Source organism: Streptomyces polyrhachis (assembly GCF_042663125.1).
Taxonomy (GTDB): domain Bacteria; phylum Actinomycetota; class Actinomycetes; order Streptomycetales; family Streptomycetaceae; genus Streptomyces; species Streptomyces polyrhachii.
The window spans coordinates 1-110219 of the sequence record NZ_JBHSZO010000020.1 but is presented as its reverse complement, the minus strand read 5'-3'; the positions used below and the strand labels follow the sequence as shown (position 1 = coordinate 110219).

Annotated in this window: 97 protein-coding genes, 1 tRNA gene, 1 rRNA gene and 3 pseudogenes; 60 read left to right on the top strand and 42 right to left on the bottom strand. The window is 73.6% G+C overall.

Annotated elements, in window-relative coordinates; translation table 11 throughout:
* From rrf to ACFQLX_RS14745, 3 genes and pseudogenes are all read left to right on the top strand, one after another.
* Window positions 1-64 (top strand): 5S ribosomal RNA (rrf, locus tag ACFQLX_RS25810); the annotation flags it as partial.
* A gap of 111 nt (window positions 65-175) precedes the next feature.
* Window positions 176-1456, top strand: a pseudogene (locus tag ACFQLX_RS25785) (hypothetical protein); the annotation flags it as partial.
* A gap of 213 nt (window positions 1457-1669) precedes the next feature.
* Window positions 1670-2626, top strand: coding sequence for a tetratricopeptide repeat protein (locus ACFQLX_RS14745; protein WP_386415085.1), 957 nt, complete (start codon window positions 1670-1672; stop codon window positions 2624-2626).
* Window positions 2627-2699: 73 nt separating this feature from the next.
* On the opposite strand, the gene ACFQLX_RS14740 is transcribed toward ACFQLX_RS14745, so the two are convergent.
* Complete coding sequence (locus ACFQLX_RS14740; RefSeq protein WP_386415083.1) at window positions 2700-3968, bottom strand: DUF1015 family protein; 1269 nt, start codon at window positions 3966-3968, stop codon at window positions 2700-2702.
* Between the two features lie 59 nt (window positions 3969-4027).
* Between ACFQLX_RS14740 and ACFQLX_RS14735 the strand changes: the two genes are divergently transcribed.
* The 4 genes from ACFQLX_RS14735 to ACFQLX_RS14720 are packed head-to-tail and all read left to right on the top strand — an operon-like array spanning window position 4028 to window position 8064.
* On the top strand, window positions 4028-5089 hold the full coding sequence (locus ACFQLX_RS14735; protein ID WP_386415082.1) for an HAD-IIA family hydrolase: 1062 nt from the start codon (window positions 4028-4030) through the stop codon (window positions 5087-5089).
* A gap of 46 nt (window positions 5090-5135) precedes the next feature.
* Complete coding sequence (locus ACFQLX_RS14730) at window positions 5136-6176, top strand: FecCD family ABC transporter permease (protein WP_386415080.1); 1041 nt, start codon at window positions 5136-5138, stop codon at window positions 6174-6176.
* Entirely contained in the window at window positions 6173-7213 is a 1041-nt protein-coding gene (locus ACFQLX_RS14725; protein WP_386415079.1) for a FecCD family ABC transporter permease, read from the top strand. Before ACFQLX_RS14730 ends, ACFQLX_RS14725 begins: the two co-directional genes overlap by 4 nt.
* A gap of 20 nt (window positions 7214-7233) precedes the next feature.
* Entirely contained in the window at window positions 7234-8064 is an 831-nt protein-coding gene (locus ACFQLX_RS14720; RefSeq protein ID WP_386415078.1) for an ABC transporter ATP-binding protein, read from the top strand.
* Window positions 8065-8084: 20 nt separating this feature from the next.
* Here ACFQLX_RS14720 and ACFQLX_RS14715 read toward each other — a convergent pair whose 3' ends face one another.
* Entirely contained in the window at window positions 8085-8438 is a 354-nt protein-coding gene (locus tag ACFQLX_RS14715; protein WP_386415076.1) for an SCP2 sterol-binding domain-containing protein, read from the bottom strand.
* A gap of 87 nt (window positions 8439-8525) precedes the next feature.
* Between ACFQLX_RS14715 and ACFQLX_RS14710 the strand changes: the two genes are divergently transcribed.
* From ACFQLX_RS14710 to ACFQLX_RS14690, 5 genes are all read left to right on the top strand, one after another.
* Complete coding sequence (locus ACFQLX_RS14710) at window positions 8526-8825, top strand: hypothetical protein (protein WP_386415074.1); 300 nt, start codon at window positions 8526-8528, stop codon at window positions 8823-8825.
* 2 nt (window positions 8826-8827) lie between these two features.
* A complete protein-coding gene (locus tag ACFQLX_RS14705) occupies window positions 8828-9640 on the top strand; it encodes a TlyA family RNA methyltransferase (RefSeq protein ID WP_386415072.1) in 813 nt (270 codons plus the stop codon).
* On the top strand, window positions 9637-10665 hold the full coding sequence (locus tag ACFQLX_RS14700) for an NAD kinase (RefSeq protein ID WP_386415070.1): 1029 nt from the start codon (window positions 9637-9639) through the stop codon (window positions 10663-10665). Before ACFQLX_RS14705 ends, ACFQLX_RS14700 begins: the two co-directional genes overlap by 4 nt.
* Window positions 10666-10726: 61 nt before the next feature.
* The gene (gene recN / locus ACFQLX_RS14695; RefSeq protein WP_386415069.1) at window positions 10727-12439 is read left to right on the top strand and encodes a DNA repair protein RecN; all 1713 of its coding nucleotides are present in this window, start codon (window positions 10727-10729) and stop codon (window positions 12437-12439) included.
* 211 nt (window positions 12440-12650) lie between these two features.
* Window positions 12651-13778 (top strand): glycosyltransferase family 4 protein, encoded by a 1128-nt coding sequence (locus tag ACFQLX_RS14690; protein WP_386415103.1) that lies wholly within the window; start codon window positions 12651-12653, stop codon window positions 13776-13778.
* A 64-nt stretch (window positions 13779-13842) separates the two neighbouring features.
* On the opposite strand, the gene ACFQLX_RS14685 is transcribed toward ACFQLX_RS14690, so the two are convergent.
* The 5 genes from ACFQLX_RS14685 to ACFQLX_RS14665 form a co-directional block, all read right to left on the bottom strand.
* Complete coding sequence (locus ACFQLX_RS14685; protein WP_386415067.1) at window positions 13843-15714, bottom strand: TniQ family protein; 1872 nt, start codon at window positions 15712-15714, stop codon at window positions 13843-13845.
* A complete protein-coding gene (locus ACFQLX_RS14680) occupies window positions 15711-16853 on the bottom strand; it encodes an AAA family ATPase (protein WP_386415066.1) in 1143 nt (380 codons plus the stop codon). The genes ACFQLX_RS14685 and ACFQLX_RS14680 overlap by 4 nt, the downstream gene beginning before the upstream one ends.
* The gene (locus tag ACFQLX_RS14675) at window positions 16840-18996 is read right to left on the bottom strand and encodes a helix-turn-helix domain-containing protein (RefSeq protein ID WP_386415064.1); all 2157 of its coding nucleotides are present in this window, start codon (window positions 18994-18996) and stop codon (window positions 16840-16842) included. Before ACFQLX_RS14675 ends, ACFQLX_RS14680 begins: the two co-directional genes overlap by 14 nt.
* Window positions 18993-19826: a TnsA-like heteromeric transposase endonuclease subunit gene (locus ACFQLX_RS14670; RefSeq protein ID WP_386415062.1), complete on the bottom strand. Its 834-nt coding sequence runs from the start codon at window positions 19824-19826 to the stop codon at window positions 18993-18995. Before ACFQLX_RS14670 ends, ACFQLX_RS14675 begins: the two co-directional genes overlap by 4 nt.
* Window positions 19827-20173: 347 nt before the next feature.
* Window positions 20174-21979, bottom strand: coding sequence for a glycoside hydrolase family 15 protein (locus tag ACFQLX_RS14665; RefSeq protein ID WP_386415061.1), 1806 nt, complete (start codon window positions 21977-21979; stop codon window positions 20174-20176).
* A 336-nt stretch (window positions 21980-22315) separates the two neighbouring features.
* On the opposite strand from ACFQLX_RS14665, the gene ACFQLX_RS14660 reads away from it, so the two are divergent.
* The 9 genes from ACFQLX_RS14660 to ACFQLX_RS14620 all read left to right on the top strand — a co-directional run bounded on the left by ACFQLX_RS14660 (window position 22316) and on the right by ACFQLX_RS14620 (window position 33208).
* Window positions 22316-24019, top strand: coding sequence for a CTP synthase (locus ACFQLX_RS14660; protein WP_386415060.1), 1704 nt, complete (start codon window positions 22316-22318; stop codon window positions 24017-24019).
* Window positions 24016-24636 carry an NUDIX domain-containing protein gene (locus ACFQLX_RS14655; RefSeq protein ID WP_386415057.1) on the top strand — a complete coding sequence of 207 codons (621 nt, stop codon included), beginning with the start codon at window positions 24016-24018 and terminating at the stop codon, window positions 24634-24636. The genes ACFQLX_RS14660 and ACFQLX_RS14655 overlap by 4 nt, the downstream gene beginning before the upstream one ends.
* 174 nt (window positions 24637-24810) lie before the next feature.
* Window positions 24811-26895, top strand: coding sequence for a tetratricopeptide repeat protein (locus ACFQLX_RS14650; protein ID WP_386415056.1), 2085 nt, complete (start codon window positions 24811-24813; stop codon window positions 26893-26895).
* Window positions 26896-27130: 235 nt separating this feature from the next.
* A complete protein-coding gene (ald, locus tag ACFQLX_RS14645; RefSeq protein WP_386415054.1) occupies window positions 27131-28246 on the top strand; it encodes an alanine dehydrogenase in 1116 nt (371 codons plus the stop codon).
* A 481-nt stretch (window positions 28247-28727) separates the two neighbouring features.
* Window positions 28728-29723, top strand: coding sequence for a ParA family protein (locus ACFQLX_RS14640; RefSeq protein ID WP_386415101.1), 996 nt, complete (start codon window positions 28728-28730; stop codon window positions 29721-29723).
* A complete protein-coding gene (locus ACFQLX_RS14635; RefSeq protein WP_386415052.1) occupies window positions 29708-30268 on the top strand; it encodes a hypothetical protein in 561 nt (186 codons plus the stop codon). The genes ACFQLX_RS14640 and ACFQLX_RS14635 overlap by 16 nt, the downstream gene beginning before the upstream one ends.
* A 98-nt stretch (window positions 30269-30366) precedes the next feature.
* The gene (locus ACFQLX_RS14630; protein WP_386415050.1) at window positions 30367-31467 is read left to right on the top strand and encodes a segregation and condensation protein A; all 1101 of its coding nucleotides are present in this window, start codon (window positions 30367-30369) and stop codon (window positions 31465-31467) included.
* Window positions 31464-32114 carry an SMC-Scp complex subunit ScpB gene (scpB, locus tag ACFQLX_RS14625; RefSeq protein ID WP_386415048.1) on the top strand — a complete coding sequence of 217 codons (651 nt, stop codon included), beginning with the start codon at window positions 31464-31466 and terminating at the stop codon, window positions 32112-32114. The genes ACFQLX_RS14630 and scpB overlap by 4 nt, the downstream gene beginning before the upstream one ends.
* 14 nt (window positions 32115-32128) lie before the next feature.
* Window positions 32129-33208 carry a pseudouridine synthase gene (locus ACFQLX_RS14620; RefSeq protein WP_386415046.1) on the top strand — a complete coding sequence of 360 codons (1080 nt, stop codon included), beginning with the start codon at window positions 32129-32131 and terminating at the stop codon, window positions 33206-33208.
* A 68-nt stretch (window positions 33209-33276) separates the two neighbouring features.
* On the opposite strand, the gene ACFQLX_RS14615 is transcribed toward ACFQLX_RS14620, so the two are convergent.
* On the bottom strand, window positions 33277-33615 hold the full coding sequence (locus ACFQLX_RS14615; RefSeq protein ID WP_386415044.1) for a DUF952 domain-containing protein: 339 nt from the start codon (window positions 33613-33615) through the stop codon (window positions 33277-33279).
* A 182-nt stretch (window positions 33616-33797) separates the two neighbouring features.
* Between ACFQLX_RS14615 and ACFQLX_RS14610 the strand changes: the two genes are divergently transcribed.
* The 5 genes from ACFQLX_RS14610 (at window position 33798) to der (ending at window position 38631) form a co-directional block, all read left to right on the top strand.
* Entirely contained in the window at window positions 33798-34328 is a 531-nt protein-coding gene (locus ACFQLX_RS14610; RefSeq protein WP_465270548.1) for a YidB family protein, read from the top strand.
* Between the two features lie 114 nt (window positions 34329-34442).
* Window positions 34443-35528: a prephenate dehydrogenase gene (locus tag ACFQLX_RS14605; protein ID WP_386415043.1), complete on the top strand. Its 1086-nt coding sequence runs from the start codon at window positions 34443-34445 to the stop codon at window positions 35526-35528.
* A 156-nt stretch (window positions 35529-35684) separates the two neighbouring features.
* The gene (gene cmk / locus ACFQLX_RS14600; RefSeq protein WP_386415041.1) at window positions 35685-36353 is read left to right on the top strand and encodes a (d)CMP kinase; all 669 of its coding nucleotides are present in this window, start codon (window positions 35685-35687) and stop codon (window positions 36351-36353) included.
* The gene (locus tag ACFQLX_RS14595; RefSeq protein WP_386415039.1) at window positions 36314-37036 is read left to right on the top strand and encodes a lysophospholipid acyltransferase family protein; all 723 of its coding nucleotides are present in this window, start codon (window positions 36314-36316) and stop codon (window positions 37034-37036) included. Before cmk ends, ACFQLX_RS14595 begins: the two co-directional genes overlap by 40 nt.
* A gap of 113 nt (window positions 37037-37149) precedes the next feature.
* A complete protein-coding gene (der, locus tag ACFQLX_RS14590) occupies window positions 37150-38631 on the top strand; it encodes a ribosome biogenesis GTPase Der (RefSeq protein WP_386415037.1) in 1482 nt (493 codons plus the stop codon).
* 75 nt (window positions 38632-38706) lie between these two features.
* On the opposite strand, the gene ACFQLX_RS14585 is transcribed toward der, so the two are convergent.
* Both ACFQLX_RS14585 and ACFQLX_RS14580 read right to left on the bottom strand, forming a co-directional pair.
* The gene (locus ACFQLX_RS14585) at window positions 38707-38907 is read right to left on the bottom strand and encodes a hypothetical protein (RefSeq protein ID WP_386415035.1); all 201 of its coding nucleotides are present in this window, start codon (window positions 38905-38907) and stop codon (window positions 38707-38709) included.
* A gap of 98 nt (window positions 38908-39005) precedes the next feature.
* Window positions 39006-39800, bottom strand: coding sequence for a hypothetical protein (locus ACFQLX_RS14580; RefSeq protein ID WP_386415032.1), 795 nt, complete (start codon window positions 39798-39800; stop codon window positions 39006-39008).
* Between the two features lie 622 nt (window positions 39801-40422).
* Between ACFQLX_RS14580 and ACFQLX_RS14575 the strand changes: the two genes are divergently transcribed.
* Window positions 40423-40638: an I78 family peptidase inhibitor gene (locus tag ACFQLX_RS14575; protein ID WP_386415030.1), complete on the top strand. Its 216-nt coding sequence runs from the start codon at window positions 40423-40425 to the stop codon at window positions 40636-40638.
* Window positions 40639-40701: 63 nt separating this feature from the next.
* Here ACFQLX_RS14575 and ACFQLX_RS14570 read toward each other — a convergent pair whose 3' ends face one another.
* Window positions 40702-41688 (bottom strand): phosphatase PAP2 family protein, encoded by a 987-nt coding sequence (locus ACFQLX_RS14570; protein WP_386415097.1) that lies wholly within the window; start codon window positions 41686-41688, stop codon window positions 40702-40704.
* Between the two features lie 500 nt (window positions 41689-42188).
* On the opposite strand from ACFQLX_RS14570, the gene ACFQLX_RS14565 reads away from it, so the two are divergent.
* Together ACFQLX_RS14565 and ACFQLX_RS14560 are read left to right on the top strand one after the other, a co-directional pair.
* The gene (locus ACFQLX_RS14565; RefSeq protein WP_386415029.1) at window positions 42189-43916 is read left to right on the top strand and encodes an MFS transporter; all 1728 of its coding nucleotides are present in this window, start codon (window positions 42189-42191) and stop codon (window positions 43914-43916) included.
* The gene (locus ACFQLX_RS14560; RefSeq protein ID WP_386415028.1) at window positions 43837-45051 is read left to right on the top strand and encodes an acyl-CoA dehydrogenase family protein; all 1215 of its coding nucleotides are present in this window, start codon (window positions 43837-43839) and stop codon (window positions 45049-45051) included. Before ACFQLX_RS14565 ends, ACFQLX_RS14560 begins: the two co-directional genes overlap by 80 nt.
* 84 nt (window positions 45052-45135) lie before the next feature.
* Here ACFQLX_RS14560 and ACFQLX_RS14555 read toward each other — a convergent pair whose 3' ends face one another.
* Window positions 45136-45594: a cell division protein SepF gene (locus ACFQLX_RS14555; protein ID WP_386415027.1), complete on the bottom strand. Its 459-nt coding sequence runs from the start codon at window positions 45592-45594 to the stop codon at window positions 45136-45138.
* Between the two features lie 253 nt (window positions 45595-45847).
* Here ACFQLX_RS14555 and ACFQLX_RS14550 point away from each other — a divergent pair, with 253 nt between their 5' ends.
* The 6 genes from ACFQLX_RS14550 (at window position 45848) to ACFQLX_RS14525 (ending at window position 53095) form a co-directional block, all read left to right on the top strand.
* Window positions 45848-47038, top strand: coding sequence for a DUF5685 family protein (locus ACFQLX_RS14550; protein ID WP_386415025.1), 1191 nt, complete (start codon window positions 45848-45850; stop codon window positions 47036-47038).
* 204 nt (window positions 47039-47242) lie between these two features.
* Entirely contained in the window at window positions 47243-48085 is an 843-nt protein-coding gene (locus ACFQLX_RS14545) for a S1 family peptidase (protein ID WP_386415023.1), read from the top strand.
* 232 nt (window positions 48086-48317) lie between these two features.
* Window positions 48318-49238 carry a S1 family peptidase gene (locus ACFQLX_RS14540; protein WP_386415022.1) on the top strand — a complete coding sequence of 307 codons (921 nt, stop codon included), beginning with the start codon at window positions 48318-48320 and terminating at the stop codon, window positions 49236-49238.
* A 117-nt stretch (window positions 49239-49355) separates the two neighbouring features.
* Complete coding sequence (locus ACFQLX_RS14535; RefSeq protein ID WP_386415094.1) at window positions 49356-50294, top strand: slipin family protein; 939 nt, start codon at window positions 49356-49358, stop codon at window positions 50292-50294.
* Window positions 50295-50814: 520 nt separating this feature from the next.
* Window positions 50815-51438 (top strand): mycothiol-dependent nitroreductase Rv2466c family protein, encoded by a 624-nt coding sequence (locus tag ACFQLX_RS14530; protein WP_386415020.1) that lies wholly within the window; start codon window positions 50815-50817, stop codon window positions 51436-51438.
* Window positions 51439-51637: 199 nt separating this feature from the next.
* Entirely contained in the window at window positions 51638-53095 is a 1458-nt protein-coding gene (locus ACFQLX_RS14525; RefSeq protein ID WP_386415019.1) for an MFS transporter, read from the top strand.
* Window positions 53096-53168: 73 nt separating this feature from the next.
* Here the strand turns inward: ACFQLX_RS14525 and ACFQLX_RS14520 are convergent, their stop codons facing one another.
* Window positions 53169-53936, bottom strand: a complete 768-nt coding sequence (locus tag ACFQLX_RS14520; RefSeq protein WP_386415017.1) for an alpha/beta fold hydrolase — start codon at window positions 53934-53936, stop codon at window positions 53169-53171.
* 128 nt (window positions 53937-54064) lie between these two features.
* Here ACFQLX_RS14520 and ACFQLX_RS14515 point away from each other — a divergent pair, with 128 nt between their 5' ends.
* Window positions 54065-54595 carry a PadR family transcriptional regulator gene (locus ACFQLX_RS14515; protein WP_386415014.1) on the top strand — a complete coding sequence of 177 codons (531 nt, stop codon included), beginning with the start codon at window positions 54065-54067 and terminating at the stop codon, window positions 54593-54595.
* A gap of 60 nt (window positions 54596-54655) precedes the next feature.
* On the opposite strand, the gene ACFQLX_RS14510 is transcribed toward ACFQLX_RS14515, so the two are convergent.
* Window positions 54656-55285 (bottom strand): pyridoxamine 5'-phosphate oxidase family protein, encoded by a 630-nt coding sequence (locus tag ACFQLX_RS14510; protein ID WP_386415013.1) that lies wholly within the window; start codon window positions 55283-55285, stop codon window positions 54656-54658.
* Between the two features lie 144 nt (window positions 55286-55429).
* On the opposite strand from ACFQLX_RS14510, the gene ACFQLX_RS14505 reads away from it, so the two are divergent.
* Together ACFQLX_RS14505 and ddaH are read left to right on the top strand one after the other, a co-directional pair.
* Window positions 55430-56425: a hypothetical protein gene (locus ACFQLX_RS14505; RefSeq protein ID WP_386415011.1), complete on the top strand. Its 996-nt coding sequence runs from the start codon at window positions 55430-55432 to the stop codon at window positions 56423-56425.
* Window positions 56426-56447: 22 nt separating this feature from the next.
* Window positions 56448-57248, top strand: coding sequence for a dimethylargininase (gene ddaH / locus ACFQLX_RS14500; protein WP_386415010.1), 801 nt, complete (start codon window positions 56448-56450; stop codon window positions 57246-57248).
* Here the strand turns inward: ddaH and ACFQLX_RS14495 are convergent.
* The 4 genes from ACFQLX_RS14495 to ACFQLX_RS14480 form a co-directional block, all read right to left on the bottom strand.
* Entirely contained in the window at window positions 57208-60402 is a 3195-nt protein-coding gene (locus ACFQLX_RS14495; protein ID WP_386415008.1) for an AfsR/SARP family transcriptional regulator, read from the bottom strand. The two genes, ddaH and ACFQLX_RS14495, sit on opposite strands and share 41 nt — an antisense overlap.
* Before the next feature lie 195 nt (window positions 60403-60597).
* The gene (locus tag ACFQLX_RS14490; RefSeq protein ID WP_386415005.1) at window positions 60598-61515 is read right to left on the bottom strand and encodes a GNAT family N-acetyltransferase; all 918 of its coding nucleotides are present in this window, start codon (window positions 61513-61515) and stop codon (window positions 60598-60600) included.
* Between the two features lie 117 nt (window positions 61516-61632).
* Window positions 61633-62019, bottom strand: a complete 387-nt coding sequence (locus tag ACFQLX_RS14485; protein ID WP_386415003.1) for a GntR family transcriptional regulator — start codon at window positions 62017-62019, stop codon at window positions 61633-61635.
* Window positions 62020-62357: 338 nt separating this feature from the next.
* Window positions 62358-62624: a hypothetical protein gene (locus ACFQLX_RS14480; protein ID WP_386415000.1), complete on the bottom strand. Its 267-nt coding sequence runs from the start codon at window positions 62622-62624 to the stop codon at window positions 62358-62360.
* Between the two features lie 277 nt (window positions 62625-62901).
* Between ACFQLX_RS14480 and ACFQLX_RS14475 the strand changes: the two genes are divergently transcribed.
* Together ACFQLX_RS14475 and argG are read left to right on the top strand one after the other, a co-directional pair.
* On the top strand, window positions 62902-64530 hold the full coding sequence (locus tag ACFQLX_RS14475) for a serine/threonine-protein kinase (protein WP_386414997.1): 1629 nt from the start codon (window positions 62902-62904) through the stop codon (window positions 64528-64530).
* A gap of 56 nt (window positions 64531-64586) precedes the next feature.
* Window positions 64587-66035 (top strand): argininosuccinate synthase, encoded by a 1449-nt coding sequence (gene argG, locus ACFQLX_RS14470; RefSeq protein WP_386414996.1) that lies wholly within the window; start codon window positions 64587-64589, stop codon window positions 66033-66035.
* A 62-nt stretch (window positions 66036-66097) separates the two neighbouring features.
* On the opposite strand, the gene ACFQLX_RS14465 is transcribed toward argG, so the two are convergent.
* From ACFQLX_RS14465 to hmgA, 3 genes are all read right to left on the bottom strand, one after another.
* The gene (locus ACFQLX_RS14465; protein ID WP_386415093.1) at window positions 66098-67237 is read right to left on the bottom strand and encodes a type ISP restriction/modification enzyme; all 1140 of its coding nucleotides are present in this window, start codon (window positions 67235-67237) and stop codon (window positions 66098-66100) included.
* A gap of 149 nt (window positions 67238-67386) precedes the next feature.
* The gene (locus ACFQLX_RS14460; protein ID WP_386414993.1) at window positions 67387-68142 is read right to left on the bottom strand and encodes a GntR family transcriptional regulator; all 756 of its coding nucleotides are present in this window, start codon (window positions 68140-68142) and stop codon (window positions 67387-67389) included.
* A 13-nt stretch (window positions 68143-68155) separates the two neighbouring features.
* Window positions 68156-69487 (bottom strand): homogentisate 1,2-dioxygenase, encoded by a 1332-nt coding sequence (gene hmgA, locus ACFQLX_RS14455; protein ID WP_386414991.1) that lies wholly within the window; start codon window positions 69485-69487, stop codon window positions 68156-68158.
* A 174-nt stretch (window positions 69488-69661) separates the two neighbouring features.
* On the opposite strand from hmgA, the gene ACFQLX_RS14450 reads away from it, so the two are divergent.
* The 5 genes from ACFQLX_RS14450 to ACFQLX_RS14430 all read left to right on the top strand — a co-directional run bounded on the left by ACFQLX_RS14450 (window position 69662) and on the right by ACFQLX_RS14430 (window position 77416).
* A complete protein-coding gene (locus ACFQLX_RS14450) occupies window positions 69662-71884 on the top strand; it encodes a molybdopterin oxidoreductase family protein (RefSeq protein ID WP_386414989.1) in 2223 nt (740 codons plus the stop codon).
* A gap of 208 nt (window positions 71885-72092) precedes the next feature.
* A complete protein-coding gene (locus ACFQLX_RS14445) occupies window positions 72093-73499 on the top strand; it encodes a CitMHS family transporter (protein WP_386414987.1) in 1407 nt (468 codons plus the stop codon).
* A gap of 60 nt (window positions 73500-73559) precedes the next feature.
* The gene (locus ACFQLX_RS14440; RefSeq protein WP_386414986.1) at window positions 73560-74750 is read left to right on the top strand and encodes an MFS transporter; all 1191 of its coding nucleotides are present in this window, start codon (window positions 73560-73562) and stop codon (window positions 74748-74750) included.
* 90 nt (window positions 74751-74840) lie between these two features.
* Entirely contained in the window at window positions 74841-76241 is a 1401-nt protein-coding gene (locus tag ACFQLX_RS14435) for an aldehyde dehydrogenase family protein (protein WP_386414984.1), read from the top strand.
* Between the two features lie 95 nt (window positions 76242-76336).
* A complete protein-coding gene (locus ACFQLX_RS14430; RefSeq protein WP_386414983.1) occupies window positions 76337-77416 on the top strand; it encodes a zinc-binding dehydrogenase in 1080 nt (359 codons plus the stop codon).
* A 46-nt stretch (window positions 77417-77462) separates the two neighbouring features.
* Here ACFQLX_RS14430 and ACFQLX_RS14425 read toward each other — a convergent pair whose 3' ends face one another.
* Complete coding sequence (locus ACFQLX_RS14425; RefSeq protein ID WP_386415091.1) at window positions 77463-78593, bottom strand: MalY/PatB family protein; 1131 nt, start codon at window positions 78591-78593, stop codon at window positions 77463-77465.
* A gap of 191 nt (window positions 78594-78784) precedes the next feature.
* Here ACFQLX_RS14425 and ACFQLX_RS14420 point away from each other — a divergent pair, with 191 nt between their 5' ends.
* A complete protein-coding gene (locus ACFQLX_RS14420) occupies window positions 78785-79558 on the top strand; it encodes a hypothetical protein (RefSeq protein WP_386414981.1) in 774 nt (257 codons plus the stop codon).
* Between the two features lie 22 nt (window positions 79559-79580).
* Here ACFQLX_RS14420 and ACFQLX_RS14415 read toward each other — a convergent pair whose 3' ends face one another.
* A complete protein-coding gene (locus ACFQLX_RS14415; protein WP_386414979.1) occupies window positions 79581-80093 on the bottom strand; it encodes a DUF402 domain-containing protein in 513 nt (170 codons plus the stop codon).
* 9 nt (window positions 80094-80102) lie between these two features.
* A complete protein-coding gene (locus ACFQLX_RS14410; RefSeq protein WP_386414976.1) occupies window positions 80103-80765 on the bottom strand; it encodes a TetR/AcrR family transcriptional regulator in 663 nt (220 codons plus the stop codon).
* Between the two features lie 64 nt (window positions 80766-80829).
* Between ACFQLX_RS14410 and ACFQLX_RS14405 the strand changes: the two genes are divergently transcribed.
* Window positions 80830-81981 (top strand): acyl-CoA dehydrogenase family protein, encoded by a 1152-nt coding sequence (locus ACFQLX_RS14405; RefSeq protein ID WP_386414974.1) that lies wholly within the window; start codon window positions 80830-80832, stop codon window positions 81979-81981.
* A gap of 68 nt (window positions 81982-82049) precedes the next feature.
* On the opposite strand, the gene ACFQLX_RS14400 is transcribed toward ACFQLX_RS14405, so the two are convergent.
* On the bottom strand, window positions 82050-82937 hold the full coding sequence (locus tag ACFQLX_RS14400) for a glycoside hydrolase family 16 protein (protein WP_386414972.1): 888 nt from the start codon (window positions 82935-82937) through the stop codon (window positions 82050-82052).
* 211 nt (window positions 82938-83148) lie between these two features.
* Between ACFQLX_RS14400 and ACFQLX_RS14395 the strand changes: the two genes are divergently transcribed.
* Window positions 83149-83784, top strand: coding sequence for a TetR/AcrR family transcriptional regulator (locus tag ACFQLX_RS14395; protein ID WP_386414970.1), 636 nt, complete (start codon window positions 83149-83151; stop codon window positions 83782-83784).
* Window positions 83785-83788: 4 nt separating this feature from the next.
* On the opposite strand, the gene ACFQLX_RS14390 is transcribed toward ACFQLX_RS14395, so the two are convergent.
* Both ACFQLX_RS14390 and ACFQLX_RS14385 read right to left on the bottom strand, forming a co-directional pair.
* Complete coding sequence (locus ACFQLX_RS14390; protein WP_386414968.1) at window positions 83789-84259, bottom strand: MaoC family dehydratase; 471 nt, start codon at window positions 84257-84259, stop codon at window positions 83789-83791.
* A gap of 186 nt (window positions 84260-84445) precedes the next feature.
* Window positions 84446-85714: an exo-beta-N-acetylmuramidase NamZ family protein gene (locus ACFQLX_RS14385; RefSeq protein WP_386414966.1), complete on the bottom strand. Its 1269-nt coding sequence runs from the start codon at window positions 85712-85714 to the stop codon at window positions 84446-84448.
* Between the two features lie 141 nt (window positions 85715-85855).
* Between ACFQLX_RS14385 and ACFQLX_RS14380 the strand changes: the two genes are divergently transcribed.
* Both ACFQLX_RS14380 and ACFQLX_RS14375 read left to right on the top strand, forming a co-directional pair.
* Window positions 85856-86602, top strand: a complete 747-nt coding sequence (locus tag ACFQLX_RS14380; RefSeq protein WP_386414964.1) for an SDR family oxidoreductase — start codon at window positions 85856-85858, stop codon at window positions 86600-86602.
* A 93-nt stretch (window positions 86603-86695) separates the two neighbouring features.
* Window positions 86696-87289 carry a TetR/AcrR family transcriptional regulator gene (locus ACFQLX_RS14375; RefSeq protein WP_386414962.1) on the top strand — a complete coding sequence of 198 codons (594 nt, stop codon included), beginning with the start codon at window positions 86696-86698 and terminating at the stop codon, window positions 87287-87289.
* Window positions 87290-87367: 78 nt separating this feature from the next.
* Here ACFQLX_RS14375 and ACFQLX_RS14370 read toward each other — a convergent pair whose 3' ends face one another.
* The 6 genes from ACFQLX_RS14370 to ACFQLX_RS14345 all read right to left on the bottom strand — a co-directional run bounded on the left by ACFQLX_RS14370 (window position 87368) and on the right by ACFQLX_RS14345 (window position 91641).
* Window positions 87368-88582 carry an acyl-CoA dehydrogenase family protein gene (locus ACFQLX_RS14370; RefSeq protein ID WP_386414960.1) on the bottom strand — a complete coding sequence of 405 codons (1215 nt, stop codon included), beginning with the start codon at window positions 88580-88582 and terminating at the stop codon, window positions 87368-87370.
* A gap of 6 nt (window positions 88583-88588) precedes the next feature.
* Window positions 88589-89611 (bottom strand): phosphotransferase family protein, encoded by a 1023-nt coding sequence (locus ACFQLX_RS14365; RefSeq protein ID WP_386415089.1) that lies wholly within the window; start codon window positions 89609-89611, stop codon window positions 88589-88591.
* Window positions 89612-89721: 110 nt separating this feature from the next.
* The gene (locus ACFQLX_RS14360; protein WP_386414959.1) at window positions 89722-90228 is read right to left on the bottom strand and encodes a gluconokinase; all 507 of its coding nucleotides are present in this window, start codon (window positions 90226-90228) and stop codon (window positions 89722-89724) included.
* Window positions 90229-90354: 126 nt separating this feature from the next.
* Window positions 90355-90663 carry a DUF202 domain-containing protein gene (locus tag ACFQLX_RS14355; protein ID WP_386414957.1) on the bottom strand — a complete coding sequence of 103 codons (309 nt, stop codon included), beginning with the start codon at window positions 90661-90663 and terminating at the stop codon, window positions 90355-90357.
* Window positions 90660-91046 (bottom strand): YidH family protein, encoded by a 387-nt coding sequence (locus tag ACFQLX_RS14350; RefSeq protein WP_386414956.1) that lies wholly within the window; start codon window positions 91044-91046, stop codon window positions 90660-90662. The genes ACFQLX_RS14355 and ACFQLX_RS14350 overlap by 4 nt, the downstream gene beginning before the upstream one ends.
* 49 nt (window positions 91047-91095) lie before the next feature.
* On the bottom strand, window positions 91096-91641 hold the full coding sequence (locus tag ACFQLX_RS14345) for an NUDIX hydrolase (RefSeq protein ID WP_386414955.1): 546 nt from the start codon (window positions 91639-91641) through the stop codon (window positions 91096-91098).
* 35 nt (window positions 91642-91676) lie between these two features.
* On the opposite strand from ACFQLX_RS14345, the gene ACFQLX_RS14340 reads away from it, so the two are divergent.
* The 3 genes from ACFQLX_RS14340 to ACFQLX_RS14330 all read left to right on the top strand — a co-directional run bounded on the left by ACFQLX_RS14340 (window position 91677) and on the right by ACFQLX_RS14330 (window position 95270).
* Window positions 91677-92864: a thiolase family protein gene (locus ACFQLX_RS14340; RefSeq protein WP_386414952.1), complete on the top strand. Its 1188-nt coding sequence runs from the start codon at window positions 91677-91679 to the stop codon at window positions 92862-92864.
* A 72-nt stretch (window positions 92865-92936) separates the two neighbouring features.
* The gene (locus tag ACFQLX_RS14335) at window positions 92937-93587 is read left to right on the top strand and encodes a Pr6Pr family membrane protein (protein ID WP_386414951.1); all 651 of its coding nucleotides are present in this window, start codon (window positions 92937-92939) and stop codon (window positions 93585-93587) included.
* Between the two features lie 30 nt (window positions 93588-93617).
* Window positions 93618-95270 carry an FAD-binding dehydrogenase gene (locus ACFQLX_RS14330; protein ID WP_386414948.1) on the top strand — a complete coding sequence of 551 codons (1653 nt, stop codon included), beginning with the start codon at window positions 93618-93620 and terminating at the stop codon, window positions 95268-95270.
* Between the two features lie 86 nt (window positions 95271-95356).
* Here the strand turns inward: ACFQLX_RS14330 and ACFQLX_RS14325 are convergent, their stop codons facing one another.
* The 4 genes from ACFQLX_RS14325 to ACFQLX_RS14310 form a co-directional block, all read right to left on the bottom strand.
* On the bottom strand, window positions 95357-96058 hold the full coding sequence (locus ACFQLX_RS14325; RefSeq protein WP_386414946.1) for a nucleotidyltransferase domain-containing protein: 702 nt from the start codon (window positions 96056-96058) through the stop codon (window positions 95357-95359).
* Between the two features lie 58 nt (window positions 96059-96116).
* Window positions 96117-97130, bottom strand: a complete 1014-nt coding sequence (locus tag ACFQLX_RS14320; RefSeq protein ID WP_386414944.1) for a hypothetical protein — start codon at window positions 97128-97130, stop codon at window positions 96117-96119.
* A gap of 138 nt (window positions 97131-97268) precedes the next feature.
* Window positions 97269-98705, bottom strand: coding sequence for an AMP-binding protein (locus ACFQLX_RS14315; protein ID WP_386414943.1), 1437 nt, complete (start codon window positions 98703-98705; stop codon window positions 97269-97271).
* Between the two features lie 80 nt (window positions 98706-98785).
* A complete protein-coding gene (locus ACFQLX_RS14310; RefSeq protein ID WP_386414941.1) occupies window positions 98786-99625 on the bottom strand; it encodes a S1 family peptidase in 840 nt (279 codons plus the stop codon).
* A 109-nt stretch (window positions 99626-99734) separates the two neighbouring features.
* On the opposite strand from ACFQLX_RS14310, the gene ACFQLX_RS14305 reads away from it, so the two are divergent.
* Window positions 99735-100430: a maleylpyruvate isomerase N-terminal domain-containing protein gene (locus ACFQLX_RS14305; protein ID WP_386414940.1), complete on the top strand. Its 696-nt coding sequence runs from the start codon at window positions 99735-99737 to the stop codon at window positions 100428-100430.
* 32 nt (window positions 100431-100462) lie between these two features.
* On the opposite strand, the gene ACFQLX_RS14300 is transcribed toward ACFQLX_RS14305, so the two are convergent.
* From ACFQLX_RS14300 to ACFQLX_RS14290, 3 genes are all read right to left on the bottom strand, one after another.
* Entirely contained in the window at window positions 100463-103246 is a 2784-nt protein-coding gene (locus tag ACFQLX_RS14300; RefSeq protein ID WP_386414938.1) for a hypothetical protein, read from the bottom strand.
* A 52-nt stretch (window positions 103247-103298) separates the two neighbouring features.
* Window positions 103299-104411, bottom strand: a complete 1113-nt coding sequence (locus ACFQLX_RS14295) for an ABC transporter substrate-binding protein (protein WP_386414936.1) — start codon at window positions 104409-104411, stop codon at window positions 103299-103301.
* Between the two features lie 70 nt (window positions 104412-104481).
* Window positions 104482-104565, bottom strand: a tRNA-Leu gene (locus ACFQLX_RS14290).
* 143 nt (window positions 104566-104708) lie between these two features.
* Between ACFQLX_RS14290 and ACFQLX_RS14285 the strand changes: the two genes are divergently transcribed.
* From ACFQLX_RS14285 to ACFQLX_RS25770, 5 genes and pseudogenes are all read left to right on the top strand, one after another.
* The gene (locus ACFQLX_RS14285) at window positions 104709-106037 is read left to right on the top strand and encodes a M20/M25/M40 family metallo-hydrolase (protein WP_386414934.1); all 1329 of its coding nucleotides are present in this window, start codon (window positions 104709-104711) and stop codon (window positions 106035-106037) included.
* 244 nt (window positions 106038-106281) lie between these two features.
* Complete coding sequence (locus ACFQLX_RS14280; protein ID WP_386414932.1) at window positions 106282-106515, top strand: chaplin; 234 nt, start codon at window positions 106282-106284, stop codon at window positions 106513-106515.
* A gap of 139 nt (window positions 106516-106654) precedes the next feature.
* A pseudogene (locus ACFQLX_RS25780) lies at window positions 106655-107212 on the top strand (chaplin); the annotation flags it as partial.
* Window positions 107213-107263: 51 nt separating this feature from the next.
* Window positions 107264-107569: pseudogene (locus ACFQLX_RS25775) on the top strand (chaplin family protein); the annotation flags it as partial.
* A complete protein-coding gene (locus ACFQLX_RS25770; RefSeq protein ID WP_417846323.1) occupies window positions 107558-108079 on the top strand; it encodes a chaplin family protein in 522 nt (173 codons plus the stop codon). The pseudogene ACFQLX_RS25775 and the gene ACFQLX_RS25770, both read left to right, overlap by 12 nt.
* Before the next feature lie 67 nt (window positions 108080-108146).
* On the opposite strand, the gene ACFQLX_RS14270 is transcribed toward ACFQLX_RS25770, so the two are convergent.
* Window positions 108147-108335 (bottom strand): DUF5703 family protein, encoded by a 189-nt coding sequence (locus ACFQLX_RS14270; RefSeq protein ID WP_386414929.1) that lies wholly within the window; start codon window positions 108333-108335, stop codon window positions 108147-108149.
* 47 nt (window positions 108336-108382) lie between these two features.
* Here ACFQLX_RS14270 and ACFQLX_RS14265 point away from each other — a divergent pair, with 47 nt between their 5' ends.
* A complete protein-coding gene (locus ACFQLX_RS14265; RefSeq protein WP_386414927.1) occupies window positions 108383-109141 on the top strand; it encodes a hypothetical protein in 759 nt (252 codons plus the stop codon).
* Window positions 109142-109165: 24 nt separating this feature from the next.
* On the opposite strand, the gene ACFQLX_RS14260 is transcribed toward ACFQLX_RS14265, so the two are convergent.
* Window positions 109166-110219: hypothetical protein (locus ACFQLX_RS14260; RefSeq protein WP_386414925.1), on the bottom strand; the 1054-nt coding region annotated here is incomplete at its 5' end.

Sequence of the window (110219 nt, the reverse complement as noted above, 5' to 3'; positions counted from 1 at the left end):
TAAGCCTTTCCGCGCCGATGGTACTGCAGGGGGGACCCTGTGGGAGAGTAGGTCGCCGCCGAACAATCTTTAGAGGACCTGTGGTCCCAGCGTAAGCGCTGGGACCACAGGTCCTTTTTGTGTTTGCTCGAAGCGCGTGGCCGTGCCGGCTGCGTGAGAATGGCTGTGGTGCCTGATGACAGGAGAGACGATGTCTGCGAACGGTGGACCCCCCCGCGAGGGCGGCAACGAGTCCGGCCGCCGAGGGGATGACCGTCGGGACGACCGCCCGCGCGGGCCTCGTCGTGAAGGTGGTGGCGGCGGTTTCCGTCGTGACGACCGCAGTGGGCCGCGCAGGGACAGCGCTCCGGGCGGCTTCCGCCGGGACGACCGTGGTGGCCCCCGCCGGGATGACGACCGCCGTGGTGGTTTCGGCCGCAGTGATGACCGGGGTGGTCCACGTAGGGACAGCGCTCCGGGCGGCTTCCGTCGCGATGACCGGAGTGCTCCCCGTCGGGACGACGACCGTGGTGCTCCGCGTCGGGATGATGACCGTCGTGGTGGTTTCGGTCGCAGCGATGACCGTGGGCCTCGTCGTGAAGGTGGTGGCGGCGGTGGTTTCCGTCGTGACGACCGCAGTGGCCCGCGTCGGGACAGCGCTCCGGGCGGTTTCCGTCGCGACGACCGCAGCGGTCCGCGTCGGGATGATGACCGTCGTGGTGGCTTCGGTCGCAGTGACGACCGTGGTGGCTTCCGCCGGGATGATCGTGGTGGTCCGCGTAGGGACAGTGCTCCGGGTGGGTTCCGTCGCGATGACCGGAGTGCTCCCCGTCGGGACGACGACCGTGGTGCTCCGCGTCGGGATGATGATCGCCGTGGTGGTTTCGGTCGCAGTGACGACCGTGGGCCTCGTCGGGATGATGATCGTCGTGGTGGCTTCGGCCGCAGTGACGACCGTGGTGGGCCGCGTCGGGACAGCGCTCCGGGCGGCTTCCGTCGCGACGACCGTGGCGGTCCGCGTCGGGATGATGACCGCCGTGGTGGCTTCGGCCGCAGTGACGACCGTGGTGGCTTCCGCCGGGATGATCGTGGTGGTCCGCGTAGGGACAGCGGGCAGGGTGGGTTCCGTCGCGATGACCGCGCCCCCCGTCGGGACGACGACCGCAGTGGGTTCCGTCGCGATGACCGCGCCCCCCGTCGGGACGACGACCGTGGTGCTCCGCGTCGGGACGATGACCGCCGTGGCGGCTTCGGTCGCAGCGACGACCGTGGGCCTCGTCGTGAAGGCGGTGGCGGCGGTGGTTTCCGTCGTGACGACCGCAGTGGCCCGCGTCGGGACAGCGCTCCGGGCGGCTTCCGCCGGGACGACCGTGGCGGCCCCCGCCGGGACGATGACCGCCGTGGCGGCTTCGGTCGCAGTGATGACCGGGGTCCGCGTCGGGATGATGATCGTCGTGGCGGTTTCGGTCGTAGCGACGACCGTGGTGGTCCGCGTCGGGACAGTGCTCCGGGCGGTTTCCGTCGCGATGACCGGAGTGCTCCCCGTCGGGACGACGACCGTGGTGGGTTCCGTCGCGACGACCGTGGCCCCCGGCGGGACGACGACCGCCGTGGGGGCTTCGGTCGCAGTGATGACCGGGGTCCGCGTCGGGACGACGACCGTGGGTTTCGGAGGGATGACCGGCCGCCGGTGAGGCGGCTGCCGATTCCCGACGACGTGACCGGTGAGGAGATCGACAAGTCCGTCAGGCAGGAGCTGCTGAGCCTGCCCAAGACGCTGGCCGAGGACGTGGCCCGTAACCTCGTGATGGTCGCGCGGCTGCTGGACGAGGAGCCGGAGACGGCGTACGAGCACTCCAAGATCGCCCTGCGGCTCGCCTCCCGGGTCGGGGCCGTGCGGGAGGCCGCCGGCTTCGCCGCGTACGCCACCGGGCGCTACCAGGAGGCGCTCGCCGAGTTCCGGGCCGCGCGGCGGATGACCGGGACGCACGAGCTGTGGCCGATCATGGCCGACTGCGAGCGCGGCATGGGGCGGCCCGAGCGGGCGCTGGAGATGGCCGGTGCGCCCGAGGTGCAGCGGCTGGACAAGGCCGGCCAGGTCGAGATGCGGCTCGTGGCCGCCGGGGCGCGGCAGGACATGGGGGAGGCCGAGGCCGCCGTCGTGACGCTGCAGAGCCCGGAGCTGGGGTCCAGTGCCATCCACCCGTGGACGGCGCGGCTGCGGTACGCCTACGCCGACGCGCTGCTCGAGGTGGGCCGCGAGGGCGAGGCGCGCGAGTGGTTCGCCAAGGCGCTCGAGGCCGACCAGGACGGTGCCACGGACGCCTCCGACCGCCTCGCCCGGATCGACGGCATCGAGTTCACCGACGCCCTGGACGAGGACGCGGAGGACGACGAGGACTACGACGAGGAGGTCGTGGAGGTGCGTGCGGATCTCGATGACCGCGACGGACCCGACGCCGACGACGAGGGCGCGGAGTTCGAGGCCGGCGACGTCGACGAGGACTCCGTGCCCATCGCGTTCGGTGGCGAGGAGTACTACGACGAGGACGACGAGGAGTTCGAGACCCTCGCGGACCGTCCCGCCGATGCCGGACGTCCGGTGAAGGACTTCGCCGAGCCCCCGGTGGACCCCACCGACGACTGAGTGTGGGGAAAGGCGCCGGTCCATCCCTGTTGACAGGGGCGGACCGGCGCCTTTCGCGTTCCGGGCGGGCCGTTCAGTCCAGTCGCAGCGACCGCAGCACCAGCCCGGTCGCCGGTTTCGGGCCGAACGAGGTCGACTTGCGCGGCATCGTCACCCCGGCCCGCGCGAGCTCGCGGACGACCTCCTCGCGTACCGGCCGCATCAGCACCGCCGTGCCGCCGTGCCGCCGGGCCTGCGCCACGGCGGCCTGGGCGTCGTGCAGGTAGCTGATGTGCGCCGGCTGGTCGGGGACCTGCCAGACGTGCTCCAGCAGGGTGGAGTGGAGCACCGTGGCGTCCAGGGTGCGCCAGGCGGCCGGGCGGTCGGCGGGGATCGTACGGGCCAGGAGGGCCGGGTCCGGGCGGTCGAGCAGGTGGTAGCGGTCGTCGCCCGCCAGGACGAAGGCGGTGTTCCCCGCCCCGCCCGCCTCCGCCTCCGTCTCCGTCGAGGTGAGGGCGTCGAGCGCGCCGGAGAGCGGGCCGTCGATCTCGCGTACCCGGAAGGCGTCCTTCAGTGCGGTCAGTGCCCGGTCCGGTGGCAGCCGGTGCAGGACCCGGTGGATGCCCTTGACCTGGAGCGGATAGCGGGCGGTGTCCACCAGCAGGACCAGGCCGTAGTCCCACGGGCCGGGCCCGGTGTGCTCGTCGCGCAGCCGCAGGTACGTGGCCCAGCGGTGGTGGCCGTCGGCGATGAGGGCCTGGCGTCCGGCGAGGTCGGCGTCGATCTCCGCCAGTTCGGCCGCCTCGGTGACCGCCCAGAGCCGGTGGGCCACCCCGTCCTCGGTCGTGGTGGCGAGCAGCGGCGGACGGCCGGCGGCCCGTTCGACGACCGCCGTGGCGCCGGTCGCCCGCCCGTCGCTGACGTAGGACAGCAGCAGCGGCTCGGGGTTGGCGGCCATGGCGCGCATCAGGGCGGCGCGGTCCTGGACGATGTGCTCCATCACGCCCTCGTGCGGCAGTACGACGCCCTCCGCGGGCTCGGACAGCCGCAGGGCGCCGATCAGTCCGCGCTGCAGGGTGTCGTCCTTGCGCTGCTCGTAGACGTAGACGGCGGGCGTGTCGTCGGGGGTCAGCACCCCCTCCTCCTGCCAGCGGCGCAGGGTGGCGGCCGCCTGGTCGGGGCCGCTGGGGAGGATGAGGCGGACGATGTTGTGCGGGTCGGCGGTCTCCAGGTGGTGCTTGCCCTCCGGGCGGACCACCACGTCGTAGGGGGGAGAGGTCACCGCGGCCAGGCTGCGCACCCGGGAGGGGGCGTACCGAAGGCCCCGGAAGGGGAGGAGCTGAAGACCGCGCTTGTTATGCATGGACGGGATGGTATTCCTCCGTCCGCTTGCGGAATGATCGGGGCGGAGAGGAGTCCCACGTGACTGACCCTTTGAGGCCCCCGAACCCCCTGAGGACCGCCCCCGGCGGCAGCGCCGTCCCGCTCGACCGGGCGTACGACACGGCCCTGCTCGATCTCGACGGCGTCGTCTACGCCGGCGGCGCGGCCATCGACCACGCCGCCGACTCGCTGGCGAGCGCCCGGAGGAACGGGATGCACCTGGCGTACGTCACCAACAACGCCTCCCGTACGCCGCAGGCGGTCGCCGCCCATCTGACCGAGCTGGGCGTGCCCGCGGCGCCCGGTGACGTGGTCACCTCGGCGCAGGCGGTCGCCCGGCTGATCGCCGAGGAGGTGCCCGCCGGCGCGCGGGTGCTGACCGTCGGCGCCGAGGGGCTCTACGCGGCCCTGCGGGAGCGCGGGCTGGAGCCCGTCGACTCCGCCGACGACGACCCGGCCGCCGTCGCGCAGGGCTACGGCGGGCCGGGGCTGGAGTGGGGGCGCTTCGCGGAGGCCGCGTACGCGGTGGCGCGCGGAGTGCCGTGGTTCGCCTCCAACGGCGACCGGACGCTGCCCAGCGGGCGGGGCATCGCGCCCGGCAACGGGGCGGCGATCGAGGTGGTGCGGATCGCCACCGGTGCCGAGCCGCGGATCGCCGGGAAGCCGATGCCGCCGATGCACCGTGAGACGGTCCTGCGGACCGGGGCGAAGCGGCCGCTGGTCGTCGGGGACCGGCTCGACACGGACATCGAGGGCGCGTACAACGGCGGCGTCGACTCGCTGCTGGTGCTCACGGGCGTGACGGATGCCGGGCAGCTGCTGGCGGCGGTGCCGCAGCAGCGCCCGACGTACGTGGCGGCCGATCTGCGGGGGCTGCTCACCGGGCAGCCGCCGGTGGTGGTCTCGGCGGACGGTGCGGCGTGCTGCGGCGGCTGGACGGCGTCCGTGCGCGGGGACGTACTGGCGCTGGACGGCGAGGGCGGCGGGGCGGACGGGGCGCTGGACGGGTTGCGGGCGCTGTGCGCGGCGGCGTGGACGCGGGCGGGGGAGGGGCGGTGCGGGCTGGACGCGGGGAAGGCGCTGGAGACGCTGGGGTGGTGAGGGGGCGGCCCGCGACGCGCAATGGAGGTTAGGCTAACCTAACTGCGTGTTGGTCGACAGTCCTCCCGTACCCGCGTCCCCGGTCGTGCCGCCGCGTCGCGATGCCGCCCGCGCCGCCGGGCTGCTCGCCTCCGTGGCGGTGCTCGCGCTGGCCGTGGTGGCGAGCATCGCCCTCGGGGCCAAGCAGATACCCCTGGGGGACGTCTGGCACGGCCTCCTCGGCGACAGCGGCGGCGACACCGCCACCGTCATCCGCGAGCTGCGCGTCCCCCGTACCGCCCTCGGCCTGATCGTGGGCGCCGCGCTCGGCCTGGCCGGCGCCGTCCTGCAGGCCCTCACCCGCAACCCGCTCGCCGACCCGACGCTGCTGGGCATCAACGCGGGCGCCGCCGCCGCCGTGGTCACCGCGATCAGCCTGCTCGGGATCACCTCGCTGACGGGGTACGTCTGGTTCGCCTTCGCCGGCGCCGCGGCCGTCGCCGTGCTGGTCTACGTCCTCGGCGGCCACCGCAGCGCCACACCGGTGCGCCTCACCCTCGCCGGGACCGCCGTCACCGCCGCGCTCTACGGCTACATCCAGGCCGTCCAGCTCCTCGACACGGCCGCGCTCGACAGGATGCGCTTCTGGACGGTCGGCTCACTGGCCTCCGCCCGGATGGACACCTTCTGGCAGGTGCTGCCCTTCCTCGCCGTCGGCACGCTGCTCGCGCTGGGCCTCGCCCGGCCGCTGAACGCCCTCGCCCTGGGCGACGACACCGCCCGCGCACTGGGCACGAACCTCCCCCGCACCCGGGCGCTGGCGATGCTCGCCGCCACGCTGCTCTGCGGCGGCGCGGTCGCCGCCTGCGGGCCGATCGTCTTCGTCGGGCTGATGGTGCCGCACCTGGTACGCGGCTTCACCGGCCCCGACCTGCGCTGGATCCTGCCGTACGCGGCCGTCCTGGCGCCCGTGCTGCTGCTCACCGCCGACGTGGTGGGGCGCCTCGCCGCCCGGCCCGGCGAGCTGCAGGTGGGCGTCGTCACCGCGCTCATCGGCGGCCCGGTCTTCATCCATCTCGTACGACGCCGGAGGATGAGCCAGCCGTGAGCCTTCGCAACAACCCCGTCCTGCGGACCTCCGGGCTCTCCGTGCGCGCGGACGTGCGCGCGGCGCTCGTCGTGGCGCTGCTCGCCCTCGCGGCCGCCGGCGCCGGCGTCCTCCTGCTCGGCACCGGGGACTTCCCCCTCGCGCCGGGCGACGTCGTGGCGACGCTGCTCGGCCACGGTGAGCCGGGCCAGGAGTTCATCGTGCGCGAACTGCGGCTGCCGCGGCTGCTGGTGGCGCTGCTCGTCGGCGCCTGCCTGGGGCTGGCCGGCGCGGTCTTCCAGTCCGTCTCGCGCAACCCGCTGGGCAGCCCCGACGTCATCGGCTTCGGACAGGGCTCCGTGGTCGGCGCGCTGACGGTGATCGTCCTCTTCCAGGGCGACGCCGTCCAGGTCGCGCTCGGCTCACTGGCCGGGGGGCTGGTCACCGGCGTGCTGATCTACGCACTGGCGTGGCGGCGCGGTGTGCACGGCTACCGCCTCGTCCTGGTGGGCATCGGCGCCGCCGCCATGCTCACCGCCGTCAACGGCTACCTCTTCACCAAGGCCGACATCGTCGACGCCGCCCGCGCCCTGGTCTGGCTCACCGGCTCCCTCAACGGACGGGACTGGGCGCAGGTCTGGCCGCTGCTGTGGCTGTGCGCCCTGCTCATGCCGCTGATCCTCGCCTACGCCCGCCCGCTGCGGATGCTGGAGCTGGGCGACGACGCCGCCGGTGCGCTCGGCGTGCCCGTCGAACGCACCCGCCTGGTGCTGATGACCAGCGCGGTGCTGCTCACCGCCGCCGCCACCGCCGCCGCCGGCCCCGTCTCCTTCGTGGCGCTCACCGCGCCGCAGCTCGCCCGGCGGCTCACCCGCTCGCCCGGCCCGGGCCTGCTGCCCGCCGCGGTGATGGGCGCCGCGCTGCTCACCGCCGCGGACTGGGTGGCGCAGCGCGCCTTCGGCGACGCACAACTGCCCGTCGGCGTCGTCACCGGCGTGCTCGGCGGCTGCTACCTCCTGTGGCTGCTGATCGGCGAGCGCAGGGCAGGACGGATATGAACACCACCGGGAGCGCATCCATGTCGACCGCCGTACCGGCCCAGCAGGCCGCACCGGGCAGCCGCCTCACCGCCGAGAACGTCACCCTCGGCTACGACCGGCGGGTCATCGCCGAGGAGCTGTCGGTCCGTATCCCCGACAACTCCTTCACCGTGATCGTCGGCCCGAACGCCTGCGGCAAGTCGACGCTGCTGCGGGCCCTGTCGCGGATGCTGAAGCCCACCGGGGGCCGCGTCCTGCTCGACGGCCAGGCGATCGGCTCGATGCCGGCGAAGAAGGTCGCCCGCACCCTGGGCCTGCTGCCGCAGTCCTCCACCGCCCCCGACGGCATCACCGTCGCCGACCTGGTGGCCCGCGGCCGCTACCCGCACCAGGGGCTGCTGCGGCAGTGGTCCGCGCAGGACGAGCGGATCGTGGCGGAGTCGATGGCCGCCACCGGCGTGGGGGACCTGGCCGAGCGGTACGTGGACGAACTCTCCGGCGGGCAGCGCCAGCGGGTGTGGATCGCCATGGCGCTGGCCCAGCAGACGCCGCTGCTGCTCCTGGACGAGCCGACGACCTTCCTCGACATCCAGCACCAGATCGAGGTCCTGGACCTGTGCGCCGAACTGCACGAGCGCCAGGGCCGCACCCTGGTCGCCGTCCTGCACGACCTCAACCAGGCCGCCCGCTACGCCACCCACCTCATCGCCCTGCGCGAGGGCCGGGTGGTGGCCGAGGGCAGGCCGGGGGAGATCGTCGACGCGGAGCTGGTACGGGAGGTGTTCGGGGTGGCGTGCCAGGTGATCGAGTGCCCGGAGACCGGGACGCCCCTGGTCGTACCGGCCGCGCGCAGGGCGGCGCGGGACTGAGGGCCCTACCGGGTACGGGACTACAGCAGCGAGCGCAGCCTCAGCAGGTCCGGCAGGCTCGCGTGCACCTTCACCCGGCCCGACGCCCACGCCTTCGCGAAGTTCAGCCGGCCGTCCACCAGGGCCCGCAGATCGTCACCCGACATGGCGAGGCGGATCTGCGCCTTCCCCGGCGGGGGGCCGGCGACCGCCCGGATGTCCTGGATGCGCCCGTCGCGCAGCCTGCCGGTGAACGTGGTGTCCAGATCGGTGATCTCGCAGCTCAGCGAGCGGTCCAGGGAGGCGGCCTTGCGCAGGTCCCCCTGGGCGGCGCCCATGCTCGCGGAGAGGCGCTCGAGTGCGGCGCGGCAGTCCTCGACAGTTGTCCCAGCCATCCCCGCCGACGCTACCGGAGGGCTGGGAGGAGTGCGCGTCGGCAGCTCATCGGCAGAGTGTCGGCGCGGCAGGGTAGCGTCTGGGGCATGAGCGAAATGATCCCCGGGACGGCTGCGGAGCAGGCTGCGGTGCCTGCGCCCGCCGCTCCCGCCGACCTGGCCGCGACGGCGCCCGAGCCGCCCGGACCCGAGCCCCTGGGCGTGGCCCGCACGGCGACGGGGAGCACGGAGGTGGACACCGCCCTGGAGCGCCTCGCCGACGCCGACGGGCTGCCCGTCGACGGGCACCTGGAGGTGTACGAGGACGCGCACGGGCGGATCCGCGCCGCCCTGGAGGACCTCGACCGCCGACCCGGGCCGCCCGCGCCCGGCGCAGTGCGGGGTTGAGCGTGGCCGTTCAGCGCAGAAGGCTCGACGCGGAGCTCGTCCGCCGCAATCTCGCCCGCTCCCGTGAGCAGGCGCAGGCGCTCATCGCCGCCGGCCGCGTGACGGTCGGGGGCGCGACGGCGACGAAGGCCGCCACCCAGGTGGAGACCAGTGCGGCGGTCGTGGTCACCAAGGACGACGACGACCCGGAGTACGTCTCGCGCGGCGGGCACAAGCTCGCCGGCGCGCTGGCCGCGTTCCAGCCGGCCGGGCTGGCCGTCGAGGGGCGCCGCGCCCTGGACGCCGGCGCCTCCACCGGCGGCTTCACGGACGTACTGCTGCGGGCCGGGGCGGCGCACGTCGTCGCCGTGGACGTGGGGTACGGGCAGCTGGCGTGGTCGCTGCAGAGCGACGGGCGGGTGACGGTGAAGGACCGCACCAACGTGCGGGAGCTGACACTCGACCTGCTCGACGGCCGGCCGGTCGACCTCGTCGTCGGGGACCTGTCGTTCATTCCGCTCGGCCTGGTGCTGCCCGCGCTCGCGGCCTGCACGGCGCCCGGGGCGGACCTGGTTTTGATGGTCAAGCCGCAGTTCGAGGTGGGCAGGGAGCGCCTGGGCAGCGGCGGTGTCGTGCGCAGCCCCGAGCTGCGCGCCGAGGCGGTGCGCACGGTCGCGGAGCAGGCCGCCGTACTGGGGCTGGGCGTGCTCGGTGTGACGGCCAGCCCGCTGCCCGGCCCCTCGGGGAACGTCGAGTACTTCCTGTGGCTGCGGGCCGGCGCGCCGGCACTGGACCCGGCGGATGTCGACCGTGCGGTGGCGGAGGGGCCCGGATGACCGATCGGATGGTGACCGCGGTGGCGGAGGAGCGGACGGGGGAGGGACCGGTGGCGGAGCTGACCGGGGAGACGGCGGTCGTGGCGGAGGCTGTCGTGGCGGAGGCGGCCGCGATCGAGCCGGCGCAGACCGAGCGCAACGTGCTGCTGCTCGTCCACACCGGCCGCCCCGCGGCCATCCGCAGCGCCGAGCTGGTCGTCCAGGGACTGCTCAGCTCGGGGATAGGAGTGCGCGTCCTGGCCGCCGAGGCGGCCGACGTGCCGCTGCCCAGCGGGGTGGAGACCCTCGCCACCGCCGAGCCCGAGGCGGTGCGGGGCGTGGAGCTGCTCATCGTCCTGGGCGGCGACGGCACCCTGCTGCGCGGCGCGGAGATCTCGCGCGCGGCGGGCGTGCCGATGCTCGGGGTCAACCTCGGCCGGGTCGGCTTCCTCGCGGAGGCCGAGCGCGACGACCTCGACAAGGTCGTGGACCGGGTGGTCTCGCGGGAGTACGAGGTCGAGGAGCGGATGACGATCGACGTCCTGGTCCGCACCAACGGGCAGATCGTGCACCAGGACTGGGCGCTCAACGAGGCCTCCGTGGAGAAGGCGGCGCGCGAGCGGATGCTGGAGGTCGTCATCGAGGTCGACGGGCGCCCCGTCTCGCGCTTCGGCTGCGACGGCGTCGTCTGCGCCACCCCGACCGGCTCCACGGCGTACGCCTTCTCGGCGGGCGGACCGGTGGTCTGGCCGGAGGTCGAGGCGCTGCTGATGGTGCCCATCAGCGCGCACGCCCTCTTCGCCAAGCCGCTCGTCACCTCGCCCGACTCGGTGCTGGCGGTCGAGGTGCAGGACGGCGCGGGTCAGCACGGCGTGCTGTGGTGCGACGGCCGGCGCACGGTGGAGCTGCCCGCCGGCGCCCGCGTGGAGGTCCGCCGCGGCGCGGTCCCCGTCCGCCTGGCACGGCTGCACCACGCGCTCTTCACCGACCGCCTGGTCGCCAAGTTCGCCCTCCCGGTGGCAGGTTGGCGCGGAGCGCCGCACTGACGGATCCGCCGGATTCCCGGTGTCGGGGGGAGTGCGTCGCAAGAGGAGGGGGGAACCTCGTATGGTCATACCCGTGTTGGAGGAGATGCGGATCCGGTCCCTGGGTGTGATCGACGACGCTGTCGTCGAGCTGTCGCCCGGCTTCACCGCGGTCACGGGCGAGACAGGCGCGGGCAAGACCATGGTCGTCACCAGCCTCGGGCTGCTGCTCGGGGGGCGCGCGGACGCGGGCCTGGTGCGGATCGGCGCCAAGGGCGCCACCGTCGAGGGGCGGGTGGTCGTCCCCCCCGGCGCCCCGGCGGCGGTGCGGGCCCTGGAGGCGGGGGCCGAGCTGGACGACGGCGCCCTGCTCATCAGCCGTACGGTCTCCGCCGAGGGCCGCTCCCGGGCGTACGTCGGCGGGCGCGGCGTCCCGGTCGGGCTGCTCGGCGAGCTGGCCGACGACCTGGTCGCCGTGCACGGCCAGACCGACCAGCAGGGCCTGCTCAAGCCGGCCCGCCAGCGCGAGGCCCTGGACCGCTACGCGGGCGACACGGTGGCCGTCCCCCTGGCCGAGTACGGCGCCGTCTACCGGCGGCTGCGGTCGGTGGCGGCCGAGCTGGAGGAGATCACCACCCGCGCCCGGGAGCGGGCGCAGGAGGCGGACCTGCTGCGTTTCGGCCTGGGCGAGGTCGCCGGTGTCGAGCCGCGCTCCGGCGAGGACGGCGAGCTGGCCGCCGAGGCCGAGCGGCTGGGGCACGCCGAGGCGCTGACGGCCGCCGCGCACGCCGCGCACGGGGCGCTCGCGGGCGACCCGGAGGACTCCGAGGACGTGGACGCCGCGACGCTCGTCGCGGGTGCCCAGCGGGCGCTGGAGGCCGTACGGTCGCACGACGCGGCGCTGGGCGCCCTCGCGGAGCGGCTGGCGGAGATCGGCATCCTGGTCGCGGACGTGGCGCAGGAGCTCGCCGCGTACGCCGACGGGGTGGACGCCGACCCGCTGCGCCTGGCGGCCGTCGAGGACCGGCGCGCGGCGCTGGCGCAGCTGACGCGGAAGTACGGCACGGACATCGACGCGGTGCTGGCGTGGGCCGAGCGCGGCACGCTGCGGCTGACGGAGCTGGAGGGCGACGACTCGCGCCTCGACGAACTGGCCGCCGAACGCGACGCGCTGGCCGAGGAGTTGACGGAGCTGGCGGCTGAGCTGACCGCCGCGCGGCGGGAGGCGGCGCAGCGGTTCGCCGCCGCCGTGACGGCGGAGCTGGCGGAGCTGGCGATGCCGCACGCGCGGGTGTCGGTGGAGATCGGCGCGCTGGCGGACTTCGGGCCGACGGGTGTCGACGAGGTCGAGCTGTACCTGGCGCCGCACCCCGGTGCACAGGCGCGGCCGATCGCCAAGGGCGCCTCGGGCGGTGAGCTGTCGCGGGTGATGCTCGCGGTGGAGGTCGTCTTCGCGGGCTCCGACCCCGTGCCGACGTATCTCTTCGACGAGGTCGACGCGGGCGTCGGCGGCAAGGCGGCGGTGGAGGTCGGCCGGCGGCTGGCGAAGCTGGCGCGCTCCGCGCAGGTCGTGGTCGTGACGCACCTGCCGCAGGTGGCGGCGTTCGCCGACCGGCAGCTGCTGGTGGAGAAGACCGACGACGGCGCGGTGACCCGCAGCGGGGTCACGGTGCTGGAGGGCGAGGCGCGGGTGCGCGAGCTGTCGCGGATGCTCGCCGGCCAGGAGGACTCCTCCTCGGCGCGGGCGCACGCGGAGGAACTCCTCGCGGCCGCCCGGGTGGAGGCGGCCTCCTGAGCCCGATCCGGGGCGCGGCACGTCCCGGATGTCACTCCTTGGGGTGATGCGGTGGGGGAGTGCGCTTCCCGCGCGTGGGAAGCGCGGCGTGATCGGGTTCCGCCGCCCACCCGGGGGTGGCATGCTGCTGTCGTCGGCACCGTGACGGATCGGGCCGGGCACCGGTGGCAGGCACCGGGCCGCCACGAGGGACGGGAGCGCCGGCCGAGTGATCACCACCGCAGCATCGTGGCGTGGCAGGGGCGGACGCGGCCCGCTGCACGCCGTGCAGATCGTGGGCAGCGGCGGGTACGGCACGGGGCCGCACGTGCGCTCCCTCGCGGCGGGGCTGGTGGCGCGCGGGGTGCGGGTGACGGTGGTCGCCACCCCGAAGGCGGAGCGGCTCTACGGCTTCACGGCGGCCGGCGCGCAGGTCGCGCGGCTGCCGGTGGGCCCCGGCGGGGAGCTTCGGACGCTGGCGGTACTGCGGGCGGCCTGCGCGGGCTCGGACCTGGTGCACGCGCACGGCCTGCGCGCGGGGGTGCTGGCGCGGGCGGTACTGACGGGCCGCCGCACGCCGCTGGTCTTCACCTGGCACACGAAGGCGGAGGACGAGGGGCTGCGGGCACGGCTGATGCCGCCGCTGGAGCGCCGGGTGGTACGGGCCTCACGGGTGGTGCTGGGAGCCTCGACGGAGCTGATGGACCGGGCGCGCAGCCGCGGTGCGCGCGATGCGCGACTGGCCCCCATCGCGGTGCCGGCACCCCGGATGCCGGTGCGGCTGACCGAGCAGGCGCGCCAGAAGGCGCGGGCCGAACTCGGCGCGGTGGACCGCCCGTTGCTGCTGGCGGCGGCGCGGCTGGAGCCGGACCACGGCCACGGCGAGCTGCTGGACGCGGCGCGCGGCTGGCGCTCGCTGGACCCACCGCCGCTGCTGGCGATCGCGGGCGAGGGCTCGCAGCGCGGGACGCTGCAGCGGCGGATCGACACCGAGGGGCTGCCGGTGCGGCTGCTGGGCCGCCGGGACGACCTGCCGGAGCTGCTCGCCGCCTCGGACGTGGCGGTCCTCGCCGGCGCCTGGGAGGCGCGGCCGCTGCTGGCGCAGGAGGCCCTGCACGCAGGTGCGCCGCTGGTCGCGGCGGCGGTCGACGGGGTGGCGGAGCTGGTCGGCGAGGCGGCCGAGCTGGTCCCGCACGGCGACGCCCCCGCCCTGGCGGCGGCGGTCACCCGCCTGCTCGCCTCCCCGGAGCGCTGCCGCGCGCTCGCCGAAGCGGGCCGCCGCCGGGCGGCGTCCTGGCCGACGGAGGACGACACGGTCGCGCAGGTCCTCGCGGTCTACGACGAACTCACGTCCCCCTGACCGCGGGCGCCCCCGCCCTGGCCGACCGCCGACCGGAGCGCGCTGTAGGTTCCTATAAATTGCGTCATTCGGTGACTCGCTGACCAGCGGGTTTGCGGTTCAGTCCCACTGCTGTGTCCTGCGATTCGTCCCGCGGTGGTGTCCTTTTCCGCGGCTGCCGGGGGTTCCTGAGCAGATCGCGGATCGGGATCTGACGAGCTGGTGCGGTCAGCGAGTAGTAGATGCGGCAGCGGCCGCCGTGCGGACGTGCTTCACGGGGTTCATCGCGAGCAGTGAGCCAGCTGGCTTCAGCGAAGCGCTTGAGCTGGTTCTGGATGGTGGCGCGAGACATTCCGGTGCGGGTCTGGATCTGCGCCGCGTAGGTCTCTTGACCAGCGTATTCAAGGAGGTGTTTCAGCAAAGGGACTATGGTCGGCGGGATATGGAAGTGAGCGAGTGCTGGTAGATCAGACTCCAGGGAGGTCAAGCGCGCATCCATGCCATCGGCCACCGCTTCCGCAGATTCGATTTCAGCACGGCTGGCCATTGGCTCGAACCTGGGGCCGAGGGCTTCACGCATGAGGTTCTGAACCTGTGGATCATTCACATCTCGCAGCAGCGAGGCTCCGCGCCTGGTTGGGTGTTGGGCTGCATGGCGAACCGAGCGGTGGAACAGTTCAGCGCCGAGGTCTGTTTCCAGGCGATTGAACTGCCCGGTGAGCACGCTGGGCCTGACCTTGAGATATGCGGCGGCAGTCGTGAGCGTGGGAAAGGTCATGAGGATCTGGAAGCGCCGCAGGCGGAGCCATCCGTGCAGGTTCCCTTCCGTTACTTTCCGGATATCGACGGGGATGGAGTCGTCGAGTTTCCTATTCATGATGGGCCAGCTGTGAACACCGAACAGGCGGCGCGGGATTCCGAGGTGATCGAGTCTTCGGCGGACGACTTCACCTGTTGTTCCTAGTTCTTGAGCGATGTCAAAAGCGGACCTGGTTTGGTTGACGTACTGATCTCTGAGCCACTCGTCGTTGAAGATGTGTGGCCGGTTCCCGCGATAGATGGGGATGCCGAGCTCTCTGGCTCGCTCAATCACGTATTTGCGAGGAAATGAGTAATCTTCAGCGATCTGGCGAAGCGGCTTGCCATCTTTCTGGTATTCCTGCCGGAGAAGTTCGCGGGTGAGGATCTTGCTTCCGCGCTCGCGCAGACGCCAGGCGGCGAACTCGGTGAGAGGGATCGGCGTCGTCGTGAACAGGCGCTCCCAAGCGTCACCGAGAACGCTGTCCAGAGCCGGAAGGTCTGAGTTCGACATCGCCTGCGTTAGCCGGTCGAGGCACTCTTCTGCATGTGTGAAGACGGAGTCGGTGTTCGTGGTTCTGGTGATCGCGACGTGGTCGAGTTCAAGTTGGGCTTGGGCGAGGGGGTGCCCCCGATCGAGACCCAGTGCGGGGATGGCACTCAGGTCGGCTCCGCAGACGCTCCGTGGACCTGCGGGACGCAAGCAGCGCCCGGGTGCGTTGACGTGGACTGGCCTGGGCAAGAACTCGCGCGGTTCCTTGAGGCAACTCGGGCAGACGCTCTGCAGGAGTGCCTCATGCTTGACGCAGGTGAGGGACCAGGGGAGCCACCAGCGTGTGAGCCAGCGGCCGTCCGATTCGCGCAGACACTGTGGGCAGAACCGCCAGCGAGGCGCGTAACGGCCGAAAAGTCCCGGCGGAATGACGGTCTGATCCAGGTGTCCCGGGGGCAGTCCTGTCTGGGCTTCCAGCTGACGGAGTATCTCGGAGGACGGGGTGACGAGCATGCGGTGGGTGCGCTCATAGACCGGGAGGCCAAGAGCCTCAAGGAGGGCAGACAACGACGTCCAGGAGCGTCGGGCGAGGGCCTCCAGCCAGCTGTCGATGCTTTCCCCGGGCAGCGGGAGGACGCGGATGGCTAGGGTGCGGAGCTCGTTCACGCGGCCCGGCTTCCTGGCTGGCTGACCAGCCGGCCTGACTCGAATGCCTGCTGCAGCTCCCGCCGTGCTTGTTCGGCTGCGGAATCGTTCTTCACCTGGTCCAGCAGCTTCTTGTCCAGGCGTTCGACGCCGGTGCGTACGGCTCTCTGACAGCCGCGGTTGATCAGTGTCATGAGCGAGCCGATGTGTCCGGTGCTACGGGCGAAGAGGTAGTCGGACAACTCGTCCGCGATCATTCCGGGGTACTTGTCCGTGACGACGACACGTTCTTCGATCGCGAGAAGGGTGTTGCGCCAGTCGGTGCGGCCCTTCTCGGAGTCGATCGTGAACGGGGCCATGCCGAGCCGTGTTGTGCGACGCCCGGTCTGCGCAAGAATCGCGTTCTCGTAATCTTCTCCTTCGCTGAACAGTCCGCGCTTCTCCAGGCCGACGCCGATCAGTAGCAAGGTGACGGGGAACTCGTTGGCGATGTATTTGAAGTGGTTGCTGACTTCGATCCCGTTCTTGTTCCTCCACTTGAGGAAGTGCAGGTCGTCCACGATCAAGATTTCCGTCTCCGCGGACAGGACGGAATCAAGCGCGCGGTAGCCGAATTCGGCGGCGGTCCCACGGAAGCGTCCTGGGTGGCCGTAGTACTCAAGAATGGATCGGTTGAAGTCGCGCATCCCTGTGTTGCTGGCCAGTCCGACGCGGCAGACGGGCCACCGTTCATGCCCCTCGTCGGTGTACTTGCCTTCTTCCTGGATGATGCGACGGTGGAGTTTCCGGGCGAAAGCGAGGACGGCTGTGGTCTTGCCCAGCCCGGGAAAGGCGTCGAGGGCAATACCGCCCTTGACCTTGTCGCTGTCCTGGTCGTTGCTGTCGAAGATGTCCGAGAGATCTTCGTGCAGCTCTTCCATCTGTGGTGTCACCAGCGGACCGAGGTTCGCGTGCCACTTTCGGCGCCCGCGGTTGTATTCGGCCAGGGCCTCCTCTCCCAGCGACTTCAACTGCCGACGGGACAGCGGTTCAGGGCGTGGCCGGGGTGGTGCGTCTGCCAGGCGTCCGAAGCCTTCCTTGCGGGACAGCGTGAGGTGGTCCAGTCGCGAGCGCAGATCGGTTTCCTCGCCCTGGGCCCGGGGCCGCTTACTCGTCGTCATCGATGTCCTTCAGGGCGGTGGCGTAGAAGTCGAGTTCCTCTTCCAGTTCCTCCAAGCCGTCGGCATCGTCATCGCCTGCCTCCGGCTCCCGGTCCTGGACGGCCTCGATCGGCGGAGGGGCTGGCTGCTCGGGTAGGGACAGCACGCGGGCGACCGACGGCAGCGACCGCACGTCGTCGGCCAGCGTTCCGGGAAGGCCCAGGGCCGTCTGTTCACGGGAGAGCCGCAGTGCCATCCGCCGTTCGACCAGGGACGTTCCCAGGCCGAGGTTCCATCGCTTCAGCAGCAGGGCGATGGCGAGCCGGTCGTCGGGATAGGGGTGCTCCTTCGCTGCCAGGCGCCGGGCGAACTGCAGAGCTTCCTCGCTCAGCGGCATGTTCAGGCTGGGGGCGTGCTCCCACTGCAGGGTGTGCCAGACGCGTTGGTGGTCACGGAAGTGGACTCGGGTGACGTCGTCGGGGTCGGCGAAGAACGGCAGCCGTCGCTTGTCCAGATCGATGTCGGAGCCGGCCATGTCCCGCAGCCCGTCGAGGCAGCCGCCGTTGTAGCGGCGGCCGTTGATCTCGACGCCGTAGTGCTGGGCGGTCCGCATCGTGACGTCGAGGAACTCATAGGCCAGGTCCGGGTCGCGAGGCACCTCGATGTAGCCCGCCCGTGCGAGGCCGTGCTCGAACATCGCCGCTGGCGACAACTCCACCTTCGGCAGGTGCGGGTCGAGCAGTCCCTCGTGTGGCCTGCGGTGATACGTCACTGCGGTCCACTCGCGGATAATGGCCTCCAACTCGTGGTGGAAGAAGAAGGCGTCCTTCTCCGGGTTCATCCCGCGCGAGTGGATGTCCGGTCCTTTGTAACCGGGCAGCCGCTGCAGCAGGTCTTCCCGCAGGGTGCGGAAGAACCGCTCTACCGGTCCCTTGTCTCGGCCCGTTCGTAGCCTCGCCGGCTGCACCGAGATCCCCATCCGGCGGCAGACACTGGTCAGATGTGCCGATACGTAGATCTTTCCGTGGTCAACGATCAGCGTCTCCGGCGCCACCTTCGGCCCCCAGACTCCGGTGACGGGCCCGTGAATGGCCTCGGCCTCCACCAACACCCCGCGCGGAATCCCGTGCTCAGGCCAGGCGGCCTCCCGCGGCCAGCTCTCCGGAACCGGCTGGGGGCGGTATGCCTGGTAGAGAACGGCCGCGGCATCGATCGCCTTCGTCGACACCGGTGTCACGCGCAGACCGATGATGCAGCGGGTGTACCAGTCCATCGCGACGGTCAACTCCGCTTGCATCCACCGCAACGTCACAGGGTCAAGGGCGAACACATCAAGCCGGGTGGTGTCCATCAGCACGTACTCGCCCGGCCGCGTGGGCCGCAGCTTGCCGTAGACCTTCCTCGGGCGATCGGCGATGTCCCGGTTGCGCTGGGTACTCAGCCGGAAGGTCGGATGGCGCCGGTCCAGTTCCTGCATCCACCGATAGGCCGTCGTCCGCGGCGGCACAGGCACCTTCACCAGTTTGAACGTGGATTTGACGCGTGCCTCGACCTCTTCCAGCACCACCTTCACCGAGGGCCGCGACTCCTGCTCGTACTCCTTCAGCACCTCCACCGCGGCCTCGACCCAGCGCGGGTCGGCGTTGCCCAGCCCGCCGTCCGACTGCACGGTCTTCGGCACCAGCCCCGCCTCGCCGAATTCGCGGAAGGCGCGGGCCCACCGACGCACCGTTCGCTCGGTTACTCCCATTTCCACCGCCTTGGCCTCATACCGGGCCTTCAGCGGCAACCCGGCGGCGTACTGAGGGCGCGGTTCATCAGGCTGCGGAAGGTCCTCGCTGCCAGAGCGGTAGCCCGTCAGCATTTCCCGGACGTGCGCGGTCCGCTTCAGGACGTCCTTTTGCTCGTCCTTGGTCAGCCGGCTCAGCACCACTGCGGCGACGTCCTCGTCATCGGCGGCAGACGGGCCTGTCCTGTCGTGGATCAGCTCGACGCGATCGGAGGTCAGCAGTTCGCGCAGCGACATCCGGGTCAGTCGGTCGCGTCCGTCCTTGAGGACGACCTCCATGCCCGTGGCCAGGCTGGCGAACTCCACGACCTCGACAGTCTCGCCGTCCAGCCGGAAGTGCGTGCCGACCCCCAGCTTCATCCCTGCCCCGCTCATGCGGCCCTCCGCAGCACGTGCGCAGCGCTCAGCGGCCGGTCCAGTGCGGTCGTCACATGCCCGGACCACAACAGGTGCAGCACCGCGGACTTCACCAGCGGCCGGGGACACTCCGGCAGCAGCCGGAAGGCGTCGCCCAGCGGCATTCCGTCCAGATCAGCGGCCCGCAGCGCGGCCACCAGATCGGGGTCGAACAGCCAGTCGCGGCGGTAGCCGGCCAGGAACCGGATGTTCTCCAGCACGTGCGGATCCGGCTCGCTCCACACCTCGTACTGCCACCCGCGCGACGCGACCGCCTCGCGCGTCCAGGCGAAGGTGAAGGCGACCTCCGGCTTCTGAAGCCGGCGGCGCGGCTTGACGTCCACGACCATCGGACCGTCGTCTGCCAGCAGCAGGTAGTCCGGGATGTGCTTGCGGATCTTGCCGTCAACATCGGTCTTGAGCAGGAACGGCTGGGCGACGATGTGCCGCACCGCTGGGGCGAAGTCGGCGAACAGCAGCCGCCCCAGCTCCAGCCGCGACTCGTAGATCACGTGGTCGCCCATGGTGGCCGACCAATACGTGCCCGAATAGTGCTGCTGTCCCTTGAACCAGCGGAACGTCCGCCAGGGCCGAGCCTCCCGCAGCAGCCCGAGCGGCACCGACGGCCACTCCAGGTCCTCCACCACGGCTTCGTCATCCCGCCGTACGCTCAGCCGTACCGGCGTGGCCACCGCTGTACCCATCAGACCATCAACCCCGCGCGTTTCGAGGCGGCCCCACTGGCCGCCGGACGCCGAGGTCCTGCCCTCGCCGCGTACGCAGACGACGACCGGGGTGGTCCTGTACACAAAGAGGGGAACTACTCGCTCACGGAGCATGAATCCCGGCCCCCTGTCCTATTGGCCACGCGGTGGACACCACCGCTGGGACGAGGACACGGGATCTGGGATCCCACAGCTGTAGGTTCCACGTCGGGCTGTCCACTCGAATCGCTCTGACCAGCGGTTTTCGTAGTCGTCCCACTCGCTGTCCACCGGTCGTCGTCCCGTGGCTGTGTCCACTTCCTCTGCTGCCGCGCCGCTCCTGGCTCGGGAGGCGGCGCTTCACCTGCGGATTCCAATCCCCGTGTCCTATTGGCCACGCGGTGGACATCACCGGTGGGAAAGGGACACGGGATCTGGGATCCCACACGCGCCTACCCCGCGAACGCCCCCGAGGCGCCCAGCCGCAGCGCCGTGTCGATCAGCGGCACATGGCTGAAGGCCTGCGGGAAGTTCCCCACCTGGCGCTGCAGCCGCGGATCCCACTCCTCCGCCAGCAGCCCCAGGTCGTTGCGCAGGGAGAGCAGCTTCTCGAAGAGCCGCCGGGCCTCCTCCACCCGCCCGATCATCGCCAGATCGTCCGCCATCCAGAACGAGCAGGCCAGGAACGCCCCCTCGTCGCCCGGCAGTCCGTCCAGCCCGTGCTCCGTACCGGAGGTGGGATAGCGCAGGATGAAGCCGTCCGGCGTCGACAGCTCGCGCTGGACCGCCTCGATCGTGCCGATCACGCGCTTGTCGTCCGGCGGCAGGAACCCCACCTGCGGGATGAGCAGCAGCGACGCGTCCAGCTCCTGGGAGCCGTAGGACTGGGTGAAGGTGTTGCGCGCCTTGTCGTAGCCCTTCTCGCAGACCTCGCGGTGGATGTCCTCGCGCAGCGCGCGCCAGCGCTCCAGCGGGCCGTCCGCCTCGCCCGCCTCGACGAGCTTGATCATGCGGTCGACCGCGACCCACAGCATGACCTTCGAGTGCACGAACTGCCGCCGCGGGCCCCGCACCTCCCACAGCCCCTCGTCGGGCTGCTGCCAGTTCTCCTCGATCCAGCGGATCATCTTGATCTGCAGCAGCGAGGCGTAGTCGCTGCGCGTCAGCCCCGTCATGTGGCCCAGGTGCAGTGCTTCGGCGACCTCGCCGTAGACGTCCAACTGCAGCTGCCCGGCGGCCCCGTTGCCCGCGCGCACCGGCCGGGAGCCCTCGTAGCCGGGGAGCCACTCCAGCTCCACCTCGCCCAACTCCCGCTCGCCCGCGATGCCGTACATGATCTGCAGGTTCTCCGGGTCGCCGGCGACCGCGCGCAGCAGCCACTCGCGCCAGGCGCGCGCCTCCTCGCGGTAGCCGGTGCGCAGCAGCGAGGAGAGCGTGATCGCCGCGTCGCGCAGCCAGGTGAAGCGGTAGTCCCAGTTGCGCACGCCGCCGATGTCCTCCGGCAGGGAGGTGGTCGGCGCGGCGACGATGCCGCCGGTCGGCTCGTACGTCAGCGCCTTGAGCGTGATCAGCGAGCGCATCACCGCGTCCCGGTAGGGGCCCTGGTACGTGCACTGCGCCGTCCACTCGCGCCAGAACTCCTCGGTGGCGCTCAGCGCCGCCTCCGGCTCGGGGAGCGGCGGGGGCTCCTCGTGCGAGGGCTGCCAGCTGATCGCGAAGGCGACCCGCTCGCCGGGCGTGACGGTGAAGTCGGAGTGGGTGGTGAGGTCCTCGCCGTAGGTGTCCTCCGGCGTGTCCAGCCACACCGAGTCCGGGCCGGCGACGGCGACGGTGCGCCCGTCGACCTTGTGCACCCACGGCACCACCCGCCCGTACGAGAAGCGCATCCGCAGCGCGGAGTGCATCGGCACCCGGCCGCTCACGCCCTCGACGATGCGCACCAGCTGCGGGGCGGCGTCCTGGCGGCGCGGCATGAAGTCGATGACCCGCACGGTGCCGCGCGGGGTGTCCCACTCGGTCTCCAGGATCAGCGAGTCCCCGCGATAGCGGCGCCGGGTGGAGACCGGCGGCCTGCGGCCCGGCTCGTACGCCGGACCGAGCCGCCAGAAGCCGTGTTCCTCGGTGCCCAGCAGCGCCGCGAAGACGGCCGGGGAGTCGAAGCGGGGCAGGCACAACCAGTCGATCGTGCCGTCGCGGCCGACCAGGGCGGCCGTCTGCATGTCCCCGATGAGTGCGTAGTCCTCGATGCGCCCGGCCAACGTGCCTCTCCGCTCGCTGAAGTGCGTTCGAGCAGGATACGACGGAGGGACCCGAACCACGGGGCGCGCGCGGGGATCGGCCGCGGGTCCCACCGGACGGCTCCCGGCAGCCGCGGAACATCCCGTTCCGTCCGTGGCGCGGACCCGCCCCCGACCTGCGGAATTAGCAATTCCGGTTGTGGGGCGCGCCGCCCCGAAGGCCGCCCCCGCGACCCTCCGGCACGCGCCGCCCCGAAGGCACTGTTACCCTGGTAGCCCGTGGAGCGGAGAGGTCGCCCGGCAGTCCGGCACCCCCGCAACGCACCCCACCAGCGACCACGGGAGCCCCCATTGGCCATGCCATCCTCGACGACCAAGCACATCTTCGTCACCGGGGGCGTCGCCTCCTCGCTCGGCAAGGGGCTCACCGCCTCCAGCCTCGGCGCACTGCTCAAGGCCCGCGGCCTGCGCGTGACGATGCAGAAGCTCGACCCGTACCTCAACGTGGACCCGGGCACGATGAACCCCTTCCAGCACGGCGAGGTGTTCGTCACCAACGACGGCGCCGAGACCGACCTGGACATCGGCCACTACGAGCGCTTCCTGGACGTCGACCTCGACGGCTCCGCGAACGTCACCACCGGCCAGGTCTACTCCACCGTCATCGCCAAGGAGCGGCGCGGCGAGTACCTCGGTGACACCGTGCAGGTCATCCCGCACATCACCAACGAGATCAAGTCCCGCATCCGCCGGATGGCCACCGACGACGTCGACGTCGTCATCACCGAGGTCGGCGGCACGGTCGGCGACATCGAGTCGCTGCCCTTCCTGGAGTCGGTGCGCCAGGTCCGCCACGAGGTCGGCCGCGACAACGTCTTCGTCGTGCACATCTCGCTGCTGCCCTACATCGGCCCCTCCGGGGAGCTGAAGACCAAGCCGACCCAGCACTCCGTCGCGGCCCTGCGCAACATCGGCATCCAGCCCGACGCCATCGTGCTGCGCGCCGACCGCGAGGTCCCCGACTCCATCAAGCGCAAGATCTCGCTGATGTGCGACGTGGACGAGGCCGCCGTGGTCGCCGCGATCGACGCCAAGTCGATCTACGACATCCCCAAGGTGCTGCACAGCGAGGGCCTGGACGCCTACGTGGTGCGCAAACTGGACCTGCCGTTCCGCGATGTGAACTGGACGCAGTGGAACGACCTGCTCGCCCGCGTGCACGAGCCCGAGCACGAGGTCACCGTGGCGCTCGTCGGCAAGTACATCGACCTGCCCGACGCCTACCTCTCCGTCACCGAGGCGATCCGCGCCGGCGGCTTCGCCAACAACGCCCGCGCCACCGTCAAGTGGGTCACCTCCGACGACCTGACGGACGCGGCCGCCACGCAGCGGGTACTCGCCGACGTGGACGCCGTCGTCATCCCCGGCGGCTTCGGGGAGCGCGGTGTCGACGGCAAGGTCCAGGCGATCCGCTGGGCCCGCGAAAGCGGGGTGCCGCTGCTGGGGATCTGCCTGGGCCTGCAGTGCATCGTCATCGAGGCCGCGCGCAACCTGGCCGGCATCCCGGACGCCAACTCCACCGAGTTCGACGCGGCCACGGCCCACCCGGTGATCTCCACCATGGCCGAGCAGCTCGACATCGTCGCCGGCGAGGGCGACATGGGCGGCACGATGCGCCTGGGCATGTACCCGGCGAAGCTGGCCGAGGGCTCGGTCGTGCGTGAGGCGTACGGCGACGAGCCGGTGGTGGCGGAGCGCCACCGCCACCGCTACGAGGTCAACAACTCCTACCGCGGCGAGCTGGAGAAGAAGTCCGGCATCGTCTTCTCCGGCACGTCCCCCGACGACACGCTGGTGGAGTACGTCGAGTACCCGCGCGAGGTGCACCCCTACCTGGTCGCCACCCAGGCCCACCCCGAGCTGCGCTCGCGCCCGACCCGCCCGCACCCGCTCTTCGCGGGCCTGGTGAAGGCGGCCGTCGAGCGCCAGGAGGCCGGCGCGGCGAAGCCGGCCCCCAAGGGCTCCAAGAGTGGTGCCAAGAGCGGGGCGGAGAAGGCATGACCCTGCGGGACACACCCCAGTCCTGGGAGGTCGTCGCCACGGACACGCCCTTCCGGGGCGCCAAGACGGCCGTGCGTACGGACGAGGTCGTCATGCCCGGCGGCGCCACGGCACGGCGCGACTACCAGGTCCACCCCGGCTCGGTGGCCGTGCTCGCGCTCGACGGGGAGGGCCGGGTGCTGGTGCTCTCGCAGTACCGCCACCCGGTGGGCCGCAAGCTCTGGGAGATCCCGGCCGGCCTGCTGGACGTCCCCGGCGAGAACCCGCTGACCGCCGCCCAGCGCGAGCTGTACGAGGAGGCGCACGTCAAGGCGGACGACTGGCGGGTACTCCTCGACCTCTACCCCACGCCCGGCGGCTCCTCCGAGGCGGTCCGCGTCTTCCTGGCCCGCGGTCTCGCCGAGGCCGAGGGAGAGCGCTACGCCGTCACCGACGAGGAGGCGGACATGGAGTTCGCCCGGGTCGCGCTGGACGAGCTCGTACGGGGCGCGCTCGCCGGCGAACTGCAGAACAACTGCCTGGTGACAGGCGTCCTGGCGGTACGGGCCGCGCTCGCCGGCGAGGGCCTGGACGCCCTGCGCCCGGCGGACGCGCCCTGGCCCGCGCGACCGTACTGAACCGCCGGCGGGCGGCGCGCCGCAAGGCCGCGCCCCCTCCGGTAGCGCCCCGTACCACCCCGCAGGGACCCCGCACCGGCACTGACCCGATGCGGTGAATTCGGCCCCGCCCACCTCCTGGGCGGGGCTGCGGCGTATCCGCGGCCTCACGGAGGGTGAACTACGCTCGAAACCGTGACAGATGAGGACACAGGACCCGACCGCGGCCCGGCAGCCCCGCCCCCCGACGACGGCGACCGGGGGTTCTTCGGCCGGGAGCGCGAGCTGCGGACGCTCCGCGAGGACATCTCCCAGGCCGGCCTCGACACCCTCGCCGGCCGCCCCGCCCCGCGCTGCCGCCTGCTGCTCATCGCCGGCCGGCCCGGCTCCGGGCGCAGCGCGCTGGCGGCGGAGCTGGCCGCCCGGGTGGGCGAGGACTACCCGGACGGCGTACTGCGCGCCACCCTCGGCCCCGACACCCCGCGCCGCCTGCTGGAGACGCTCGGCATCCCCTGCGCACCGGGGGCGGAGCCCGACGAGCTGGCGCAGGCGGCGCGCGAGGCACTCGGCGAGCGGCGGACCCTGCTCATCCTCGACGAGGTGCACGACCCCGAGCTGCTCGCCTCCGTACTGCCCGACAACCGCGACTGCCTCGTCGTCGCCATCGCCGAGGGGCCGCTCACCGGGGTCCCGGACGTGCGCCCCTGCACGCTGGGCGGTCTGGAGACCGCCGCCGCCGTCGAGCTGATCGCCCGGCGCGCCGGCGGCACCCGGATCGCCTGCGACCCCGAGGCGGCGCAGCTGCTGGCCGAGGAGTGCGCCGGCCTGCCCGGCGCGCTCACCCTGGTCGCCGGCTGGCTGGCGGTACGGCCCGAGGCGGCCGTGTCCCACGCCCTGCGCCGCTTTCGCGCGATCCCCGGCGACCGGCCCATGACGCGCGCCTTCCGACTGGCCCACGAGGAACTGCCCGCCCCCGCCGCCCAGTTGCTGCGCCTGCTCGCCCTGGCCCCGGCCGGACTGGTCGACGCCCAACTGGGCTCCGCGCTGGCCGGCTCCACCCTCGCCGCCGCCCGCCGGACGCTGGCCGACTTCGCCCGGCAGGGGCTGCTGCGGCCCCTGCCGGGGGCGCAGGAGCTGTGGGAGGTGCCCCGGTGGCTGCGGCCGCAGCTGGCCGGACTGCTGAAGGCGCACGACCGGCCGAGCGAGGCGCTGCTGGCCCGGGCCCGGATGCTGGAGCGCCTGATCACGCTGCTCGGCTCCTGCCAGGCGGCGGCGCAGGAACCGCAGGGGACGGGCGACCCGGCGCTGCGCAAGGCGCTGGAGGGCGTCCCGCGGCCGCTGCGCTTCTCCGGCGCGCCGGCGGCGCGGGAGTGGCTGCGCACCCGGCTGCCGGCGCTGCCGGCCGCCGCCCGCGAGGCCGCGCTCGACGGGGAACTGGACACCCTCGCCCGGCGCTACATCGCGGCCCTGACCCTGGCGCTGCGCACCCATCTGGGCGCCGAGGCCGCCGCGCCCGAGCTGTACGAGCTGCACGAGACGGTGCTCGCCGTGGCCCGGCGGCGCGCACTGCGCCCGGAGCAGGCCGCCGCGCTGCTCCAGCTCGGCGACCTCGACGCCTTCGCCGGCCGCCGCGAGCAGGCGCTCGGGCGCTACCGCGAGGCCCTCGCGCAGGCCCGCGAGTCGCGGCAGCCGCCGCTCGTGGGGCGGGCGCTGGAGTCGCTGGGCTGCACCTACCAGGAGCTGGGCGACTTCGAGCGGGCCGCCGACTGGTACGGCCGCGCGCTCGACCTGTGCCACACCGGCGCCCGGCGCGACGACGAGGCGCGGCTGCGCTCCCGGCTGGGCGCGGTGTACACGCACGCCGGGCGGTGGGGGCAGGCGCTGCGCGAGTGGCGGGCGGCGGTGGCGGCGTACCGCCGACTGCGCGACCAGGCCGGGGTGGCGCGGGCGCTGGGCGAGACGGCGCGGGTGCAGGAGTACGCCGGCCGGCCGCAGGAGTGCCTGCGTACCTGCGAGGAGGCGCTGGAGAGCGCCCGGCTGGCGGGCGACGACCGGCTGCGCGCGGCCGTGGGGCTGCGGATGGCGGACGCCCTGGAGCGGCTGGGCGACCCGGTGGCGGCGGAGGTGCGGCGGTCGGCGGCGCTGCGTCTGCTGGACGGGGGAGCGGGGGCGGCCGGGGCGGATGGGCCGGACAGGGCGGATGGGCCAGACGGGGCGGACGGGGCGGGGAAGCCCGAGGGGGAGGGGGCGGAGCAGGCCGCCGGGGCCGCTGCTGGCTGACCTAAGAAACCAAGACGCTTCCACCGAGAGTTTTTTTCTTTGAAGGCTGGACAGCAGGCAACCCTTCATTACACTGGCTGTATCGCGGATGCACCCGTTGATCCCAGGTGTCCGCAATGTGCTGCGCTGTCGGCGTCCGCAGGTTTTCGTCCGGCGCTGTCCAGCGTTGCTCAGTGTTGCTCAGTGTTGCCCAGTACCCATTCATTCCCTGTGACTGCAAGGACCGTGATCTGTCGTGAAGGTCGGTATCCCCCGCGAGGTCAAGAACAACGAGTTCCGCGTGGCCATCACCCCCGCCGGCGTGCATGAGCTGGTGCGCAACGGCCACCGGGTCTTCGTCGAGCAGGGCGCGGGCCTCGGTTCCTCCATCCCCGACGAGGAGTACACCGCCGCCGGTGCCTCGATCCTGAAGACGGCCGACGAGGTCTGGGAGACCGCCGACCTGCTGCTGAAGGTCAAGGAGCCGATCGCGGAGGAGTACCACCGCCTGCGCAAGGACCAGGTCCTCTTCACCTACCTGCACCTGGCCGCCTCCCGCGAGTGCACCGACGCGCTGCTGGAGTCCGGCACCACGGCCATCGCCTACGAGACGGTCGAGACCGCCGACCGCCAGCTGCCGCTGCTCGCCCCGATGTCCGAGGTGGCCGGCCGGCTCGCCCCGCAGGTCGGCGCGTACCACCTGATGCGCTCCCAGGGCGGCCGGGGCGTGCTGCCCGGCGGCGTGCCGGGCGTCGCCCCCGCCGAGGCCGTCGTCATCGGCGGCGGTGTCTCCGGCTGGTCCGCCGTGCAGATCGCCATCGGCATGGGCTTCCACGTCACGCTGCTGGACATGGACATCCGCAAGCTGCGCGAGGCCGACAAGATCTTCGGCACCAAGGTGCGCACCGTGATGTCCAACGCGTACAACCTCGAGAAGGCCGTCGTCGAGGCCGACCTCGTGATCGGCGCCGTGCTGATCCCCGGTGCCAAGGCGCCGAAGCTGGTCACCAACGAGCTGGTCGCCCGGATGAAGCCCGGAAGTGTACTTGTCGACATTGCGATCGATCAGGGTGGCTGCTTCGAGGACTCGCGCGCGACCACCCACGCCGACCCGGTCTTCGACGTCCACGACTCGGTCTTCTACTGCGTGGCGAACATGCCGGGCGCGGTGCCCAACACCTCCACCCACGCCCTCACCAACGCCACGCTGCCCTACGTCGTGAAGCTCGCGAACCTCGGCTGGCAGGAGGCGCTGCGCCGCGACGAGGCGCTCGCCAAGGGCCTCAACACCCATGAAGGACAGGTGGTTTACGGTCCCGTGGCCGAGGCGCACGGCCTTCCGGTCGCCGAACTGAGCCGCGTGCTGGGCTGACCTCCCACGTGCGGTCGGCGCCGTTCGCGCAAGACGCCGACCGGCCAACTACCGACCACCGGCCGAACCTTGCCACCTGGGGTTCGGCCGGTGGCGTCCGTAGTCGCGGAGCCGTCGGGGCAGTTGCGGAAAGTCGCGCACAAGTCTGTTCGGAGACCGACACATCGTGCCGGGTACGGCCGATTGTGTTGCTGCGACCCCCTGACACGCCATAGAGTCGCCAATCGTCGGCAAGATGCCACGCTGACGTATCGATAAAGTTTCCTGGTCACCCAAGGAGGTAGGACGACTTGTGAATGAGTCGACATTTACTCCCGGGGGTGTTCGACCAGGGGCGCCTGTGCGGGGCCACGTTCTTTCGGAGGCCCCCCCGGGGGATTCCCCGCGAGTCGGGCTTCCTGTCGGCTCCGTCGCCGTCCACGCCTTCGCCCCGCACCAGGGCTACACCACCACCAGCAGGAACGATCATCACGTGAACGCCATGGCAGGCGGCCAGAGCGGCGGGGACGATCCCACTCGACTCGCCGACTACGACGATCTGTCCGAAGGTCACTTCTACGACCCGGACGCCGACTACGAGCCCGATCCGGAGTACGCGGCCACGCTCGCCCCGGACGCCGCGCGCCAGCGCCGCGAGCGCATCGGCCCCACGGGGCGCCCGCTGCCGTACTTCCCGATCCCCGGGCCCGTCACCGACCACGGTCCGGCCACGATCATCGCGATGTGCAACCAGAAGGGCGGCGTCGGCAAGACGACCTCCACCATCAACCTCGGCGCCGCGCTCGCCGAGTACGGGCGCCGGGTGCTGCTGGTCGACTTCGACCCGCAGGGCGCGCTCTCGGTGGGCCTGGGCGTCAACCCGATGGAGCTGGACCTGACCGTCTACAACCTGCTCATGGAGCGGGGCATGTCGGCGGACGAGGTGCTGCTGAAGACGGCCGTGCCGAACATGGACCTGCTGCCCTCCAACATCGACCTCTCGGCCGCCGAGGTGCAGCTCGTCAGCGAGGTCGCGCGCGAGCAGACCCTGCAGCGGGCGCTCAAGCCGCTGATGGCCGAGTACGACTACATCGTCATCGACTGCCAGCCCTCGCTGGGCCTGCTGACGGTCAACGCCCTGACCGCCGCGCACAAGGTCATCGTGCCGCTGGAGTGCGAGTTCTTCGCCCTGCGCGGAGTGGCGCTGCTGACCGAGACGATCGAGAAGGTCCAGGAGCGGCTCAACCCCGACCTGGAGCTCGACGGCATCCTCGCGACCATGTACGACTCGCGCACGGTGCACTCGCGCGAGGTGCTCGCCCGCGTGGTCGAGGCCTTCGACGAGCACGTCTACCACACGGTGATCGGGCGCACGGTGCGCTTCCCGGAGACCACCGTCGCCGGTGAGCCCATCACCTCCTACGCCTCCAACTCCGTCGGCGCCGCCGCGTACCGCCAGCTCGCCAGGGAGGTGCTCGCCCGGTGTCACGCCGAGTGAGTCTGCCGGGGGCGGATGAGCTGTTCCGTACGACGGGGGGATCGGCGCTGCAGTCGTCCTCGCCGGGCGCGGGCTCCGCCTCCGGTTCTGGCTCCCGTCCGGGCTCCGGCCCGGGCGCGGCTTCGGGATCGCGCACGGCCAAGGGGGGTACGGAGGACGGGCAGGGCCCGTCCTCCGAAGCGGCGGGGGGCTCCGACGAGCCCGAGCACTCCGGACGGCGCTCGCAGTCGGCCGAGCGGGCGCAGCCCCCGGCCCAGCGCTCGCAGCCGCCCGCGGAGGCGCGGGGCGGGGCGGGGCAGGCCCGCCGGCGCGGCGGGCGCGGTCGGCGTCCCTCGGGGCGCGAGCGGCACGACGAGAAGATCACCGTGTACGTCTCCGCCGAGGAGCTGATGGACCTCGAGCAGGCGCGGCTGGCGCTGCGCGGGGAGCACGGACTCGCGGTCGACCGGGGCCGCATCGTCCGCGAGGCCGTCGCCGTGGTGCTGGCGGACCTTGAGTCACGCGGTGAGGCGAGCATCCTGGTGCGGCGGCTGCGGGGCCGATAGGCCCTGTTGGGGGCAGGTCTCCTCCGGCCGGGTCTTCCTGCCCGCGCCGTCGAGGTGCCAGGCGTCGCCGGAAGGCGCAGGCGATACGCTGCCCAGCGATGAACAGGCCGGATGAGCAGCGTAGGGACGGGCGGCGGGCGCTGGGGCGCGGGCCCGGCGCCGGCGTGCGCACGCGTGGGTCCGCCGTGGAGACGGCGCCCGAGCCCGTTCCGTCGCCCGTTCCGGAGCCGCCCCCGCCGCCGCCCCTGCCCGTACCGGAGCCGGTGCCCGAGCCGGTGCCGGACCCGCCCCGCCCGGCCCCCGAGCCCGATCCCGTCCCGACGCCCCCCGCGCCGCCTCCGCTCCCCGACCCGTCGCCCGTGTCCGAGCCCGGGCCCGCTCCCGCCGGTGACGGGCGCTTCACCGTGCGGCTGGCCAACTTCGAGGGCCCCTTCGACCTGCTGCTCCAGCTGATCTCCAAGCACAAGCTGGACGTCACCGAGGTGGCCCTCTCCAAGGTCACCGACGAGTTCATGGCGCACATCCGCGCCATGGGACCCGACTGGGACCTCGACCAGACCACCGAGTTCCTGGTCGTCGCCGCCACCCTGCTGGACCTGAAGGCCGCCCGGCTGCTGCCCGCCGCCGAGGTGGAGGACGAGGCGGACCTGGCGCTGCTGGAGGCGCGCGACCTGCTCTTCGCGCGGCTGCTGCAGTACCGGGCGTTCAAGAAGATCGCGGCGATCTTCGAGGAGCGGCTCGCGGCCGAGGCGCTGCTCTACCCGCGCACCGTGGGGCTGGAGCCGCAGCACGCCGAGCTGCTCCCCGAGGTCGTCATCAGCATCGGCGCCGAGGGCTTCGCGAAACTGGCCGTGAAGGCGATGCAGCCCAAGCCCGTGCCGCAGGTGTACGTGGAGCACATCCACGCACCCCTGGTGAGCGTGCGCGAGCAGGCCGCCGTGGTGATCGGACTGCTGCGGGAGGTCGGCAGCGCCAGCTTCCGGGAGCTGGTCGGGGACGCGCCCGACACCCTCACCGTGGTGGCGCGCTTCCTGTCGCTGCTGGAGCTGTACCGCGAGCGCGCCGTCGTCCTGGACCAGGAGGAGGCGCTGGGGGAGCTGATGGTGCGCTGGACGGGAGAGGCCGGCGAGGAGCCGCTGGTCACCGATGAGTTCGACGTTCCGGCGGTGGCGCCGGAGGAGGGGAAGAAGGCCACGTGACGGTCGGCGAGGAGACGCAGGAGACGGCAGCGGCGGAGGGGGCAGAGGAGTCGGCCGTCGCCCGGCTGCCGCTCAAACCCGCGCTGGAGGCGGTGCTGATGGTGGTGGACGAGCCCGCCACCGCCGAGCACCTGGCCAAGGTGCTCCAGCGCGGGCCCCGGGAGGTCGGCGAGACGCTGGCGGAGCTGGCGGACGAGTACACCGCGCAGGGACGCGGCTTCGACCTGCGGCTGGTCGCCGGAGGCTGGCGCCTCTACACGCGGGCGCGGTTCGCACCGGCCGTCGAGGGGTTCGTACTGGACGGTCAGCAGGCCCGTCTCACCCAGGCGGCCCTGGAGACCCTGGCCGTTGTGGCGTACCGCCAGCCGGTCAGCAGATCGCGCGTCTCGGCCGTGCGCGGCGTCAACTGCGACGGCGTGATGCGGACCCTGCTGCAGCGCGGGCTGATCGGGGAAGCGGGGACGGAACCCGAAACAGGTGCGATCCTGTACAGGACGACGAACTACTTCCTGGAACGGATGGGCCTGCGCGGCCTGGACGAACTCCCCGAGCTCGCCCCCTTCCTGCCCGAGGCGGACGCGGTCGAGGGGGAGTCCCAGGAGGGCGTGCCGTCGTTCGATGTGGACGACCACAGCGACACTGACTGACATACGGACGTTTGATGCGAAGCAGCGGCGGCAGCAGGAACAGCGGTAGCGGCGGGTCCCGGGGCAACAGCCGGGGCTCGGGCAACCAGCGCGACGACAGGCAGCAGCGGTCGGGCACGCCGCGGCCCGAGGAGCGACGGTACGAGAAGAGCGGCATCCCCCAGGGTGAGAGCCCGCAGGGCGGCAAGGGCGGCAGGGGCGGCAAGGGCCAGGGCGGCAGCCGTGGCCCCGGCCCCGCCAAGGGCCCGGCCAAGGGGCAGCGCGGCCGTCCCGGCGCCGCCCGCCCGCGCGAGCTGGACGCGCAGATCGAGGAGCGCAACCGCGCACGCCACGACAAGCCCTCGATCAAGACCCCCAAGACCTTCGAGGAGCCCGAGGGCGAGCGGCTGCAGAAGGTCCTCGCCCGGGCCGGCATGGGCTCGCGGCGCGCCTGCGAGGAGCTGATCCAGCAGGCCCGCGTCGAGGTCAACGGCCAGATCGTCCTGGAGCAGGGGCTGCGCGTCGACCCGCAGCACGACGAGATCAAGGTCGACGGACTGACCGTCGCCACCCAGTCGTACCTCTTCTTCGCCCTCAACAAGCCCGCCGGCGTGGTCTCCTCGATGGAGGACCCGGAGGGCCGCCAGTGCCTCGGCGACTACGTCAACAACCGTGAGACGCGCCTGTTCCACGTGGGTCGGCTCGACACGGAGACCGAGGGCCTCATCCTGCTCACCAACCACGGCGAGCTGGCCCACCGGCTCACCCATCCGCGCTACGGCGTGCAGAAGACCTACCTCGCCGCCATCACCGGCCCGCTGCCGCGCGATCTGGGCAAGCAGCTCAAGGACGGCATCCGGCTGGACGACGGCTACGCCCGCGCGGACCACTTCCGCGTCGTCCAGCAGACCGGCAAGAACTACCTGGTCGAGGTCACCCTGCACGAGGGCCGCAAGCACATCGTGCGGCGGATGCTGGCGGAGGCCGGCTACCCGGTCGACAAGCTGGTGCGGGTCCGCTTCGGCCCGATCGCGCTGGGCGACCAGAAGTCCGGCTGGCTGCGGCGGCTGACCAACAGTGAGGTCGGCATGCTGATGAAGGAAGTCGGCCTGTAGTCAGGCCGGTTGGCGCAGTGGCCGGGGCGCGGGGGGCCACCCCGCGCCCCGGCTGCCTTTCCCGGGTCTCAGGACCACACCCCCAGGGAGCGGGCTCGGCCCTGCGCGTCGCGCTCCACCTCCAGCATCCCGGTCACCGCGGCGCGGTTGATCCGCCCGTAGACGTGCGGGTACCTGCGGCCGTCCGAGCCCGCCTCCCAGGCCAGCCGGGCCGTCAGCTCGCCCTCGTCGATCAGCAGCACCATCAGCGGGCCCACCGCCTCTCGGAAGCGCGCGTCGGCCACGGCCAGCGCGCTCGCCTCGTCGGGGGAGCAGTGCACGAAGCCCTCCGCCGCCAGCGAGGACGGCGCGAAGGGGCGGTCCGGGGCCTGCAGCCAGTCGTCCAGCGGGACCACGTGGTAGATCATGTTCTCTTTCTACCGCGTTCCACCGCGCTATCGCGCCCGGTGCGGGGGCGCGCGGTCCGCGCCGGGTCCTTGATCGACTCGCGGGGAGCCCCGTTCGGGGGCAGATTTGACGGGCCGGAGTTCTGCCGGGCCCGAGTGCCGTCCCGAGCGCCGCTCCGGCTTCGGCCCGGGAAGGGGACGACATGTACGGAACTTCTCTCAGCGGCCTCCTCGGCGCGATCCTCGACGACGGCAGCGCCTCCGGCGCCGCGAGCGCCGGCGAGCTGATCGGCTTCACCCCCGCCGCGGCGGGCACCCCGGCGGGGATCGGGCTGCGGCTGGTCGGGGAGCACGAGGACGTCCTCGAATCGACCCTCGACGTCCTGGGCGGCCACGACGGCGGCCAGGAGGAGGCGGGCAGCGCCCTGGGCCGGGTCTTCGACCTGCTCGTCGGCGCCGAGGCCGATCCGGCGCTCCAGCAGGCCGCCTGGTCCTGGATCGGGGCCGGTACGGAGAACCTCCCCGTCACGGCCGAGCAGCTGGCCCTCGCCCTGCCCGGGGACGCCGTCCACGAGGCCGCCGAGCTGAACGGCCTCACCGACGACCAGGCGCTCAACGAGCTGGCGGGCCGGCTGCCCGAGGTCGTCGACGAGGCGACGCCCCACGGCGTGCCCGCCGACTTCGAGACGGTCGCCTGGCGCGCGCGGAACGGCGGCGACCGCCGGGCCGCGTGACAGGCGCCGCGTGACAGGCAGCGCGGCAAAGGGCCGGCGTCCGAGCGGCGGACACCGCGTCTCACGGACCGGGCGGCGCGGCGGCCGGCCGCCGGGCTCACTACCCTGGCCGGTGTGAGAACCGCACTCGTCATCGGCACCGGACTGATCGGCACCTCCGCCGCGCTCGCGCTCAGCGGCCGGGGTGTGACCGTCCATCTGCGCGACGAGGACGCCTCCCGGGCCCGTACGGCCGCGGCGCTCGGCGCCGGGACCGACCGGGAGCCCGCCGGGCCGGTGGACCTGTGCGTCGTCGCCGTACCGCCCGCCCACGTGGCCCGTACCCTCGCCGAGGCGCAGGCGGCCGGACTGGCGCGCGGCTACCTCGACGTGGCGAGCGTCAAGGGCGGACCGCGGCGCGAGCTGGAGGGCGCGGGCTGCGAGCTGGCCTCCTACATCGGTACGCACCCCATGGCCGGCAGCGAGCGCAGCGGCCCCCTGGCCGGCGCCGCCGACCTCTTCGAGGGCCGCCCCTGGGTGCTCAGCCCCACGCCCGCCACCGAGACCGGGGTGCTGAACCTGGCGCTGGAGCTGGTCGCCCTCTGCGGCGCCGTGCCGGTGGTGATGGACGCCGACGCCCACGACCGGGCCGTCGCGCTCGTCTCGCACACCCCGCAGCTCGTCTCCAGCATGGTCGCGGCCCGGCTGGAGGAGGCCGACGAGACGGCCGTGCGGCTCTGCGGCCAGGGCATCCGCGACGTGACGCGCATCGCCGCCTCCGACCCCGCGATGTGGATCGACATCCTGGCCGCCAACCCCGGCCCGGTGGCCGACGTACTGGCGGAGCTGGCGACCGACCTGGACGAGACGGTACGGGCCCTGCGCTCGCTGCAGGCCGCGGACGAGGACAAGCGCCGGGCGGGCGCCGCCGGGATCGAGGCCGTGCTGCGGCGCGGCAACGCCGGACGCGAGCGGGTGCCCGGCAAGCACGGCGCCGCCCCCGCCCCGTACGAGCCGGTCACCGTGCTCATCAGCGATACGCCCGGGGAGCTGGCGCGGATCTTCGCGGACGCCGGAGCCGCGGGCGTCAACATCGAGGACGTGCGCATCGAGCACGCCACCGGGCAGCAGGCCGGGCGCATCACGCTGGCAGTCCTGCCGCAGTCGGCGCCCGTGCTGGCGGCCGCGCTGCGGGAGCGGGGCTGGGCGCTGCGGCAGTGAGACCGCCCGGCTTCCCGGCGGCCCGGGTGCCAACGTGCGCCGCCCGCCGGTGTGTTGAACCTCGCCTCCGTCCGGCGCCGACCCGGGCGAAGGGGGCCTCTGCCAGCCAGTAGGCTGTTCAGGCAAGAGCGCCCGTGTTCGAGAAAGGTCCCCTTCATGATCGTCGGAATCGACGGCCCCTCCGGCACGGGCAAGTCGAGCACCTCCAAGGCTGTCGCGGCCAAGCTCGGCCTGCGCTACCTCGACACGGGTGCCCAGTACCGGGCGATCACCTGGTGGATGCTCCACAACGGGATCGACCTCACCGACCCGGCCGCCATCGCCGCCGCCGCCGGCCGCCCCGAGATCGTCTCGGGCACCGACCCGGCCGCGCCGGCCATCACCGTCGACGGCCAGGACGTCTCCGCGCCCATCCGCGGCCAGGAGGTCACCTCCGCCGTCAGCGCCGTCAGCGCCGTACCCGAGGTGCGTGCCCGGATCACCGCACTGCAGCGCGAGATCGCCCGCCAGGCGCAGGGCGGCATCGTCGTGGAGGGTCGGGACATCGGCACCACCGTCCTTCCCGACGCCGACGCCAAGATCTTCCTCACCGCCTCCGAGGAGGCCCGCGCCGCCCGCCGCTCCGGCGAGCAGGGCGGCCGCGACGCGCAGAGCCTCGCCGCCACCCGCCAGGCGCTGGCCAGGCGCGACGCCGCCGACTCCGGCCGCAAGACCTCCCCGCTGGCCAAGGCCGGCGACGCGATAGAGGTCGACACCACCGAGCTGACCCTCGAGCAGGTCATCGAGTGCGTCGTCACCCTGATCGAGGAGAAGCGGAGCCGGTGACCCGGCCGACCCCCGCCACCGCCTTCGTCCCGACCGGCACCGAAGCGCCCTCCGCGCGCGGTGCCGCCGTCGGGCGGCGCATCGGCGTGGGCCTGATGCGCGGACTGTGGCGGCCCCGGGTGCTCGGCGCCTGGCGGATGCCCGCCACCGGACCGGTCATCCTGGCGGTCAACCACACGCACAACATCGACGGCCCGATGCTGATGGGCACCGCCCCGCGGCCCGTGCACTTCCTGATCAAGAAGGAGGCGTACGTCGGCCCGCTCGGCAGCTTCCTGCGCGCCATCGGCCAGCTGGAGGTGGACCGCACCGTCGCCGACCGCACCGCCGTGACCAGGGCACTGGGCGTACTCACAGGCGGCGGCGTGCTGGGCATCTTCCCCGAGGGCAGCCGGGGCGACGGCGACTTCGCCTCGATCCGCGGCGGCCTGGCGTACTTCGCGCTACGCTCCGGGGCGCCCATCGTCCCGGTCGTGGTGCTGGGCAGCACGGAGCGCCGGGGACGGCTCATACCGGCCCTGCCGCCGCTGCGCTCCCGCGTGGACCTCGTCTTCGGCGACCCCTTCCAGGCGGGCGACGGCAGCGGGCGGCGCACCCGGGCGGCGCTGGACGAGGCGACCGTACGGATCCAGGAGCGGCTCACCGCCCATCTGGCCGCCGCCAGGCGCACCACCGGCCGATAGACCACACTGGGTGCTGCACACCGTGCAGCCGCCACAACTCGACAACCCAGGACTTCGCCGCCGTCCCCCGCCGGGGACGGGGGCGTACACGACGTGACGGAGACGAAGACCTCATGACCAGCGAGCACGCATCCGGACAGGTGAGGCCGGCCGGCGAGGAGCACGGCGAGCTCTCGGGCGACGAGTACGCGGAGTTCATGGAGCTCGCCGCGCAGGAGGGCTTCTCCGCCGAGGAGATCGACGGGGAGCTGGCCGCGGCCGGCCACGGCCCGCTGCCCGTCGTCGCCGTCGTCGGCCGCCCCAACGTCGGCAAGTCGACCCTGGTGAACCGGATCATCGGCCGCCGCGAGGCCGTCGTCGAGGACAAGCCGGGCGTCACCCGCGACCGTGTCACCTACGAGGCGCACTGGGCCGGGCGCCGCTTCAAGGTCGTCGACACCGGCGGCTGGGAGCAGGACGTCCTGGGCATCGACGCCTCGGTGGCCGCGCAGGCGGAGTTCGCCATCGAGGCCGCCGACGCGGTGATCTTCGTGGTGGACTCCAAGGTCGGCGCCACCGACACCGACGAGGCCGTGGTGAAGCTGCTGCGCCGGGCCGGCAAGCCCGTCGTGCTGTGCGCCAACAAGGTCGACGGCGCCTCCGGCGAGGCGGACGCCGCCATGCTGTGGAGCCTGGGCCTGGGCGAGCCGTACGCCGTCTCCTCCCTGCACGGACGCGGTACGGGCGACATGCTCGACGCCGTGCTGGACGTACTGCCCGAGGCACCCGCGCAGACCTTCGGCGACGCCGTCGGAGGCCCGCGCCGTATCGCGCTGATCGGCCGCCCCAACGTCGGCAAGTCGTCGATGCTGAACAAGGTCGCCGGCGAGGAGCGGGTCGTCGTCAACGAGATGGCCGGCACCACCCGCGACCCGGTGGACGAGCTGATCGACCTGGGCGGCAAGACCTGGAAGTTCGTCGACACCGCCGGCATCCGCAAGAAGGTGCACCTGCAGGAGGGCGCCGACTACTACGCCTCCCTGCGGACCGCCGCCGCGGTGGAGAAGGCCGAGTGCGCGGTCGTGCTGATCGACGTCACCGAGCCGATCTCCGTCCAGGACACCCGCATCCTGACCATGGCCGTGGAGGCCGGGCGGGCGCTGGTCATCGCGTACAACAAGTGGGACCAGCTCGACGACGAGCGGCGCTTCTACCTGGAGCGGGAGATCGAGCGGGACCTGGTGCAGCTGCAGTGGGCGCCCCGGGTCAACGTCTCGGCGCGCACCGGGCGGCACATGGAGAAGCTGGTGCCGGCCATCGAGACGGCGCTGGAGTCCTGGGAGCGGCGGGTGCCGACGGGCCGGCTGAACGCCTTCCTGGGCGAGCTGGTCGCCGCCCACCCGCACCCGGTGCGCGGCGGCAAGCAGCCGCGCATCCTCTTCGGCACCCAGGCGGGCACCAAGCCGCCGCGGTTCGTGCTCTTCGCCTCGGGCTTCATCGAGGCCGGCTACCGGCGCTTCATCGAGCGGCGGCTGCGCGAGGAGTTCGGCTTCGACGGCTCGCCGATCCAGATCTCGGTACGCGTGCGGGAGAAGCGCGGGCGCAACAAGAAATAGCGCACAGGGGTGGGGGCCGGTACACCGCGGTGTACCGGCCCCCACCCCTGTGCGGGCGCTGTGCGAGGCGCGCGCTCACCGCTCCAGCTCACGCCCCCCGGCGTGCCGGCGGCCCCGGCGGCCGAAGGTCAGGGCCGCGAGGCTGTCGAAGCGCAGCCGCTCCTCGCCGGCGCGGTCCCCGGGCAGCGCCCTGAACAGCCTGCGGTACTCGGCGCACAACTCGTCGTAGATCGGCGTATCGCTTGCCAGGTCATCGGACTCGTGGGACGGGCGCATCGCGGGGATCGGCCGTTGGGGATACGAGAAGTGCACATCCCAGCAACGACGCCACGGGCCCGGGGGATGCGGGTGCGGCGGCACCGAACGTGTGACTCTCAGGTCCCCGTCAGGGGCATCGCGGCGCCCACCAGCAGCCCGCGGGCCGCCGCCAGCTCCAGCGCCTCGCGCAGCAGGTCCTCGCGGGGCTGCCGGCCCACCGTCCCCACCGGGGCCGCCAGGACCAGCACCTGCTGCGACTGCGCGGCCGTCTGCCGCCAGCCGTCGGTCACCTGCAGCGGCTGGTGCGCCTGCCACCAGGCCGTCGGCTGGCCGCCGACCGGCCCCGGCTGCATCACGGCGTGCAGCCGCCCGCCGACCAGCAGCACCGACCAGCCCGGAATCCCGGCGGGCGGGCTGTCCACGTCCATCACGGGCAGGAAGCCCTGCTCGATCAGCAGCGGCAGGAAGTCGTCGCCCGGACCCGGGTCGCCGGGCCGTGAGATCGGCCCCGTCGGCTCCACCACCAGCGCCGCCTTCAGCTCCTGGCCGCAGAGCACCAGCCCGCAGGTCACCCCCAGCACCGCCTGGCGGGGCAGCTCGGCCAGGGGCGGCTCCTGGGGCTCCGGGTCGCCCTCGACCGCGGTGATGGAGGCCACGGCGCCCTGCAGCTGCTCCTCCGAGACCGGCACCACCTGGGAGGGCACGCAGCTGGCGTGGGCGAAGGCCAGCACCGCCGTCTCCTCGCCGACGAACAGCACCGTCGAGGTCCGCTCCTGCCCGCTGTCGCCGGGGGTGCGGCAGGAAGTGCAGTCGTACGTACCGGGTGCGCCGTCGCCGGCCAGCAGCCGCATCGCTTCTTCGTCGCCGATCTCGGCGCGTACGTCCTCGCTCACGTCGAGCATGCGAGACACGGGTTGCTCCTCGAAGTTGGGGTCGGTCCACATCCCCAACGGGCGATCCGAGCCGGGGGTCACGCCCGGTGCGGCGATTGACAACCCCGCCGTGCAGGCCCTGTCGGATAGCGGACGGAATCGCTCACGCTTTGCCAACTGTCGCCGCGGAGCGACGTTCTTCGCCCTCTCCGCCCGCGCCGCTCCCGTGTCCGCCGCCCGACGGGCGGGTGGCCGGCGGCCGGCGCGGGGAAGGCGTGCGAGATCGCTCTCCGGGCGTAGTTCCCGTTCAATTGTGCGGTAATTGTAAGGATCCTGTAAGGGGCCGTGGGGAGGCGCCCCGGTCGCGGATTGTTTATACGACGCCATCCGTCGGGGAATTGGAAAAACCTGCAACCGGATGCCCGCACCGGAAATAGGAGGGGTTTCCTCCATGAACGCCGGACTGCTCCCGCGTGAATGGGAGTCGCGAGTCGGGGCTGCTCGGAAAGGCTCTCGAATTCCTGGGGTGATCCATGCGGAAGCACGTCAATGCGGCCGGGGAAGTTGTGACCCAAGCGTGACCTCGTGCGGACCGGGGCGGGATGAAGGTATGACCGCACGGCGGCTGCCGGGGCGCGGGCCGGGGGACTAGCGTGGGTGCATGGCACCGCTACCGAACGTCCCAGCAGAACCCCGCGACGACCTCGGGGCCTACCTCGGCCTCCCCGTCCACACGGCCGAGCAGCGCGCCCGCGAGCGCGGCTGGCCCCAGGTCCGCACCCTGCCGCCGGGAGCGGTGATCACCATGGAGTACCGGGCCGGCCGGCTCAACTTCGAGGCCGAGGACGGCAGGGTGAAGCGCTCCTGGAAAGGCTGAGACCCCGCCACCCCCTTGGGGGGTGCCGGGGTCTCGCTGCCCGGTGGGCCCGCCTCGCACCCGCTAGGAGGGACCGCTCGTCGTACGGGTCTGGGCACGCGGCGCGCGGTCTCCGACCGGCGGACGCCGACTGCCCGCAGGGGTGACCGGTGTGCGCTCGTGCCGGGTGGTGTGCGGGCGCGCCGGGTGGTGCGGCCAGCCCTCGGCGCCCTCGCGGCCGTGGGCCGGCGGCACCGGTGCCGCCGGGCGGGCGGCTGTGCCCAGTACGCCCGCCATCTCCGGCACCGCGTCGCCGAAACCGTGCGGGGCCAGGGCCGCGCCGGCCCGCTGGGAGATGATCGCGACCCGTGCCGCCACCGGTTGTGCGAGCGGCGCCGGCGCCGTGCGCGGCTGCCGCAGTCGCCGGGCCAGCGCCCGCGCGGCGGCCTCGGCGCGGGCCGTCCATGGCTCGAACCACGGCAGGGCGAGCAGCACCAGCAGCCCGGCGGCCCAGCCCAGCAGTACGTCGCTGATCCAGTGCGTGCCCAGGTAGACCGTCGTCAGGCCGACGCCGAGCGAGACGACGGCCGATATCACCGAGGCCACGCGACGGGCCAGCGGAGTGGTCGCCATGTAGGCCAGCACACCCCAGGTGACCACGGCGTTCGCGGTGTGACCGGAGGGAAATATATCCCCGCCGAGCCACATCTCGTTCGAGCCGATCTCGGTCGCGTAGTGGGGCCCCAGGCGGCCCATGCCCAACTTCGCCGCGCCGACGGTGATGTTCAGCAGCAGCAGCGCCGCGCCGAGCACCAGCACCGGCCGCAGCGTGCGCCCGCGCCAGGCGCAGTAGCCCAGCCAGCACAGCACGGCCAGGGCGGTGGGGCCGCGCTGGCCGAGCACCACGAAGTAGTCGAGGAAGGCGTGCACCCCGGGCCACTGCTTGTACGGGCTGAAGAGCATCAACTGCCAGTCCAGCCGCACCAGCCAGGAGGTGGTGAGCACGCCGATCACGATCGCCGCGTAGACCGCCGCGGTCGATCCGAAGAGCCACAGCCGGGCGCGCGTCATGCGCGGGGGGAGCGGCTGGCGCGCCGTGTGGGCGGTCCGCTCCTCCACTGCCGTGGGCTTGTCTCTGGTATGCACGGTTTCGACGCTACAGGTCGGCGCGGGTCCGATTGGCACACGCGGCGGACTTGTAATGCCGATGTGATGTGGGGTCGGTCTCATTCGGGACTTCCGTCCCGCTCGATCGGGGACCTTGTTCCGGTCGTTCTGGAGAATGCGTAAAGGATTCATCGCACATTCTGCTTTCCGGCTCCTCCGGCGTTAATCGCGGATTCGCCGGGAGGCCGCGTGGTGTTTGCCGACGTCGGGGACCGGGAGCGCGGGGTGATCATGTCGCCTCCGCCGGGTGCGCGGTGACCGGGTCCCTACCCACCGTCATGATGGTGGGACGTTCGCCTCAACTCCGACCGGACCCCGCGGCGATCGTTGGCTCTCGCGTACTCTGACCTCTCGCGAAGGCTCTCGCGAAGAGCAGTGCTCACCGGTTCGCTGGAGGATCGTAGATGGCAGGGACGACCACGGCCGTGCGTCAGCCGGGGCGGGTGCCTGCGAGGCGCGGGCCTGCCGCCGGCGGGGGCGCCGGGCGCTGGACCATCCTGGTCGTGCTCTGCTCCAGCCTGCTGCTCGTCGCCCTGGACGCCACCGTGCTGCACGTGGCGGTGCCCTCCCTCACCGAGGACCTGCGGCCGAGCGCCACCGCGCTGCTGTGGATAGTCGACGCCTACCCCCTGGTCGCCGCCTCCCTCCTCATCCTCTTCGGCACCCTGGGCGACCGGATCGGCCGCCGCCGGGTGCTGCTGCTCGGCTACGCCCTCTTCGGTGTGGCCTCCGCCCTCGCCGCCGCCGCCCGCGACCCGCACGTGCTGATCGCGGCCCGCGCGCTGCTCGGCGTCGGCGGCGCGATGATCATGCCGGCTACGCTCTCCATACTCCGGCACGTCTTCCCCGACCGGCGCGAGAGAGCGCTGGCCATCGGCATCTGGAGCGCCACCGCCGCCGCCGGCGCCGCGATCGGCCCGCTGCTGGGCGGCTTCCTGGTCGAGCACTTCTGGTGGGGCTCCGTCTTCCTCGTCAACATCCCGCTGATGATCATCGCGGTGCCCGTCGGGCGCTGGCTGCTCCCGGAGTCCAGTGAGCGCGGCGCGGGCCCGTGGGACGTACTGGGCGCGCTGATGGCGGCCCTGGGCCTCTTCGGCCTGGTCTACGCGGTGAAGCAGATCGGTGCGGGGGAGTCGGCGCTGCACCCCGCCACCCTGCTGTCGGCCGTCGCCGGCTGCGTACTGATGACGCTCTTCGTACGGCGCCAGCGGCGCCGACCCGCCCCGCTCGTCGACTTCCGCGTGGTCCGGCGGCGGGCCTTCGGTACCGCGGTGGGCTGCATCGTGTTGGCGATGCTCGCCCTGGTGGGGCTGCAGCTGATCGCCGTGCAGTACCTGCAGCTCGTCCTCGGCTTCACCCCGCTGGAGGCGGGCGTGCGGCTCATCCCGCTGACCTTCGCCGCCATCGCCTCCGGGCTGCTGGGCGCGCGCATGCTGCACCGCTTCGGACCGCGCGCCATGGTCGCCCTGGGCTTCGTACTGACCGCGGCCGCCGTCCTCGTCCTGGTCTCGATGGAGCAGCGCGACGAGCCGGTGGTACTGACCGCCGGCTTCGTGCTGCTCGGCTTCGGACTGGAGATGACGCTCTTCGGGTCGTACGAGTCGATGCTCAGCGAAGCCCCCGCCGAGCAGTCCGGCGGCGCCTCCGCGATCGGCGAGACCTCCTACCAGCTCGGCGCCGGCATCGGCATCGCCCTGCTGGGCAGCGTGATGAACGCCGTCTACCGCCCCGGCGTCGCCGACGTCCCCGGCGTCCCCGCCGCCTCGGGACGCGCCGCCGGGAACTCGCTCGGCGAGGCCTACGAGGTCGCCGCCGAACTGGGCGGCCCCCGCGGCGAGGCGCTGCGCCGCGCCGCCCGCGACGCCTTCGTGCACGGCATGCACGTCACGCTGGCGGTGAGCGCCGGACTGCTCCTGCTGGGCGCGCTGGCCGCGCTGCGGCTGCCGAGGACGGCGGAGTGTGGCGGGGATCGCCTGGACGCCGGCGATTACCCGGAAGTAGCGTCGCCCTCGCAGCAGCCGAGCCGCGACCGCTTCCCGGAGGACGCCCGCCATGTCCAGCCAGTCCAGCCAGCCCAGCAGGTCCGCACGCCCCTTGCCGCCGTTCGACCCCGGCGATCCGCTCGGGATTGACGACCTCCTCGACCCGGAGGACCTGGCGGTCCGCGACACCGTGCGCGACTGGTCGGCCCGGCGCGTACTGCCGGAGATCGCCGACTGGTACGAGCGCGGCGAGGTGCCCGTACGGGAGCTGGCCCGCGAGCTGGGCGCGCTCGGCGCGCTGGGGATGCCGCTGGAGGGCTACGGCTGCGCGGGCTCCTCGGCCGTGCAGTACGGGCTGGCCTGCCTGGAGCTGGAGGCCGCCGACTCGGGCATCCGCTCGCTCGTCTCCGTCCAGGGCTCGCTGGCGATGTACGCCATCCACCGCTTCGGCTCCGAGGAGCAGAAGCAGCGCTGGCTGCCCGGGATGGCGGCCGGCGAGATCATCGGCTGCTTCGGCCTGACCGAGCCCGACCACGGCTCCGACCCGGCCGGGATGCGCACCCACGCCAAGCGCGACGGCTCGGACTGGGTGCTCAGCGGGCGCAAGATGTGGATCACCAACGGCTCGGTCGCCGGCGTCGCGGTGGTCTGGGCGCAGACGGACGAGGGCATCCGCGGCTTCGCCGTCCCGACCGGCAGCCCCGGCTTCTCCGCACCGCTGATCAAGCACAAGTGGTCGCTGCGCGCCTCCGTCACCAGTGAGCTGGTGCTCGACGAGGTCCGGCTGCCCGCCGACGCGGTGCTGCCCGGGGCCACCGGGCTGAAGGGACCGCTCAGCTGCCTGACCCACGCCCGCTACGGGATCGTCTGGGGTGCGATGGGAGCGGCGCGCGCCTCCTTCGAGGCGGCGCTGGAGTACGCGAAGACCCGCGAGCAGTTCGACCGGCCCATCGGCGGCTTCCAGCTGACCCAGGCCAAACTCGCCGACAAGGCGGTGGAACTGCACAAGGGCATTCTGCTCGCCCACCACCTGGGGGTGCGGATGGACGCCGGGCGGCTGCGGCCGGAGCAGGTGAGCTTCGGCAAGCTCAACAACGTACGCGAGGCGATCGAGATCTGCCGGACCGCGCGCACCATCCTCGGCGCCAACGGGATCTCGCTGGAGTACCCGGTGATGCGGCACGCCACGAACCTGGAGTCCGTCCTCACCTACGAGGGCACCGTGGAGATGCACCAGCTGGTGCTCGGCAAGGCGCTCACCGGACTGGACGCCTTCCGGGGCTGAGGCTTCGGCGCGGATACGGGGGACACGGGGGAAGGCGCCGTACGAGCGGAAGGTCCGCGGGGCCCGGGTGAGGGGCCCCGCGGATCAGTTCTGGTTGAAGAAGCCGCCCGAGCCGTCGCGCGCCGACTCGCCGGGAACGACCTCGTACGTGGCCGGGGTCAGCAGGAAGACCCGGGTGGCGACACGCTCGATGGTGCCGCGCAGGCCGAAGGTCAGACCCGCCGCGAAGTCCACGACGCGCTTGGCGTCGGCGGGGTCCATCCCCGTCAGGTTCACGATGACCGGGACGCCCTCGCGGAACAGCTCGCCGATCCCGCGCGCGTCGCGGAACCCGTCGGGCGTGATCGTCGCGATCCGGTGGCCCTGCTGCTCCGCCGTCTCGGAGACCACGCGCACCCGGGGGTCCGTGACCCAGGTGGCGGGGCGGGAGGGGGGCACGGTCGGCTGCTCCGTCGCCTCCGCGTAGTCGTCGTCGTAGTACCGCTCGTCGTCACCGTCGTCGACGAGTCCGAGCCAAGCGCTCGCCCTGCGCACCGTTCCCATGGACGCCTCCTCTCTCCGGGGCTGACTTTCCGTCCGCGCACCTATGGTCATCCATGATGCAGATGATGCGTCAATCGTATTGTTACCTCGCGGGCGATTCGTGACACAGCTGGTGCAGAACGGGCACCCGCGGGTCAGAGTTCTTGCTGATCAAGGCCACTGACGGTGTGTCGCATACTCTATCGTGGGCCATCCGGGTGAGTGTGGGACGAACGGGTGAAGTTACTAGCGGATTTGAACCGGCGGGGGGCCTGTGTTCGGAATCGTAAGGCCGTGCAGACACCGGCTTTCGGAGCAGTTGCACGCCTCGTGGCTGGCCCATCTGTGCGGCCTCTGCCTGGCGTTGCGCGGTGATCATGGACAGTTCGCGCGTGTCGCGACCAATTATGACGGACTGGTCATCAGCGTTCTGACGGATGCTCAGCTCCCGTCGGAGGGCGTGGAGCGCCGCCGCGCGGGGCCGTGTCCGCTGCGCGGGATGCGTACCGCCTCGGTGGCGAACGGGGAGGGCGCGCGGCTCGCGGCGGCCGTCTCGCTGGTGCTCGCCTCCGCCAAGGTCCGCGACCATGTCGCCGACGGCGACGGGCTGCTGGCCCGCCCGCGGGTCGCGGCGCTGGCCGGCCGGGTGGCCGGGGCCTGGAGCCGGGGCGGGACGCGCGCGGGCGGCGAACTGGGCTTCGACGCCGGGGTGCTGCTCGACGCGGTGGCGCGCCAGCCCGGGGTGGAGCGGCTCGCCGGCCGCGGTACGCCGCTGCTCGCCGTGACGGAGCCCACCGAGACCGCCACGGCCGCCGCCTTCGCCCACACCGCGGTGCTCGCGGGGCGTCCCGGCAACGCGGCGGCGCTCGCCGAGGCGGGACGGCTCTTCGGCCGGCTGGCCCATCTCCTCGACGCCGTGGAGGACTTGGGCACCGACGCCGCCGCCGGCGCGTGGAACCCCGTCGCCGCCACGGGCGCGGACCTCGCGGAGGTCCGCCGGCTCTGCGACGACGCGGTGCACGGGATCCGACTGGCGCTGCGGGAGGTGGAGTTCGGCTCCGGCCCGCGGTCCGAGGCCGCCGTGCTGGCGCACCGGCTGCTGGTGCACGAGCTGCCGTACTCGGTGACGCGGGTCTTCGGGGCCTCGTGCGGGCACGCGGGGCCGGTCGGGGCGTACGGGCCGCCGCCCGGGGGGAACCCGTACAGCGCCCCGCCCCAGGGGCCCGGCCTGCCGCCGCCCGGGCCGCCGCGGCGCCGCGGGGCGCTGGCGGGCTGCCTGGTCTTCGCCGGACTGCTCTGTACGTGCCAGGTGTGCTGCGCCTCCGAGTTCGAGGATCCGTGGACCGGGCAGCGGCGTGAGGGGGCGTGCTCCAAGTACGGCGACGGCTGCGACTGCGGGTGCGGTGACTGCTGCGGCGGGGACGGCTGCGGCTGCTGCTGCGACGGCTGCGGCTGCGACTGCTGACGGGGGCCGCGGTCCTGGTGGCCGCGGTCCTGGCGGTGTGCCGGGACGTCCGCCCGTGCCCGCGGCTGGTGTTACCTCTGTGCGACAGATTGTCAGGTGGCCTTGTGGAGCCTGCGACGGAAGGTGATACTCGCCTGAGTATTTGTCAGGGCCACGCCCATCAGGGCGGTGTTCCTGTCCCATCGTCGTTCTGAGGAGACCGAGTTGAGGCTCAAGCGCATCACCCTCGCCACCGCGCTCGTATCCGCACTGCTCACCGCGGGAACCGTCGCACTGCCCGCGGCACAGGCCGCCCCCGCCGGGTCCGGCGGCCTCGCGGACGCCGCCGCGGCGGTGGACGCCGCGAAGGTCGGCGGCACGGCCTGGGGCAAGGACGCCAAGGGCCGGCTGAAGGTCACCGCGGACGCCACGGTCTCCGCGGCCGGGCTCGCCAAACTGCGCAACGCGACCGCGAAGTACGGCGATTCGGTCACCATCGAGCGGGCGGCCGGCGTCTTCAAGCCGCTGCTGTCGGCCGGGGACGCCATCTACGGCGGCGGCTACCGCTGCTCGCTCGGCTTCAACGTCGTCAAGGGCGGCGTGTACTACTTCCTGACCGCGGGCCACTGCGGCGGCGTGGTGGGGACCTGGTACGCCGACGGCGGGCAGAGCACGCTGGTCGGCCCCACCGTCAACGCCAGCTTCCCGGGCAACGACTACGCGCTCGTGCGCTACGACAACGCCTCGGTGAGCCACCCCGGCGGCTTCACCGTCGCCGAACCCTTCGTCGGCGAGTCCGTCACCCGCCGCGGCTCGACCACCGGTACGCACACCGGCACCGTCACCGCGCTCAACACGACGGTCCACTACTCGAGCGGTGAGACGGTGCGCGGCCTGATCCAGACCAACGTCTGCGCGGAGTCCGGCGATTCGGGTGGCGCACTCTACGACGGCACCAAGGCGCTGGGCCTGACCTCCGGCGGCAGTGGCAACTGCCAGGTGGGGGGCACCACGTTCTACCAGCCGGTGCGCGAGGCCGTGAACAAGTACAAGGTCACGATCTACTGACGCCGGTCCTCGGTACCGCCCGCCGACCGGGATGGCTACCCGGTCGGCGGGCGGTGTCGGGACGGGGTGCTCCGTACCCGCTCGGCCCGCGGAAGTGGAAGGCACCCTTGCGCTTGCGGGTGAACATCCGAATACTCGTGGCAGCGCTTGTCAGGGGCACGGCAAAACTGTGCTGCTGCTGCGTCTCACGTACCCGGCCAACCCGGGTACCCAACCCTCTCGGAGGAGCTAAGTGAGCATCAAGCTTCCTACCCCCCATCGCTCCATCCCGCGGCGGTTCCGGCTGGCCGCCGTGGCCTCCGCCGCCCTGCTCGCCTCGGTCGCGGCCGTCCCGACGGCCATGGCCGGCAACGCGGACCCTGCCCCGCGGGCCGACGCCACCACCTTGGCCAAGGCCGGTGCCGCGGTGCGCGCGGCCGACGTGGCCGGCTCCGCGTGGAGCGTGGACACGGCGACCGGCACCCTGGTGGTGGCCGTCGACCAGCGGGTCACCGCGGGCCAGGTGGCCCAGCTCAAGAAGGCGGCGGGGACCGACGCCGTCCGGGTGGACCGCCTCAAGGGCAAGCTGACCAAGTACCTCAACGGCGGCCAGGCGATCTACTCCGGTGGCGGGCGCTGCTCGGTGGGCTTCAACGTCCGCAACAGCGCGGGTACGTACTACGTGCTGACCGCCGGCCACTGCACGGAGGGCGGCGGCAACTGGTACACCAACTCCAGCAACACCACCCTCATCGGCCCGACGGTGGGCTCCAGCTTCCCCACCAACGACTACGGCCTCATCCGCTACGACAACGCCTCGCTGACCCACCCCGGCACGGTGAACCTCTACAACGGCACCTCGCAGGACATCGCCGGCGCCGGCGACGCCTACGTGGGCCAGGCCGTCAAGCGCAGCGGCTCCACCACCGGTGTGCACAGCGGCTCGGTGACGGGTCTGAACTACTCCGTCAACTACGGCAACGGCGACGTGGTCTACGGCATGATCCGCACCACCGTGTGCGCCGAGCCCGGCGACTCCGGCGGCTCCCTCTTCGCCGGCTCGACGGCCCTCGGCCTCACCTCCGGCGGCAGCGGCAACTGCAGCTCGGGCGGTACTACCTTCTTCCAGCCGGTGAAGGAGGCGCTCTCCGCGTACGGCGTGAGCGTGTACTGACGGCGGCGGCGAGCCCCCCGCCCGGAGCACCGGGCGGGGGGCTCGCCGCGGCCCTGCACGGGGCGTGGTGGCGGCGTTACCCTGGAGGGAGGGGTACCAGCCCACAGGGGAGCGATGATGTTCGAAGCCCTGGTGGCCGCGGGAGTGGCGCTCGCCGTCCTCGGCGTGGTCTACGTGATAGCGGCAGTCCGCGTGGTCAAGCAGTACGAACGCGGGGTGGTGCTGCGGCTCGGCCGGCTGCGGCCCCAGGTCAAGCCGCCCGGGCTCACGCTGGTCATTCCCGCCGTCGACCGGATGCGCAAGGTCAACATGCAGATCGTCACGCTGCCGGTCCCGGCCCAGGAGGGCATCACCCGCGACAACGTCACGGTGCGGGTGGACGCGGTCGTCTACTTCCGGGTCGTGGACCCCGCGGAGGCGGTCGTGCGGGTGGAGGACTACCGCTTCGCGGTCGCCCAGATGGCGCAGACCTCGCTGCGCTCGATCATCGGCAAGAGCGAGCTGGACGATCTACTCTCGAACCGGGAGAAGCTCAACCAGGGGCTGGAGTTGATGATCGACAGCCCCGCGGTGGAGTGGGGCGTGACGATCGACCGGGTGGAGATCAAGGACGTCTCGCTGCCGGAGACGATGAAGCGCTCCATGGCCCGCCAGGCCGAGGCGGACCGCGAGCGCCGGGCCCGGGTCATCAACGCGGACGCGGAGCTGCAGGCGTCGAAGAAGCTGGCGCAGGCGGCGCAGCAGATGGAGGACACCCCCTCCGCGCTCCAACTGCGGCTGCTGCAGACGGTGATGGCGGTGGCGGCGGAGAAGAACTCCACGCTGGTCCTGCCGATCCCGGTGGAGCTCCTGCGCTTCCTGGAGCGCGCGCCGGCCGCTCCGGGCGCTCCGGGCGTGCCTGCCGCTCCGCGCTCCGACCGCCCGGCGGAGCCGCCGCCGAGCCAGGAAGCGCTGCCCGGCGTGGCGGAGCTCATCCCCGAACTGGAGGGCATGGTCCCGGAGATCCGCAGCGCGGACACCCCCGAAGAACGCCCTGAACCTCCGCGCGCGGAGTGACGCGGCGCGTCGGCGGGGTGGACCGCCAACTCCCGCCGCTTGCGGCCTGTACGACGAGAAACGGCGGCGGCGCGGCCCGCCGGGGCTCCTCCTCGACGAGACCCCCTGCCCGGCTCGGGCTCGGCGACCACCTCAAGGATGAAGCGGTGGCGGACCAGCGCGCCGACGGAGGCGGCCGAGGAGGGCGGTGCCTTGAAACGCGGGTGCGGCACGGTGAACACCAACCGCCCCCCGGCGGATCGAGGCGAGCACGGAGTCCAGTTCGGGAACGTCGTTCAACGCGAGAGCGGCGGTGACCCAGTCCTGCCGCCGGAGGCGACAGTGTCGAGCCGGCCGGCGTCGTCCACCTCGAAGCGAACCCGTCCGGAGGGAGGGGCGTCGGGGTGGAATGGGCCGGCGGCCTTGTGTTGTTGCAGGGGGTGGGCGGGTGAGGGCGTTCGGCAGAGTGTCTGCTTCTGCGCCCCGGCCGACGGCCGGCCGGCCCCATATCCACCTCGACCACCCCGATGGAGACGAGCTGATGACGGCAGCATCCGAGACCAGCAAGCCCCGGGTCGACTTCTACTTCGACCCGGTCTGCCCCTTCGCCTGGATCACCTCGCGCTGGATCCTGGAGGTCGAGAAGGAGCGTGACATCGACCTCCACTTCGACGTGATGAGTCTGTCCGTGCTGAACGAGGGGCGTGACCTTCCCGAGGAGTACCGCACCCTGCTGGACGCCGCGTGGGGGCCCGTCCGGGTCGCCATCGCCGCGGCGCAGGAGCACGGTGACGAGGTGCTCCGCGATCTGTACACGGCGCTCGGCACCCGGATCCACAACGAGGGCCGCAAGGACCTGCCGGCCGTCATCGACGAGGCGCTCGCGGAGATCGGCCTCCCCGCCGGACTCGCGGCGGCGGCGGAGACCGACGCCTATGACGAGGCGCTGCGCAAGAGCCACCACCGGGGCATGGCCCCGGTCGGCGAGGAGGTGGGCACCCCCACGATCCACATCGACGGTGTGGCCTTCTTCGGCCCGGTGCTCACCGCGATTCCCCGTGGCGAGCAGGCGGTCCGCATCTTCGACGCCGCCCGGGAGCTGGCGGGCTACCCCTACTTCTTCGAGCTCAAGCGCACCCGCACGGGCGGCCTGAACTTCGACTGACGCAAGCCTGCCGAGGGGGGCTCCGGGCACCCGGAGCCCCCCTCGGCGTGTCCGGCGAGGCGAAGGGCCGGGGCCCGCGGCGCCGCGGTCAGGTGAACTCCCCGTTCACTCCTGCCCGTTGAATACCCCCCGGGGGTATGCTATACCTGCTTTCGCAGATACCCCCGGTGGGTATCGCAGGTACGGGAGGGAAACCGTCATGCCAACCATCAACCCACACCGCTGGTGGGCGCTGGCCGTCTTGGCCGCAGCCCAGTTCATGGTCATCATGGACACCTCGATCATCGGCGTCGCACTGCCCGAGATGCAGCGCGACCTCGGCTTCTCGCAGGGCGACCTGCAATGGGTCTTCAACGCGTACGTGGTGGCCTTCGGCGGCCTGCTCCTCCTCGGCGGCCGGCTCTCCGACCTCCTTGGCGCCCGGCGGGTCTTCACCGCCGGCTGGGCGGTCCTGATCGCCGGCTCGGTGGTCGCCGCCGCCGCGCACACCGCCTGGGTGGAGATCGCCGGCCGCGCGGTCCAGGGCGTGGGCGCCGCCCTGATCGCCCCGGCCGCGATGACCCTGCTGATGGTCCTCTTCAGCCACGACCCGAAGGAACTCGGCAAGGCACTCGCGCTGTACGGCGCCGCCGCCCCGGTCGGCGGCACGGCCGGGGTCTTCCTCGGCGGGGTCTTCACCGAATGGCTGAGCTGGCCCTGGGTGTTCGTCATCTACGTCCCGATCGGTCTGGCGACCCTGGCCGCCACGAAGCTGCTCCCCGAGGTCGGCTCCCGCCGCGGTGCGATCGACGTCCTCGGTGCCGCGGCGGTCACCGCCGGTCTGGCCCTCGCGGTCTTCGCCGTCGTCCGGGCCCCCGAGGCGGGCTGGGGCTCGACCGCCACGGTGCTGCAACTCGCCGGTGCCGCCGCGCTGCTGGCGCTCTTCCTCGCCCTCCAGCGCACCGTCCGCGCCCCGCTGATGCCGCTGGGCATCTGGCGCACGCCGGGGCTCGCCCCCGCCAACGTGGCGATGGCGCTGCTGGGCGCCGCCTGGGTGCCCATGTGGTACTTCCTCAACCTCTACCTCCAGCAGGTCCTGGACTACGGCGCCTTCGCCAGCGGCGCCGCCCTGCTGCCGATGACGCTGCTGCTGATGGTCTTCATGACGACCGTCACCGCGCGACTGCTGGGCCGCTTCGGAGCGAAGAAGCTGCTGGTCGGCGGACTGCTGACGCTGGCGGCCGGACTGCTGTGGCTGTCGGCGGTGGAGCCGGCGGGCAGCTTCCTGGTCGACGTCCTGCCGGCGTCGCTGGTCGCGGCGGTCGGGATGAGCCTGGCCTACATCCCCGGCCTGATGTCCGCGATGGCCAACGCCCCGCAGGAGCAGGCCGGTCTGGCCTCCGGGATCGTCAGCACCACCTACCAGGTCGGCTCCGCGCTCGGCCTCGCCGCCCTGACCGCCGTGGCCGCCTCGCAGGGCGCGGGCCGGCTGGGCGACCTGCCGGCGCTGACGAACGGCTTCAGTGCGGCCTTCGCCGGCGCGGCGGGGATCGCGGGGGCCGGTGCGCTGCTCACGGCGCTGCTGATGGACCGCGGGAGCCGGGGCGGCCGGGTCGCGGCGACCGCCGATGGCCCCGCGAAGGGCGCCGAGCGGGAAGGGCGGGAGGTGGCGGCCTGAGCCCTGAGCGCGCCGGGCGCGCCGAACCCCCACGAGGAGCGACGGGCCACCGCCCAGCGGCGGTGGCCCGTCGCTACCCCAGCGCCTGCGCCGCCGACTGCGCGAAGGCGTCGGGCGCGTCCAGCATGACGTTGTGCCCGCAGTCCGCGAGCGGCGCCAACCGCACGCCGGAAGCCGCCAGTTCACCGGCGCCCCGCAACTCCCCGTCCGAGGCCGGCCATATGAACGTGCGCGGGACGGACAGGCCGCGCAGCAGTTCCCGCACCGACGGAGCCGTACCCCGGCACAGCCGCACCGAGCTGCGGTGCAGCGCCTTGCGGCCGCTCAGCCGCATCGTCGCCCACCAGGCGGCGCCCACCGACGTCGCCGTCGCCTCCCAGCCGCCCCCGTGCACGAACTCGTCCTCCGAATACGCCGCGATGCCCCGGCTGCCCGCCGCCCCGCGCGCCGGTGCCTGCGCGTCCAGATTGCCGTCGACCACCAGCAGCCGGGAGACCAGCTCCGGATGCCGCGCCGCCAGCACGACCGCCACCGAGCCGCCCATGCTGTGCCCGATCACCTCCGCGCCCGCGACCCCCGCCGCCCGCAGCGCGGCGGCGACCGCGTCCGCGTGCGATTCGAGGCCGTAGTCGAAACCCGGCGGCCGGTCGCTGACCCCGAAGCCCAGCAGGTCGACCAGGAGCGACCGGCGCCCCGCCAGCAGCGGATGGGCGGCGGCCGCCGCGAAGTACACCGGCGAACTCGCCCCCAGCCCGTGCAGATAGACCCTCGCCGGCTCGCTGCCGGCCAGCTCCACCCAGCGGATCCGGTCCCCGTCCGACGTCACCACCGCGTCATGCATGAACCTCCCCCTTCATCCCTTCGAAGCCCCGACCGCGAAGCCCCGATACCCAATGCATCGATTCGAGGTATATCGATGCGAGGTACGATGGCATGCCGAACCGCGCACACGCAAGGGGCTGTGGACAGATGCTGGAGCTGGCGATCCTCGGCTTCCTCTACGAGGAGCCGCTGCACGGGTACGAGCTCAAGGAGCGCATCCGGGGCCTGAGCGGCCATGTGCGCCCGGTCAGCGACGGATCGCTCTACCCGGCGATCAACCGACTGATCGCCGCCGGGCTGCTCGCGGAGTACACGGAGCCGGGAGCCGGGGCGGCCCCCCGGCGGACGCTGTCACTCATGGACAAGGGCCGCGCCGCGCTGCGCGAGCGCCTGCGCGCGCCCAAGTCCGTGGAGATCAGCGACACGCAGCGCTTCAACGTCCTGCTGGCCTTCCTGCGCCACCTCCAGGACCCGGCGGCGCAGGCCGCCGTACTGCGGCGCCGGCTGGACCTCCTGGAGGAGCCGACCAGTTTCTTCTACGACAAGGGCCGCCCGGTGCGCGTGGAGGACGTCGCGGACCCCTTCCGGCGCGGCATGCTGCGGGTGGCCAGGGCCGCGGGGCGCGAGGAGCGGGAGTGGCTGCGCGAGGTCATCGCGGAGCTGGAGCGGGCCGGTTGACCCGCGTGCGCCCGCCCGCCGGGCCGCTCGGCCGGTGGGACCGCTCGGCCGTAGCGCCGCTCAGCCGTAGAGCCGCTCGGCGTACTTCGGCCCGTAGTACTCCTCCAGCTCCTCCAGGGAGCGCTCCGGTGCCTCCAGCAGCTTGGCGATCCTCGCGCGGCCGGGCAGCGCCTCCGGGTCCCAGGTCTCCGGCTGCCAGGTGCCCGAGCGCAGGAACGCCTTCGGGCAGTGGTGGAAGACCTGCTCGATCCCGACCACCAGCGCCAGTTGGGGCCGGTGCCCCTTGACCGTCATCTCCTCGAAGAACGGCGCCTCGCGGACGATGCGCGCGCGGCCGTTGATCCGCAGGGCGTCGGAGCGGCCGGGCAGCAGGTAGAGCAGCCCGACGTGCGGGTTGGACAGGATGTTGCGGTAGCCGTCCAGGCGGCGGTTGCCCGGGCGTTCGGGGATGGCGATGGTGCGGTCGTCCAGGACGACGGTGAAACCGGCCGGGTCGCCCTTGGGGGAGACGTCGCAGCTGCCGTCCGCGTTCGAGGTCGACATGAACAGCAGCGGGGATCTCGCCAGCCATTCGCGGTCCAGGGCGTGCAGGGCGGCCCGCTCCTTGGAAACGGCCTGCGGCATGGGGGTGCCCATCAGCGCGCGCAGCTCGTTCTCGCTGGTGACCTCGGTGAATTCGGCCGTTTCCACGGGTGCGCCTCCGGCTTTCGAAAGTCAGATCGAGACTCGCTCATCATACGGAAGGGGGTGTGGAGCGATCGGTGGCGAGGGGTGAACCGGCTTGACTTCATACCCCCTGGGGGTATGCTCTGAGGTGTCGAGAGGAGAGAGGTCATGAACACCGCACTCAAGGCAGGGGTCTTCGCCGGCGGACTCGCCGTGGTCTTCGCCGGCGCCTACGGACTGGGCGGCGCGATCGGCCCGGACAGCGCGCGGGCCGAGCCGCCCGCCCACGGCGCACACGCCCGCGCGGAGTCCGAACAGGACTCGGACACGGAGGGCCACGGCGGCCACGGGCAGTCGGCGGCGCAGGCCGCAGGCGGGCTGCAGGTCTCCGAGGCGGGCTACACGCTCGACCTGGAGACCAGGCGCCTGCGGGCGGACACGCCCGGCGAGCTGCGTTTCACCATCCTCGACGCGAAGGGGCGCCCCGTCACGGCGTACGAGCGCGAGCACGAGAAGGAGCTGCATCTCATCCTCGCCTCCCACGACTTGTCGACCTATCGCCATGTGCACCCCGTCCGGGCGGCCGACGGCACCTGGAGCGTCGCGGTCGAGCTGCCCAGGGCCGGCGACTACCGGGTCTTCGCTGACTTCAAGCCCGCCGCGAAGGGCGCCAAGGCGCTCACCCTCGGCGCCGACCTGGCGGTGGCCGGCGCCTACAACCCCGCCGAACTGCCCGCGCCGGGCCGCACCGCCGCAGTGGACGGCTACACCGTCCGCCTCGACGGCGCCCTCGTACCCGGCGCCGGGCGGGAGTTGAAGTTCCACGTCGAGAAGGACGGCCGCCCGGTCACCGACCTGCAGCCCTACCTCGGGGCGTACGGGCACCTCGTCGCCCTGCGCGCCGGCGACCTCGCCTACCTGCACGTCCACCCCGAGGGCGCGCCGGGCGACGGCGCCACCGAGCCGGGGCCGGACGTCTCCTTCGCCGCGACCGCGCCGAGCCCGGGGGCGTACCGGCTGTACCTGGACTTCAAGCACGGCGACCGGGTGCGCACGGCCGCCTTCACCGTCAACGCCGGTACGGGGGCGGCGATTGCGGACGAAGCCCCCGGCGAAAACCCCTCCGAGGCGCCGCCGGAGGACCACGGCGAGCACTCCCACTGAGCGGTGTGATGGGATCCCGGTCATGACGACGACCAGCAGTCCGATCAGCCCCAGTCGCACCGCCCTCGTCCGCCGCCCCTCCCCGCGACTCGCGGAGGGCCTGGTCACCCATATCGAGCGCCGCCCCGTCGACGCGGCGCTCGCCCTGCGCCAGTGGGAGGACTACGTCGGCGTGCTGGAGGCGCACGGCTGGCGGACGCGGGAGGTGGCGCCGGCCGACGACTGCCCGGACGGGGTGTTCGTCGAGGACACGGTGGTGATGTTCCGCAACGTCGCCCTGATCTCCCGGCCGGGCGCCGACTCCCGCAAGCCGGAGACGGCCGCCGTCGAGGAGGCCGTCACCGCGCTCGGCTGCTCGGTCAACCGGGTGCGCGGGCCCGGCACGCTGGACGGCGGCGACGTACTGAAGACCGGCGACACGGTCTACGTCGGCTGCGGCGGCCGTACGAACGGAGCGGGCGTGGCCCAACTGCGCTCCGCCTTCGAGCCGCTGGGGGCGCGGGTGGTGGCGGTGCCCGTCACCAAGGTGCTGCACCTGAAGTCCGCCGTCACCGCGCTGCCCGACGGCACGGTGATCGGCCACCCGCCGCTGGTCGACGACAGCTCCCTCTTCCCGCGCTTCCTGCCGGTCCCCGAGGAGAGCGGCGCCCACGTCGTGGACCTGGGCGGCGGCGCGCTGCTGATGGCCGCCGGCGCCCCGCGCAGCGCGCGCCTCCTCGCCGCGCTGGGCTACACGCCGGTGGAGGTCGACATCAGCGAGTTCGAGAAGCTGGAGGGCTGCGTCACCTGCCTGTCGGTACGGCTGCGCGGACTGTACGCCTGAGCGGCGCCCCCGCCGGGAGCAGATGCCCGCCCAGCGGGCGCCCCTGCGGTGTGCGCACGGCGGCCAGCCCGGCCGGCAGGCCGGCGCGGGCCCGCAGGGCGGCGGCGCGGCGGGCGGCGCGGTCGGCGGCGGGTCCGCTGCGCAGACCGCCCGCCGCCCCGTGCACCCGCGCCAGCAGGTCGTAGGTGCGCGAGGTCCAGTACGGGCTCTCCAGCCGGCTCCAGACGGCGAGCGACTGCTCCACCGCCGCCAGCGCCTCGTCCCCGCGGCCGGTGTGCAGCAGCAGGTCGGCCCGTGAGCGCAGGGCGAGGGCCTCACCGAAGCGCTCACCGAAGCGGCGGTACGCCGCGAGGGACTCCTCGATCATCGGCTCCGCCACCGCCGCCTCGCCCGCCGCGTCGGTGATGTGGCCGAGCCAGTGCAGGGCGTGGACCTCCCCGACCCGGTCGCCGTGGGCGGCGAACAGCGCCCTGCTGCGGGTCATCCGCTCGCGGGCCGCGTCCAGACGCCCCTGTGCGAGGGCGGCGAGGCCCAGGTAGCGCTCGGCGGCGGCGATGCCGTGCGGATGGCCGTCCGTACGCGAGAGCGCCAGCGCCCGTTCGAACTCCGCGCGCGCCAGCGCCGCCTCGCCCCGCTCCAGCAGCAGCGCGCCGAGCCCGCAGCGGGCGTACACCTCGGCCCGTACACCGTCTGCCGCCGCGGCGACGGCGACGGCGCGGCGCAGACAGGAGAGCGCGGGCCCGTACTGCCCGCGCAGCCGCAGCAGGACGCCGAGCCCGGCCGCCGCTGCCGCCTCCCCGGACTGTGCGCCGCTACCGGCCGGGTCGGTGCTGTCCGCGGCCGGCAGGTGTCCGTACGCCGCCAGCGCCCGGCGGAAGGAGGCCGTCGCGTCCGCGTAGTGGTCCTGCACGGTGGCGAGTTCGCCCAGGCCCCGATGGAGCACCGCCAGGCCGAGCGTGTCGCCGGCGGTGCGGGCCGCGGCGAGCGCGGTGGTGTGCGTGTCGCGCCAGTCGTCGAAGTGCGCCGCCGACTCGAAGAACCCCAGCAGCGCCGCCGCGAGCCGCCAGGCGAGCCCCGCCTCAAGGCCGCCGCCGGGTCCGCTCCCACGCCCGGCCCCGCGCCCCGGACCGCCGCCGGCCGCCTGCCGGATGAGCGCGCAGAGCGTCGTACGCTCCGCCTCCAGCCACGTCATCGGCGCGGCGCGCACCGCCGCCCGCTCGGCGGCGGCGGGCGGCCACGGCGCGGGCGGCGTGGGGACCGGCGGGGCGAAGTCGGAGCCCAGCTGCGCCGCCGCCGTCCGCGCCAGCTCCAGGTACGCCCCGTACACCCGCCGCAGCGCGGCGCCCGCCCCGGCCGGCGTCTCCTCGGCGGCGGCCCGCTCCCGGGCGTAGAGGCGCACCAGGTCGTGCAGCCGGTAGCGCGGCTCGCCGCCGACCGCGCGCCCCTCCGTCCGGTCCGTCAGGTCTGTCAGGTCCGTCAGGCGGACCTCCACCAGGTGGTTGTCCACCAGTACGTCCAAGGCGCGCTCCGCCCGCGGCAGATCGAGCAGCGCCGCCACCACCCAGCCGGGGAAGGCCGGCGTGTCGAGCAGGCCGAGCAGCCGCAGCGCCCGGCGCGCCTCGGGGTCCAGGGCCTCGTAGCTCAGCGAGACGCTGGCCCGCACCTCCAGGTCGCCCGCGACCAGCTCGTCCAGCCGGTGGCGCTCGTCGGCCAGGGCGTCCGCGAGCCGCTGCGGCGACAGGTGCGGGCGGGTGGCCAGCCGGGCGCCCGCGATCCGCAGCGCGAGCGGCAGCCCGCCGCACTGCCCCACGATCCGCGCGGCGCTGGCCGGATCGCGGCGCGTGCGCCCGTCGCCCACCACCCGCGCCAGCAGCTCCAACGCCTCGCCCTCGCCCAGCAGTCCGAGGTCGATCCGCAGCGCGCCCTCCAGGCCGGCGAGCGCGGCGCGGCTGGTCACGAGGGCCGCGCCGGCGCCCGTACCGGGCAGCAGCGGGCGGATCTGCCGCTCGTCCTGCGCGTTGTCGAACAGCACCAGCGTCCGGCGGTCGGCGAGTTCGGCGCGGTAGCGGCGGGCGCGCTCCGCCGGGGAGCGCGGGATCGCCGCCCCCGTCATGCCGAGGGACTTCAGCAGGGAGCCCAGCGCCTCGCCCGGGTCCGCGGGCAGCGTGTCCGCGGCCCGCAGGTCGAGGTGCAGCTGACCGTCGGGGAAGGCGCCGCGCAGCAGATGCGCCGCGTGCACGGCGAAGGCGGACTTCCCGGCGCCCGCCACCCCGGTGACCACGACCGTCCGCGGCGGCGGGGCGCCTTCGCGCGCACCGGCCGACGTCAGCAGCCGCTGCACCTCGATGAGTGGCTCGCGGCGGCCCACGAAGTCCGGTACGGCGGCGGGGAGCTGGCACGGCGCAGGCCGGCGCCCGGTGCGCGCCGCCCCCAGCACCTCCGCGTGCACCCGCCGCAGCTCCTCGCCGGGCTCCACGCCCAGCTCCGCGACGAGGGTGCGCCGCGCCCGTACGTACGCCTGCAGTGCGTCCGGGCGCCGGCCGCAGTGGTGCAGCGCCAGGATCAGCCGCGCCCACAGCGCCTCGTGCAGCGGGTGCTCCGCCACCAGGGCGCCCAGCTCCGTGGCGAGTTCGGCACTGCGCCCGACGGCCAGCTTGGCGTCGGCGAGGTCCTGCCAGGCCGTCAGCCGGCACTCCGCCAGCCGCGCCGCCTCCGCGGCCACCACCGGCCCCGGCGGTACGTCGCACAGCGCCGGGCCGCGCCACAGGGCCAGGCCCTGGGTGAGCAGGCCGACGGCCCGCTCCCCGCGGCGCTCCCGCAGCGCGCCGCGCCCGCTGTCGGCCAGCGCGCGGAAGCGCTCGGCGTCGGTGCCGCCCGGCGGCACGTCCAGCTCGTAGCCGCCGGGCCTGGTGCGCAGCCCCTCGCCCGCCGCGCCGAGGGTGCGCCGCAGGCGGTGGACGTACACCTGGAGGGACTTGGGCGCCGAATCGGGGACGTGCTCGCCCCATAACTCGGCGATCAGGGCCTCGCTGGGCACGAACCGGCCCGCGCAGACGATCAGATGGGCCAGGAGCGCCCGCTGCTTGGCGGCGCCGATCTGCACCCGTCCCTTGCCGTCGAAGACGTCCAGCCGTCCGAGGATCCGAAAGCGCATCACACCGCCTGGGGGTTGCGGTCGCCGTCAACGCCGGACCCTGCCCGGTCCTTGGCCGCAACGATGCTGGCGGCCGCGGGCATGTGTCAAGGACGCCTGCGGACGTCGAGGCCGCCCTGCCCGCGGACGTTGTCGGCCGGTGCGGGCGGCCGGTCACGCTGCGTTGTCAGACCCTCCTGCGAGGGTGGGCGCATGTCACAGATCGCGGACGTAGCGCCGCTCGCCGGTGAAGTACTCGTAGCCCAGGCCCCTGTTGATCGCCAGCATCGGGGCGTTGGTGTCGTCGTTGCCCGTGAAGGCGGCCGTGTAGCCCGCCGCGCGGGCCCGGCCCAGCGAGTCGGTCTTCGCCAGTTTCGCCAGGCCGCGCCCCCGGTGCGCGCGCCCGGTGCCGGTGCCGCGCGAGGCCAGCCGGTCGCGGCCGTCGGTCTCCACGTAGGAGTGCGCCGCCGGGATGCCGTCCACCACGACGACGGTGCTCAACTCCTGGTCGATGCCGCCGTGGACGAAGGTGTCGGCGAACCAGGTATCGAAGTCCAGGGTGTCGGTGACGACGTCGCCGGGCTCGTCCAGGACGGCCTCGGACTCCAGGGCGAAGAGCGGGCGGGGCTCTGCGCGCAGGGACCCCAGCGTCCGCAGCCCGGTGCCGGCGGGCAGCTCGGGCAGGCGGGGGAGCGGGGCTTCCGCGAGGTCCAGGCGCAGGATGTGGGAGGCGCGCGAGGAGGTGTAGCCGCGGTGCTCGGCGAAGGCGCGCGGGCCCTCCTCGTCCAGCACCCAGCTGTGCACCCGTACGGCGCCGACGGCGCCCACATGGCGCTCGGCCGCCGCCAGCAGCGCGCCGCCGACTCCGCGGCCGCGGCGCTCGGGATGCACCTGGGGGTTGGCGTAGGCGTGGCCCGGCTCGGAGGTCCCGTGCTCCAGCCCGGTCCGGCACACTCCCACGACCGCGCCGTCGAGTTCGGCGACGAGCAGCCGCGCCCGCTGGGCGGCGGGGGCGTGGGCGACGGCCTCGATCAGCGCCTCCCGGGTCTGTACGAGGAAGGGCACGGCGGCCCGCCGCACCTCCAGCACGGCGTCGGCGTCGGCGGGGCGGAAGTCACGAATGATCAGCGGCATGGGGCGGGACGATACGTGGCGGGGGAGAGGGAGTGCATCCGCTTATCGCGGTGGGGGCTGGGGTGGGGGACTTGGCGGGGATCGAGATGGGGGAGGTGCGGGCTCCGCCCCCGCGCGTCAGCCGGCGGCCTCCCGGCCGTACACCGCCCGGAGCGCCTCCCGCGCGGCGCGCAGGGCCTCCTCCTCGGCCAGTCCCAGCCGCCGGGCACGCTGGGCGAACGCCTGCGCCGCCGCTGCCGCCTCCCTGGCCGCCGCGTCGCCGGCCGCCGCGACGAAGGTGCCGTTGCGGCCCCGCGTCTCGACGACCCCGTCCGCCTCCAGGGCCCGGTACGCCTTGGCGACCGTGTTCGCCGCCAGCGCCAGCTCCTCGGCCAGCCCCCGCACGGTCGGCAGTTTGTGGCCCGCGGGGAGGACACCGGTCCGCGCCGCCTCGGCGATCTGGGCGCGCACCTGCTCGAACGGGGCGTCGGGGGAGGCGTCGTCCAGCTGGATTCTCAGACTCATCCGGCCATTGTCCCCTCCGGGGAAACCTCCCCTGAGGCGGCGCCGGGCCGGAACCCCCGTACCTGGCCCGGAGCCGCCAGGGATCAGGGATACAGCGTGCCGGGGCCGCAGCGGCGCCGGGACACGGACAGGCGGCCGGCGCGTCGCCGAAACCGCCCGTCCGGCCGTACGGGCCGACCGGGCGGGAGCGAGGGGAGAAAGAGGGAAAGCGACACGGCATCAACAACCGACGGTGCGGGCTTTACTGGCTTTGTCGATGTGTCAGTCGCGAAAAAAGCGGACGGATACGCCACTGCCGGGTATGGCGTATCCGTCCGAGGCGCCGAAAGGCGCGCGGGTCAGGGGTGCCGGCTGCCGAAGAGCGTGCGGCGCAGCCGCTTCAGCGGCGCGAAGAGGGACACCCGCGCCGTCCGGCTCGGCTGTGCGCGCTCGGGCCGACGGGACGTCAGTTCCTGCATCAGCAGCGTCGCCCCCTGTGACTCGGCGAGGGGCACGGGAGGCCCGGCCAGCACGGCGAGATGGCGGTCCACCCGCGCTCTCGACACACTGTTGTTGCAGTCGATGGCAGGGACTCGGGCCCTGCTCCGCATCGCTATCTGTTCCATGACACTCCCCACCCGTACGAGGGCACCCGGCTCGGGCAGGGTAACCCTACCGCCCCTCGGCGCCACGCGCGCATCCCCAGTACCGGATTCACCCGGTATTCAAGGCAATTGACGGAGGATCATCAATTGACCGGGAGTCGGGGGGAGTTGACCGGAAGGGGGCGGCGCGCGGGCGCGTCCCCGCCGCCGGCGCCGGCACCTGTCCAAGGCGCAGCCGGAGGGCGGGGTTCGGCGCTACCTTTGAGGGGAATCGCACCGTCGGCGCTTGGGGGGACGGATGAGCGGGGACACGGGCAACGATCCTCTGATCGCGGGGCGTTACCGGCTCCTCGGCGCCCTCGGCCAGGGCGGCATGGGGGTCGTCTGGCTGGCACGCGACGAACTGCTGGGGCGCGAGGTCGCCGTCAAGGAGGTCCGCGCCCCGCGCGGACTCGACGAGTCCGAGGTCCAGCGCCTCTACACCCGGCTGGAGCGCGAGGGTTGGGCGGCTGCCCGGGTCTCCCACCGCAACGTCGTCACCGTCTACGACGTGGCCACCCACGACGGCCGCCCGTGGATCGTGATGGAACTGGTCCGCGGCGTCTCCCTGGCCGACGCGCTGGAGGCCGCCGCCGAGGGGGAGGGCCCGATGCCGCCCGCCCGCGCGGCGCGGATCGGCGCCGAGGTGCTGGCCGCCCTGCGCGCCGCGCACGAGGCGGGCGTGCTGCACCGCGACGTCAAACCGGGCAACATCCTGCTCGCCAACGACGGCCGGGTCGTCCTCACCGACTTCGGGATCGCGGTGATCGAGGGCGGCTCGGCGCTCACCATGACCGGCGAGGTGATCGGCTCGCCCGAGTTCCTCGCCCCCGAGCGGGCCCTCGGCCGCAACCCCGGCCCGCCCTCCGACCTGTGGTCCCTGGGCGTCACGCTCTACGCAGCCGTCGAGGGTGCCTCCCCCTTCCGCCGCGACACCGCGCTGTCCACCCTGCGCGCGGTGGTGGACGAGGAGCTTCCCCCGCCGGTCCGGGCGGGCGCCCTCGCCGGTGTCATCGAGGGGCTGCTGCGCAAGGACCCGGCGGAGCGGATGGGCGCCGCGGAGGCCGAGCGCGATCTGCGCCTCGTCGCCGCGGGCGGCCGCCCCACCGGGACCCGCCCCCTGCCACCGGGCGGCTACGTCCCCACGACGGTCGGCGAGCAGTCCGGCGGCAGCCCGCCGTACGCGGCGCACGGGGCGGTGTCCGGCGGCACGCAGGGCTTCGGACCCGCGACCGACCCCGGTACGGGGGGCGCGCCCGCGGGTCGCGGCCGCCGCGCCGGAGCCGTCCTGGCCGCCGGCGTACTCGCCCTCGCCCTCGGCGCGGGCGGCCTCGCCTACGCCCTGCTGGGCGACGGCGACGGCAACGGCAGCAGCGGTCAGACCTCCGGCGGCAGTACGGACGACGGCGGCGGCAAGACCACGGGCGGGACCGGCGACCCGACGGACACGCCGACGGACGCGCCGACGGAGAAGCCCACGCACGGACCCACCACCAGGTCGGCCACCACCGCGTCGCCCCCCGCACCCCCCGCGCTCGCCGTCACGCTGACGGTCTCCGCCGCCCGCGCCGACTACTCCGGCCCCTGCCCGCCCCCCGAGGGCAGCGCCCCCTCCTTCTACGGCGTCATCAAGGTCAACCGCGCGCCCGCCGAGCTCTCGTACCGCTGGGTCACCCGCACCGGCAAGGGCGACTCCGACTGGAAGGACGCGCACTTCCCCAGCGGCCAATACTCGATCCAGGTCGACCACGTCATCACCGCGTACACCGAGGGCGGCGCCTACGAGGACGTGGTCGCACTACAGGTCAAGAGCCCCGAGGAGACGTCCAGCGGCGTCTCCTTCACCACCCTCTGCACAACGGAGTCCCCCTCCCCGTCGCCCTCGTGAGCACGTATCGCCCACCTGGGATTGCATAAGAATGCAAGCTTCTGCATAATGGTGTCATGTCCAAGGTCCTCACCTCCCTGCCCAAGGGCGAGCGCGTCGGCATCGCCTTCTCCGGCGGCCTCGACACCTCCGTCGCCGTCGCCTGGATGCGCGACAAGGGCGCCGTGCCCTGCACGTACACCGCCGACATCGGCCAGTACGACGAGCCCGACATCGCCTCCGTCCCCAGCCGCGCCGGCGCCTACGGCGCGGAGCTGGCGCGCCTGGTCGACTGCCGCGCCGCGCTGGTCGAGGAGGGCCTGGCGGCACTGGCCTGCGGCGCCTTCCACATCAGGTCGGGCGGCCGGCCGTACTTCAACACCACCCCCCTGGGCCGGGCCGTGACCGGCACGCTGCTGGTGCGGGCGATGCTGGAGGACGGGGTGCAGATCTGGGGCGACGGCTCCACCTTCAAGGGCAACGACATCGAGCGCTTCTACCGCTACGGGCTGCTCGCCAATCCGTACCTGCGGATCTACAAGCCCTGGCTGGACGCGGACTTCGTCACCGAGCTGGGCGGCCGCAAGGAGATGTCGGAGTGGCTGCTCGCGCACGGGCTGCCCTACCGGGACTCCACCGAGAAGGCGTACTCCACCGACGCCAACATCTGGGGCGCCACCCACGAGGCCAAGACCCTGGAGCACCTCGACACGGGCATCGAGACGGTCGACCCGATCATGGGCGTGCGCTTCTGGGACCCGGAGGTGGAGATCACCGCCGAGGACGTGGTGATCGGCTTCGACCAGGGCCGCCCGGTGACGATCAACGGCCGCACCTTCGACACCCCCGTCGACCTGGTCGCACAGGCCAACGCGATCGGCGGCCGGCACGGTCTGGGCATGTCCGACCAGATCGAGAACCGGATCATCGAGGCGAAGAGCCGCGGCATCTACGAGGCGCCCGGGATGGCGCTGCTGCACCTGGCCTACGAGCGGCTGGTCAACGCCATCCACAACGAGGACACCGTGGCCGCCTACCACAACGAGGGCCGCCGGCTGGGCCGGCTGCTCTACGAGGGCCGCTGGCTGGACCCGCAGGCGCTGATGATCCGCGAGTCGCTGCAGCGCTGGGTCGGCGCGGCGATCACCGGCGAGGTGACGGTGCGGCTGCGGCGCGGCGAGGACTACTCGGTGCTCGACACCAGCGGCCCGGCGCTCAGCTACCACCCGGACAAGCTGTCCATGGAGCGCACCGAGGACTCGGCGTTCGGGCCGGTGGACCGGATCGGGCAGCTCACGATGCGCAACCTCGACATCGCCGACTCGCGGGCGCGCCTGGAGCAGTACGCGGGCCTGGGCATGGTCGGCTCCGGCCACCCGGCGCTGATCGGCGCCGCGCAGGCGGCCTCGACGGGCCTGATCGGCGCGATGGACACCGGCGGCGCGGAGGCCATCGCCTCGCGCGGGGAGGCGCCGTCGGAGGAGCTGATGCTGGACCGCGCGGCGATGGAGGCGGGGACGGACTGAGGCCGGCCGGTCTTACGCGGGGGAGTCGGCCCGCCAGCGGATGCCGGCGGGCCGACGGCCGTTCAGAGCAGGGCGAACTGGCCCTCCGGCCCCTCCTCCCGGTGCTCCAGCACCGAGGCCGGGCGCCGGGCCGCCGCCGGTGCCGGCAGCACCCCCGCCGCCCGCAACTGCGCCGCCGTCACCGGCACTCCGACCTCCGGGGGCGCGGGCAGCGCGGCGCACAGCGCCAGCACCGCGACCAGCTCCAGCAGCTCCGAGGTCCACGCCTGCGGCCACGCCCCGGGCCGCACCGCCTCCAGCGACCCCGGCTCGGCGGCCGCGAGGCGCCGCTCGCACCAGTCCCGGAGCACGGGCGCGCCCCCCGCCTCGTACTCCCAAGCCGCCTGCGGGACGGGGGAGATGCGCCCCTCGCCGAGCAGCAGGGCCTCCGTCTCCGCGTCGTAGGCCGCCTCCCGCGGCCGGGCCGGTATCGCCGCCCGTACGTACGGCCGCCGCCCACCGGGGAGGCGGGGGCGCTCCGTGCCCCGCGCGCCGCGCAGCTGAAGCTCCAGCAGCCGGCGACCGCGCGCCAGCCCCGCCGCCCACTCACCCGCGTCGGCGGTCAGCGGCACCTCGCAGCCCCGGGGGCCGGCCCGCCCCACCGCCAGCGCCCAGGCCAGCACGTCCTCGGCCGCCACCGCCACCCCCAGCCGCCGCCCCAGGTACGCGGCCAGCCCCGGCGCCACATTGGGCTCACGCCCGCCGGGCCGCCGGTACAGCGGCCGGATGCGCCCCGGCCGCCCGGCGGGGGAGCGGCCGTCGGGCAGCACGGCGGAGGCCACCAGCGCCGGGCCCGCACCGGGCGAGCCCCACTCCACCGCGTACACCTGGTGTTCGTCGGCGACCCGCCACAACTCCGGGCGCGCCTGGTCGATGAGCCGGTGGTCCGGGATCAGCCACTGCAGGTCGAAGGCGCCGCGCAGCACCCGCACCGGCTCCGGGCAGGGACCCTGCTCGCGGGCCAGCGGGCCCGTACCCGTGCGCTGCCCGGGGAGTTGGCCGACGCCGCCGTGCAGCGTGCGGCCGCGGCTGGGGCGCAGCAGCGCCTCGCGCGCCGGACCCTGGGCGGCCAGCAGACGCCGCCAGCGGGCGCGCAGCGTCTCGGGATCGGGCGCCATCGCCCAGCCGCGCCCCAACCGCAGCGGCGCCACCCCCCAGGGCATCAACTCCCCGAGCGTGACCGTGCCCCCGACCGCCACCGGGCCCCTCCTCCCGTAGAACTCCCGTAAAGCTCCCGCAGACCTCCAGCCGACCGTGCCCACGATCGTACGGGCGCCCACGGACATCGGCCGGGGCACCTCGCAAGCAGGCCCTACATCTCCACGGTCACCGAGAACGAGAAGCGGTCCCCCCGGTAGCGGATCCGCGCCACGTCCACCACCGTGCCCGCCTCGTCGTACGACACCCCCGTGCACAGCAGCACCGGACTGCCCACGGGCACCGCCAGCAGCCCCGCCGTCTCCGCGTCCGCGAGCCGCGCCTCCACCGTGTCCGTGATCCGCGCGATCCGCACCCCCACCGCGTCGCGCAGCACCCGCGTCATCGGCCAGCGCTCCAGATCGGCGGGGTCGATCCGGGCCGCCGGCTCCGGGCGCACGAAGTTCTCCGCCCAGTTGACCGGCTCGCCCGTCGCCTCGTCACTGCGCAGCCGGCGGTAGACGCCCACCTCGGTCAACCCGGGGAAATGGCAAGCCAGTTCGGGCGGGACCGGCCCCGTTCCGTGCGCCAGCAGCCGCGCCGCGTCCACCGACTGCTGCGCCACGATCGCGTCCACCGAGCCCAGCACCCGCACCGGACCGGAACGCCGCGACCGGACGGCCGCCGCCTCGATGAACGTCCCGCGCCGCCGATGGCGGCTGATCAGCCCCTCCTCCTCCAGCTCCTTCAGCGCCTGGCGCACCGTGAGGACGCTGACGTCGTAGTGCTCCGCCAGCCGCCTCTCCGTGGGCAGCCGCAGCGGCGCCTCGGGGGAGCGGCCGAGTATGCAGGCCCGCAGCGACTGCGAGATCTGATACCACAGCGGCAGCCGGCGGTTGAGCTCCAGGCGGTCGGGCGCGAAGGTGTCCACGTATCCAAGACTCCTAAGGAGCGCGGAAGTTGCGCCGCAGACCGCCCCACACCTCGTCGTAGGCCGGCTGCAGCTCCGGTGCCCGCGCCGCCTGCGCGGTCGCCGTCACCGGCCAGCGCGTCTCGAACATGAACGCGAGCCCGTCGTCGACCCGTTGCGGTCTCAGCTCGGCCGCCGAGGCCTTGTCGAAGGTCTCCCGGTCGGGCCCGTGCGCGGACATCATGTTGTGCAGCGAGCCCCCGCCGGGTACGAAGCCCCCCCTGCCGCCCGTCTTCGCGTCGTACGCGCCCTCGATCAGGCCCATGTACTCGCTCATCACGTTGCGGTGGAAGTACGGCGGCCGGAAGGTGTCCTCGCCGACCAGCCAGCGCGGGGCGAAGACCACGAAGTCGACGCCCGCCAGTCCCGGGGTGTCGGAGGGCGAGGTGAGGACCGTGAAGATCGACGGGTCCGGGTGGTCGTAGCTGATGGTGCCGATGGTGTTGAAGCGGCGCAGGTCGTAGACGTACGGCACGTGGTTGCCGTGCCAGGCCACCACGTCCAGCGGGGAGTGGTCGTAGGTGGCGGCCCACAGGTTCCCGCAGAACTTGTTGAGCACCAGCACCGGCCGCTCGACGTCCTCGTACGCGGCCGTCGGCGCGCGGAAGTCCCGGGCGTTGGCCAGGCCGTTGGCGCCGATGGGGCCCAGGTCGGGCAGCGTGAAGGGGGCGCCGTAGTTCTCGCAGACGTAGCCGCGCACGAAGGGGTCGAGCGGCTCGACGCGGAAGCGCACCCCGCGCGGGATCAGCGCCACCTCGCCGGGCTCGGCCCGCAGCCGCCCGAACTCCGTGTGCAGCAGCAGCCCGCCGCGCTCGGGGACGATCAGCAGCTCGCCGTCGGAGTCGCTGAACACCTTGTCCGTCATGGGGGAGTCGGCGCGGTAGAGGTGGATCGCCATACCGGTGCGCTGGGCGGCGTCGCCGTTGCCGCCCAGGGTCCACAGGCCGTCCACGAAGTCCGTACCGGCCGGGGGCTCGGGGAGCGGGTCCCAGCGCAGCCGGTTGGGGTCGGGGACGGTCTCGGTGAACGGGGCCGTGCGCAGCGCCCCGTTGGCCACCCGCTCGAAGGCCGGATGGGCGACCGAGGGGCGGATGCGGTAGAGCCAGGAGCGGCGGTTGCAGGCGCGCGGCTCGGTGAAGGCCGAGCCGGAGAGCTGCTCGGCGTAGAGCCCGAGCGGCGCGCGCTGCGGCGAGTTGCGCCCGATCGGGAGCGCGCCGGGGACGGCCTCGCTCGCGTGCTCGTTGCCGAAGCCCGTGGCGTACGCCAGCGCCTCGGCGGTCTTCCGTGCCTCGTCGACACTGCTCATCGCGACGCCGCCTGCCTTTCCGTACCCCGAATCCTCTGTACGACCATAGGAATCAAGCCCGGCCACGTCAATGCGGAGCCCTGTCCTCACCGCCGCCCCCGGGATACCGTGCGGTATGTGCCCGGCCCCCGAGCCCGTACGGGCAGGGGGAGACGCGCGGCCGAAGGGAACCCGATGACGACGCGCACCGCCCTGCGGATCTGCCCCCTGTGCGAGGCCACCTGCGGCCTTGCACTGACGATCGAGGGGGAGGGCCCGGACGGCGTCGTGACCGGCGCGCGCGGCGACCGCGACGACGTCTTCAGCGCCGGCTTCGTCTGCCCCAAGGGCGCCGCCTTCGGCAGCCTGGACGCCGACCCCGACCGGCTGACCGCCCCGCTGGTGCGCCGCGACGGCGAACTGCGCGAGGCCTCCTGGGCACAGGCGTTCCAGGCGGTCGCCGACGGCCTGGGCACGGGGAAGGAGGGCGTCGCGCTCGTCCTGGGCAACCCCAACGTCCACACCGTGGCCGGCGCGCTGTACGTACCGCTGCTCGCCCGCGCCCTCACCAACAGGGCGCTCTTCTCCGCCAGTACGGTCGACCAGATGCCCAAGCAGGTCGCCTGCGGCTATCTCTACGGCGACCCCCTGGCCTTCCCCGTCCCGGACCTGGACCGCACCGACCACCTGCTGATCGTCGGCGCCAACCCCCTGGTCTCCAACGGCTCCCTCACCACCGCCCCCGACTTCCCCGGCCGGCTGAAGGCGCTGCGCGCCCGCGGCGGCCGGCTCACCGTCATCGACCCCAAGCGCACCCGCACCGCCCGCCTCGCCGACCGCCACATAGCGCCCCGCCCCGGCACGGACGCCGCGCTGCTGCTCGCCATGGCCCACGTCCTGCTCGCCGAGGGCCTGGCCACCCCCGTCGAGTCGGTAGCGGGCCTCGACGAGGTACGCGACCTCCTCGCCCCCCTCACCCCCGAGGCGGTCGCCGCCCACTGCGACGTCGAGGCGGGGACCGTACGGGAGCTGGCCCGCGAGCTGGCCGCCGCGCCCACCGCCGCCGTCTACGGGCGGATGGGCTCCACCACGGTGGAGTTCGGCACGCTCACCAGCTGGGCCGTCGACCTCCTCACCATCCTCACCGGCAACCTCGACCGCCCCGGCGGCGCGCTCTTCCCGCGGTCCGCCACCGCCACCGTGCGCCCCCCGGGACCCGGCCGGGGCTTCCGCATCGGCCGCTGGCACAGCCGCGTCTCAGGCCACCCCGAGGTCATGTCCGAGCTGCCGCTCGCCGCCCTGGCCGAGGAGCTCGACACCCCGGGGGAGGGGAGGCTGCGGTACGTCATCACCGTCGCCGCCAACCCGGTGCTCTCCGCACCCGACGGCGAGCGGCTCGAACGGGCCCTCGCCGACTGCGCGTTCATGGTGAGCGTCGACCCCTACCTCAACGAGACCACCCGCCACGCCGACGTCGTCCTGCCGCCGCCCCGCCCCACCCAGAGCGCCCACTTCGACTTCGCCTTCAACGCCCTCGCGGTACGCCACAACGTCCGCTACAGCCGCCCCGCCGTCCCGCTGCCCGCCGGCCGCCCCGACGAGTGCGCCATCCTCACCCGCCTCGCCCTCATCGCCGGCGGCGCACCGCCCGACACCGACCCCGCCGCCCTGGACGCCCTGGCCGTCGACTTCCTCCTGCGGCGGGCCGTCGCCCAGCCGCACTCCCCGGTCCACGGCCAGGACCCGGCCGCCCTCGCCACCCGGCTGACGGGCGCCGACGGCGCCGAGCGCCGCCTGGACCTCATGCTGCGCCTGGGCCCGTACGGCGAGGGCTTCGGCGCCGACCCGGACGGCCTCAGCCTGGCCGCCCTGCTCGCCCACCCGCACGGCATCGACCTGGGCCCACTGCGCCCGCGACTGGCCGAGGTGCTCAAGACCCCCTCCGGCCTGATCGAGCTGTGCCCCGAGCCGATCGCCGCCGACCTCCCGCGCCTGCTGGCCTCCCTCGACCGGCGCCCCGGCGAGCTGGTCCTCATCGGCCGCCGCCACCTGCGCTCCAACAACAGCTGGATGCACAACGTCCCCGAGCTGAGCGGCGGCACCAACCGCTGCACCCTGCAGGTCCACCCCCGCGACGCCGAGCGGCTGGGGCTCACCGACGGGGCGGCGGCCCGGATCAAGGGCGACGGCGGCGAGATCACCGCCGAGGTCGAGCTGACCGGGGAGCTGCGCCCCGGCGTCGTCAGCCTCCCGCACGGCTGGGGGCACGACCGCCCCGGCACCCGGACGTCCGTCGCGGCGGCGCACCCCGGCGCCAACGTCAACCAACTCCTCGACGGCAGCCGCCTCGACCCGCTCTCGGGCACGGCGGTGCTCAACGGCTTCCCCGTCCAGGTCTCGCCCGCCGAGGCCCCGTGACGAGACCGGCAAGAGCGGGCCGGCGCCCGCGCACCTGCGCGTGCGTCGGCCCGTATCACCGCTGCGACCTGCGCTTTTGATCGTATTGGTCTCGCCCGAACCTCTTGTCCCGCCCTTCGGGCGCCGCCTAACGTGCCCGAGACCGCGTCCCGCGCCGTGCCGTCCCCGACCGCGCCGGGAGTTCAAAGGCGAACGTTAGGCAGTCCCCATGCTCACCATCCTCGGCTTCGCCATGATCGCGTGCTTCCTCGCGCTGATCATGGCGAAGAAGATGTCCCCCATCGCGTCCCTGGTGCTCGTCCCCGCGGTCTTCTGCGTCCTCGCGGGCAAGGGGGCCCACCTCGGCGACTACGTGGTCGACGGCATCGAGAGCCTCGCGCCCACCGCCGCGATGCTGATGTTCGCGATCATCTTCTTCGGCATCATGATCGACGTCGGCCTCTTCGACCCGATCGTCCGCGGCATCCTGCGCTTCTGCAAGGCGGACCCGCTGCGGGTGGTCGTCGGTACGGCCGTCCTGGCCGCGATCGTCTCCCTCGACGGCGACGGCTCGACCACCTTCATGATCACCGTCTCGGCGCTGCTGCCGCTCTACCGGCGGCTGAAGATGAGCCTGACCGTCATGACCTGCATCGCCGCCACCGCCAACGGCGTGATGAACACCCTTCCCTGGGGCGGTCCGACGGCCCGCGCGGCCACCGCGCTCAAGCTGGACGCGAGCGACATCTTCGTCCCGATGATCCCGGCGCTGCTGGTCGGCCTGCTCTTCGTCTTCGTCCTGGCGTACTTCCTCGGCCTGCGCGAGCGGCGCCGGCTGGGCACGCTGACGCTGGACGAGGCGCTGGAGAGCGAGCCGGTGACCGTCGGCGCGGGTGGCGGCACCTCCAAGGGCGCCACCACGAAGGGCTCCGGCGCCAAGGGCTCCACCGCCACGGGCTCCGGCACCGACGCCGAGGAGTACGACCAGGAGGCCGCCTCCATCCTGGACCCGAACCGGGCGACCCTGCGCCCCCGGCTCTACTGGTTCAACGCGGCCCTGGTCGTCACCCTGCTCACCCTGCTGATCCTGGAGACGCTGCCCATCCCGGTGCTCTTCCTGCTGGGCGCCGCCCTCGCGCTGACGGTGAACTTCCCGCACGTCAAGGAGCAGAAGGCGCGCATCGCCGCCCACGCGGACAACATCGTCAACGTCGCCGGCATGGTCTTCGCCGCCGCCGTCTTCACCGGCGTGCTCACCGGCACCGGCATGGTCGACCACATGGCCAAGGCCGTCGTCGACGCCGTCCCGGACGCGATGGGCCCGCACATGGCGCTGGTCACCGGCCTGCTGTCGATCCCCTTCACCTACCTGATGTCCAACGACGGCTTCTACTTCGGCATCGTCCCGATCCTCGCCGAGGCCGGCGCCGCACACGGCGTCGCCCCGGTGGAGATCGCCCGCGCCTCGCTGATCGGCCAGCCGCTGCACATGTCCAGCCCGCTGGTGCCGGCCGTCTACGTGCTGGTCGGCCTGGCGAAGGTGGAGTTCGGCGACCACACCCGCCAGACGGTGAAGTGGGCCGCGCTCACCTCGCTGGTGGTGCTGCTCGCCGGGCTGCTGTTCGGGATCATCTGATGCCGACGCCCCGCGAGCGCCGCCCGGGCTCCCCGGGAGCCCGCCGTCCATGACCCGCTCGTGAGCCGCACCGGGCCCGGCAGGGGCTGGCTGCTGCGCCTGGTCATCGCCTTCGCCTTCGCGCAGGGGGCGGTGAGCATGGCGCGGCCGGCCGTCGCCTACCGGGCCCTCGCGCTGGGCGCGGACGCCCGCGCGGTCGGCGTCATCGCCGGCGTCTACGCCCTGCTCCCGCTGCTCGCCGCCGTCCCCCTGGGCCGGCGCACCGACCACGGCCGCTGCGCCCCGCTGCTGCCGGCCGGCGCCGCGCTGATCGCGCTGGGCTGCGCCGGCTCCGGGCTGGCCGGCTCCCTGCCGGCGATGGCGGCGTGGAGCGCGGTGATGGGCCTGGGCCACCTGGCCTTCGTCATCGGCGCCCAGTCGCTGGTCGCCCGCCAGTCCGCGCCCGGCGACCACGACCGCAACTTCGGCCACTTCACCATCGGCGCCTCGCTCGGCCAGCTGGTCGGCCCGGTCGCGGCCGGCGCGCTGATCGACACCGCCGCCCCCCGGTCCAGCGCACTGGCGCTGCTGGTCTCGGCGGCCGTGTGCGTCTGCTCGTACGCGACGATGTGGCGCATCGAGCGGCCCGTCGCGCAGCCGGTACGGGCCGAGCCCGCCCCCCGCGTGCCGGTCATCCGGATCCTGCGCACCCGCGGCGTCCCCGGCGGCATCTACGTCTCCCTCGCGGTGCTCTCCGCCGCCGACGTCCTCACCGCCTACCTCCCCGTCGTCGGCGAGGAGCGCGGTATCGCCCCCGGCGTCGTGGGACTGCTGCTCAGCCTGCGCGCCGGGGCGTCGATCCTGTGCCGGATCGCGCTGGCGCGGATGGTCGGGCTGCTGGGCCGCGACCGGCTGCTGGCCGTGAGCTGCCTGGCCGCCGCGCTGCTCACGGCGGTGCTGGTCGCCCGGGTGCCGCTGTGGGCGCTGGCCCTCGCCCTGGGCCTGCTCGGCTTCTGCCTGGGGGCGGGCCAGCCGCTCAGCATGACCACCGTCGTCCAGGCCGCCCCGGCGAAGGCCCGCTCCACCGCCCTCGCCCTGCGCCTCACCGGCAACCGCCTCGGCCAGATCGCCGCGCCCGCCGGCGCCGGCCTGCTCGCCGGCGCCGCCGGAACGGCCGCCCCCTTCGCGATGCTGGGCATACTCCTGCTGACGGCGGCGGGCACGGCCGCCCGGCCGCCCGCCCGGTCCCCGGCCCCGCCCGGGCCGACGTGACCCACGGCACGGGACGGGGGACTGGGCGGGTAAAACTAACGGCGCTAGTTTGGATCACGCACGACAGCGGCTCCACCGGGAGGACACGACATGAAGGCCCATGACGCCCTGTTCATCGCCGGCGGCTGGCACCCCGCCACCACCGGCGACACCATCGAGGTCGTGAACCCGGCCGACGAGCAGGTCATCGCCACCGTCCCGGCCGGCGGCGCCGCCGAAGTCGACCCTGCCGCCCGCGCCGCCCGCGCCGCCTTCCCCGGCTGGGCCGCCTCCGCGCCCGCCGAGCGCGCCGCGCTGCTCACCGCCCTGCGCGACCAGCTCGCCGCCCGCGCCGGGGAGATCGCCGAGACCGTCACCGCCGAGCTGGGCGCGCCGTCGGTCTTCGCGCAGAAGGTGCACGCCGCGCTGCCGGTCGCGATCACCGGGAGCTACGCCGAGCTGGCCGCCTCGTACCCCTTCGAGGAGCGCGTCGGCAACTCCACCGTGCTGCACGAGCCGGTCGGCGTGGTCGCCGCGATCACCCCGTGGAACTACCCCCTCCACCAGATCACCGCCAAGGTCGTCCCGGCCCTCGCCGCGGGCTGCACCGTGGTCCTCAAGCCCGCCGAGGACACCCCGCTGGTCGCCCAGCTCTTCGCCGAGTGCGTCGAGGCCGCCGGGCTGCCCGCCGGGGTCTTCAACCTGGTCACCGGGCTCGGCCCGGTCGCCGGCCAGGCGCTCGCCGAGCACCCCGGCACCGACCTCGTCTCCTTCACCGGCTCCACCGCCGTCGGCCGCAAGATCGCCGCCATGGCCGGCGCCGCGGTCAAGCCGGTCGCCCTGGAGCTGGGCGGCAAGTCCGCCAACGTCATCCTGCCCAGCGCCGACCTGGCCAAGGCGGTCGCCGTCGGCGTCGGCAACGTGATGGCCAACTCCGGCCAGACGTGCAGCGCGTGGACCCGGATGCTGGTGCACACCGACTACTACGAGGAGGCCGTGGCGCTCGCCGCCCAGGCCGCCGCGAAGTACGCCACCCCCGAGCGGATGGGCCCGCTGGTCAGCGCCCGCCAGCGCGAACGGGTGCGCGGCTACATCGAGCGCGGCCTCGCCGAGGGCGCGCGGCTGGTCGCCGGCGGCGCGGAGTCCCCCTCGTACGCCCCGGCCGGCTACTACGTGCAGCCGACCGTCTTCGCCGATGTCACCCCCGAGATGGCGATCGCCCAGGAGGAGATCTTCGGCCCCGTCCTGTCCCTCATCCGCTACCGCGACGAGGAGGAGGCCCTGGAGATCGCCAACGGCACCGTCTACGGCCTCGCCGGCGCGGTGTGGGCGGGCGAGGAGGCGGAGGCGGCGGCCTTCGCGCGGCGGATGGAGACCGGGCAGGTCGACATCAACGGCGGGCGCTTCAATCCCCTGGCCCCCTTCGGCGGTTACAAGCAGTCGGGCATCGGGCGGGAGCTGGGCGCGTACGGTCTGGCGGAGTACCTGCACACCAAGTCCCTTCAGTTCTGAGCGAGTCGCCAACCGGCCCCGGGTCGGTTGCGAACCGGCCCCGAGCCGCCGTCGATCCAGCCCCGAGCACGCCCCGACAGGGAGAGTCAACGCCCATGGTCCGCGCCATCGTTCTGCCCGCCGTCGGCTCCGCACTGGAGTCGGCCGACATCGACCTGCCCGCCCCCGGACCCGGTCAGGTACGGGTACGGCTGGCCGCCGCCGGCGTGTGCCACTCCGACCTGTCGTTGTCCAACGGCACCCTGCGCCAGCACGTCCCCGCCGTCCTGGGCCACGAGGGCGCCGGCACCGTCACGGCCGTCGGACCGGACGTCACCGGCACGGCCGTCGGCGACGAGGTGATCCTCAACTGGGCGCCCTCCTGCGGCAGCTGCCACTTCTGCGGCCTGGGCGAGGTCTGGCTGTGCACCGAGGCCGGCGCGGCGGCGGCCGTCCCGTACGCCACCTGGTCCGGCGGCGAGCTGTACGCCGGCCTCGGCACGGCCGCCTTCGCCCAGGAGACCGTCGTCCCCGCCAAGGCCGCCATCGCACTGCCCGCCGGCGTCGACCTGGAGTGCGGCGCGCTGCTGGGCTGCGCGGTGCTCACCGGCTGGGGCGCGGTCCACAACTCCGCGCGGGTCAGGGCCGGGGAGTCCGTCGTCGTGTTCGGCGTCGGCGGGGTGGGCCTGACGGTGCTGCAGTCCGCGCGCATCGCGGGCGCGGGGCAGATCATCGCGGTCGACGTCTCGCCGGAGAAGGAGGAGCTGGCACGCCGGGCCGGCGCCACGGACTTCCTCCTCGCCGCCGACGACACCGCGAAGACCGTCCGCCGCCTCACCGGCGGCATCGGCGCCGACGTGGCGATCGAGTGCGTGGGACGCGCCGACACCATCCGCACCGCCTGGTCGTCCACCCGGCGCGGCGGACGGACGACCGTCGTCGGCATCGGCGCCCACGACCAGAAGGTCTCCTTCTCCGCGCTGGAGCTCTTCCACTTCGGACGCACCCTCTCCGGCTGCGTCTACGGCGACAGCGACCCGGCCCGCGACATCCCGCTCATCGCCGGGCAGGTGCGCTCGGGGGCCCTCGACCTCGCCTCCCTGGTCACCGACCGCATCACGCTGGACGCGGTGCCGGCGGCGTTCGACGCGATGCGGGCGGGCAAGGGCGCGCGCTCGCTGGTGGTCTTCGACTGACGGCGGTGAAGCCCGGGGGCTGCCGGCGGGCAGCCCCCGGGGCCGCTCACTTTGCCAGCGCCGCCGCCATCCGCCGGACCGCCTCGTCGAGCAGCTCCGGCGCGGTCGCGAAGTTCAGGCGTACGTGGCCCGCGCCGCCCCTACCGAAGGGCAGCCCGCCGGCCAGGGCCACCCGCCCCCGGTCCAGGAACACCTGCGCCGGATCGTCGCCCAGCCCCAGGCCCCGGCAGTCCAGCCACGCCAGGTAGGTGCCCGCCGGCTCGCGGTAGCCCACCCGCGGCAGCCGCTCGGCCAGCAGCGCCCCCAGCCGGGCGCGGTTCGCCGCCAGCCCCGCGAGCAGGGCGTCCAGCCAGGGACCGCCGTGGCGCAGGGCGGCGCTGTGCGCCAGGATGCCCAGATGGCTGGGGCCGTGCCCCACCTCCTTTGGCATCGCGGCCAGCTCGGCGGCGGAGTCCGCACCCGCGACCGCGAGCGCCGCCTTGAGACCGGCCAGGTTCCACGCCTTCGACGCCGAGAGCAGCGCGAAACCCCGCTGAGCGCCGGGCAGGGAGAGGTACGGGGTGTGCCGGGCCCCCGGCGGCACGAGGGGGGCGTGGATCTCGTCCACCACGACCCGTACCCCGTGCTCCTGCGCGAGGGCGGCGACCCCGGCCAGCTCGGCGGGGGTGTGGACGGTGCCGGTGGGATTGTGGGGACTGCACAGCAGGTACGCGTCCGCCTCCCGGAACGCCTCGTCCAGCGCCGCGAGGTCGAGCCGGTGCCCGGGGGTGAGGGGCGCCGCGACCACCCGGCGGCCGAGATGCTCCGTGAAGGCGTAGAACGGCGGGTAGACCGGGGAGTTGACCACCACCGTGCCGCCGGGAGCCGTGACGAGCTTCAGGACCTCGACGATTCCCAGCATCACGTCCGGGACCATCGCGGTGCGCTCGGGGAGCACCTCCCAGGACCAGCGGTCCTTGGCGAACTCCGCCAGGGCCTCGGCGTACCCGGGACCCGGCGGATAGCCGGTGTCCCCCTCCGCGACCGCCCGGTGCAAGACCTCCGCCACCGGCTCCGCCAGACGGACGTCCATCTCGGCGATCCACAGCGGGAGCACGTCGGGGTCGTGGACCCGCCACTTCGCGCTGGTGCGCCGGCGCAGGTCGGCGAGGGTCGGCTGGGTCAGGGGGTTGGGGATCACGCGGTCCTCTCCTCGTGCGCTCTCGGCTCGGGCGCCCGGCTCGTGCGCTCCGACGGGGCGCCCCCGCAGCGTAGGAGGACGGCGCGGCCTGGTCCACCAGGGGGAGATCGAGACGCGGGGGATCTCGACGCGGGCGTTACCCGGCGGTTAACCTGCGCCGACCGAATTCGTGTGCAAGGGGGTTTGACGTGGGCGAAGTATCCGACGACGACGCGTTCTACGTGCTGACCGCGGCACTGCTGACGCCGGCGAGGTTCCCCGCGGTACTGGGCGACGACTACCCCGCGGCCTGCGCGGCGGTGGGGATGACCGCGCACCCGGCCGGATACGGGCTCATCTTCGGCCAGGACACGGCGGGCGCGCGGTGGACCGTGGTCGTCAACGACGCCTCGCTGGTCGCCGTCGCCCTGGCCGCCTGGGACGTGGGCATCGAACGCGAGCTGGAGCCCGAGGAGCGCAGCGTCGTCGACACCATCCCCGGCTGGCCGCTCGCCCTCGCCGTCTCCGCTCCCGAGCTGCCCGCCCCGCACGACCCCGCCGACGACGGCCGCCCCCCGCTGGCACCGCCGGACGCCGAGGAGTGGGGCCCCGCCCAGCGGCGCCTGGGGGCCGACGAGATCTCCCTGCGCTGGCGGGAGTGGCGCGAGCGCCTCGACCCCGACCAGCTGCCGACGGAGTCCGCCGGCGGACCCACCCACCCGGGAGTCCGGCGGGTGATCGCCGACCTGGAGGGGTACGTGGCCGAGCCGCCGCCGCCCGGGCGCATCCGCTCCTCCTTCGCCACCGACGAGGCGCGCACGCTGCGGGTGGACGGCGCGGGCTGGTCGCTGATCGCCCGCACCGACGACCTCGCCTTCGTCCTGCTGGACGAGTCGCCCGGCGACGTCATCCCGCTGGCCAGGGGTGAGAAACTGCCCGGACTGCTCACCGCACTGGACGAGCTGGCCACCAGACCGCTCTGAGCACCCGCCCGCGCGAAGCCGTTCAGCCGACCCGGGCCAGCCACCCGCGGTACGCCTCGCCGAACGGCTCGCGGCGCTCGGCGACCGCCGCGAGCAGCCAGTCCGCCGCCGCCCGCGCCCGCTGGACGACCTCGGGCGGATAGCCGTAGCGGACCCGGTGCTCGGCGAACTCGTCCTCGTCCAGCAGGAGCGCCCCGTCGGCCCCGCGCCTGCGCACGACGTCCAGGTCCAGGTCGACGCAGCCGACCTCCGCCGCCGAGGTCCACCGGGCCGGGGTCGTCACGTCGACATAGATCTCGGTCGACTTGGGCTGCGCGTTGAAGGTCGCCGTCCACCAGGTGTCGGGCTCGCGCGGGACGAGGGAGACGTACGCCCAGGCCGCCGGCTCCGCGCTCTCGTGCCCCTTCGCGATCGGCGTGTACGGCGGCGCGCCCAGCCAGACCCCGTGCGCGTCCTCGCCGAGGCGGCGCATCGTGAGGTTCCAATGAAGGGTGCCGTCGTACTTGCGGTAGACGACTCGTACCAGGTCTGCCATGCACGGATCCTACGGGTGGGACTCGCGGAACTGGAGGGTCAATCCGGCCACCAGCGCGGTGAGTCCCGTCTCGAACGCCCCTTCGTCCACCCGGCGTTGGTGCTCCGCGAGCAGGTGGGCCCGCCCCAGGTTCGGGTAGTCGGCCGGGTCGTACGCCCCCGGGTCGGCCACGAAGCCGCCCGCGAAGGAGCCCAGTGCGGAGCCGGTGACGAAGTAGCGCATCAGAGCGCCGATCCGGGTGGCCTGGGCCGGCGCCCAGCCCGCCTTCACCATCGCGCCGAAGACCGCGTCCGCCATCCGCAGGCCGCCCGGCCGGCGGCCGGGGCCCGCCGCGAGGAAGGGCACCAGGTGGGGATGGGCGGCCAGCGCCGCGCGGTAGGAGCGGGCCCAGGCCAGCAGGGCCTCGGGCCAGTCGGCGGCGGGGGCGCCGCCGGCGCCGTCGTCAGGGGGCTCGAACATCGACAGGTCGACATCCTCGACCACCCGGTCCGCCACCGCGCCGAGGATCTCGTCCTTCGTCGTGAAGTGGTTGTAGAGCGAGGGCCCGCTCACCCCCAGCTCCGCCGCGAGCCGCCGGGTGGAGAGCGCGGCCAGCCCGTCCGCGTCGATGAGGTCCAGCGCCGCTGTGACGATGCGCTCACGGCTGAGGAGGGGCTTGCGGGGGCGGGCCATGCGGCACATAGTAGAGCCGCCCCGTAAAACTAGCAGTGCTAATTTTTGGAAAGGACGCGAGGTCATGGACCTGGAGCTCTCGCCCGAGCAGTCCGCCGCCCGCGCACTGGCGCGGGACTTCACGGTGCGCGAGGTCGCCCCGTACGCCGCCGAGTGGGACCGCGCCGAGGCGGTGGACCGGGGGATCGTGAAGAAGCTGGGCGAGGTGGGCTTCCTCGGGCTGACCCTCCCCGAGGAGTACGGCGGGAGCGCCGGCGACCATCTGACGTACGTCCTGGTCACCGAGGAGCTGGGGCGCGGCGACTCCTCCGTGCGCGGCATCGTCTCCGTCTCGCTGGGCCTGGTCGCCAAGTCCATCGCGGCCTGGGGCGACGAGGAGCAGAAGCGCACGTGGCTGCCCCGGCTGGCCTCCGGCGAGGCCGTCGGCTGCTTCGGCCTCACCGAGCCCGGCACGGGCTCCGACGCCGCGAACCTCACCACCCGCGCCGTACGCGACGGCGGCGACTGGGTGATCGACGGCACCAAGATGTTCATCACCAACGGCACCTGGGCCGACGTGGTCCTGCTCTTCGCCCGGACGAACGACACCCCCGGCCACAAGGGCGTCAGCGCCTTCCTGGTGCCCACCGACACCCCGGGGCTGGGTCGGCGCGAGGTGCGCGGCAAGCTCGGGCTGCGCGGGCAGGCCACCGCCGAGCTGGTGCTCGACGAGGTGCGGGTGCCCGCCTCGGCGATGATCGCGCCGGAGGGAAAGGGCTTCTCGGTCGCCATGTCCGCGCTGGCCAAGGGGCGGATGTCGGTCGCGGCGGGCTGTGTGGGCATCGCCCAGGCGTGCCTGGACGCGGCGGTCGGCTACGCCGGGGAGCGCGAGCAGTTCGGCACGCCGATCGCGCACCACCAGCTCGTCCAGGAGCTGCTCTCCGACATCGCGGTGGACGTCGACACCGCCCGGCTGCTGACCTGGCGGGTCGCCGACCACATCGACCGCGGGCTGCCCTTCGCCACCGAGTCCTCCATGGCCAAGCTCTTCGCGAGCGAGGCCGCGGTGCGCTGCGCCAACAACGCCCTGCAGGTCTTCGGGGGCTACGGCTACATCGACGAGTACCCGGTCGGCAAGCTGCTGCGCGACGCGCGGGTGATGACGCTGTACGAGGGCACCAGCCAGATCCACAAGCTGCTGATCGGCCGGGCGCTCACGGGTGTCAGCGCGTTCTGAGCCGGCCTGGCGCACGCACGCCGCCCCCGGTCCGCCGGTACGGGCCGGGGGCGGCGTGCGTGCGGGTGTCAGCGGTAGACGCGCACGTAGTCGGCGTAGAACGTGATCGGCTCGTCGCTGGTCGGCGGGGCGTGGAACTCGTTGTCGTCGATGGACAGGTTGAGGATGACGTGCGACTTCCAGTCGAAGTCGGCGACGCCGATGGGCTGCGAGAAGACCTTCTTGCCGTCGACGTACCAGTCCGTGGTGTCGAGTCCGTAGCGGGTGCCGATGGTGACCCACTTGCACGGGCTGATCAGGCTGGGGTCGTTGTAGTAGTCCTTGGCGAACAGGGCGTGGTTGGTCAGCTCCAGGGTGTTGGGCGTGTCCGGGTGGTACTCGAAGGTGTCGACCTCGTCGTTGCCCGCGTCCCAGTCGTTGTCCACCGACCAGGTCCACAGCGCCGGCCAGGCGCCCTGCTGGTCGGGCAGCATGACGCGGGTCTCGATGTAGTCGTAGGCGTGCACCTGGAAGGCGTCCGTCGTGTACTCGGTGGTCAGCAGGCCGGTGTCCCAGGCCCGCTTGCCGTTCTCCAGGATGTGCTGGGAGGGGGTCGCGGTGAACTTCGCGTTGCCGTTCTCCACCGTCACCGCGCTCTGGGTGAGCCAGTCGAGCTTGCCGTAGTTCGGGTTGTGGTTGACGTACTGGTAGGCGCTGGTGCGGTCGCCGGTCCACTTGGTGCCCCACTGGATGGGGCCGTCGAACTCCTCGTCGAAGACGAGCTCGCGGCCCTCGATCGGGGCGTCGTTCGGGGCGACCGCCTCCTGGTTCGCGAGGGCGGCGTGGTCGGGGTGGCTCGATCCGGGGCCGGGGTGGTCCAGGGCGGCGGCGTGCGCGGGGACTGCGACCGGCAGCAGCGTCGCGAGCGCGGCAGCTCCGAGGAGCGCGCGGAGGTTGATCGCCAGTGAAGGACGCATGGGGGTTCCACTCCTGGGGGTAGCGGGAGGTGCGGGCAGCCAATGAGGCGAAAACCGCCGCAAAAGGAATAACTCGCACATAAGACCATGGAGTCGGAAGCGTCCGCCGGATCTCCGCCCCGTGTCCCCGAAGCCCCGGTGCAAGCCCTAAGCGCTTGCTCAGCTTCGGGGTAGGGTGGGCGGGCCGGTTACGGGAAGAGCGGGGTGTGCGATGCGCGAGGTGGATGCGGAGGCGGAGGTCGCCGCCTGGGACGGCGTGGAGCCGGAGGCCGCGCGGCGGCTGCTGTCCGCCGGCGTGGAGGCGTTCGCCGAGCGCGGCTACCACGCGACCACCACGCGCGACATCGCCGGCCGGGCGGGGATGAGCCCGGCGGCGCTCTACATCCACTTCCGGACCAAGGAGGAGCTGCTCTTCCGGATCAGCAAGGTCGGGCACGAGCGCGCCCGCCGGATCGTCGCCGAGGCCGCCGGCGCGCAGGCCTCCCCCCGCGAGCGGCTCGGCCGGGCCGTGCGCGACTTCGCCCGCTGGCACGCCGAGCACCACACCACCGCGCGCGTCGTGCAGTACGAACTCCAGGCGCTCGGCGAGGAGCACTACGCCGAGATCGCCACCCTGCGCCGGGACATCGACTCCCAGCTGCGCGGCATCATCGAGGACGGCGTGCGCGGCGGCGACTTCGCCGTCGACGACATCCCCGGCACCTCGCTCGCGGTGCTCTCGCTGTGCGTGGACGTGGCGCGCTGGTTCAGCGCCGCGGGCAGCCGTACGCCCGACGAGGTCGGCGCGCTGTACGCGGACCTCGTCGGGCGGATGGTGACGGGCTGCGCTGGACCGGCGCGCCCGTAGCGCCTCAGAAGTAGAAGCGCGAGACCGACTCCGCGACGCAGACCGGCTTCTCGCCGCCCTCGCGCTCCACGGTGAAGGCCACGGCGAGCTGCACGCCCCCCGGTACCTCGGCGGCCTCGGAGATGCGGGCGGTGGCGCGCAGTCGCGAGCCGACCGGTACGGGGGCGGGGAAACGCACCTTGTTCGTCCCGTAGTTGACGCCCATCCGCGCCCCCTCGACGGCCAGCAGCTGCGGACCGAAGAGCGGCAGCAGCGAGAGCGTCAGGTAGCCGTGGGCGATCGTCGTGCCGAACGGCCCGGCGGCGGCCCGCTCCGGGTCGACGTGGATCCACTGGTGGTCGCCGGTCGCCTCGGCGAAGAGGTCGACGCGCTTCTGGTCGATCTCCACCCAGTCCGTCCAGCCCAGCTGCTCGCCGACCGCCGCCTTGAGCTCCTCGGCCGAGGTGAAGATGCGGGGCTCCGCAGTACCAGCCATGTCCGTCCGCCTCCCAGGTGTGGCGCGCGGCGTCCCTGTACCGCGCATGTGCTAAGCGACTGCTTAGCATGGTCTCGCCGGAGGGCGCTGTCAATGCTGGTCGGGGCCACTCAGGGCCGGCCGGGGCCGCTCAGGGCCGCTCGGGGGCGGGTAGGCGCCTGGAACGGCCCCACCCGCCCCGCCGCCTCAGTACAGGAGGTACTGCCCGCGCACCGCCCGGAACGCCGCCAGCTCCTCCTGCCAGCCGGCGACGACCTCGTCCGCCGAGGCGCCCGCGTCGATCATCGTGCGCACCAGCGTGGAGCCGGTGAGCTTGTCGATCCAGTTGTCGGGGCGCCAGGCGAAGCCGCTCCAGCTCCGCTTGGCCGTCACCAGCAGCGCGACACCGGTGCGGACCGGGTCGTACACGCGGGCGTTCGCCACGTGCACCTGCACACCCCCGCAGGTCCTGCCCTGGAACTTGGAGAACGTCGGCGCGAAGTACGCCTCCCTGAACCGCACGCCGGGCAGCGCGAGTTCGTTCACCGCCGCCGCCCACTGCCGGCCGACGCCCTCGGCGCCGAGCAGCTCGAAGGGCCGGGTCGTGCCGCGCCCCTCGGAGAGGTTCGTCCCCTCGAAGAGGCAGGTGCCCGGGTAGGCCAGCGCGGTGTCCGGGGTCGGCATGTTCGGGCTGGGCAGCACCCAGGGCAGCCCGGTGGAGTCGAAGAACCGCTCGCGGCCCCACCCCTCCATCGTCACGACGTCCAGCTCCACCGGCCGCCCCGCGTCGGCGGGGACGAACTCGCCGTTGTAGAGCCGCGCCAGCTCCGCCACGGTCATCCCGTGCTGCTGGCTGATCGCCTTGCGCCCGACGAAGGTGGCGAACTGCGGGTGCATGACGGGTCCGTACGCGTCACGCCCGGAGACCGGGTTGGGGCGGTCCAGTACGAGGAAGGGCCTGCCGGCCAGGGCGGCGGCGACCATGCAGTCGTAGAGCGTCCAGATGTACGTGTAGAAGCGCGCGCCCGCGTCCTGGATGTCGAAGACGACGACGTCCACGCCCGAGCGGGTGAAGATGTCGGCCAGCTTCTGGCCGCTGGCCTGGTACGTGTCGTAGACCGGCAGCCCGGTGGCCGGGTCCTCGTAGAAGCCCTCGGAGCCGCCGGCCTGCGCGGTGCCGCGGAAGCCGTGCTCGGGGCCGAACACGGCGGTCAGGCGCACCCGTTCGTCGGCGTGCATCACGTCGACGATGTGCGACACGTCCTGGGTGATGCCGGTGGGGTTGGTGACCACGCCGACCTTCATGCCGCCGAGCCGCGCGTAGCCCTCGGCGGCGAGGCGCGCGAAACCGGTGCGGACGGGGCCGGAGGCGGTGGGGGCCGCGCTCGGCGCGGCGGCAGCGCTGTGCTGCCCGGCGGACACGACGGCGGCCGCACCGGCGGCGCCCGTCAGCAGGGACCTTCTCGACAGACTCATGACGCGGCACGTTAGCGCTTGCGGGCCCGGGCGGGAACGGCCGTGCACCGGTGTGTTCACCGCGCCCCCCGCGCCCTTCGACCCCTTCCCGATCACATACCGACCGGTTAGTCTGCGCTGGACGAGTCGGAGGGAAGCAGCATGCGGGACACGAACGTGGTCGTCACCGGGGCCGGCGGCGGGATCGGGGCCGCGCTCGCGCGCCGGTTCGCCGCCGAGGGCGCGCGGGTCGCGGTCAACGACCTGGACAAGGCGAAGGCCGAGGCGGTGGCGGGGGAGATCGGCGGCGTGGCCGTCCCCGGTGACGCCTCGGACATCGTCGCGGCGGCCCGGGAGGCGCTGGGCGGGCCCATCGACGTCTACTGCGCCAACGCGGGCACCGGCACCGGCGGCGGACCCGAAGTCCCGGACGCCGACTGGGAGTCGGCCTGGGACGTCAACGTGATGGCCCACGTCCGCGCCGCCCGCGAACTGCTGCCGCAGTGGCTGGAGCGCGGCCGCGGCCGCTTCGTCTCCACCGTCTCCGCCGCCGGCCTGCTGACGATGGTCGGCGCCGCCCCGTACAGCGTCACCAAGCACGGCGCCTTCGCCTTCGCCGAGTGGCTCTCGCTCACCTACCGCCACCGCGGCGTCCACGTCCACGCGATCTGCCCCCAGGGCGTACGCACCGACATGCTCGCCGCCACCGGGAAGGCCGGCGCACTGGTGCTGGAGCAGACCGCGATCGAGCCGGAGGCGGTGGCCGAGGCGCTGATGGCGGGCATCGCGGCCGACCGCTTCCTGATCCTCCCGCACCCGGAGGTCGCCGGCATGTACGCGGCACGCGCCGCGGAGCCCGAGCGCTGGCTGCGCGGGATGAACCGGATCCAGCGGGCCCTGGAGGAGTGAACGTGCGCCCGCCCCGCGCTTCCTGGGGGAAGATGTCCCCGGCCGGCGCGTGCGGAGCCGCCCCGGCCGCCGAACACGGAAGAGGTGTGCCCCATGACCACGGCTGAGGATGCCGCGAGCGCGACGGTTCCGGAGCGGCTGCTCGCCGCGGCCACCCGGCTCTTCGCCGAACACGGCTTCGAGCGCACGTCGGTGCAGCAGATCGTGGAGGCGGCCGGCGTCACCAAGGGCGCGCTCTACCACTACTTCGGCTCCAAGGACGACCTGCTGCACGAGGTCTACGCCCGGCTGCTGCGCCTGCAGCAGGAGCGCCTGGACCACTTCGCCGCCCTGGACGCCCCGGTGCAGGACCGCCTGCGGCAGGCCGCCGCCGACGTCGTGGTCACCACGCTGGAGAACAACGACGACGCGACGATCTTCTTCCGCTCGGTGCACCTGCTCGCGCCGGAGAAGCGCAAGGAGGTCCGCGCCGACCGCCGCCGCTACCACGACCGCTTCCGCGCGCTCGTCGAGGAGGGGCAGGCCGCCGGGGTCTTCGCCGCCGACACCTCCGCCGACCTGGTGGTCGACTACCACTTCGGCGCGGTGCACCACCTCGGCAGCTGGTACCGCAAGGGCGGACCGCTCACCCCGGCCCAGGTGGGCGAGCACATGGCGGAGCTGCTGATGCGGGCGCTGCGGCCGTAGGGGCCCGCCTGACGGTACGAGGCGGCGGGGGCGCGGGAGTCCGGACTCCCGCGCCCCCGCCGCCCGTTCAGGGCCGGCTCACAGGTACTTCTTCAGCTCCCGCCGCGCCAGCGAGCGCTGGTGCACCTCGTCGGGGCCGTCCGCCAGCTGCAGGGTGCGCGCCCCCGCGTACAGCTCGGTCAGCGGGAGGTCCTGGCTGACGCCCGCCGCCCCGTGCAGCTGGATCGCCCGGTCGATGATGCCCACCACCGTGCGCGGCACCGCGACCTTGATGGCCTGGATCTCGGTGTGCGCGCCCCGGTTGCCGACGGTGTCCATCAGCCAGGCCGTCTTCAGCACCAGCAGCCGCAGCTGCTCCACCGCCACCCGCGCGTCGGCGATCCAGTTCTGTACGACCCCCTGCTCGGCCAGCGTCCTGCCGAAGGCCGTCCGGTCCAGCGCGCGGCGGCACATCAGCTCGATGGTGCGCTCCGCCATGCCGATCAGCCGCATGCAGTGGTGGATACGGCCCGGCCCCAGCCGCGCCTGCGCGATGGCGAAACCGGCGCCCTCCTCGCCGACCAGGTTGGCGGCGGGGACCCGTACCCCCTCGAAGACGACCTCCGCGTGGCCGCCGTGCAGATGGTCCTCGAAGCCGAAGACGTGCATGGCGCGCTCGATGGTGAGCCCGGGGGCGTCGCGCGGCACCAGGATCATCGACTGCTGGCGGCGCGGGTCCGCGCCCTGCGGGTCGGTCTTGCCCATCACGATGAAGACCGCGCAGTCGGGGTTCATCGCCCCGGAGATGAACCACTTGCGGCCGTCGATGACGTACTCGCCGCCCTCGCGGCGGATGTGCGTCTCGATGTTGGTGGCGTCGGAGGAGGCCACCGCCGGCTCCGTCATCGCGAAGGCGGAGTGGATCTCGCCGGCCAGCAGCGGGTCCAGCCAGCGCGCCTTCTGATCGGCGGTGGCGAACTGGAGGAGCAGCTCCATGTTGCCGGTGTCGGGGGCGTTGCAGTTGAGGGCGAGCGGGGCCAGGTGCGGGCTGCGGCCGGTGATCTCGGCGAGCGGCGCGTACTGCAGGTTCGTCAGCCCGGCGCCGTACTCGGCGTCGGGGAGGAAGAAGTTCCACAGCCCGCGCTTGCGGGCCTCGGCGCGCAGCTCGCGCACGATCGGCGGGTGCACCCAGGGGTCGTCCTGCGCGGCGAGCTGCTCGTGGGCGAGCGCCTCGGCCGGGTAGACGTACTCCTCCATGAAGGCGAGCAGCGCCGTGCGCAGCTCCTCGGTGCGGGCGTCGTAGGCGAAGTCCATGGCGGGTCAGCCCTCCTGCAGGGATGCGAGACCGTGCGCGACGAGGTGCGGCACGACCTCGCCGATGCTGTCGAAGCCGCCGCCGACGGTCTGGCCGAGGCGGTAGCGGTAGTGGATGCCCTCGGCGATCACCGCGAGCTTGAAGTAGGCGAAGGCGCAGTACCAGTTGATGGCCGAGACGTCCCGGCCGGAGCGGGCCGCGTAGCGCTCGATCAGCTCGGAGACCTCCGGATGGCCGGGCGCCGTACCGGTGTTGGAGACGGCCGCGCCCGGACCGGCCTCGCGCGAGCTGTACATCGCCAGCAGCCCCAGGTCGCTCAGCGGGTCGCCCAGGGTGGACATCTCCCAGTCGAGCACGGCCGCGACGCGGTCGTCCGCGCCGGCCAGCACGTTGTCCAGCTTGAAGTCGCCGTGCACCACGGTCGGCGCCGGGGAGGCGGGCAGCGACCGCGCCAGCCGGTCGCGCAGTTCGTCGATGCCGGGCAGCTCGCGGCTGCGCGAGGCGGCCAACTGCTTCGACCAGCGGCGCAGTTGGCGCTCCAGATAGCCGTCCGGGCGGCCGAAGTCGGCGAGCCCCACCGCGGCGGGGTCGACCGCGTGCAGCTCGACCAGCGTGTCCACCAGGCCCAGCACCAGCTCCCGGGTGCGCTGCGGCCCGATCCGCGCGAGCCGGCCGGCCGTGCGGTAGCAGGTGCCGGCGACGAACTCCATCACGTAGAACGGCGCGCCCAGCACCTCGGGGTCCTGGCACAGCAGCAGCGGCTCCGGCACCGGTACCGAGGTCGGGTGCAGCGCACTGATCACCCGGAACTCGCGCGACATGTCGTGCGCCGTGGCCAGGACGTGGCCCAGCGGCGGGCGCCGGACGACCCACTGGGCCGCGCCGTCGGTCACCACGTACGTCAGGTTGGACTTCCCGCCCTCCACCAGGTGCGCGCTCAGCGGCCCGGTGGCCAGGCCCGGCCGGGCGGCGTCCAGGTGGCGGCGCAGCGCCTCGGGCGCCAGCCCCGGTGGGTGGGTGTCGCCGATGTCGCCCATGTGTGGTCCTCTCCCTCGCGCGGTCGTCCCGGATCATGATGCCGACCAGTCGGTATGTAGTCCAGGGGGCGGCGGGATCGGGAAATCCCGAAGGGAGGGTCCTACGCGGCGCGGACCGCCTCGGCCGCGCGGTCCACCGTGGTGGCCAGATCACCGTCGATGGGCACCCGCGCGCCGTTCTCGCCGGGCTGAAGCGGCTGCAGCTCCGCGAGCTGCGAGTCGAGGAGGTGGTGCGGCATGAAGTGCCCCCTGCGCGCCTCCAGCCGGCCCGCGATCAACTCGCGCGAGCCGTCCAGCTGGACGAAGAACACCCCCGGCGCGCTGGCCGCGATCCGGTCGCGGTAGCTGCGCTTGAGCGCCGAGCAGGCGACGACCGCGCCGGTCTCCCTGCGCGCCTCCAGCCAGTCGGCGACGGCGTCCAGCCAGGGGCCGCGGTCCTCGTCCGTGAGCGGCGTCCCCCCGGACATCTTCTCCACGTTGTCCGCGTCGTGGAAGTGGTCCCCGTCGGCGAACGGCACACCGAGCCGCTCCGCCAGCAGCCGGCCGACCGTGGTCTTCCCGGACCCGCTGACGCCCGTCACGACGACGAGCGGCGGGTGTGCGGACATCGCGGATGCGCCTCTCGTACGGGTGGACGACGTCTCGAACCTACCCAGCGCCCCGCCGCCGCGCATGCGCCGGGCGGCGGGGCGTGGGCTGTTCGTGCGACACGCACCGACGCGGCGGCCCGGGGCTCAGCCCAGCGCCAGCGCCCCGCAGAGCGCCAGCGCCACCACGCACAGCGCCGTCCCCCAGACCGTCCCCAGCGCCACCACCGCGGGCCGCGCCGCCGCCAGCGCGCCGATCCGCCGCTGGGCCAGGGCGAGCAGCGCCAGCCACACCAGCACGACCGCCGCCGCGTACGCCGCCGGCCCGCTCCCGTGCACCGCCGCGCGGACGCCGAGCAGGGCGGCCACCGCGGCGGCCAGGGTCGTACGGCGCCAGGCCAGCCGGGTGCGCTCGGGCTGCGCGCCCGGATCACGCCCGCCGGACGGCACGCTCACCGGACCAGCACGAGCGCCGCGACCAGCGCCACCGCCGCCAGCGCCGCCGCCAGCGCGAGCACCGCCGGGAAACGCGACGGCGGCAGGTCCTCGCCCCGGCGCATCGCCCGCTCGCAGCGCACCCAGTGGTTCACGGCCCGCACCGCGCACAGCGCGCCGCCCGCGAGGAGCACCAGCGCGACCGTGAGGCGCACCGGGGCGTCGAGGTCCGTCAGGAACTGGTCCGCCGCCAGCCCGCCGCCGACCAGGGCCAGCGCGGTGCGGATCCAGGCCAGGAAGGTGCGCTCGTTGGCCAGCGAGAAGCGGTAGTCGGGCGTGGTGCCCTCCGCACGCAGACGGGCGGGGGAGAACCACAGCTTCACGGAGGAGGGAAGATCGCGCACACCTTCGACCTTACGCGGGGGTCCTGTGCGGGGATCCTGCGCGGCGGTCTTACGCGGGCCGCCCCTTCCCCAGCGCCCGAAGCTCCTCGTACGCCGCCAGGCCGTCCGGCACCCAGTCCCACTGCCCCAGCCGCGCCGCCAGCTCCTCCGGCGTCAGGAAGGTCCACCAGTCGACCTCCTCCGCCTGGGGCGCGACGGCGTCCGAGGGCAGCGCCACCTCGTAGACGCGCGCCCACTCCCGGACCTCCGGCGTCTCGTAGCGGAAGGGGAACAGCTCGCGCGGCGCGGGCAGCCCCGCCACCCCCAGCTCCTCCTCCGCCTCGCGCAGCGCCGCCAGCTCGTAGGACTCGCCCGCGCCGACCACCCCGCCGACGAACATGTCGTACATCGAGGGGAAGACCAGCTTTCCGGCGGTGCGGCGGTGGACGAAGATCCGCCCGCCCGGATCGCGGGCCAGGACGAACACGCAGCGGTGGCGCAGTCCCCGGGCGTAGACCTCGGCACGGCGCAGCTGCCCGGTGACCTGGTCCATCTCGTCCACGATGTCAAGGAGTTCGTCCGCGGAGAGTCGATCGTCCGCTGTCTCTTTCGTCATAGCCCCATCCAATCCTGTCGCCTACAGTCGCCGCCATGGCCGCTGTGTACGTAGTCGACGCTGTCCGTACCCCCATCGGGAAGTACGCCGGGGCGCTCGCCGGCACCCGCCCCGACGATCTCGCCGCGCACGTCGTGCGCGAGCTGGTCGGGCGCAGTCCCCGACTCGACCCCGCGCGGATCGACGACGTCTACTTCGGCAACGCCAACGGCGCCGGCGAGGAGAACCGCGACGTGGCGCGGATGGCCGTGCTGCTCGCGGGCCTGCCCGTCACGGTGCCGGGCGTGACCGTCAACCGGCTCTGCGGCTCCGGACTGGAGGCCGTCATCCAGGCCGCCCGCGCCATCGCGGCGGGCGACGCCTCGATCGCGGTGGCGGGGGGCGTGGAGTCCATGACCCGCGCCCCGTACGTGCTGCCCAAGCCCGAGCGGGCCTTCCCCGCCGGTGCGCAGGCCATGCACTCCACCACCCTGGGCTGGCGGATGGTCAACCCCGCGATGCCGGCCGAGTGGACGGTCGGGTTGGGGGAGGGCGCCGAGCTGCTCGCCGAGAAGTACGGGATCGGGCGGGCGGAGCAGGACGCCTTCGCCCTGGACAGCCACCGCAAGGCGGCCGCCGCGTGGGAGGCGGGGGCGTACGACGGGGAGGTCGTGCCCGTACCGGGTACCGACCAGGTACGCGACGAGTGCGTGCGGCCCGGGGCGTCGATCGAGGCGCTGGGAAAGCTGAAGCCGGTGTTCCGCACCGAGGGCGGCACCGTCACGGCCGGCAACTCCTCCCCGCTCAACGACGGGGCGGCGGCGCTGCTCCTGTGCGACGAGGCGGGCCTGGCGGAGCTGGGACGCGAGCCGCTGGCCCGGATCGGGGCGAGCACGGTCACCGGGGTGGAGCCGCAGCTCTTCGGGTTCGGGCCGGTGGAGGCCGTGCGGCGGGCGCTCGCCCGGGCCGGGCGCTCGCTGGGCGAACTGGACGTCATGGAGCTGAACGAGGCCTTCGCCGCGCAGGCGCTGGCCTGCCTGGGCGAGTGGCCGGAGCTGGACCGGGCCGTGGTCAACCCGCGCGGCGGCGCCATCGCGCTGGGGCACCCGCTGGGCGCCTCCGGCGCGCGGCTCGCGGGAGCGGTGGCGCACCAGCTGGCGGCGCGCGGCACCGCCGGGACCGGGCTGGCGACGCTGTGCATCGGGGTCGGGCAGGGACTGGCACTGGTGCTGGAGCGGGACTGAGGGGCCGGGGGGCGAACCCCTGACCAGCGCCTCCGGCCCGGGTACCGGCGCCGTACTGGAACAATGTGCCGAATGTGGAAGATCATCGTATTCGGCTGGCTCCGGCTCGGCCTCGGCGTCCTCGCCGCGGTCGCCCTCGGGTTCCAGGCGCACCGGGCCGCCGGCTACGGCGCCCTGGGGAACTACTTCAGCTACTTCACCATCCTCAGCAACGCCGCCGGAAGCGTCGTCCTCCTCCTGGGGGGCGCCGCCGTGCTGCGGGGCCGCCCCTCGCCGGTGCCCGACGCGGTGCGCGGGGCGGTGACGGTCTACCTCGCCATCACCGGCGCGGTCTACCAGCTGCTCCTGGCCCACCTGCCCGGGCAGGACGTCATCCCGTGGGTCAACACCGTCACCCACCAGGTGATGCCCCTGGCGGCCGTGGCGTACTGGCTGGCCGACCCGCCGCGGACCCGGACCGGCCTGCGGACGGCCGCGGGCTGGCTGGCCTTCCCGCTGGCCTATCTCGGCTACAGCCTGCTGCGCGGGCCGCTGGTCGACTGGTACCCGTACCCCTTCGTCGATCCCCGCGAGCCCGGCGGCTACGGGCACGTCGCCGGGCAGTGCGCGGGAGTCACCGCGGGGTTCCTGCTCGCCGTCGCGCTGATCGCCTGGCTGGGCAACGTGCGCGGTGCGCAGGTGCGCAGGCGGTTGACGGACGGGCAGCCGCTCAGCAAGATCTGACCCACCAGTAGCCAGCCAGGGGGAGCAGCCGTGTCCTACGACGCCGACGTCATCGTGATCGGAGCGGGGCTCGCCGGGCTCGCCGCCGTCGTGGAGCTCGCCGAGGCGGGCCGCAGGGTGATCCTCCTGGACCAGGAGCCCGAGCAGTCGCTCGGCGGGCAGGCGCACTGGTCGTTCGGCGGGCTGTTCTTCGTCGACTCGCCCGAGCAGCGGCGGCTGCGGATCAGGGACAGCCGCGAGCTGGCGATGCAGGACTGGCTGGGCACGGCCGGCTTCGACCGCGAGGAGGACCACTGGCCCCGGCAGTGGGCCGAGGCGTACGTGGACTTCGCCGCGGGCGAGAAGCGCCCGTGGCTGCACGCGATGGGCGTGCGCTGGTTCCCCGTGGTGGGCTGGGCCGAGCGCGGCGGCTACGACGCGCAGGGCCCCGGCAACTCCGTGCCCCGCTTCCACATCACCTGGGGTACGGGCCCCGGGCTCCTCGCCCCCTTCGAGCGCCGGGTGCGCGAGGCCGTCGCCAAGGGCCTGGTCGAACTGCGCTTCCGCCACCGGGTGACGGGGCTCGCCCGCAGCGCCGGCGCGGTCGACACGGTGCGCGGGGAGGTGCTCGTGCCCAGCGGCGTCGAGCGCGGCGTGGCCAGCAGCCGGGAGACGGCGGGGGAGTTCGAACTGCGCGCCCAGGCCGTGGTCATCACCTCGGGCGGCATCGGCGCCAACCTGGAGCTGGTACGCAAGAACTGGCCGGCCCGGCTGGGCAGGGCGCCCGAGCGGATGCTCTCCGGGGTGCCCGCGCACGTGGACGGCGAACTGCTCGGCATCGCGGAGGACGCCGGCGCCCGGCTGATCAACCGCGACCGGATGTGGCACTACACCGAGGGCGTCGAGAACTGGAACCCGATCTGGGCCCGCCACGGCATCCGCATCCTCCCCGGCCCCTCCTCGCTCTGGCTCGACGCCCGCGGCCGCCGCCTCCCCGCCCCCCTCTTCCCGGGCTTCGACACCCTCGGCACGCTTGAGCACATCATGCGCTCGGGCCACGACTACACCTGGTTCGTCCTCAACCAGCGCATCATCGGCAAGGAGTTCGGCCTCTCCGGCTCCGAGCAGAACCCCGACCTGACGGGCAGGTCCGTACGCGAGGTGCTGGGCCGCGCCCGCCAGCCCGTGCCCGGCCCCGTCAAGTCGTTCATGGAGCACGGCGCCGACTTCATCGTCGAGCGCGAACTGCCCGACCTGGTACGGCGGATGAACGAGCTGACCGGAGAGGCGCGCATCGACGAGGCCGAACTGCGGCGCACCATCGAGGCCCGCGACCGGGAGACCGCCAACCCCTACACCAAGGACGCGCAGATCACCGCGATCCACGGCGCCCGCGCCTACCTCGGCGACAAGCTCATCCGCACCGTCCCCCCGCACCCGGTCCTCGACCCGGCGGCCGGCCCGCTCATCGCGGTGCGGCTCAACATCCTCACCCGCAAGACACTGGGCGGCCTGGAGACGGACCTCTCCTCCCGCGTCCTGACCGCCGACGGCACCCCCCTCCCCGGCGTCTACGCGGCCGGCGAGGCGGCCGGCTTCGGCGGCGGCGGCGTCCACGGCTACCGCGCCCTGGAGGGCACCTTCCTCGGCGGCTGCCTCTTCTCCGGCCGCACGGCGGGACGGGCGGCGGCGGGGGCGGTGTAGGGGCGTACGGGGTTGCGGCGTACGGGAGTCGGCCACGTACGGGAGCCGCCGGCACCGGAGGCCCCCGTACGGGAGCCGGCGGCTTCTCAGCCGCCGGCCAGCCCCCTGCTCCGTACCGACACCAGCCACGCCTGAACCCGCTCCCCGTCCGGCTCCTCCGGCAGCGGGCTGGCCGGCAGCGCCGCGTCCAGGGCGGCCGTCAGCTCCGCGCGCCAGGCCGTGATCCGCGGCCAGGGGACCTCGCCGCGGCCCACGGCCAGCAGGCGGTCGCGGTGCGGGCCCGCGTCGATGTCCATGGCGCCCGTGCGCAGCAGCTCGCCGGCGCTCAGCAGCAGGCGCAGCAGGTGCAGGACGTGCTTCCACTTCGGGGCGCCCTCGCGGTCCAGGCGGCGCTGGGCCTTCGCCAGCTGGCTGTCGGCGTAGCGGCCGAAGGTGCGGTGGACGCGGCGCGAGAGGAAGGCCGGGGCCAAGGCGCGCAGCTCCGCGCCCAGTTCGGTGCACCGCTCGACCTGCGGGGAGTGCAGCACCTCCAGCAGGTTCGGGTTGCCCGCGAGCGCCAGCTCGCAGAAGCGCTCCACCTCCCAGCTGAACTGCTCGGGAAGCGGGCCCGCCACGTGCCGCGGCGGCTTCGCCAGCCGCCAGAAGTCCCGCGTCGGGGCCGCGTACACTCCCCGGCGGTCCGTGTCCGACGCCTCGGTGGCCAGCCCGAAGGAACGCGACCCCGCCACCACGGACAGGATCGTGTGCTTCTCGACCAGCAGCTTCTCGTACGGTGTCACGTCCGGCATGCGACCCATCGTGCAGGCCGCGACGCCGCGGGGGCCACCCGGTTTCGCCGCGTACGCCCTACGCCGCGGCCACCGCCGCCTGCGCCGCGGCGGGAACGGCCGCCTGCCGCCCCGCGTGCGCCCGGCGCTCCCGGGCCGCCGCCGCGACCATCAGCAGCGCGCCCGCGGCCAGCCACAGCGCCAGCGTCAGCACCCGGCCGGCGATCCCGCCGCCGAAGTACAGGACGTCGCGCACACCCTCCACGAAGCCGGCGCCGGTGTAGAAGGAGTGCAGGGCGCCGAAGAAGCCGTTCTGCAGGTCGGGGCGGTAGATGCCGCCGGAGCTGGTGAAGTTGAGCATCACGAACAGGACCATCAGCGCCAGGGTCGTCCACTGCTTCAGGAAGGCGTGCAGCCCCAGGCCGAAGGCGACGACGCCCGCCGAGTAGAGCCAGCCCAGCGCCCAGACGGTCGCGTGGGCGTGGTCGACCACGCCGAAGACGGGCCCGGCGGTCACGATGCCGATGACGCTCACCGCGAACGAGGCCGCCAGCCCCGCGCCCGCCCGCATCCGCATACTCAGGCGAGCGGCCCCGGCGTTGAGCACCGTCGCCGAGCCGTACGAGCCGATGCTCAGCGTGACCAGCAGGAAGAAGATGCCCTGCCCGGTCGGATCGCCCGCGCCGGTCGGCTTGACGTCGGTCACGGCCAGCGGCACGCCCTGCTTGGCGGCGACGGCCTGGAAGACCGCCTCGGCCGCCATCGCGGAGGTCTCGGAGTTGGCCTTGGCGATCAGCACCTCGGGATGCCGCGCGTCGGGCACGAAGGCGCCCACCAGCTCCCGGTCCGCCAGCGCCTCGCGCGCCTCGCCGGCGCTCGCCACGGTCGTCACGTCCAGCGCGTCGCCCGCGCGGTCCTTGACGGTCTGCGCGAGGACCCGCGCCTCGGGGGTGGCGCCGACGATGGCGACCTTGAGGTGGCGGGGCTCGGGCTGGTGGAAGGCGCCCTGGTAGGCGAGGGCCATACCGAGGCACATCAGCAGGGGGGTGAGCAGATGCACGGCGAGGTGCTTGAGCACGTGCGAGGTGGGCATCGGAGTAGGTCCCTCGTTCCGGTGGTCAACGGCGTATGTAATTAGCTTAGGCAACTTATGTACTCTACATCTACCGTGGTGGGGTGCGCCCCGCTCACGGGATGCGCACCCCGTGGCGTAGGTCTCAGCCGAAGGCCCTCAGCCGCCCAGCGACCGCTTCAGCACCTTGCCCATGTCGTTGCGCGGCAGCGCGTCGAGATAGCGCACCGCCCGCGGCCGCTTGTGCGGCGCCAGCGTCCGCGCCACGTGATCGGCCAACTCCCCGGCGGACGGCGGCGCCACGCCGGGCCGCGCCACCACCCAGGCGACGATCCGCTCGCCGAGGTCCTCGTCCGGCTCCCCGGTGACCGCCGCCTCCGCCACCGCCGGGTGCTCCAGCAGCGCGTTCTCGATCTCGCCAGCGCCGATCTTGTAGCCGCCGCTCTTGATCAGGTCGGTGGCGCGCCGGCCCACGATCCGGAAGCGGCCGGCCGGGTCGCGTACCGCCATGTCGCCGGTACGGAACCAGCCCTCGCGGAAGGCCGCCTCGGTGGCGTCCGGGCGGTTGAGATAGCCGGTGAAGAGGTTCGGCCCGCGGACCTCGATCTCCCCGACGCCCTCCCCGTCCCACACGGTGACCTCCGCGCCGTCCTCGTCCACCAGCCGCGCCGCCACCGACGGCAGAGGCACGCCCACCGTCCCCGCGCCGTCCGGATCGCCCGGGACGACGGAGGTGTTCATCAGCGTCTCGGTCATCCCGTAGCGCTCCACGACCCGCCGCCCGGTGGCCGCCGTGATCCGCCGGTGGTCGTGCGGCGGCAGCGCGGCGGAGCCGGAGACCAGCAGCCGCGCGCCGGCGAGGGCCCCTGCCAGCGCGGGATCGTCCGCCAGGCGCTCGGCGAGGCGGTGGTACATGGTCGGGACGCCGAAGAGCACGGCCGTACCCTCGACGTCACCCAGCGCCGCCGTGACGGCCTCCGGGGAGAAGCGCCCCAGGTGCCGTACCGTCCCGCCGCGCCGCAGCGGCCCCAGGACGCCCAGGATCAGGCCGTGGACGTGGAAGAGCGGCAGCGCGTGCACGACCGTGTCGGCGCCGGTCCAGCCCCAGACCTCCGCGAGGTCGTCCAGGGAGGCGGCGAGGGCGCGGCGGGGGAGGATGACGCCCTTCGGGGGGCCGGTGGTGCCGGAGGTGTAGACGATCAGCGCGGGCGCCTCCGGGTCGCCCGGCCCGGCGGGCAGCGGCGCCGCGGGCGCGGCGAGGGGCACGTCGAGGCGCTCGACCCCGGCCAGCCCGGCGGGCAGCAGGGCGCCCGGCGCCGCCAGGACGAGATCCGGCGCGCTGTCGCCCACGATGTGCGCCAACTCCCCGTCCCCGATACGGGGATTGAGCGGCACGGCGGGGATCCCGGCCAGCAGCGCCGCGACCACCGCCACGGCGGTCTGCGGCTCGGGCGTCGCCCAGACCGCGACGCGGCGCGCGGAGCCGAGCCGCGCGGCGAGCGCGGAGGAGGCGGCGGCGAGGTCGCCGTAGCCCGTCCGGGTCTCGCCGAAGTGCAGGGCGGTGCGCGGGGGTTGGGCGTGCAGGGCGGGGAACATCGGGCTCCTCGGACATCGTCGCGGGCGGACCCCGCCGCCCGGCACGTACGCACCGGGCGGCGCGGTCCCCGCACGCGCCCCTACAGGTTCGCGTCCAGGAACGCCTGCGCCGGCGCCGAGTCCGTGCGGTACTCGAGGTTCGGGCCGTCGCAACGGTAGCTGAACGTCCAGGTGTTGATGCCCACCACCGTGTCGCCGTGGAAGAGCGGTCCGCCGGAGTCACCGAAGCAGACACTCTTGGTGATCTTGACGAACCGGTCGGGGAAGGCGTCCCGGGCGTCGATGACCGACACGTCGCGGTAGCTGCGCACCCCGTCGAAGATGCTGACCGCGCGCGGCGAGCCCGCGCTGCCGGTGACGTAAGCGTCGGTGCCGTAGCCGGCGGCGGTCAGCGTGACGGAGTCGAGGTCGAGGCCGTCGAGATAGCCCGGCCCGGCGACCGGAGCGGGCGTTACCCCCTGGACGGGCGCCTTGAGGAAGACGAGGGCGATGTCCTCGTGGCCGGGGGAGAGGTAGCGCTGCTTGGAGTTGCCGACGCCCGGCGAGGCGCCCAGCCACTGCGGGTGGAGCACGATCCGCTCGGCGGCGTGGCCGGCCGCCGACTCGTCGGACCCGACGGCGAAGGAGACGCTGAGATCGTCCACGCCCAGCCCCGGATCGCCGGGCGGCGCACCGAAGAAGTCGAGGCAGTGCGAGGCGGTGAGCACCACGTCCGGCCGGATCAGCGTGCCCGAGCAGAACACCGGGAACCGCCCGTCCCCGACACTCGCCTGCAGGGCGCCGACGGCGGCGTAGCGGTTGTCCGTGTCGTCCGTACCGCCGACGATGGCGTGCGCGGGCGCGGCGGTGGCGAGAAGTCCCAGCGCGGCCACGGCGGCGAACAGGGCGGTAGACCTGAGCTTCCTGAGCTTCCTGAGCATGAATCCCTCCCCTGATGCGTTCCTGACGTACGTTCACGAGCGATGCGGGGGGCAGTAGAGACCATGCGCGCCAACCGCCCCGCGCAAACCAGTTGTTACGCTCCACGCCATGCGCGAGCCGACGGCACCCACCGACCCCAAACTCGACGCCGAGGACGTACGGCGGGCGGTCGCGCTGGCGGTGGCGGCACTGCGGGACGCGGACCGCGACGCTCAGGCGTGGCAGGCGCGGGCCGGAGAACTCGACTGGACGTGCCGGGAGACGCTGGAGCACCTGGCCGACGACCTGTTCACCTACGCCGCCCGCTTCGGACTGGCCGAACCGCCGACAAAAGGACCGCTGCCTTTCCGTACGGGCGCAGACCGCCCGGGCGCCCCCGAGAACGCCGTCTTCGCGGACCGCTCCGCCGCCCCCGCCGGCCTGCTCACCCTGGTGGAGGCGTGCGGCGGCCTGCTGGCGGCGGCCCTGCGGTCAGCACCGCCCGGCACGCTCTCGTACCACGTCTTCGGCACCTCGGACCCGGAGGGCTTCGCCGCCATGGCGATCGTCGAGACCCTCGTCCACACCCACGACATCACCCAGGGCCTCCACCTGCCGTGGACGCCGCCGGCCGACCTGTGCGCCCGTACCCTCGACCGCCTCTTCCCGCACGTCGCCCCCAGCAGCGACCCCTGGCGCACCCTCCTGTGGGCCACCGGCCGCAGCGCCCTCCCCGACCGCCCCCGCCTCACCCGGTGGCGGTGGTACGGGGCACCCCGCACGGCAGCCGATCGTCCGGCGGCAGCCGGGTCGGCCGGTACCTGAGCCCTCAGCCCCGGGCCCTCAGCCCCGGGCCCTCAGCCCTGGGCCCGCGCCCAGAGCGCCGGCCAGCCGCCCCCGCCCAGCCACGAGCGCCGCACCCCCAGCCCGCCGGCGGCGACGCGATCCCAGAACGCGTCCGGATCGGCCCCGAGTTCGCAGACCCCGGCCAGCGCGCGGCGCCACGGCCCCGACGGATCCGACAGGGTGCTCGCCGGATAGCCGGGCACGGTGACGGCCCGGGGCGGTGCGACCTCGGCCAGCTCACGCGCCGGAACGCGCAGGGTGGCGGTGGCCGTCAGCGCGCAGAGCAGCGGCACCGTCACCCGCCGGTTGAGCGCTGCGGCGAGCAAGGGGTCGTCGGCGCAGACGAGTTGGCCGAGCACGGCACGGATCCGCCGGGCGGCCGTCTCCAGCCGGTAGGCCGCCCCCACCTCCGGCGCCCGCACGAGTCGGCGCAGCGACCTGGGCAGCGGGGCGTCGCCGGTCAGCGACTCCAGACCGGCGTACCGTTCCCGCAGTACGGGGTCGAGCCGGCCGATCGCGTCGGTCAGCGGGCGGTGGGAGGTGGCCTCCCACAGGCCGATCAGACCGCCCTCGCCGATGACCCGCCGGCACGATGCGGTGAGCGCGGCCGTGTCCGTCCTGCGCAGCCGTACGAGCGCCGACTCCGGTGCCGTAGCGGCGAGTTCGGCAAGGGCGGCCGGCACCGTGGCCGGCGTGAGCAGCGCGGTCAGCGCGGGCCCCGCGACCTCGTGCACGGGAGGCGACACGCGGCGCCGCGGCGGCCGCTCCTCCTCACGCGGCCCGGGCCGGGGCGGCTCGGCGCCCGGCAGGGTGCCGACCCAGGCGCGGAACAGGCGCACCAGCTCCGGATCCGGGCTGTTGTTGAAACGCCCCGCGACCTCCTCCACCCGCCAGCCCCGCGCGGCCGGCCGCATGGGCCGCAGCTCCGCGTTGGCCAGGACGGTGCCGTGCTCGTCGCAGAGCGCGAGCAGCCCGCAGTGGCCCGCGCGGGCGCGGTCGGCGTAGTGCGGTCCCGCGATGCAGTTGCCCATGTACGCCGCCCAGTCGGCCAGCGTGCGCACCCCGTGCGCGAACCGCACCCGCGTCCCGGTTCCGGGGAGGACCGCGCCGTCGACGGCGGCCAGCGCCGACGGGACGGCGAACTCCCCGTCGAGCGCTGCCGATACGTCGATCGCGGCGAGCAGCCCCGCCGTCAGTCCGTCCCAGCTCCGTACGCCCTTCGGCGGCCGGGCGCCGAAGGAGACGAGCTGGGCGGTGGCGGCGGCGGCAAGGGCCACGGAGTCCAGCCGCGGGGTGAGCGGGTCGCCGGCGGCGGGCGGATCGGGGTCGAGCCAGTCGACGTCCTGCGCGGGGACCGCGCGCTCGTGACCGTACAACCGGGCCTGGGCGTCGAGCAGTTCCACGTACCAGAGCAGGTCGCCGACGACCTCCCCGCCGTCCGGGGCGCCCAGTCGCTCCACGAGCGGGGTGGTCGGCCCGAACCACCGCGCGAGCCACGGCGGCGGCGCCGGTGCGTCGGCCGGGTCGCGGCCCGCGGGCGGACCGGCCGCCTCGCGCCAGTGCCGCATCGTCGCGGCCGCCCAGTCGTGGACGATCCGCGTCGGCAACTCCTGTACCTGCTCGACCAGTTCCTCGCCCACCAGCACGGCGTAGTCGCGCGCGTGGGCCAGCCGCTGGCGCACCGCCGCTTCGAAGCGGGCCTCTCCCCGGCGCGGGGAACGCAGCAGGCCCACCAGCTCCCGCACCTGGACGCCGGGCCGGGCCGGGAGCCCGACCAGTCCGGGAATCCGGCGGTTGGCCTGGTAGACCGCCTGGTCGCCGAACCGGTCGCCGACCAGGGCGAGCATCGGTTCCATCCGCCGCAGCCCCTCTGCCACGCCGTGGTCGGTGACGGCGACGGCGGTGTCCAGCAGCACCGTCGCCGCGCGGGCGTCGTCCACCAGCCGGTGCAGGACCGCGTGCAGTGCGTGGTCGCGGGGCACCCAGCGGGCCGCGGCGCCCACGCTCGCGGGCGTACGCCGATCGCGCCCGGCCGTGAAGTCGGCCAGGAAGACGTCCTCCTCGTAGCGCTTGCGCCGCTCCCGCAGCGCCTCCTGCCGCCCCTGCCGCGCCTGGGTGGCCAGCAGCCGCACCCGCCGCCGCGCCCGGGCGTGCCGCGCGAGCACGCGCTCCCAGAGGTCGAGCAGCAGATCCGCCCGCCGGGCCGCAGGCACCGCCTCCAGCACCTGCCGCAGCTGCGCGGCCAGTACGGACGGCAGTACCTCGCCCACCGGATCCACCCCGGCCGGCGCGCTCAGCGCCAACACGCCCTCCAGCTGCTCGGGCCCGAGCACGTCACTTGCCGCGGCGGCCAACCGCACGGCGCCCCACCGCTCTTCGCGTACGGCCGCCGCGGCCGCCGCCCCGACCCGCTTGGTGGCGCCGGGCCCGAACAGGGCCACCAGTACGGCGCCCCGCTCACCGAGCCGCCCGGCCCCCTCCGCCCCGAGCACCCGCAGCGCGGCGAACACGGCATCGCGCGGCTCACCGCGCCCCCCGGCGAGCCGCGCCGACCGGAACCCGGCACCCAACTCGACCCCGGCCCCCGCCGCGACCACCCCGCCGGCGGCGACCAGCCGCCCCAACTCCGCCAGCGCGGCCCGTACCCCTCCTTCCGGAGCGTCTCCCGGCCCCACCGCCGCAGCCGCACCGGCCGCGGCGACCGCCCCGTTCCCCCACCTCGCGGGCCCGCTCGCCCCGTCCACCCACACCGAGTGACCGTCCACGGTCACCCCACCTGCCAGTTCAACTCTCATCGCCCAGCATGATGAGCCCGCACCGGAGCGCCCGGCCAGTGGTTTTCCGCCCTCAGTCCGTGTGCAGGACCCGGAAGCGACCGGGCCGCGCCGGATCGCGGTCGGCGACCTGGACCGGCGCCCAGGTCCACTGCCACACGCCGATGCCCGGTACACGGGTGAAGCGGATCGGCCCGCGCGTGCCCTCGACGGCGACCTGCGGCCAGGCCGCGGCGATGCGCGCCGGGTCCGTGCCGTGGGAGCGCAGCACCTCGGCGAGGACGGTGACCGTGTCGTAGCCCTCGAAGGCGACGAAGGAGGGCGCCTCGGACAACTGCTCGCGCAGGGCCGCCCCGACGCGGGCGCCGAGCGGGGTGAGGCGCTCGGGCAGGTAGCGCAGGAACGGGACCGCGGCGCCGTCGCCGCCCAGCGACGCCTCCCAGTCGGCGAACTCCGGCTGCCCGGCCGGAGCGCCGACCAGGACCCCGGCGAGACGCGGGTCGCGGCGGACGGCCCGGACGAGCGGCACCGCGGGCTCCGGGTGGCCGACCAGGAGCAGGAGGGCGCTCGCGCCGTCGGCGGCGAGCGCGTCGCACACCGCTGCGGGGGTGAGCGCGCTCATGTCGAGTTCGACGACGGTCCCACCGCGCGGGGCGAGGTACTCCCGCAGCACCCGGGTCCCGGCGGCCCAGTAGGCGCTCGGCTGGGCCGCCACGGCGATACGGCGGTGGCCCGCGCCGAGCAGGAAGTCCGCGTAGACGCGCCAGCCGCGGGACTGCGCCGGGGCCAGGCGCGCGACCCACGGTGTGCGCTCCTCGGTGAGCACGTCCAGCACCGCCGACGAGCACAGGAACGGCAGCCCGAGCGCGTCGGCCCGGACGGCGGCGGCCCGGGCGACGACGCTGTGGTACTCGCCCGCCAACGCCGCCACTCCCAGGCCGGCCAACTCCTCCACAGCCGCCTCGGCCCGCCGCGGATCGGCCGCGGTGTCCCGCACCACCAGCTCCAGCGGCCTCCCGCCGACCCCGCCGGCACCGTTGGCATCACGGACGGCCGACTCCAGACCGGCGAGCAACTGCCGACCGGCCCCGGTCCAGCCGGGCCGACTCAGCGGGACGAGCGCCCCGATCCGAACGGACGACCCGTCAAGGGCCTCCGTACCGGGCGGAGATGGTGGTGTGTGCATATTCTGGCGTCCCCCTGCAACGCAAACGGTGCCGACCGGCAACCGGTCGACACCGCAGACGCACCACTTGTGTCCGAGGGGGGACTTGAACCCCCACGCCCGTTAAGGGCACTAGCACCTCAAGCTAGCGCGTCTGCCATTCCGCCACCCGGACCGGGTCGTCGCCCCTGCGGGGCGGCTGCCCCTTGACGACGCGGACAACCATAGCAAAGGAAGCCGGGTGTCGATCACCCCGGCCTTGGGCGCGGGCGGCGCGCGCGGCAGGATGGGGACGTACCACCGAACCCAGGAGGCGAAGTGACCCAGTCGGCGCAGGGGAGTCAGGCCGTACGCGGCGAGGACGAGGTCGTGGAGCTGTGCCGCGACCTCATCAGGATCGACACCAGCAACTACGGCGACCACTCCGGGCCCGGGGAGCGCGCCGCCGCCGAGTACGTCGCGGAGAAGCTCGCCGAGGTCGGCCTGGAGCCGGAGATCTTCGAAGCCGCTCCGGGGCGCGCCTCCACCGTCGCGCGGATCGAGGGAGAGGACCGCTCGCGGCCCGCGCTGCTCATCCACGGCCACACCGACGTCGTGCCGGCCAACGCCGCCGACTGGACCTACGACCCCTTCTCCGGCGAGGTCGCCGACGGCTGCGTCTGGGGCCGCGGCGCGGTCGACATGAAGGACATGGACGCGATGACCCTCGCGGTCGTACGCGACCGGCTGCGCTCCGGCCGCAAGCCGCCCCGCGACATCGTGCTCGCCTTCCTCGCCGACGAGGAGGCCGGCGGCACCTACGGCGCGCGCTACCTCGTCGACAAGCACCCCCGGCTCTTCGAAGGCGTCACGGAGGCCATCGGCGAGGTCGGCGGCTTCTCCTTCACCGTCAACGAGGACGTCCGCCTCTACCTCATCGAGACCGCCCAGAAGGGCATGCACTGGATGAAGCTGACCGTCGACGGGACGGCCGGCCACGGCTCGATGACCAACAACGACAACGCCATCACCGAGCTGAGCGAGGCCGTCGCACGCCTGGGGCGGCACAGGTTCCCCGTCCGCCTCACCAAGTCCGTACGCGGCTTCCTCGACGAACTCGGCGACGCCCTCGGCACGGAGCTCGACCCCGAGGACATGGACGCCACGCTCGCCAAGCTCGGCGGCATCGCCCGCATCATCGGCGCGACACTGCGCAACACCGCCGCCCCGACCATGCTCGGCGCCGGCTACAAGGTCAACGTCATCCCCGGCCAGGCCACCGCGCACGTCGACGGCCGCTTCCTGCCCGGCTACGAGGAGGAGTTCCTCACCGAGGTCGACCGGGTTCTGGGACCGCGCGTGCGGCGGGAGGACGTCCACGCGGACAAGGCGCTGGAGACGAGCTTCGACGGGGCGCTGGTCGACGCGATGCAGGCGGCGCTGAAGGCGGAGGACCCGATCGCGCGGGCGGTGCCGTACTGCCTCTCCGGCGGTACGGACGCGAAGTCCTTCGACGATCTGGGCATCCGCTGCTTCGGCTTCGCCCCCCTGAAGCTGCCGCCGGAGCTGGACTTCGCGGGCATGTTCCACGGGGTGGACGAGCGGGTGCCGGTCGACGGGCTGAAGTTCGGGGTGCGGGTGCTGGACCGCTTCCTCGACGCCTGCTGAACTGGGGCCTGCTGAACGGGGCCTGCTGAACCGGGGCCTGCTGAACGGGGCCTGCTGAACCGGGGCCTGCTGAACAGGGGCCGGGCATCGGGCGATTCACTCATCGCTGTGCGTAATCGGAAGCCCGTACGCATGCTGGCCGATTCGGGTGAATGACACCATAGGTTCGTAGCTTGATTGCTTCATCTTCGTTGCTTCAGGGTGCAGTCCGCGGCTGGGACTGCACCGTCAATGAGGAGGAAGAATGATCAAGAAGGTTGTCGCCACGGTGGCTGCCACCGGTGGCCTCGTGCTCGCGGGAGCGGGTATCGCGACCGCCCACTCCGGTGCCCAGGGTGCCGCGGTGGACTCCCCCGGCATCCTGTCCGGCAACGTCGTGCAGGCGCCCATCCACGTGCCGCTGAACGTCTGCGGCAACACCATCAGCATCCTCGGGCTGCTGAACCCCGCTTTCGGCAACAGCTGCGTCAACAAGTGACGTTGTGCCGGTGCCCGTGAGGGTATGGCCCGGTCGGCCCCGGAGCGCGCGCGGCGCGCTCCGGGGCCTGCTGGGCATCCGGCGACCGGGAGGTCCCCCGGTCGCAGTTCCAGCAAGGTAAGTAAGGCAGGAAACACCCATGCGACATGTCGCAAGGAAGAGCCTGGTCACGGTCGCCGCCACGGGCGGCGTGCTGGTCGTGGCGGGCGGCTCCGCGTTCGCGGGCTCCGGCGCCACCGCCGAGGTCACCGACTCGCCGGGCATCCTCTCGGGCAACACCGTGCAGGCGCCCGTCAGCGTCCCGGTGAACGTGTGCGGCAACACGGTCAACGTCCTCGGCGCGCTCAACCCGGCGAGCGGCAACGAGTGCGCGAACGAGGCGGCGGACGACCCGGCCGCCCCGACCGCGACCGCCACCACGGAGGACTCGGGCGGCATCGCCTCCGGCAACATCGTGCAGGCGCCGATCAGCGTCCCGGTGAACGTGTGCGGCAACACGGTCAACGTACTGGGTGTGCAGAACCCCGCGACGGACAACGAGTGCTCCAACACCACCGGTTCGGGCCCGACGGCCGAGTCCTCCGACTCCGACGGCGTCGCCTCCGGCAACATCGTGCAGGCGCCGGTCACGGTGCCCGTCAACCTCTGCGGCATCTCGGTGAACGTCCTCAGCGGCGAGAACCAGGCCCTCGGCAACACGTGTGAGAACACCACCGGTTCGGCCCCCACCGCGCAGACCTCGGACTCCGACGGCTCCGGCGGCCTCGCCTCGGGCAACGTCGTCCAGACGCCGATCACCCTGCCCGTCAACCTCTGCGGCCTCGGGGTGGACGTCCTCAGCGGCGAGAGCCCGGTCAGCGGCAACACGTGCGAGAACGGGGTCTCCGCGCCCCCCGTCGCGCAGACCCCGGGCACGGACGGCCCCGGCTCCACGGACCCCGGTTCCACCGGCCCCGGCTCCGGCAACGTCATCCAGGTCCCCGTCACCATTCCGGTGAACGTCTGCGACACCCCCGTCGTCGTCGGCGGCAGCGAGAGCCCGGTGACCGGCAACGAGTGCGAGAACGAGATCCCCGCGCCCCCCGTGGCGCAGACCCCGGGCACGGACGGACCGGGCACGGACGGCCCCGGCTCCGGCAACGTCATCCAGGTCCCCGTCACCATCCCGGTGAACGTCTGCGACACCCCCGTCGTCATCGGCGGCAGCGAGAGCCCGGTGACCGGCAACGACTGCGTGAACGAGACGCCGCAGACCCCGGAAACCCCGCAGACGCCGGAGACGCCGGAAACCCCTGAGACGCCGCAGACCCCGGAAACCCCGGAGACGCCGCAGACGCCCGAAACACCCCAGACCCCCGAGACGCCCACGGGCCACACGCCCTACACGCCCACGGGCAACACCCCCGAGGCGCCCGGCGCCCCCACGCCGCAGACCGGCGGCCCGGGTGAGCCCGTCGGCGAACTGGCGCAGACCGGCGAGTCGCTCGCCCTGGTGCTGCCCGCGATCGGCGGACTGCTGCTCGCCGGCACGGTCCTCTACCGACGCGCCCGCGCGGCGGCCTGAGCGCCCTGCCGCTGACACGCCCGACGGGGCGGACCACCGATCGCGGTGGTCCGCCCCGTCGGCGTCGTCACCAGGTTGCCCGAAGCTGGCGGATGATCCGCCGCCTCAGCCGCACCCGGCGGCTTCCGTCGGGGAAGAGCCGCAGCCGGTGCAACTCCCAGTGCCCGTACTCGGCATGGTCGGTCAGCAGTCGGGTCGCGGCGCTGCGGGAGACCCCGCGCGGCACGTACACATCACGAAACTCGTATTCCGCCATCGCATCCATTGTGCGTAAAGGGCCCCGGTACGGATAGCGTCTGCACTATGTCTGATGCTGCGCAGCCAGCCGCTGCCGAGGTACGCGCCGCCGCGGAGGCGCTGAAAGCCGCGATCGACCACCACCTCGGAGCCGTCGAGGGACGAGCCGGCGAGAGCGATCCGCTGGTCACGGACACCTTCGAGGCCCTGGCTGCTGCAGCCGAGGCGTACGACGAGGTGCTCTACGACGTCCACGACGAGGTCACCCCCTTCGAGATCCCGGGCAACGGCCCGCTGCCGGCCTACTCCGGCCCCGACGAGCCGCGAGGGCTGAGCGTGCTGATCCGCCGCGACTACGCGGTGGTCGACACCCACCGGCTGCTCGCCCAGGCCCAGCGGATCGCGGAGCTGGACCCGGACGTGATCGCCGGCCCGGCGGACGAGGAGGACCTCGCGAGCGTCGTGGGCAGCAGCCTCACCGCGGCGGTCGGCGTGCTCTTCGGCGAGTACGAGCCGGACGAACTGGCCTCCCGCCACCAGGAGTTCGGCCTCGCGGAGGGCGACTCGACGGTGTGGATCGTGGCGGAGGAGGAGCCCGCGGAGCCGGGGGAGTGGCTGGCCGCCCCCTTCGACCAGGCCGACCCGGAGCAGGTGATCTGCCGCTTCGACGTGAGCTCGGCCTTCGAGGAGGAGCTGGACTTCGACGACGAGGACGACGACGAAGACAGCGACGGGGACAGCGACACCGAGGACGACGACCTCGACGAGGAGGACGACCTCCTCGACGGCGACGACGAGTTGGAGCCGCTCGACCGCCGCCCCTGACCCGGGACCGACGGCCCCGGGCCGTCACACCCCCGGCTCCTCCCGCGGCGTCAGCAGCTCCCGCAGCCGCGTCGTACGCTCCCGGACCGGAGTGTGCGCGATCGCCTGGGCCAGCGCGGGGCCCGCGCCGTGGACGACCGAGACATGGCGCTCGCCCCGGCCGAAGGCCGTGTACGCCCAGGCCCGGGTCAGCTCGCGGCCCGCGTCGCCCGGGACCACCGCCACCGCGGCGGGCCAGCGCCGCCCCGCCGCCTGCTCGGCCGTCAGCGCCCAGGCGTGGCGCAGGGTACGGGCGACGAGCCCGGGCGCGACCACCGGTGAGCCGCCGTCCTCGCAGCGCAGCCGCAGCCCCTGCTCGTCCGCCGAGTGGACACGGGCCAGCAGCGTACGACCGGGAGCCGTGCCGTAGAGCACCCGGTCGCCCGGGTCGAAGCCGCCGAACGCGCCCGGGCCGGGGTTGAGCCGTGCCTTCAGCGCCTCGTTCAGCGCCCGCGTCCCCACCATGCCGCCCGGCGCCACGGCGATCACCTGGGTCTGCTCGGCCGGCACCCCCAGGGCGCGCGGCACGGAGTCGGCCACCAGCTGGACGGCGCGGTGCACCGCCTCGCCGGCGTCGCGCACCGGGACGATGACGACCTCCCGGCCCGGCGCCGCGACCTCCGCCAGCTCGCCGGCGCCGATCCCGGAGACCAGCTCGCCGATCGGCCCCGGATCGGGCGTACGGGAGACGACCCGCGGCCAGTCGGGGATCGCCGCGAGGTCCGCGAAGACCCGCCCCGGGCCCGCGGAGGGAAGCCCGGCCACATCGCCGCTGAGCACCAACCGGACCCCGTCGGGCAGCGCCTCCACGAGCGCGGCGGCCGCCTCCACGTCCAGCTGCGGCGCGTCCAGCACCACGAGCAGGTCGAGGGCCAGCAGCCCCTCCCCGTCACGCCCGGGCCCCTCGGTGCCGTCGAGCAGCCCGGCAACGGTAACGACCAGGGGGGAGCGGCCTGTTGGGTCCTCCGCGCCCGCCACCGTGCCCTCGGAAGGCTCCTGGGCGCCGCCGGAGTCAGGCCGGCCCGCCGCAACCGCGGCC

Excerpts from the sequence above, each read along its gene's own strand:
- ACFQLX_RS14740 (WP_386415083.1), bottom strand. The coding sequence starts at position 3,968 with ATGCATAACAAGCGCGGTCTTCAGCTCCTCCCCTTCCGGGGCCTTCGG.
- ACFQLX_RS14720 (WP_386415078.1), top strand. The coding sequence starts at position 7,234 with ATGTCGACCGCCGTACCGGCCCAGCAGGCCGCACCGGGCAGCCGCCTC.
- ACFQLX_RS14715 (WP_386415076.1), bottom strand. The coding sequence starts at position 8,438 with ATGGCTGGGACAACTGTCGAGGACTGCCGCGCCGCACTCGAGCGCCTC.
- ACFQLX_RS14710 (WP_386415074.1), top strand. The coding sequence starts at position 8,526 with ATGAGCGAAATGATCCCCGGGACGGCTGCGGAGCAGGCTGCGGTGCCT.
- ACFQLX_RS14700 (WP_386415070.1), top strand. The coding sequence starts at position 9,637 with ATGACCGATCGGATGGTGACCGCGGTGGCGGAGGAGCGGACGGGGGAG.
- recN (WP_386415069.1), top strand. The coding sequence starts at position 10,727 with ATGGTCATACCCGTGTTGGAGGAGATGCGGATCCGGTCCCTGGGTGTG.
- ACFQLX_RS14680 (WP_386415066.1), bottom strand. The coding sequence starts at position 16,853 with ATGACGACGAGTAAGCGGCCCCGGGCCCAGGGCGAGGAAACCGATCTG.
- ACFQLX_RS14675 (WP_386415064.1), bottom strand. The coding sequence starts at position 18,996 with ATGAGCGGGGCAGGGATGAAGCTGGGGGTCGGCACGCACTTCCGGCTG.
- ACFQLX_RS14660 (WP_386415060.1), top strand. The coding sequence starts at position 22,316 with ATGCCATCCTCGACGACCAAGCACATCTTCGTCACCGGGGGCGTCGCC.
- ACFQLX_RS14655 (WP_386415057.1), top strand. The coding sequence starts at position 24,016 with ATGACCCTGCGGGACACACCCCAGTCCTGGGAGGTCGTCGCCACGGAC.
- ACFQLX_RS14640 (WP_386415101.1), top strand. The coding sequence starts at position 28,728 with ATGGCAGGCGGCCAGAGCGGCGGGGACGATCCCACTCGACTCGCCGAC.
- ACFQLX_RS14630 (WP_386415050.1), top strand. The coding sequence starts at position 30,367 with ATGAACAGGCCGGATGAGCAGCGTAGGGACGGGCGGCGGGCGCTGGGG.
- ACFQLX_RS14620 (WP_386415046.1), top strand. The coding sequence starts at position 32,129 with ATGCGAAGCAGCGGCGGCAGCAGGAACAGCGGTAGCGGCGGGTCCCGG.
- ACFQLX_RS14615 (WP_386415044.1), bottom strand. The coding sequence starts at position 33,615 with ATGATCTACCACGTGGTCCCGCTGGACGACTGGCTGCAGGCCCCGGAC.
- ACFQLX_RS14610 (WP_465270548.1), top strand. The coding sequence starts at position 33,798 with ATGTACGGAACTTCTCTCAGCGGCCTCCTCGGCGCGATCCTCGACGAC.
- cmk (WP_386415041.1), top strand. The coding sequence starts at position 35,685 with ATGATCGTCGGAATCGACGGCCCCTCCGGCACGGGCAAGTCGAGCACC.
- der (WP_386415037.1), top strand. The coding sequence starts at position 37,150 with ATGACCAGCGAGCACGCATCCGGACAGGTGAGGCCGGCCGGCGAGGAG.
- ACFQLX_RS14585 (WP_386415035.1), bottom strand. The coding sequence starts at position 38,907 with ATGCGCCCGTCCCACGAGTCCGATGACCTGGCAAGCGATACGCCGATC.
- ACFQLX_RS14575 (WP_386415030.1), top strand. The coding sequence starts at position 40,423 with ATGGCACCGCTACCGAACGTCCCAGCAGAACCCCGCGACGACCTCGGG.
- ACFQLX_RS14570 (WP_386415097.1), bottom strand. The coding sequence starts at position 41,688 with ATGACGCGCGCCCGGCTGTGGCTCTTCGGATCGACCGCGGCGGTCTAC.
- ACFQLX_RS14565 (WP_386415029.1), top strand. The coding sequence starts at position 42,189 with ATGGCAGGGACGACCACGGCCGTGCGTCAGCCGGGGCGGGTGCCTGCG.
- ACFQLX_RS14560 (WP_386415028.1), top strand. The coding sequence starts at position 43,837 with ATGTCCAGCCAGTCCAGCCAGCCCAGCAGGTCCGCACGCCCCTTGCCG.
- ACFQLX_RS14555 (WP_386415027.1), bottom strand. The coding sequence starts at position 45,594 with ATGGGAACGGTGCGCAGGGCGAGCGCTTGGCTCGGACTCGTCGACGAC.
- ACFQLX_RS14535 (WP_386415094.1), top strand. The coding sequence starts at position 49,356 with ATGTTCGAAGCCCTGGTGGCCGCGGGAGTGGCGCTCGCCGTCCTCGGC.
- ACFQLX_RS14530 (WP_386415020.1), top strand. The coding sequence starts at position 50,815 with ATGACGGCAGCATCCGAGACCAGCAAGCCCCGGGTCGACTTCTACTTC.
- ACFQLX_RS14525 (WP_386415019.1), top strand. The coding sequence starts at position 51,638 with ATGCCAACCATCAACCCACACCGCTGGTGGGCGCTGGCCGTCTTGGCC.
- ACFQLX_RS14520 (WP_386415017.1), bottom strand. The coding sequence starts at position 53,936 with ATGCATGACGCGGTGGTGACGTCGGACGGGGACCGGATCCGCTGGGTG.
- ACFQLX_RS14515 (WP_386415014.1), top strand. The coding sequence starts at position 54,065 with ATGCTGGAGCTGGCGATCCTCGGCTTCCTCTACGAGGAGCCGCTGCAC.
- ACFQLX_RS14505 (WP_386415011.1), top strand. The coding sequence starts at position 55,430 with ATGAACACCGCACTCAAGGCAGGGGTCTTCGCCGGCGGACTCGCCGTG.
- ddaH (WP_386415010.1), top strand. The coding sequence starts at position 56,448 with ATGACGACGACCAGCAGTCCGATCAGCCCCAGTCGCACCGCCCTCGTC.
- ACFQLX_RS14495 (WP_386415008.1), bottom strand. The coding sequence starts at position 60,402 with ATGCGCTTTCGGATCCTCGGACGGCTGGACGTCTTCGACGGCAAGGGA.
- ACFQLX_RS14490 (WP_386415005.1), bottom strand. The coding sequence starts at position 61,515 with ATGCCGCTGATCATTCGTGACTTCCGCCCCGCCGACGCCGACGCCGTG.
- ACFQLX_RS14485 (WP_386415003.1), bottom strand. The coding sequence starts at position 62,019 with ATGAGTCTGAGAATCCAGCTGGACGACGCCTCCCCCGACGCCCCGTTC.
- ACFQLX_RS14480 (WP_386415000.1), bottom strand. The coding sequence starts at position 62,624 with ATGGAACAGATAGCGATGCGGAGCAGGGCCCGAGTCCCTGCCATCGAC.
- ACFQLX_RS14475 (WP_386414997.1), top strand. The coding sequence starts at position 62,902 with ATGAGCGGGGACACGGGCAACGATCCTCTGATCGCGGGGCGTTACCGG.
- argG (WP_386414996.1), top strand. The coding sequence starts at position 64,587 with ATGTCCAAGGTCCTCACCTCCCTGCCCAAGGGCGAGCGCGTCGGCATC.
- ACFQLX_RS14465 (WP_386415093.1), bottom strand. The coding sequence starts at position 67,237 with ATGCCCTGGGGGGTGGCGCCGCTGCGGTTGGGGCGCGGCTGGGCGATG.
- hmgA (WP_386414991.1), bottom strand. The coding sequence starts at position 69,487 with ATGAGCAGTGTCGACGAGGCACGGAAGACCGCCGAGGCGCTGGCGTAC.
- ACFQLX_RS14450 (WP_386414989.1), top strand. The coding sequence starts at position 69,662 with ATGACGACGCGCACCGCCCTGCGGATCTGCCCCCTGTGCGAGGCCACC.
- ACFQLX_RS14445 (WP_386414987.1), top strand. The coding sequence starts at position 72,093 with ATGCTCACCATCCTCGGCTTCGCCATGATCGCGTGCTTCCTCGCGCTG.
- ACFQLX_RS14435 (WP_386414984.1), top strand. The coding sequence starts at position 74,841 with ATGAAGGCCCATGACGCCCTGTTCATCGCCGGCGGCTGGCACCCCGCC.
- ACFQLX_RS14430 (WP_386414983.1), top strand. The coding sequence starts at position 76,337 with ATGGTCCGCGCCATCGTTCTGCCCGCCGTCGGCTCCGCACTGGAGTCG.
- ACFQLX_RS14415 (WP_386414979.1), bottom strand. The coding sequence starts at position 80,093 with ATGGCAGACCTGGTACGAGTCGTCTACCGCAAGTACGACGGCACCCTT.
- ACFQLX_RS14410 (WP_386414976.1), bottom strand. The coding sequence starts at position 80,765 with ATGGCCCGCCCCCGCAAGCCCCTCCTCAGCCGTGAGCGCATCGTCACA.
- ACFQLX_RS14405 (WP_386414974.1), top strand. The coding sequence starts at position 80,830 with ATGGACCTGGAGCTCTCGCCCGAGCAGTCCGCCGCCCGCGCACTGGCG.
- ACFQLX_RS14400 (WP_386414972.1), bottom strand. The coding sequence starts at position 82,937 with ATGCGTCCTTCACTGGCGATCAACCTCCGCGCGCTCCTCGGAGCTGCC.
- ACFQLX_RS14395 (WP_386414970.1), top strand. The coding sequence starts at position 83,149 with ATGCGCGAGGTGGATGCGGAGGCGGAGGTCGCCGCCTGGGACGGCGTG.
- ACFQLX_RS14390 (WP_386414968.1), bottom strand. The coding sequence starts at position 84,259 with ATGGCTGGTACTGCGGAGCCCCGCATCTTCACCTCGGCCGAGGAGCTC.
- ACFQLX_RS14385 (WP_386414966.1), bottom strand. The coding sequence starts at position 85,714 with ATGAGTCTGTCGAGAAGGTCCCTGCTGACGGGCGCCGCCGGTGCGGCC.
- ACFQLX_RS14380 (WP_386414964.1), top strand. The coding sequence starts at position 85,856 with ATGCGGGACACGAACGTGGTCGTCACCGGGGCCGGCGGCGGGATCGGG.
- ACFQLX_RS14375 (WP_386414962.1), top strand. The coding sequence starts at position 86,696 with ATGACCACGGCTGAGGATGCCGCGAGCGCGACGGTTCCGGAGCGGCTG.
- ACFQLX_RS14370 (WP_386414960.1), bottom strand. The coding sequence starts at position 88,582 with ATGGACTTCGCCTACGACGCCCGCACCGAGGAGCTGCGCACGGCGCTG.
- ACFQLX_RS14360 (WP_386414959.1), bottom strand. The coding sequence starts at position 90,228 with ATGTCCGCACACCCGCCGCTCGTCGTCGTGACGGGCGTCAGCGGGTCC.
- ACFQLX_RS14345 (WP_386414955.1), bottom strand. The coding sequence starts at position 91,641 with ATGACGAAAGAGACAGCGGACGATCGACTCTCCGCGGACGAACTCCTT.
- ACFQLX_RS14340 (WP_386414952.1), top strand. The coding sequence starts at position 91,677 with ATGGCCGCTGTGTACGTAGTCGACGCTGTCCGTACCCCCATCGGGAAG.
- ACFQLX_RS14335 (WP_386414951.1), top strand. The coding sequence starts at position 92,937 with ATGTGGAAGATCATCGTATTCGGCTGGCTCCGGCTCGGCCTCGGCGTC.
- ACFQLX_RS14325 (WP_386414946.1), bottom strand. The coding sequence starts at position 96,058 with ATGCCGGACGTGACACCGTACGAGAAGCTGCTGGTCGAGAAGCACACG.
- ACFQLX_RS14320 (WP_386414944.1), bottom strand. The coding sequence starts at position 97,130 with ATGCCCACCTCGCACGTGCTCAAGCACCTCGCCGTGCATCTGCTCACC.
- ACFQLX_RS14315 (WP_386414943.1), bottom strand. The coding sequence starts at position 98,705 with ATGTTCCCCGCCCTGCACGCCCAACCCCCGCGCACCGCCCTGCACTTC.
- ACFQLX_RS14310 (WP_386414941.1), bottom strand. The coding sequence starts at position 99,625 with ATGCTCAGGAAGCTCAGGAAGCTCAGGTCTACCGCCCTGTTCGCCGCC.
- ACFQLX_RS14305 (WP_386414940.1), top strand. The coding sequence starts at position 99,735 with ATGCGCGAGCCGACGGCACCCACCGACCCCAAACTCGACGCCGAGGAC.
- ACFQLX_RS14300 (WP_386414938.1), bottom strand. The coding sequence starts at position 103,246 with ATGAGAGTTGAACTGGCAGGTGGGGTGACCGTGGACGGTCACTCGGTG.
- ACFQLX_RS14295 (WP_386414936.1), bottom strand. The coding sequence starts at position 104,411 with ATGCACACACCACCATCTCCGCCCGGTACGGAGGCCCTTGACGGGTCG.
- ACFQLX_RS14280 (WP_386414932.1), top strand. The coding sequence starts at position 106,282 with ATGATCAAGAAGGTTGTCGCCACGGTGGCTGCCACCGGTGGCCTCGTG.
- ACFQLX_RS14270 (WP_386414929.1), bottom strand. The coding sequence starts at position 108,335 with ATGGCGGAATACGAGTTTCGTGATGTGTACGTGCCGCGCGGGGTCTCC.
- ACFQLX_RS14265 (WP_386414927.1), top strand. The coding sequence starts at position 108,383 with ATGTCTGATGCTGCGCAGCCAGCCGCTGCCGAGGTACGCGCCGCCGCG.